This is a genomic window from Streptomyces sp. VTCC 41912 (assembly GCF_045799175.1).
GTDB classification, from domain to species: domain Bacteria; phylum Actinomycetota; class Actinomycetes; order Streptomycetales; family Streptomycetaceae; genus Streptomyces; species Streptomyces albulus_C.
The window spans coordinates 56,109-171,451 of record NZ_JBJMAB010000009.1; the positions used below are offsets into that span (position 1 = coordinate 56,109).

Here is a 115,343-nt window from a genome sequence, read left to right on the forward strand (position 1 = left end):
GGTGGCCGGGTCCACCGAGGAGCGGACGAGGTAGTCCTTGGCGATGGTCAGCGCGGAGACGATCTGGCCGTCGGAGAAGTGCGCACTGCGCTGGACGGCGGGCAGGTTGATGCCGGCCGCCCCGATCCGGTAGTCGGCCGCCGGGCTGTGCGCGAAGAGGTCGGCGGGGGCCGCGCCCGGTACGGCGGCGGGCGGCGCCAGCGGCACCACCGAGGACCGCAACGGCTCGGCCCGGACCGGCTCGGGGGCCTTGTACGGGTGGCGGACGCCCATGTAGACCGCGGTGCCGAAGGCCAGCACGATCAGCAGCACCAACAGGACCGCCTGCCGGGATCCGCCCAGCCGCAACCATGCGTGGCGGATCTTCACCGCCGGTGCGTGATGCTCCCCCAGCCGCTCGTCGGCGGAGAACTCCTGCAGTCGCGCGGCACGCACGAACCGCTCGTCGAAGACCACGGATCGGTACTCGTCGTCACCGCCTCCCGGGGCGCCGTCGGGCGTCCCTTCCGGAGGGTCACCAGGCCCGGTCATACAACAAGGGTAGGTCTGACGGGGCCGACGTAAACGCGGGAGCGCATCCCAACTTCGGTCAGTGCGGCCCGGGACCCGCGGAGAACGACGGGCGCAGCGGTTCCGCGGAGCCGGCCGTCGGCACGCCGGGACGCGGCGCCCGCAGGGCGTCCCGGCCGCCGTTGGGGGGCGCGCCGGAGGACGGGGCGTCGACGCCGGTGGTGCTGGCCGGCGGCGCGGGGCTCTGCCCGCGGCCGGCGGCGCCGCGGTAGACGGCGCTGAAGGCCAGCGCCACCAGTCCGACGCCCATCACGACGGCCAGTACCCAGGCGATGGGCCGGTGCCACCGGGCGGTGCCGCGGTAGGGGCGCAGGGACCCGCCATAGGGGCCGTAGGGGTCGTCCGGCGGGTAGGCCGCGCGGTCGCCGAGGCGCGCTCCGGCGTCCTCGTGGTCGTAGTCGTCGTCCGGTCCGAAACCGCCCCCCGGGCGGGCGGCCGCCTCGGCCTCCGCGCGCGCCTCGGCGGCGGCCAACATCCGCTCGACCGCCGAGGGCTCGTGGATCGTCGCGGACCGTACGAAGTCCTCGTCGAAGACCACGGAAGCGAACTCCTCGTCCGCTCGTCCGTGGCTCCCGTGGTGGTGCTCGTCGGGCTCTTCGCCGTCCGGGAACGGCTTGCCCCCCACGTCGTCCGGCACCCGTCCAGAGTAGCCCCGGCCGGACCTTTTGGGCAGGGAGGGAAGCGGTCGGATAGCAGCGGAACGGGGCCGTCCGCGGGGTGGGTCAGCGGGTGTGGCCGTCGCCCGTGACGATGTACTTCGTGGACGTCAGCTCGGGCAGGCCCATGGGGCCGCGGGCGTGCAGCTTCTGGGTGGAGATGCCGATCTCGGCGCCGAAGCCGAACTCGCCGCCGTCGGTGAAGCGGGTCGAGGCGTTGACCGCGACCGTCGTGGAATCCACCAACTGGGTGAAACGGCGGGCGGCCGCCTGCGAGCCGGTGACGATGGCCTCGGTGTGGCCGGAGGACCAGCGGCGGATGTGCGCCACGGCGGCGTCCAGGTCGGGCACCACGGCGGCCGCGATGTCGTAGGAGAGGTACTCGGTCGCCCAGTCCTCGTCGGTGACCGGGGCGACCAGGCCGGGGCCGACCTGCTGCCAGGCGGCGTCGCCGTGCACCACCACACCGGCCTGGGTCAGCGCCTCCAGGGCGCGCGGCAGGAACTTCTCGGCGATGCCGGCGTGCACCAGCACCGTCTCGGCGGCGTTGCAGACGCTGGGGCGCTGGGCCTTGGAGTTGACCAGGATGTCGATCGCCATGTCGAGGTCGGCGGCCTCGTCGACGTAGACGTGGCAGTTGCCGGTGCCGGTCTCGATGACGGGCACGGTGGACTCCTCCACGACCGTGCGGATCAGGGCGGCGCCGCCACGCGGGATCAGCACGTCGACCAGGCCGCGGGCGCGCATCAGCGCGCGCACCGAGTCCCGGCTCTCGCCGGGCACCAACTGGACGGCGTCGGCCGGCAGCCCGGCGCTCTCCACGGCGCCCCGGAGCACGTCCACCAGCGCGCTGTTGGAGGCGTAGGCGGAGGAGGAGCCGCGCAGCAGCACGGCGTTGCCGGACTTCAGGCAGAGGGCGGCGGCGTCCACCGTCACGTTGGGCCGGGCCTCGTAGATGATGCCGACCACGCCGAGCGGGACCCGGACCTGACGCAGGTCGAGGCCGTTGGGCAGGGTCGAGCCGCGCACCACTTCGCCGACCGGGTCGGGCAGCCCGACGACCTTGCGGACGTCGTCGGCGATAGCCGCGATCCGGTCGGGGGTGAGGGTGAGGCGGTCCACGATCGACGCGGAGGTGCCGGCGGCCCGGGCCTTCTCGACGTCCTGGGCGTTGGCCGCCACCAGGGCGTCGGTCTGCGCCACCAGGGCGTCGGCGATGGCGAGCAGCGCCCCGTCGCGGGCCGTGCGCGGCAGCGGGGCCAGGACGGCGGCCGCCTCCTTGGCACGGCGGGCGGTGTCGAGGACGGGTGAGGACTGGGATGCGCTGCTGGTCATGGCCGCAGCCTAACGCCGCGCCGGACGGCGGCCGCGCCGGATCCCACAGAGCGGGACGCCGGTCACACCGGCGGTGCGGCCGGTGGACCGTCGTGCGGGCCGGTGCGCTACGGCGCCGCGGGATCGCGTCCCCCACGGGCCGTCCGGCCGGTCCCGGTGGGACCGGGGCGCGGATCGGTCGGAGCGGTCCTGGTAGTCGGAGCGGTCCTCATGCGGAGCGGTCCTAATAGGGGTGCACGCCGACCGGTGAGGCCGGCGGCGGCCCGTAGCCCTCGGCGACGCGCTGGTGGTACGTCTCCCGGTCGATGACCTCCAGGCCGACGATCTCCCAGGGCGGCAGCTTGGCCGTCGAGCGGTGTTCGCCCCACAGGCGGAGGGCGACGGCCGCCGCGTCGTGCAGGTCCCGGGCCTCCTCCCAGTACCGGATCTCGGCGTGGTCGTTGGCGTAGCGGCTGGTCAGCAGGAACGGGTGGTCGTGGGCGAGCTGTTCGAGCGCCCGCCGGACCTCCTTCAAGGGGGCTTCGGCGCCCGAGACGCTGAGGGTGACGTGCCACAGCCGGGACGTCTCCCGGCGCTCGCCCTCCCGCGCCCGCGGCGCCGCCCGGTCCCGCTCCGCACGCCGGCCGGGTTCCTCCGGCAGGGCGGCGGTCCGTCCGGTCCCGACGCTGGTCAGTGTGCGCTCCGCCGTCCCTCGGGCCGGAGCCCCTGGGCGCCCTCGTGTCACCGGCGGCCTCCTGTGATGCGAATCGCTCCGCCCCTTCACGGTGCGGAGCCGACTGGTGCGGTCGTCCTTCGACGTCTGCGCTCGCGCGCTGGGGGCGCTCCGCTGCGGCGCCCCCGCAACAAAGTTGACCAGCCCGCGGCCGCTCGCGGGGCCGTTTTGCCGAAGGTCCCCGGTGAAAGGCTGATGGAGCCCGGCGCCGCGCGGGCCGCGCCGGGGACCCGTCAGCGGCGGTTCAGTGCTGGAGCAGCACCAGGTCGTCGCGGTGCACGACCTCGCGCTCATACGCCGGTCCGAGCTCGCGAGCCAGATCCCGGGTCGAACGACCAATCAATCGGGGGATTTCCCGGGCGTCGAAGTTGACCACCCCACGGGCGACCGCGCGGCCGCCCGCGTCCCGCAGCTCGACCGGGTCCCCGGCGGAGAAGTCGCCCTCGACGGCGGAGATGCCGGCGGGCAGCAGCGAGGAGTTCCGTTCGACGACGGCCCGCACCGCGCCGTCGTCCAGCACCAGGGCGCCCTGCGGCGCGGAGGCGTGGGCCAGCCACAGCAGCCGGTCGGCGGAGCGGCGGCCGGTGCGCAGGAAGTGGGTGCCGGTGGTGGCGCCGGCCAGCGCGTCCGCGGCGTGCACGGCGGAGGTGAGCACGACCGGGATGCCGGCGGCGGCCGCGATCCGGGCCGCCTCGACCTTGGTGACCATGCCGCCGGTCCCGACGCCGGACCTGCCGGCGCTCCCGATGGAGATGCCCTCCAGGTCCTTGGGGCCGCTGACCTGGTCTATCCGGGACGTACCGGGCAGCGACGGGTCGCCGTCGTAGAGGCCGTCCACGTCGGAGAGGAGGATCAGCAGGTCGGCGCGGACGAGGTGGGCGACGAGGGCGGCCAGCCGGTCGTTGTCGCCGAAGCGGATCTCGTCGGTGGCGACGGTGTCGTTCTCGTTGACGATCGGCACCGCACCCATGGCCAGCAGCTGGTCGAGGGTGCGGCAGGCGTTGCGGTAGTGGGCCCGGCGGCTGGTGTCGTCGGCGGTGAGCAGCACCTGGCCGACCCGGCGGCCGTAACGGGCGAAGGACGCGGTGTAGCGGGCGACCAGCAGGCCCTGTCCGACGCTCGCGGCGGCCTGCTGCCGGGCGAGGTCGCGGGGGCGGCGGTCGAGTCCCAGGGGGGCCAGGCCGGCGGCGATGGCTCCCGAGGAGACCAGCACGACCTCCTTGTCCTGGTACTTGGCGATGACGTCCACCAGGGCGTCGACCCGGTCGGCGTCCAGTCCTCCCGTGGCCGTGGTCAGCGAGGACGAGCCGACCTTCACCACGATGCGGCGGGCGTCCGCCACGCCCTCCCGCCCCTGTCCGCCGGCGGACGGCGCCCCCGACCCGTCACCGCCCTCGGTCATGGCCTTCCTGGCCGCTCCTTCGCCTCGCGTTGCCGCAGCCACCTGCATACCCCTGTGCTCGCCGATCCCTGTGCCGTACGGAACCCGTACAGCCGCAAATCTACGGCAGCGGCCTCGGCGGGCGCCTCGCCATATCGCCTGGCGGACGTCCCGGCGGACAGCGTGGCCGGGCGACCGGGCGGGGCGGACTCGAAGTCGGGCCGAAAAGAACTAAGACGGAGAATGACACTCGAAGGTTGCGTTCGATTGGTCCGTTTCGCGGCGAAGAGGGCCACAGCAGATTGTCACCAAGGCCAACGAGGTCATACGGTCGGGTGTCCATCGGTCCCGTTTCGCCGCTCCGGCGGCGTCGCAGCGCGGGACCCGGCCGCCGTCCCCGGCCTCCCCCCTCCATGACCTTTCTGCTGCCAGGAGCCCTCCCCCGTGCCTTCCGCCGGAATCGCCCCCAGACGAGCCGTCCAGCTCGCGGCGCTCTTCGCGATGATGGTCGCGTTCACCGCCCAGCTGATCGGCGCGCTGCTGCCCGTCATTCCGCTGTTCATCGCAGCGTCCGTGGTCAACCTGGTTCTTGACCTGGTCCTCCAGCACCAGCAGCCCGGACTGCTGGCCCTCCTCGGCCGGATCCGCTTCGACGTGACGGTGCGTCAGCTACTGCGGGACATGCTGATGCTGGTCGGCCTCCTGCACATCGACGGCATCAACCCCCTGGAGGAGCAGGCCCCCCTCACCATCACCCTGCTCGCCTTCTACGGCACCCACTTCGTGTGCCAGGCGGTCGCGGTGCTGGTCCGCCGCTCCCGGAGCCTGCCGATCGTCACCCGCAACGTCGACGCGAGCGCACTGGGTCTGACCGACGCCCCGCCGCGGCTCCTCTACCGCCAGACCGGCCGCCGACTGCTGCGCTTCTCCGTGCCCACCACGGCCGGGATAATGGTCACCGCGATCACCGGCAACGCCTTCTGGGGCGGCATCGGCATCGGCGTCGCCCTACTGCTCTCCGCCGGCGGCACCCTGTACCTGAGCACCTGGCTGCTGCCCGGCAAACAGGTCGTCACCGAACAGCGCGCCCTGGAATGGCTGGACGACTGGCTGGCCGCCTACCGCCCCACGGTCGGCATGTACTTCTCCGGCGGCGCCTCCTCCGCCTACCAGGCCAACATGTGGCTCGGCACCCTGGCCGGGCTGGAGGGCCGGCCGATCATCGTGCTCCGCGAGCGGTTCATGGTGCAGAAGATCGAGGCCACCGACGTCCCGATCGTCTGCATCCCGAAGGTCGCCCACCTGATGCGGCTGGAGCACTCCACCCTCAAGGTGCTGCTGCACCCCGCGAACTCCGGCAAGACCTCGCAGATCCTGCGGATCCCCTCCATCAAGCACGCCTTCATCAACCACGGCGAGAGCGACAAGCTCTCCTCCTGCAACCCGTACGCCAAGGCGTACGACGAGGTGTGGGTGGCCGGCCCGGCGGCCCGGGACCGCTACCAGCTCGCCGACATCGGCATCGAGGACAAGGACGTCGTCGAGGTCGGCCGCCCCCAACTGGCGCCGATCCGCCCCTACGAGGGCGCCCCGCTCGGCCGCTACACCACCGTGCTCTACGCCCCCACCTGGGAGGGCTGGGACGGCAACCCGGGCAACACCTCGGTGATCCTGGCCGGCGAGAACATCGTCCGCGCCCTGCTCGCCGACCCCACCGTGCGACTGCTGTACAAGCCGCACCCGATGACCGGATCGGTGGACCCGCGGGCCGGCGCCGCCAACGCCCGCATCCAGGCGATGATCGCGGAGGCCAACACCGGGCGCGGCGGCGCACTGCCGGGCCCGGAGGCGACCGCCGAACTGGCCCGCCGCACCGCCGAACTGGACCGGCTGACCACCGCCGACTTCCGCAAGAGCGCCGACGAACTGGAGCGGATGCGGCTCCAGAGCACGCCCGAAGAGGGCCGCGCGGCGGCCGTCGAGGCCGCGGTCGTCGCCTGGGAGGAGGCGTACTGGAACTCCTTCCCGGAGTGGGAGCACCGCGTCATCACCACCGTGCGCCCCGGCATCTTCACCTGCTTCAACCAGGCGGACCTGCTGATCAGCGACGTCTCCAGCGTGGTCTCCGACTACCTGACCAGCGAGAAGCCGTACGCGGTCGCCAACACCTCCGGGATGACCGAGGACGACTTCCGCGCGAACTTCCCGACGGTGCGGGCGGCCCGCGTCCTCGCCCCCGACGCGTCCGGTGTTCCCGCGCTCCTGGAAGCCGTCCGCGACCCGGGGCGGGACGAGATGGCCGCGGACCGCGCCGAGCTCAAGGAGCACCTGCTCGGCCCGTCCGACCCGCCCTCGGCGGTCCGCTTCAACCAGGCCGCCCTGGACCTGCTCTTCCAGGCCGACGAGCGGCAGCGCCGGATGGAGAGCCGGCTGTCCGGGATCCCCGTGCAGCGCTCGCAGCAGGGCGTGACCGGCGCCGAGACGGCCCGGCACGGCTCCGGCGGCGCCCCGGACGCCACCGCCGCCGTCTGACCCGCAGGGGCCCGCGCACGGCCCCGCAAACGCCCGCAGGCCCCGGGAGGAGCGTTCCTCCCGGGGCCTGCGTGTGCGTACCCGCCCGGTCCGGCCGGGCGGGTACGGCTCAGAACGGCGAGAAGCCGTCGTACTCGCCCTGCGCCTCGTCGCGCTCCGCATCGCGGTCGCGGCGCCGCTGGGCCGCAGGACGCGGGGCCTCGAAGCGGTGGTCCTCACCGCGGCGGCCGAGCATCTCCGCGCCGGCCGACATCGACGGCTCCCAGTCGAAGACCACGGCGTCCTCGTCGGAACCGATCGCCACGCCGTCCATGGCGCGGGCGCCGGCCTTGAGGAGCGCGTCCTCCACGCCCAGGCGGTTGAGCCGGTCGGCCAGGTAGCCGACGGCCTCGTCGTTGCTGAAGTCGGTCTGGCGGACCCAGCGCTCGGGCTTCTCGCCCCGGACGCGGAAGAGGCCGTCGGCCTCCTTGGTGACCGTGAAGCCCGCGTCGTCCACCGCCTTGGGGCGGATCACGATGCGGGTGGCCTCCTGGGCCGGCTTGGCGGCCCGCGCCGTGGCGACGATGTCCGCCAGGGCGTACGACAGCTCCTTGAGGCCCTGGCGGGCGACCGCGGAGACCTCGAAGACGCGGTAGCCGCGCTCCTCCAGGTCCGGGCGGATCATGTCGGCGAGGTCCTTGCCGTCCGGGATGTCGACCTTGTTGAGCACGACCACCCGCGGCCGGTCGTCGAGGCCGCCGTACTGGGCCAGCTCCTCCTCGATGATGTCGAGGTCGGAGACCGGGTCGCGGTCCGACTCCAGGGTGGCGGTGTCCAGGACGTGCACCAGCACCTCGCAGCGCTCGACGTGCCGCAGGAACTCCAGGCCCAGCCCCCTGCCCTGGCTGGCGCCCGGGATCAGGCCGGGGACGTCGGCGATGGTGTAGACCGTCGAGCCGGCGGTCACCACGCCGAGGTTGGGCACCAGCGTCGTGAACGGGTAGTCGGCGATCTTCGGCTTGGCGGCCGACAGCACCGAGATCAGCGAGGACTTGCCGGCGCTCGGGTAGCCGACCAGCGCGACGTCCGCGACGGTCTTCAGCTCCAGCACGATGTCGCGGCCCTCGCCGGGCTCGCCGAGCAGCGCGAAGCCGGGCGCCTTGCGGCGGGCCGAGGCCAGCGCGGCGTTGCCCAGGCCCCCGCGACCGCCCTGGCCGGCGACGAACTGCGTGCCCTGGCCCACCAGGTCGGCCAGCACCTCGCCGTTCTTGTCGAGCACCACGGTGCCGTCGGGCACCGGCAGGACCAGGTCCTTGCCGTTCTTGCCCTCGCGGTTGTCGCCCGCGCCCGGCTGGCCGTTGGTGGCCTTGCGGTGCGGGTGGTGGTGGTAGTCGAGGAGCGTGGTGACGTCCTGGTCGACGACCAGGATCACGTCACCGCCGCGACCGCCGTTGCCGCCGTCGGGGCCGCCGAGCGGCTTGAACTTCTCCCGATGGACGGAGGCGCAGCCGTGGCCTCCGTTACCCGCGGCGACCTGCAGCTCGACGCGGTCCACGAAGGTGGTCATGGTGGGGATGCCTCCAGATCAGCGGGGTTGTCGTGCGTTCTGAGCGGAATATCCGCCTACGCCCGGCAATACCGCGCGTACAGCGGGAATGTCTTGTTCATAACGCGCCAAGGGCGGACCGTTCTTCCCGCTTGGCGCGAGAAGAGGCGGTCCGCCCCTGACGTGCTGTCGACGTGTGTCGTCCGGGCCGAAATTACTCGGCGACCGGGACGATGTTCACGACCTTGCGGCCGCGGAAGGTGCCGAACTGCACCGCGCCGGGCTGCAGGGCGAACAGGGTGTCGTCGCCACCGCGACCGACGCCCGTGCCCGGGTGGAAGTGGGTGCCACGCTGGCGAACCAGGATCTCACCGGCGAGGACGGCCTGACCGCCGAAGCGCTTCACGCCGAGCCGCTGAGCATTGGAATCGCGACCGTTCCGAGTGGACGATGCGCCCTTCTTATGTGCCATGTCTCCTCAGTCCCTTACTTCGCCGGAGCGTCGATGCCGGTGATCTTCAGCGCCGTGTGGAGCTGGCGGTGGCCGATCCGCTTCTTGTAACCGGTCTTGTTCTTGTACTTCTGGATCCGGATCTTGTCGCCCTTGTGGTGGTCGACGACCTCGGCCTGGACCTTCACGCCGGCCAGGACCCACGGGTCGCTGGTGACCGCGTCACCATCGACGACCAGCAGCGTGGAGAGCTCGACGGTCTCGCCGACCTCGCTGGTGGAAATGCGGTCAACCTCGATGACGTCGCCAACAGCAACCTTCTGCTGGCGTCCGCCGGTGCGCACGATCGCGTACACGCGGAACTCTCTCTCCTTAGAAACGGATCCTCTGATGCCAGCCGCTCTCACGGGCTCAGGGACGTCCCGTGGAATCCGACCCGTGGACCACGAGCGGGACGAGCGGCCTCCCTCGGCGAGGCCGAGAGGTGTGTGCTCAGAAGGGGTGGTGTCACACAGACACCGACGGTCAAGGTTACGGGGCCTCGACCAGGGGGTCAAACCGGCCCCGGACCGCCTCGCGACGGTCCGGGGCCGGGCACTGCTCAGTCCTCCGCGGAGGCCGGCGCCGAAGCGGCCGCGGTCTTCTTCGCCGCGGTCTTCTTCGTCGTCGTCTTCTTCGCGGTGGTCTTCTTGACCGCGGCCTTCTTGGCGGTGGTCTTCTTCGCCGCCGTCTTCTTGGCCGTGGTCTTCTTCGCGGCCGCCTTCTTGGCGGTCGTCTTCTTCGCCGCCGCCTTCTTCACGGTCTTCTTGGCCGCGGGTGCCGGCTCGACGGCCTCCGCGCCCTCCACGACCTCGGCGGGCTGCTCGGGAGCCTCGGCGACCGGCTCCGCGGCCGGCTCGGTCACCGGCGCGCTGATGACGATCGTCCCGGCGTCCTCGGCGACCTCCGGCGCGCCCGCCGGAGCGGACACCCGACGGGTGGCGCGGCGACGCGGACGGGCCGGTGCGGGCTCGGCGACCGGAGCGGCCTCGACCGCCTCGGCGACGGGCTCCACGGCGGGCTCCGGCTCCGCGACCGGGGCGGTCGGCTCGGCGGCCGGCAGCACGATCGAGGCGGCCTCCGCGGCGGCCTTGGGCGCGCCGGCCGGCGCCGACACCTTCCGGCTCACCCGACGGCGGCCCCGGGCACGCCCGGTCGCGGCGGCCTCGGCCTCCGCGGGGCTGCTGTACCACTCGTCGGCACCGTCCACCGACGGCTGCAACTGGGCCTCGGTCACCGCGACCGGCTCCAGCTCCGGCGCCTCCTCCTCGGCCACCGGCGCGGCCACCGGCTCCGCGGTGCCCTCTGTGGTGGCCTCGGCCGGCTGCTCCGGCTGGGCACCGTTCGCCCCGGCCTTGCCCTTCTTCTTGCGCTTGCCGCCACCGGCCGACGGCTGGTCCATGTGGACGAGCACGCCGCGGCCGTTGCAGTGCACGCACTGCTCGGAGAACGACTCCAGCAGGCCCTGGCCGACCCGCTTGCGGGTCATCTGGACCAGGCCGAGCGAGGTGACCTCGGCCACCTGGTGCTTGGTGCGGTCCCGGCCCAGGCACTCCAGCAGACGCCGCAGCACCAGGTCCCGGTTGGACTCCAGGACCATGTCGATGAAGTCGATGACGACGATGCCGCCCAGGTCGCGCAGCCGCAGCTGGCGCACGATCTCCTCGGCCGCCTCCAGGTTGTTCCGGGTGACGGTCTCCTCGAGGTTGCCGCCCTGCCCGGTGAACTTCCCGGTGTTGACGTCGATCACGACCATGGCCTCGGTCTTGTCGATCACCAGCGACCCGCCGCTGGGCAGCCAGACCTTGCGGTCCAGCGCCTTCATCAGCTGCTCGTCGATCCGGTACGTCGCGAAGACGTCGACCTCGGAGGTCCACTTCTGCAGCCGGTCCACGAGGTCCGGCGCGACGTGCGAGACGTAGCCCTGGATGGTCTGCCAGGCGTCGTCACCACTGACGATGACCTTGGAGAAGTCCTCGTTGAAGATGTCCCGGACGACCCGGACGGTCATGTCCGGCTCGCCGTACAGCAGGCTCGGCGAGCTGGTGGAGGCCGCCTTCGCCTTCTTCTGGATCTCTTCCCACTGGGCCTGCAACCGCTCGACGTCGCGGCGCAGTTCGTCCTCGCTCGCGCCCTCGGCGGCGGTGCGCACGATGACGCCCGCGTCCTCGGGGACGATCTTCTTGAGGATCTGCTTCAGCCGGGCCCGCTCGGTGTCCGGGAGCTTGCGGCTGATGCCGGTCATCGAGCCCTCGGGCACGTAGACCAGGTAGCGGCCGGGGAGGGAGACCTGGCTGGTGAGCCGGGCGCCCTTGTGGCCGATCGGGTCCTTGGTGACCTGGACCAGGACGGACTGGCCGGACTTCAGCGCGGTCTCGATGCGGCGCGGCCCGTTGGCCATGCCCAGCGCCTCGAAGTTGACCTCGCCCGCGTACAGCACGGCGTTGCGGCCCTTGCCGATGTCGACGAAGGCGGCCTCCATCGACGGCAGGACGTTCTGCACCTTGCCGAGGTAGACGTTGCCGACGTACGAGGTGGCCTGCTCCTTGTTGACGAAGTGCTCGACGAGCACGTTGTCCTCAAGGACGCCGATCTGGGTGCGCTCGCCGCTCTGGCGGACCACCATCACCCGCTCGACGGCCTCCCGGCGCGCCAGGAACTCCGCCTCGGTGATGATCGGGACCCGGCGGCGGCCCTGCTCGCGCCCCTCGCGGCGGCGCTGCTTCTTGGCCTCCAGGCGCGTCGAGCCCTTGATGGACTGGACCTCGTCGGCGCCGGTGCCCTCGTCCTTCTTGCGGGGCTCGCGGACCTTGACGACCGTGCGCTCCGGGTCGTCGGTGTGCGAGCCGTCGCCCTCCGCGCCCTCCCCGCTGCGCCGGCGACGGCGACGGCGGCGACGGCTGCTGGAGCTGCCCCCGGCCTCCGGGTGGTCCTCGGTGCCTTCCTCAGCCTCGGCGGCCTCCGGCTCCTCCTCGTCCTCGGCCGCGCCGCTCTCCGCGAACGCCTCCTCGGCACCGTCGGCGGCCTCACCGCGGCGACGGCGACGACCGCCCCGACGGCGCCGGCGCGAGGGACGCTCGCCCTCGTCGCCGGTCCCGGCCTCGACGTGCTCCTCGTCGGCTTCCTCGGCCTCCTCGGCCTCGACGGCGGCGGGCGCGGGCTCGGCGGGCGCGGCGGCGGGCTCCTCGACCGGTGCCGGCGTCACGGCCTCGACCTCGGCCGGCTCACCACGACGACGGCGACGGCGACGCGACGGCGCGGGCGCCTCCTCCGGCGTCTCCACGACCGTCTCGGTCTCCTCCTGGCGCGCAGCGGCGTGCGCGGCGGCGGCGCTCTCGGGGGTCTGGAACATCGGCTCGGCGAAGACCGGTGCCTGGAAGACGGCCGTCGGCGGGCGCTGCGCCCGGCGGCGACCGCGCGCCGGTGCCTCGGTCGCCGGCTCCTCCGCGGCACGGGCCGCGGGCGCCTCGGCGACCGGCGCCGCGGCGGAGCGCTCGGTACGGCGGCGCGACCGGCGCCGCGGCGCCTCGGCCTCGGCGGTCTCCTCGGCGGCCGGCGCCGGCTCGGCGACGGGGGCCGCCTCCTCGGCGCTCACCTGCGGCGCACCAGCCGGGGCGGTCGCCTTGCGGGTCGCCCGACGACGGCTACGGGCCGGACGCGCCTCCTCCTCCGCGACGGCGGCGGCCGGGGCCTCGACGGCCTCCGCGACGGCTTCCTCTTCTTCTTCCGCCTCCTCGGCGGCGGGCTCCTCGACGACCGGCGCCGCGGCGACCGGGGCGGTCGCCTTGCGGGTCGCGCGGCGACGGGTACGGGCCGGACGGGCCTCGTCCTCCGCGGCGGCGGCCGGGGCCTCCGCAGCGGCGGCGGCCGGCGCCGGCTCCGCGACGGGGGCCGCTTCCTCGGCGGTCACCTGCGGCGCACCGGCCGGAGCAGTCGCCTTGCGGGTCGCCCGACGACGGCTACGGGCCGGACGGGCCTCCTCCTCCGCGACGGCGGCCGGGGCCTCGGCGGGCTCGGGCACGACGGCGGTCTCGGCGGGGGCCGGGGAGCCGGCCGCGGCGGTGACCTTGCGGGTCGCACGGCGGCGCGGGCGGGCCGGCCGCTCTTCGTCGGCGGCGGGCTGCGACGCGGCAGCGGGCGCGGTGTCCTCGGCGGGGGTGGTGCCGGTGGCCGGCGGGTCGTTGCTCACCACGGCGGTACGGGCGCCCGTGCCGGCGGGGGGGCCGGCCGGGCGGGACGCCACCCGGCGCCGGCGGCGCGGCGGCAGCGTGTCGCTGGGCGAGTTGTCGGTGTCAACCTCGTGGTCCGCGGACCGCGTGGATTCGGTGGGCTCAATAGATTCGAGCATGCGGGCGGTTCTCCCGTCACGCTCCCGGGCGCCGCGCCTGATTCCGGCCGCGGTCCGCGCGCTGGGCGCGGTTCCGCAGTCCGGGGCGCGGGCGCCGCACGGGAGCTGTCGTCTCGCTCGCCGGGCCCGTGGACCGGACCGGCGAAAGTCTCCTGGTCAGTGCGTCCGCCGGACCGGGGTGGCACCCTGGTGGATCGGCGACGCGACGACGCGTCCTACGCAGTGCCGTCCCCGGAAGTGGCCGGGGAGGCCCCGCCCTGCACCGTCGCGGTACTCAGCCCATCGGCCGTGGATGGTGCGGCCGTGGCAGCGTCGCGGTCGGGCGCCAGCGGGTCGGTCACCGTGCCGGTCTCCTCATCGAGCAGCCCCTGCGCCAGCCTGGTCACCGCTGCGGGGACCGGCGGCGCCAGGTCGGCCGTAACCCGGAGGCCGGACAGGACGTCGTCGGGTCGTACGGCAGGTGTCAGATGCCGAACAACCAGCCGCAGTATCGCACAGGCATTGCCGTCGGGCCTATCGCTGTGGATCGAGGTGGCCTCCAGCTGTGCCACCGCGCCCCGGGCGTCGAAGCTCCGCATGCCGTTCTTGGTGCGGCGCTCGACCAGCACCTCCTCGGCGGCGAGGAACGCCTCGACGGCGCGCCCGGCCTCCTCGGGGGCGACCCCGTCGAGCCGGATCTCCCACACCGAAGCCTGGAGCCGGTCGGCGAGGCCGCTGGTGCGCGCCTCCACGGCGTCGGTCACGTCGAGGCCGTCCGGCAGCGACGCGTCGAGCAGGGTGCGCAGCGTCTCCGGGTCGCGGTGCGCGGCGAGTTGGATCTCCAGGTACTCGGCCTCGCTGCCGGTGCCGGTCGGCGCCGCGTTGGCGTACGACACCTTGGGGTGCGGGGTGAAGCCCGCCGAATAGGCCATGGGGACCTCGGCGCGGCGCAGCGCCCGCTCGAAAGCGCGCTGGAAGTCGCGGTGGCTGGTGAACCGGAGGCGGCCGCGCTTGGTGTAGCGCAGTCGGATGCGCTGCACCGCCGGTGCGGGCGGCGGGCCTTCGGGCTGTCGCTTGCCCAGTGTCACTTCTCCTTGGTTTCAGGGCGCGGCGGGTGCCGCCCCGTCCGGCCCGTCCCCGCGTGGGCGGGGACACATCGTGCCCGGACGTCTTTACCTAGAGTACGTGCCGCGCCCGTCGGCGGTTCCCGCCGGGGCGTCCCGGTCCCGTCCCGCGGGCCCGCGCGTCCGGCGAAGTGCATTCGGACGAGTGGGCCGCCGACCGCCCGGGCACCGCGCTCAGGCGGAGATCCAGTACCGAAGCTTCTCCGCCCGGCGGTCCTCGAAAACCCCGCCGCACGCCTCGATCACCCGGCGCGAGCCGGTGTTGGTGTCGTCGCAGGTCACCAGCACCGGGTCGATGCCCAGCCGGTGGGCGCGGGGCAGCACGGCGCGCAGCATCGCGGTGGCGTGCCCCTGGCGGCGTGCGGTGGGGCGCACCGCGTAGCCGATGTGGCCGCCGTAGGCGTGCAGGGACGGGGTGAGTCGGTGCCGGACGGTGATCCGGCCCAGGTAGGCGGCGCCGTCCACCCACCAGAACGTGGACGTCGGGACCGGGCCGTCGACCCGCTCGTCCGCGACGACCCCCGCCACCTGTCGGACGTAGGTCGCGAAACCCTCCGCGGTCGACCAGCGGGGATGCCAGGTCCGCAGCTCGCGGCCGAGGCCGGAGTGCGGGGAGCGGTGCACGCCCTCCGCGCGGAATTCCTCCATGGCGGCGAGGAAGGAGGCGTGGACGCGGACGGTCGGGGCGCTCAACTCTGGGGACACGACCGTCATTCTGCGCGGGCGCACCGCCCGTGGGTACGCCGCCGGCCCGGCCCCGCGACGGAAGCGGGGGCCGGGCCGGCGGATTGCGCGGAGCCCGAAGCGACGGCCGCGGCCGTCGCCGGATCACTTGACGACGGTCAGCGGCAGCAGCTTCTTGCCGGTGGGGCCGATCTGGATCTCGGTGCCCATCTGCGGGCACACGCCGCAGTCGAAGCACGGGGTCCAGCGGCAGTCCTCGACCTCGGTCTCGTCGAGGGCGTCCTGCCAGTCCTCCCAGAGCCAGTCCTTGTCGAGGCCGGAGTCGAGGTGGTCCCAGGGCAGGACCTCCTCGTAGCCGCGCTCGCGGGTGGTGTACCAGGCGACGTCCACGCCGAAGTCGGGCAGCGTCTTCTCGGCGCACGCCATCCAGCGGTCGTAGGAGAAGTGCTCGCGCCAGCCGTCGAAGCGGCCGCCGTCCTCGTAGACCGCGCGGATGACCGCGCCGATGCGGCGGTCACCGCGGGAGAGCAGGCCCTCGACGATGCCCGGCTTGCCGTCGTGGTAGCGGAAGCCGATGGAGCGGCCGTACTTCTTGTCGCCGCGGATCTTGTCGCGGAGCTTGGCGAGCCGGGCGTCGGTCTCCTCGGCGGAGAGCTGCGGGGCCCACTGGAAGGGCGTGTGCGGCTTGGGGACGAAACCGCCGATGGAGACCGTGCAGCGGATGTCGTTGGACTTGGCGACCTCGCGGCCCTTGGCGATGACGTTGATCGCCATGTCGGCGATCTGCAGCACGTCGTCGTCGGTCTCGGTCGGCAGACCGCACATGAAGTAGAGCTTCACCTGGCGCCAGCCGTTGCCGTAGGCGGTGGCGACGGTGCGGATCAGGTCCTCTTCGGAGACCATCTTGTTGATGACCTTGCGGATCCGCTCGCTGCCGCCCTCGGGGGCGAAGGTCAGTCCGGAGCGGCGGCCGTTGCGGGTCAGCTCGTTGGCAAGATCGATGTTGAAGGCGTCGACGCGGGTCGACGGGAGCGACAGCCCGATCTTGTCTTCCTCGTACCGGTCGGCGAGGCCCTTGGCGACTTCGCCGATCTCGGTGTGGTCCGCGGAGGACAGCGACAGCAGGCCGACCTCCTCGAATCCCGTGGCCTTCAGGCCCTTCTCCACCATCTCGCCGATGCCGGTGATGCTTCGCTCCCGCACGGGACGCGTGATCATGCCGGCCTGGCAGAAACGGCAGCCGCGGGTACAGCCACGGAAGATCTCGACCGACATCCGCTCGTGGACGGTCTCGGCCAGGGGGACGAGCGGCTGCTTGGGGTAGGGCCACTCGTCGAGGTCCATGACGGTGTGCTTGGAGACCCGCCACGGGACGCCGGAGCGGTTGGGCACGACGCGCGCGATGCGGCCGTCGGCGAGGTACTCGACGTCGTAGAACCTGGGGACGTAGACGTTGCCGGTCCGGGACAGCCGGAAGAGGACTTCCTCCCGGCCGCCGGGGCGGCCCTCGGCCTTCCACTCGCGGACGATGCGGGTGATGTCCAGGACGGCCTGCTCGCCGTCGCCGATGACCGCGCAGTCGAGGAAGTCGGCGATCGGCTCGGGGTTGAAGGCGGCGTGCCCGCCGGCCAGGACCAGCGGGTGGTCCTCGGTGCGGTCCTTCGCCTCCAGCGGGATGCCGGCCAGGTCCAGGGCGGTGAGCATGTTGGTGTAGCCGAGCTCGGTGGAGAAGCTCAGGCCGAAGACGTCGAAGTCGCCGACGGGCCGGTGGCTGTCCACGGTGAACTGCGGCACCTCGTGCTCGCGCATCAGCGCTTCGAGGTCCGGCCAGACGCTGTAGGTGCGCTCGGCGAGGACGCCCTCCTGCTCGTTGAGCACCTCGTAGAGGATCATGACGCCCTGGTTGGGCAGCCCGACCTCGTAGGCATCGGGGTACATGAGCGCCCAGCGGACGTCACATGCCTCCCACGGCTTGACCGTGGAGTTCAGCTCGCCGCCGACGTACTGGATCGGCTTCTGCACGTGGGGGAGCAGAGCTTCGAGCTGCGGGAAAACCGACTCGGACATCTCGAACCTTCGTGGGCTGACAGGGGGCGACTCACAAGCGTAACCCGGTTGGCGCCCCCCGCCGGACGGATGCGGGTGCGCGGCCGGCGGTCAGACCCGCAGCGCGGCACGGTGTTTGCGCCGGGAGACCTCGGCCCACAGGGCCGGCAGCTCCCGTTCGTCACGGGCCGCCCGGGCCTCCTCGCGGCCGTAGAGCAGGCCGAAGGTGAATCCGCTCTCACCGGCCTGGCAGGCCTGGGTGGCCAGTTCCCGCAGGGCGGCGCGGGCGACCACGCTGTCCTGGTGGTCGCCGAGCAGTTGCTGGACCTCCTTGGTGCGCCGGGTGAACTTCCGGGCGGGGCGACCGAGCGCCGGGCCGGCCGCCTCCGCCGCGTACCGGGTGCGCTTGGCGGCCTTGCGGGCGCGGTGCAGCGCCTCGTCGCGGGCCGGACCGGCGGGGGCGTCGAGGGCGGCCTCGACGCGGCGGGCCAGCCGCCGGTAGTCCTTGAGGATGGCGCCGGCGACGACCCGGGGGGCAGGGCGGGCGGCGGGGCCGCGCAGCGGCGGGGCGCCGAGCAGGGCGTGCAGCTCGTCCAGGAGGGCGAGGTAGCGGGGGCCGTCGAGGGCGGCGAGCAGGCGGTCCCGGGCCCCGGCGCGGTGCCGGACCGACCAGGTGCGCAGCCGGGCGGACACCGGTCCCAGCCGTAGCTCTCGGGGCACCTCCGCCAGTGCGGCGGTGAGTCGCTCGGCGAGCACTTCCTGATCCCGCCCGAGCCCCAACTCCGCTGCCAGCCACTTGAGTTCGACGCCGAGCGGGTCGGTCGCGACCCGGTCCAGGACCGCGCCGTAGGAGCGGAAGGCACTGCGCAGGCGGCGGGTGGCGACGCGCATCTGGTGCACCGCGTCGGGCAGGTCGCGGCGGGCGGCCGGGTCCAGTTCGACGATGGCCCGCACCTGGGCGCGGACGTAGCGCAGCACGACGTCGCCGGCGGTGCGACCGCGGTGCCCGTCGGCGCGGTCGGCGCCCGCGGGGGCGGGCCGGGCGGCGGCGTCCCCGGCCGGGCGGTGCGGGGCGGTCTCGGCCAGGGCGCGGGCCAGTTTGGACGGTGCCGCGGCGGGCCGCGCCCCGGCCCCGGTCAGCACCTCCTCGACCGCGTCCAGCAGTTCCTGGCCGGCGCCGACGCCGGGCGCCAGCTCGACCTCGATCTCCCGCCAGCGGGCCGGCCCCGGCGCGCCGTCGGGGTGCAGCCGCCATGCCTCGACGTCGTCCACCGCGACCTCGGCCAGCAGCGCACCGGCGGCGTCGTGGAGCTCGTGGACCGTGCGGCGGGTCCGCAGGCGCACGAGGGGGACCAGCGGGGCGTCGCGGGTGCGGGAGCGGACCAGCGCGGTCAGTTCGGGCGGCGGGGCGTCGGCGAGCGGGGCGCGGATCTCGTCGCGGACCGAGCCGGTGACGCCGGGGAGCGTGGCCGGGAGCTTGAGGTGCCAGCCCGCATCGGGGCCGCCGGTGCGCCGTCGCAGGGTGAGGCGGTCGGCGGCCAGGCGTTGGTCGGCGGTGTCGTAGTAGCGGGCGTCCAGGGTTTCGGGGGCGCGTTCCACCACGGCCGCGACGCGGTCGGCGCGAGTCAGGTCGGGCAGGCGGCCCGGGGCGGCGCCGAGGGCGGATCCCCGACCGTCCGCCTCGTATTTCCGCTCGATCTCCCGCACGGTGTCCGCCATGCATCGAATCTAGTCAGCCGCAACGAGACCGACCAGCCCACCGGCGCCGGTCCGCGCCCGGAACGGGTGGCACCGCCGACTCGCGGTGCCTTACCGTGTGTGACAGTCCGCGCACGCAGCGCGACGTTGCGTGTGCGGCGTCGCGCCCAGCGCTCGATCGACACCGGGAGAAACCGTGCACCCCGATACCGCAGCCCTCGCCCGGAGCCCGCTCCGCGTCGCGGCGGGCGCCCGCCCGTACGTGCTCACGGCGCCGAGCCGCCCCACCGCCCCGAAGACCGCGCGGGACTTCGTGCGGGCGGTGCTGCGGCGCGGCCCGCTCGCCGCCCTGCGCGACACCGCCGTGCTGCTGACCTCGGAGGCGGTCACCCGGGCCCATCTGCGCACGCCGGGCTCGGCGGACATCCTGCTGCGGGTGGTGACCGCGGCGCACGGGCTGCGGATCAGCGTGCACGACGAGGGCGCCCAGTTCGTCCCCGGCCCGGCCCGGGGGCCCGGCGACCGGGACCCGGCGCACGGACTGCTGCTGATCAGTCGGCTCGCCGACGACTGGGGGACGACCCCGTTCGAGGGGCCGCCGCACACCACGTCCCTGTGGTTCGAGTTGCACACCGGGCGCTGACCCCGCACGGGTGCGGGGTCAGCGGGAGGCGGAGACCGGGCGCTGGACGCGGATCGACTGGAGCAGTCCGATGGCGATCCACACCGCGAACATCGAGGTGCCGCCGTACGAGACGAACGGCAGCGGCAGACCGGTGACGGGCATGATGCCCAGGGTCATCCCGATGTTCTCGAACGCCTGGAAGGCGAACCACGCGATGATGCCGGCGGCCACGATCGTGCCGTAGAGCTCACCGGTCTCGCGGGCGATCCGGCAGGCCCGCCACAGCACCACGCCGAGCAGGAAGATGATCAGGCCCGCGCCCAGGAAGCCCAGTTCCTCGCCGGCGACCGTGAAGATGAAGTCGGTCTGCTGCTCGGGGACGAACTGGCCGGTGGTCTGGCTGCCGTGGAAGAGGCCGGAGCCGGTCAGTCCGCCGCCGCCGATGGCGATCCGGGCCTGGTTGGTGTTGTAGCCGACACCGGCCGGGTCCAGGCTCGGGTTGGCGAACGCGGCGAACCGGGCGATCTGGTAGGCGTCCAGCAGCCCCAGCTGCCAGATGGCGAGGCAGCCGACGACACCGGTGCCCAGCAGGCCCAGGATCCAGCGGTTGGAACAGCCGCTGGACAGCAGCACGCCCAGGATGATGGCGCCGAGCACCATCACCGAGCCGAGGTCGGGCATCAGCAGGATCACGGCGACCGGCACCGCGGCCAGCCCCAGGGCCTGGAAGACCGTGCGGTGGTCGGGGTGCGGGCGGTCACCGGCGTCGACCCGGGCCGCCAGGATCATCGCCATCCCCAGCGTGATGGTGATCTTGGTGAATTCGGCGGGCTGGAGGGAGAATCCGCCGGGGATCGCCAGCCAGGAGCGCGAACCGTTGATCGTGGCGCCCAGCGGCGTCAGCACCAGCACCGCCAGCACCACCGAGATGCCGAACAGGATCGGCACGGCGCCGCGCAGGGTGCGGTGGCCGAGCCAGATGGTGCCGGCCGCCAGGGCCACGCCGATGGCGGTGTTGAGCAGGTGGTGGACGAAGAAGAAGTACTCGTCGTTCTTGTTGAGTTCGGTGCGGTTGCGGGTGGCGGAGAAGACCAGCACCGACCCCATCAGGGAGAGCACCAGGCAGGACAGCAGCAGTATCCAGTCCAGCTTGCGCACCACGGAGTCGCGGGCCGTCAACCGGCCCCAGATACCGAGGTCGGGGCCGTAGCGGCGGACGGAGAAGGTCCGGGAGAAGGGCGGTGTGGTCACTGCTGGGGGCTCCCCGAGGGGGACGGCGACGGGTCGGCCGGCGGCTTGATGGGCGGGGCGATGATGGTGCCGTCACTCTGGATCCTGGGCAGTTTCGCCTCGGGCTTCGGCAGCAGCGCGGCCTTCTCGTCGATCTCGCCCTTGTCGTTGACGCCGTAGAGCGCGTTGTAGATGTTGCGGACGGCCGGGCCGGAGGCACCGGAGCCGGTACCACCCTGGGAGATCGTCATCACGATCGCGTAGTCCTTGGTGTACGTCGCGAACCACGAGGTGGTCTGCTTGCCGTAGACCTCGGCGGTACCGGTCTTGGCGTGCATCGGGATCTTGTCCTGCGGCCAGCCCTGGAAGCGCCAGGCGGCGGTGCCCCGCTCGGTGACGCCCTGGAGGGCCGCGTCGATCTGCTGGATCGTCTGCGGGGTGTCCGGCAGGTGCCCGTGCGACTTGGGCGCGATCATCTGCACCTTGTCGCCGTTGGGGCTGACGACGGCCTTGCCGACGCTGGGGTTGTAGAGGGTGCCGCCGTTGGAGAGCGCCGCGTAGATCGTCGCCATCTGGATCGGGGTGACGAGGGTGTCGCCCTGGCCGATCGCGTAGTTGATGGAGTCGTAGGCGTGCAGCTTCATGCCTTCGAGGCAGTTCTCCCGCGCGAGCTTGGAGACGTAGTCGTTGGCGTCCTTGGGGTGGGCGCACCAACTGTCCTTGTTCGCCTTCCAGAAGGCGTTCTTCCACTGGCGGTCGGGGACCCGGCCGGTGACCTCGTTCGGCAGGTCGATGCCGGTCTCCTTGCCGAGGCCGAACTGGTGGGCGGTCTTGTAGAACCAGTCCTTGGGGCTCTGGACCGGCTTGTCGCCGCCGTCCTTCTTCCACTCGTCGTGCCCGAGCCGGTAGAAGACGGTGTCGCAGGAGACCTCCAGCGCCCGGCCGAGGCTGATGTCGCCCTGCGATTCGCCCTCGAAGTTCCTAAAGACCTGACCGCCGATGCTGTACGAGCTGGTGCAGGGGTAGTGGCCGTCGAAGGGGTAACCGGCGTTGACGGCGGCCGAGGTCGAGATGACCTTGAAGATCGAGCCGGGCGCGGCCTGCCCCTGGATGGCGCGGTTGAGCAGCGGGTAGTTGGAGTCCTTGCCGGTGAGCTTGGCGTAGTCCTTGCCGGAGATCCCGCCGACCCAGGCGTTGGGGTCGTAGGTGGGGTTGGAGGCCATCGCCACCACCCGGCCGGTCTTCGCCTCCATGACGACGACGGCACCCGAGTCGGCCTTGTAGTTGGTGCCGGTGTTCCGGTCCATCTGGGTGCGGGCGTCCTTCATGGCCTGGTCGAGCTGCTTTTCCGCTATGGCCTGGACGCGGGCGTCGATGCTGGTGACCAGGGTCGAACCGGCCTGTCCCTTGTCGCTCTTGGCCTGGCCGATGACCCGACCGAGGTTGTCGACCTCGTAGCGGGTGACGGCGGCCTTGCCGCGCAGGAAGTCGTCGTACTGCCGCTCCAGCCCCGAGCGGCCGATCTGGTCGGAGCGCAGCAGCGGCGACGGGCCGTCCTTGGCCTTCTTGATCTCCTCGTCGGTGACCGGCGAGAGGTAGCCGAGGACCTGGGCGGTGTTGGCCTTGCCGAGGGCGGGGTAGCGGCGGACGGCGGTGGGCTGGGCGCTGATGCCGGGGAAGTCCTCGGAGCGCTCGCGGATCTGCAGGGCCTGCTGGGTGGTGGCCTTGTCGGTGATCGGGATCGGCTGGTAGGGCGAACCGTTCCAGCAGGGCTGCGGGGTCTTGGCGTCGCAGAGCCGGACCTTGTTGCGGATCTCCTGGGCCGGCATGCCGAGCACCTTGGCGAGCCGGGCGAGCACCGCCTTGCCGTCGTCCTTCATCTTCAGCAGGTCGGTGCGGCTGGCGGAGACCACCAGCCGGGTCTGGTTGTCGGCCAGCGGCACCCCGCGCGCGTCGAGGATCGAGCCGCGGGTGGCGGGGTCGATGACCTGCTGGACGTGGTTGGACCGGGCCTTGGCGGCGTACTCCTGGCCGTTGCGGATCTGGAGGTACCAGAGCCGACCGCCGAGCGTCGCCAGCAGGGAGAAGACCAGGATCTGAATCGCGATCAGCCGGATGGTGACCCGGGAAGTCTTCCCCGTCTCGGGAATGTTGCTCACAGGCGCTTGACCCCCTTGATGCCCTTGACCCCCTTGGCGCGTCCGCCCCGGGCCGGTTTGGGCACCCGGCCGGTACGGATCGCCTTCATCGCGTTGCGGCTGGCCTTGAGGCCGGTGCCGGTGGCCAGCCAGCCGTACGCCGGCTGGCGGCCGGCCATCCCGCCGCCACCGGCGGCGTCGGTGGCCAGCGGATCGTGTTCGGTTCTCCGCGCCAGCGCCATCACCAGCGGCACGGCGAACGGGGCCAGCAGCAGGTCGTAGAGGGTGGCGCTGAGCAGCAGCCCCACCAGGCCGACGTGCCGGGCCGCGGTGTCACCGACCAACGAGCCGACCCCCGCGTACATCAGGGTCGAGCCGATGGCGGCGCCGATGACGACCACCAGCGGCAGGGTCGCCGAGCGGTGCTGGCCGTTGTCCGGCTTGGTCAGGCCCGCGACGTAGCCGATGACGCACAGCACCAGGGCGTAGCGGCCGATGGCGTGGTCGGCGGGCGGGGCGAGGTCGGCGAGCAGCCCGGCGCAGAAGCCGATGAGCGAGCCGCCGACGTGGCCGTAGACCAGGGCCAGGCCCACCACGACCAGCATCAGCAGGTCCGGTACGGCGCCCGGGAGTTGGAGTCTGGCGAGGATGCTGACCTGGATGATCAGGGCGACCACCACCAGCGGGGTGGCGAGCAGGATCCGGTTGATGCGCATCGGTCAGCTCCTGGGTGAAGCGCTCGCGGAGGGGGTGGCCGTCACGGTGACCGTCGGCGTCGGCCGGGGCTTGACCGGGGGCGGCAGCACGGTGTCCCGCGGGTCCTTGCGGGGCGGCTGGACGACGATGCCGACGACGTCGAGCGACGAGAAGGAAACGAACGGCCGGACCTGGAGGGAACGGGTCAGGTCGCCGTTGAGCGGCTCGACCTTGACCACCGTGCCGACCGGGACGCCCGGCACGAACGGCTTGTCCTTGCTGGAGCCGAAGGTGACGAGCCGGTCGCCCTTCTTGACGTCGGCGCGGCCGTTGAGCAGTTGGACGCGGAGCGAGCGGACGCCCTGGCCGTTGGCGAAGCCGATCTCGTTGGTCTTCTCCATCCGGGTGCCGACCGTGAACTCCGGGTCGGCGGCGAGCAGCACGGTGGAGGTGTGCGGGGTGACGGTGGTGATCCGGCCGACCAGCCCGTCGCCGTTGAGGACGGTCATGTCGCGGGCGATGCCGTCGCGGCTGCCGGCGTCGACGGTGACGGTCCAGGAGAAGCCCTGTGCGGACCCGATCGCGATGACCTCGGCGCCCTTGATCGCGTACTGGCCGGTGGCCGCGGTCTTGAGGATCTTGTCGAGCTCGGCGGCGCGGTTGCGGGTGCGGTCGGGGGTGCCGAGCTTGAGCTTCAGGGCGGCGTTCTCGTGCTCCAACTGGCGGATGCGGCTGTGGCGCTGATCGGAGTCCCGGACGGCGCTGACGGCGTTGCCGACCGGGTTGACGACGCGGGCCACGCCGCGCTCCACCGGGCCGAAGGCGGAGGCGGCGGCTTGCCGGGCACCGTCGAGCGGGGACTGTTCACCGCCGCGGATATCGACCGTGATCAACGCGAACGCGATCGCGATCAGCAGCACCAGCAACAGCCGGCTCTCTCGTGTGTCCCTCACGTGCGGCGGCCGTGTCCTTCCTCGTAGGACCGGCCGGCTGCGGGCCCCGCCGGTCTCGTTCGGGGGTTGAGCGTTGTGCCTTGCTGTGACGGCGCGGTGGTGGAACGTCAATGCACCGTGTCTGTGGGAACGTTGCGGTATGGGTCAGCGATCCGGCGGACGGACCGGCTGCTTGTCCAGGGTGCCCGACCCGCGCGAACGCCGTGTGACGCCCGCGCGACGGGTCGGGACCCGAAGGTCAGCGGCGCGGCTGGGAGTCCAGGACCTGCTGGAGCGCCTCGAACTCCTCGACGCACTTGCCGGAACCGAGCGCGACGGAGTCGAGCGGGTCCTCGGCGATGTGGATGGGCATGCCGGTCTCGCGGCGCAACCGCTCGTCGAGGCCGCGCAGCAGGGCGCCGCCACCGGTGAGAACGATGCCGCGGTCCATCACGTCACCGGACAACTCCGGCGGGCACTTGTCGAGGGTCGTCTTGACCGCGTCGACGATGGAGTTGACCGGCTCCTCGATGGCCTTGCGGACCTCGGCGGCCGAGATGACGACGGTCTTGGGCAGGCCGGAGACCAGGTCGCGACCGCGGATCTCGGTGTGCTCGTCCTGTTCGAGGTCGTACGCCGAACCGATGGTGATCTTGATGGACTCGGCGGTGCGCTCGCCCAGCAGAAGGCTGTACTCCTTCTTGATGTGCTGGATGATCGCGTTGTCCAACTCGTCGCCGGCGACCCGGATGGACTGGGCGGTGACGATCCCGCCGAGCGAGATGACCGCGACCTCGGTGGTGCCGCCGCCGATGTCCACCACCATGTTGCCGGTGGCCTCGTGGACCGGCAGGCCCGAACCGATGGCGGCGGCCATCGGCTCCTCGATGATGTGCACCTGGCGGGCGCCGGCCTGGGTGGACGCCTCGATGACCGCGCGGCGCTCAACTCCCGTGATGCCGGAGGGAACGCAGACCACGACCCGCGGGCGGGCCAGGTAGCGCCGCTTGTGGATCTTGAGGATGAAGTAGCGGAGCATCCGCTCGGTGATCTCGAAGTCGGCGATCACGCCGTCCTTCAGGGGCCGCACCGCGACGATGTTGCCGGGGGTCCGGCCGATCATCTTCTTCGCCTCGGCGCCGACGGCCAGGATGCCGCCGGTGTTGGTGTTGATGGCCACGACCGACGGTTCGTTGAGGACGATGCCGCGGCCCCTGACGTACACCAGCGTGTTGGCGGTCCCGAGGTCGACAGCCATGTCACGGCCGATGAACGACATGTTGTTCCCCATGAGGATACGTCTGGCCTTCCCAACTGGAGCGAATGCTTACTTTGAGGTCGGCAGGAGGTGATGCGCTGTGAGGCGCGGAAGCCTCCATCGTAGTTCGTTGTGTTCCCACACGAACACGGCGGGAGGCCGTTCCGCCATTGTCAGCCGTACACGCACCCGCCCCCCTTAATGGTGACGTCGTGTCGCGGGAACGCGTTCCCCCGCTCGCGGCGAATACACCGAGGGGCGACCGATGATTTCATCGGTCGCCCCTGGTCACAAGGGGGTTGGCAGCTAACTTCGGATCAGGAAATGCCCGGGAAGAAAATCTTGATCTCGCGCTCGGCGGACTCTTCGGAATCCGAGGCGTGGATGAGATTTTCTCGGGTGATCGTTCCGAAGTCCCCACGAATGGACCCACTCGGTGCGGCAATCGGGTCAGTCGGACCGGCCAGCGCGCGGACGCCCTCGATGACCCGCTCGCCCTCGACGACCAGCGAGACGACCGGTCCGGAGGACATGAACTCCACCAGCGGCTCGTAGAACGGCTTGCCGACGTGCTCGGCGTAGTGCTGCTCCAGCACCTCGCGGTCCAGGGTGCGCAGTTCCAGCGCGGTGATCGTCCAGTTGGCCTTGCGCTCGATGCGGCGGATGATCTCGCCGATCAGACCGCGCTTGACGGCATCGGGCTTGAGGAGGACGAGGGTGCGCTGGCTCACGAAGGGACTCCCTGGTATCTGAACGACGGGTCAGCGGTGCCTTGAGGCTACCGGCACCGCGCCCCCGCCTTTCACCCGCCCACCCGCGATCCCGCGCCGGGACCGCCGGCGGCGGGGGGCTCAGCCGGCCGCGGCCGGCTCCGCCTCCGCCGCGAAGCGGGCCTTCGCCTCGTCGACCTTGCGCCCGAAGTGGACCGAGGCCCACCACAGGGCACCGAAGACCGCGCCGAGGAAGTACATCGTCGGAACGACCAGGCCGCTGGCGATCAGCGCGATCTGCAGCGCCCAGCCCAACTGGACCCCGCCGGGGCGGGAGAGCATCCCGCACAGCAGCAGGCTCAGCAGCATCGCGATACCGCTGACGATCCAGATGGTGGCCCGCGAGAGGTCGGTGACCTGCATCGCGACCAGACCGGCGAAGCCGATCACGAAGAACTCGCCTATCAGGGTGCTGGCACACAGCGTGCGCATGGTCAGTTCCTTCCCAGGAGCAGCCGGGCCTCGCCGACCGTGATCACCGAGCCGGTCACCAGGACCCCGGCTCCGGAGAACTCGCCCTCTTCCTCGGCGAGGGTGATCGCCGCCTCCAGCGCGTCGTCCAGCCGCGGCTCGACCTGGACCCGCTCGGCCCCGAAGACCTCCACGGCGATCGCGGCCAGCTCGTCCGGATCCATCGCGCGCTGGCTGGAATTACGCGTCACCACGACCTCGGCGAAGATCGGCTCGAACGCCTCCAGGAAGCCCCGGACGTCCTTGTCGGCGCTGGCGCCGACGACCCCGATCAGCCGGCTGAAACCGAACGCCTCGGTGACCGTCTCGGCCGCGGCATGCGCGCCGCCCGGATTGTGCGCGGCGTCCAGCACCACCGTGGGGCTGCGCCGGACCACCTCCATCCGGCCGGGCGAGCTGACCGCGGCGAACGCGGAGCGGATGGTGTCGATGTCGAGGGTGCGGGCGTGGCCCGCGCCGACGCCGAAGAACGCCTCGACGGCGGCGAGCGCGACCGCGGCGTTGTGCGCCTGGTGGGCGCCATGCAGCGGGAGGAAGATCTCCGGGTACTCGCCGCCCAGGCCCCGCAGGGTCACCATCTGGCCGCCGACCGCCACCTCACGGGTGAGCACCCCGAACTCCATGCCCTCGCGGGCGACCGTGGCGTCCACCTCGACGGCGCGCTTGAGCATCACCGAGGCGGCGTCCACCGGCTGCTGGGCGAGGACGACGGTGGCGTCCTTCTTGATGACCCCGGACTTCTCCCCGGCGATCTGCTCCGGCGTCTCGCCGAGGCGGTCGGTGTGGTCCAGCGAGATCGGGGTGATCACGGCGACGTCGCCGTCGATGACGTTGGTCGCGTCCCAGGTGCCGCCCATGCCGACCTCGACGACCGCGACGTCCACCGGGGCGTCGGCGAACGCGGCGTACGCCATCGCGGTGAGCACCTCGAAGAACGACAGGCGGTGCTCCTGCTGTGCGTCGACCATCTCGACGTACGGCGCGATGTCGCGGTAGGTCTCGATGAAGCGCTCGGCGGAGATGGGGCTGCCGTCGAGGCTGATCCGCTCGGTGACGGACTGGACGTGGGGGCTGGTGTAGCGGCCGGTGCGCAGCTCGAAGGCGCCGAGCAGCGCCTCGATCATGCGGGCCGTGCTGGTCTTGCCGTTCGTGCCGGTGATGTGGATGGACGGGTAGGCGCGCTGCGGCGAGCCCAGGACGTCCATCAGCGCGGCGATGCGGTCGATCGACGGGTCGAGCTTGGTCTCGCCCCAGCGGCCGCCCAGCTCCTCCTCGACGGCCCGCAGCGCGCGGTCGACCTCGGGGTCGGCGGGGCGGGCGGGGACCTGGTCCCCCTGCGGCGGTCCGGCCTGCGCGCGCAGGGTCCGGCTACCGGCTTCGATCACCGCGAGATCGGGGTCGCGTTGCGTCTCGGCGTCGACCATCTCGTCGAAGGCGTCGGCCGGGTCGGGAGTCGGGTCGGGATCGTCGTTCTGGGGGCGCTCGCTCACGACGACAAGTCTACGAGGCGCCACCGACAACGGGCCGGCACCGCCCCCCGTGCCACCGCTCCCCCGGCCCGGTCCCGGTCCGCCCCGCCCCGGTCAGGACAGCGCCGCCTGCATCATCGCCTTGGCGATCGGGGCGGCGAGGCCGTTGCCGGAGACCTCGTTGCGGGCCGCGTGCCCGTCCTCGACCATCACGGCCACCGCGACCTGGTGCCCCTTGCCGTCGTCCCCGTACGAGACGAACCAGGCGTACGGGGTGCCGCTGTTGTCGACGCCGTGCTGGGCGGTGCCGGTCTTGCCACCGACGGTCACTCCGCCGATCTTCGCGTTGGAACCGGTGCCCTTGTCCACGACCGTCTGCATCGCCGAACGCAGCTGCGCGGCGGTCCGGCTCGACATCGCCTTGTGGTAGGTCTTCGGGTCGTTCTGCTGGACGGTGTTGCCGCCGCCGTCGGTGAGCTTGTCGACCAGCTGCGGGGTCTTCAGGTCGCCGCCGTTGGCGATCGCCGAGGCGACCATCGCCATCTGGAGCGGGGTGGCCTGGTCGTCGAACTGGCCGATGCCGGAGAGCGCGGTCTGCGCCTGGTCCATGTCGGAGGGGTAGACGCTCTTGGTGGCGCGCACCGGGACGTCCATCTTGGCGTCGTTGAAGCCGAACTTCTCGGCCTGCGCCCGCACCTTGTCCTTGCCCAGGTCGACCGCCATCTTCGCGAAGACGGTGTTGCAGGAGTACTGGAGCGCGGTGCGGATGGTGGCGTTCTCGCAGGGCGCCGAGGCGCTCTCGTTGGTCAGCTGGGTGCGGGTGTTGGGCAGGGTGTACGGGTTGGGGCTGGTGGTGGGCTGGTCGACCGAGGAGTACAGGCCGTTCTCCAGTGCGGCGGCGGCGACCACCAGCTTGAAGGTGGAGCCGGGCGGCAGCGGCTGGCGCAGCGCGCGGTTGAGGTTCGGCTGGGCGGAGTCGTTCGCCAGGGCCTGCCACCCCTTCTGGTCGGCGGTGCCGGAGCCGGCGAACTTCCCCGGGTCGTACGACGGGGTGCTGACCATGCCCAGGATCCGGCCGGTCGCCGGGTCCAGGGCGATGGCCGCGCCGGTCTTGTCGCCGAGCGCGTCGTAGCCGGCCTTCTGCACCTTGGGGTCGATGGTGGTGGCCACGTCGCCGCCCTTGGGGCGCTCGTGCAGCAGGGTGTCGGCGGGGTTCTGGAGCCGGCTGTCGCTGCCGCCGAGCAGGTCGCCGTAGAGGCTCTCCAGCTGGGTGCTGCCGAAGATCTGCGAGGAGAAGCCGGTGACCGGGGCGTAGAGCGGGCCGTCCTTGTAGGTCCGCTTGTACTTCAGCGAGGAGGAGGTGGCGGCGGAGCCGGTGACCGGCTGGCCGTCGACGAGGATGTTGCCCAGCGGCGCCGAGTACTTGGCGATGTTCACCCGCGGGTTGTGCGGGTCCTCCCGGTAGTCGCTGGCCTTCGCGCCCTGGATCCACGTGGCCCAGCCCATCAGCGCCAGGACCAGGGCGAGGCAGAAGACCGAGATCCGTCGCAGGGGTCTGTTCATGTGGCGCGGCTCCTGGGTGCTGGGCGGGACCGGACGTGCGTTTCCGCCGGAACTCCGGCATTCCGCTCCACGGTGCCTCGCCTTCATGAGAGCGTCATGAGAACCGCCTACCACCTGGATGTGAGCGATCGGACCGTCGGACGGGACAACCTTTCCGCCGCGCGGGGCCCTCTTTCACGGCGGGGTCTGGAAAACCCTCCGGACCGCGCGCACCGCGGTCGTCGCACATCGGGAAAGCAGGAGCTGAAGAGGCGTGCCGGCAATCAGTCAGCGGATGCATTTGGTGCTGCTCACCGCATGGACCGTGCTGTGGTTCATGATCGTCGAACCGCACGGCGGCTTCTCCTGGCACTACCTGCGCACCGGCGGCGAGCTGATCTACCAGGGCAGCTCCGGCGACGGCACCGGCGGCCTCAACCTCTACGCGCACCACCCCGAGCTCCAGATGGGGCCGATCAGCTTCCTGACGGCCGGGCTGTTCAACCCGTTCCCGGAGGCCACCGGCCAGTTCCTCGCCGCGGCCCTGATGTCCGCGCTGGGCCTGGTCATCCTGGTGCTGGCCGGCCGCAGCGCCGCCCACCACTTCCTGGGCACCGGCACCAACCACCAGCGGCTGCGGCAGCGGGTGCTGATCGCCGGGCTGGCGTTCATCCCCATGTGGATCGAGGTGTCGGTCCGCTTCGGGCACCTCGACGACGTCCTGGCACTGTTCTTCACCGCCCTCGCGGTGCGCGCCCTCACCAGCGGCAACGCCGTCCTGACCGGGGCCTTCCTGGCGCTGGCGATGGACTCCAAGCCGACCGCGCTGGCCTTCGTCCCGCTGCTGCTGGCGCTCCCCCGGGACAGGTGGCTCAAGGCCGCCCTGTGGTGCGCCGGGCTGGTCGCCGTCGCCTGGCTGCCGTTCTTCCTCGGCGACGCCCAGTCCTTCGCCGCCGCCAAGTTCGCCATCCCGAACCAGCCGGCGTCCGCGCTGCGCTGGCTGGGCGCCGACGACCCCGAGACCCCCGGCTGGGTCCGCCCCGCGCAGTTCGCCCTCGGGCTGGTGCTGGGCGGCCTCGCGGTCTGGCGGGGCCGCTGGGCGGCGGTGGTGCTGCTCGGCGCCAACGCCCGGATCGTGCTGGACCCCAGCGTCTACACCTACTACACCGCGTCGGTACTGCTCGGCACGCTGCTGTGGGACGTCATCGGGCAGCGCCGGCTGGTGCCCTGGTGGAGCTGGCTGGCGCTGCTCGTCCTCTACGGCAGTGTCTTCGCCGTCCCGGACGACTCCGCGCGGGGCCTGATCCGGTTGGCGTTCGTCGCGGTCTCCACCGCGTACGTCCTGCTCTGGCCGGTCCGCGAGCGCGGCGACCGCGGTGGACGGCGGGGACGGCGCAGGCCCCCCGCCCGGATGGACGAGGGGCCTGCGGAAGGGACTGCGGGGGCCGGCGGTTGGCCGGCGCCGCCGGCTACGCCGTGGGCAGGGCCGCCACCTGCGCGGTGATCCGCTCGATGTCGGCCTCGGCGGCCGCCTTGCGGGTGCGGATCTTCTCCTTGACCTGCTCGGGGGCCTTGGCGAGGAACGCCTCGTTGCCGAGCTTGGCGGTGGTCTGGGCCAGTTCCTTCTCGGCCGCCGCCAGGTCCTTCGTCAGCCGCTTGCGCTCCGCCTCGACGTCGATCGCGCCGGACAGGTCCAGGGCGACGGTGGCGCCGGCGACCGGCAGGGACGCGGTGGCGGTGAAGTCCTCGCCGGTGGGCGTCAGGCGCAGCAGCGAGCGCATGGCGGCCTCGTGCGGCGCCAGCGCCGTACCGGTCAGGTCCAGTCGCGCGGGGACCTTCTGGCCCGGCTGCAGGCCCTGGTCGGAGCGGAACCGGCGGACCTCGGTGACGACCTGCTGGACCGTCTCGATCTCCCGCTCGGCCGCCGCGTCCCGGAAGCCGCCCAGGGCGTCAGCCCCGGGAACGACCACGGCCGTCGGCCACTCGGCGATGACCACCGACTCGCCGCCGGTCAGGGTCGTCCACAGCGTCTCGGTGACGAACGGCACGACCGGGTGCAGCAGCCGCAGGGTGACGTCCAGGACCTCGCCGAGCACGCGGCGGGAGGCGTCGGCGGCCGGGCCGCCCGCCATGAACGTCGTCTTGGACAGCTCCACGTACCAGTCGAAGACCTCGTCCCACGCGAAGTGGAAGAGGGTGTCCGACAGCTTGGCGAACTGGTAGTCGTCGTAGTACGCGTCGACCTCGGCGACGACCGAGTTGAGCCGGGAGAGGATCCACCGGTCGGTCGCCGACAGCGCGTCCGCGGGCGGCAGTTCGCCCTCCACCGTCGCGCCGTTCATCAGCGCGAAGCGGGTGGCGTTCCAGATCTTGTTGGCGAAGTTGCGGGAGCCCTGGACCCAGTCCTCGCCGATCGGCACGTCGACGCCCGGGTTGGCGCCGCGGGCCAGGGTGAAGCGGACCGCGTCCGAGCCGTAGGCGTCCATCCAGTCCAGCGGGTTGACCGCGTTGCCGAAGGACTTGGACATCTTCTTGCCGAACTGGTCGCGGACCATGCCGTGCAGCGCGATGGTGTGGAACGGCGGGGTGCCGTCCATCGCGTACAGCCCGAACATCATCATCCGGGCGACCCAGAAGAAGAGGATGTCGTAGCCGGTGACCAGGACGGAGTTCGGGTAGAACTTCTCGACGCTCGGGGTCTGCTCCGGCCAGCCCAGCGTGGAGAACGGCCACAGCCCGGACGAGAACCAGGTGTCGAGGACGTCGGTGTCCTGGTGCCAGCCCTCGCCGGTGGGCGCCTCGTCGTCGGGGCCGACGCAGACGACCTCGCCGTTCGGCCCGTACCAGACCGGGATGCGGTGGCCCCACCACAGCTGCCGCGAGATGCACCAGTCGTGGAGGTTGTCGACCCAGCCGAAGTACCGGGACTCCATCTCCTTCGGGTGGATCGCGACCTTGCCGTCGCGGACCGCGTCACCGGCGGCCTTCGCCAGCGGGCCGACCTTGACCCACCACTGCATCGACAGCCGCGGCTCGATGGTGGTCTTGCAGCGCGAGCAGTGCCCGACGGAGTGGGTGTACGGGCGCTTCTCGGCGACGATCCGGCCCTCGGCGCGCAGCGCGCCGACGATCGCCGACCGGGCCTCGAAGCGGTCCAGCCCCTGGAACGGGCCGTGCGCGGTGATCACGCCGCGCTCGTCGAGGACGGCCAGGTTCGCCAGGCCGTGGCGGCGGCCGATCTCGAAGTCGTTCGGGTCGTGCGCCGGGGTCACCTTGACCGCGCCGGTGCCGAACTCCGGGTCGACGTGCTCGTCGGCGACGACCGGGATGCTGCGGCCGGTCAGCGGCAGCTCGATCTCGGTGCCGACGAGGTGCGCGTACCGCTCGTCGTCGGGGTGGACGGCGACGGCGGTGTCACCCAGCATCGTCTCGGCGCGGGTGGTGGCGACGACGATCGAGGCGTCCCCCTCGCCGTAGCGGATCGAGACCAGCTCGCCGTCGTCGTCCTGGTACTCCACCTCGATGTCGGAGATGGCGGTCAGGCAGCGCGGGCACCAGTTGATGATGCGCTCGGCGCGGTAGATCAGCTCGTCGTCGTAGAGCCGCTTGAAGATGGTCTGGACGGCCTTGGAGAGGCCCTCGTCCATGGTGAACCGCTCGCGCGACCACGCGACGCCGTCACCGAGCCGGCGCATCTGGCCCGAGATCTGGCCGCCCGACTCGTCCTTCCACTGCCAGACGCGCTCGACGAACGCCTCGCGCCCCAGGTCGTGGCGCGAGGCGCCCTCCTTGGCGAGTTCGCGCTCGACCACGTTCTGGGTGGCGATGCCGGCGTGGTCCATGCCCGGCTGCCAGAGCGTCTCGTACCCCTGCATCCGCTTGCGGCGGGTGAGGGCGTCGATCAGCGTGTGCTCGAAGGCGTGGCCCAGGTGGAGCGAGCCGGTGACGTTGGGCGGGGGGATGACGACGGTGTACGGCGGCTTCTCGCTCTTCTCGTCCGCCTCGAAGTAGCCCCGCTCTACCCAGCGCTCGTACAGCGGCCCCTCTACATCGGCCGGCGTGTACTGAGTCGGCAGTTCGGGGACGCTGTGCTTGGGCTGCTGAGTGTTCTCGGTCACGACCGACAGTGTACGGGCGCGGATGTAGCGGCTTCGAATCGGTTTCGCCCCCGAGGCACCGGCTGTCAGCAGCGTCATACAGGATGGCCGCAGCGCATCACCACACACCCGGATGTCACCTGCGGCATCCCGGCGTCACCAGCAGTCACGAGGGGAACCGCTCCATGAGCTACAACCAGCCGCCGCCGGGTCCGTACGGGCAGCAGCCCCCGCAGCCGGGCCCCTACGGCCAGCCGCAGCCGCCGGCCCCGCAGCCCGGCTACGGCTACCCCCAGCAGGGCGGCCCGGTGCCTCCCCAGCAGGGCTACGGCTACCCCCAGCAGGCCCCGCCACAGCAGTTCCCGCAGCAGCCGCAGTTCCCGCAGCAGGCCCAGCAGCCGCCCTACGGCCAGCCCCAACAGCCCCCCTACGGCCAGCAGTCGCCCTACGGCCAGCCCCAGCAGACGCCGTACGGGGCGATCCCCCAGGAGCCGGAGTCCGGCGGCAACGGCAAGAAGATCGCCCTGATCACCGGCGGGGTCGCGGTGGTCGCGGCGATCGCCGTCGGCGCCTACTTCGCCTTCGGCTCGGGCGGCAAGGTGAAGCCGTACACGATCGCCCTGCCGGACAAGCTGCTCAGCGGGCAGTTCAGCAAGGACACCACGGGCGGTGCCGTGGGCAGCCCCACCGACTTCTCGAACGACAAGGAGATGAAGAAGTTCGGCATCTCCAACGGCAAGGGCGTCGGCGGCAAGTACAAGGACGTGGCCGGACTCGGCATGTCGGTGAGCGGCATGTACGGCGACGTGGCCGATCCGCAGGGCGCCGTGACGCAGGCGTTCGCCCAGTTCAACACCAACCTCGCGAAGGGCGGCGGCACCCCCAGCAGCCCGAAGGTCGAGGACGTCACGCCGCTCACCGAGTACTCGCCCGGCGACTTCGACGGCTCCGTCATGAAGTGCGAGACGAAGAAGCTGACCTACTCGGCGAGCGGGATGTCCGTGCCCGTCACCGCCTCCGTCTGCATGTGGGGCGACAACAGCGCCCTCGGCGTCGTCACCATGATGGCCGCGCCGAACCCCAACGGCGGTGGCTCCGCCACCACCCCCAGCGCCGAGCAGCTCGCGGAGAAGACCGCCAAGATCCGCAACGAGGTCCGCAAGGAGAAGTAGCGGCGGCCCGGCCCCACCCCCGCATGCCGTGCCACCACCACGGTCCCGTCCCCCCCACACCGCAGAACCGCCCGACAGCAACGCGGCTGTCGGGCGGTCCTGTTGGGAGGCGGGCGAGGGGAGGGCGGCTACGCGCTCTTCTCCTGGGGCTCGCCGGAGTCGCCGCGGGTGCGCGGGACCAGGGTCGGGTTGACGTTGGAGTGCACCACGTCCGCGGTGATGACGACACGGGCGACGTCCTTGCGGGACGGGATCTCGTACATCACCGCCTGGAGGACCTCCTCCATGATGGCGCGCAGGCCGCGGGCGCCGGTGCCGCGGAGGATCGCCTGGTCGGCGATGGCCTCCAGGGCCGGGCGGTCGAAGTCCAGCTCCACGCCGTCGAGTTCGAAGAGCCGCTGGTACTGCTTGACCAGGGCGTTGCGCGGCTCGACGAGGATCTGCAGGAGCGCCTCGCGGTCGAGGTTGTGGACCGAGGTGAGGACGGGGAGGCGGCCGATGAACTCCGGGATCATCCCGAACTTCACCAGGTCCTCCGGCATCACGTCCTGGAGCTGGTCCTTGGATTCGATCTCGCGCTTGGAGCGGATGGTGGCGCCGAAGCCGATGCCCTTGGCGCCGGACCGGGCCTCGATGATCTTCTCCAGCCCCGCGAAGGCACCGCCGACGATGAACAGCACGTTGGTGGTGTCGATCTGGATGAATTCCTGGTGCGGGTGCTTGCGGCCGCCCTGCGGCGGGACCGAGGCGGTGGTGCCCTCCAGGATCTTCAGCAGCGCCTGCTGCACGCCCTCGCCGGAGACGTCCCGGGTGATCGACGGGTTTTCGCTCTTCCGGGCGACCTTGTCGATCTCGTCGATGTAGATGATGCCGGTCTCGGCCTTCTTGATGTCGAAGTCCGCGGCCTGGATCAGCTTGAGGAGGATGTTCTCGACGTCCTCGCCGACGTAGCCCGCCTCGGTCAGTGCCGTCGCATCGGCAAAGGCGAAGGGGACGTTGAGCATCCGGGCGAGGGTCTGCGCGAGCAGGGTCTTGCCGGAGCCGGTGGGGCCGAGCAGCAGGATGTTGGACTTCGCCAACTCGATGCCCTCGTCGCCGCGGCCGGGGCCGTTCTCGCCCGCCTGGACGCGCTTGTAGTGGTTGTACACGGCCACGGAGAGCGCCTTCTTGGCGGGCTCCTGGCCGACGACGTAGCCGTTGAGGAACTCGTAGATCTCGCGCGGCTTGGGGAGTTCCTCCCAGCGCACTTCGGAGGTCTCGGCGAGCTCTTCCTCAATGATCTCGTTGCAGAGATCGATGCACTCGTCGCAGATGTACACACCAGGTCCCGCGATGAGCTTCTTCACCTGCTTCTGGCTCTTTCCGCAGAACGAGCACTTGAGCAGGTCGCCGCCGTCACCGATGCGTGCCACGAGGTGAATCCCCTTCGCCTGGGATCCGCATTGCTCCGCGGACCCGGGTGCTTGCCTATCGACGGTACCTTGCCGGGCCCCCCGTACGGGCCCCCCTTGGACCGACTCGGTTCACTCGGTCCAAGGGGGCAACGCTCCGGCGCAATTCGCGAAGATCGCGATCAGACCGAGACCGAGCTCTTCCGCGTCGAGACGATCTGGTCGACCAGACCGTACGCCAGGGACTCCTCGGCGGTCAGGATCTTGTCACGCTCGATGTCCTCGCGGATCTTCTCGATCGGCGTGGACGAGTGCTTGGCCAGCATCTCCTCCAGCTGCGTGCGCATCCGCTGGATCTCGCGGGCGGCGATCTCCAGGTCGGAGACCTGACCGCGGCCGGTCTCGCTGAACGGCTGGTGGATCAGGACCCGGGCGTTGGGCAGCGCCATGCGCTTGCCCGGGGTGCCGGCGGCCAGCAGCACGGCCGCGGCGGAGGCCGCCTGACCCATGCAGACGGTCTGGATGTCGGGCTTGACGAACTGCATCGTGTCGTAGATCGCCGTCAGCGCCGTGAAGGAGCCACCGGGGCTGTTGATGTAGACCGAGATGTCACGGTCCGGGTCCATCGACTCCAGGCACAGCAGCTGCGCCATGACGTCGTTGGCGGAGGCGTCGTCGATCTGTACCCCGAGGAAGATCACCCGCTCCTCGAAGAGCTTCGCGTACGGGTCGTACTCGCGCACGCCCTGCGAGGTGCGCTCGACGAAGCGCGGAACGATGTAGCGGGACTCCGCGGGCATGCCGGAGAACTCGGCCTTCGCGCTCTCGTAGAGACCGCTTCCGGGGAAGTTGTTCATCTGGAGGTTCACCGTCCTGGTGGCGAAATGGGGCTGGGGGTCGACTGCGGAGCGTGGGCCGGGGCTCAGGCCCCGGTGCCGCCCCCGCCCGGAACGCCGGTGGCGGAGGGCATGACGTCGTCGATGAGGCCGTACGCCTTGGCCTCCTCGGCGGAGAACCAGCGGTCGCGGTCGGCGTCCCTGGTCCACTGCTCCAGCGTCTGGCCGGTGTGCAGCGCGGAGAGCTCGCCCAGGCGCTTCTTGGTGCGCAGCAACTGCTCGGCGTGGATCTTGATGTCCGAGGCCGAGCCGGCCAGGCCCGCGGACGGCTGGTGGATCAGGATCTCCGCGTTCGGCAGTGCGAAGCGCTTGCCCGGGGTGCCGGCGCTCAGCAGGAACTGCCCCATCGAGGCGGCGAGGCCCATGGCGATGGTGACCACGTCGTTCTTGATGTACTGCATGGTGTCGTAGATCGCCATGCCCGCCGTGACCGAGCCGCCCGGAGAGTTGATGTAGAGGTAGATGTCCTTGTCCGGATCAGCGGCGAGGAGAAGCAGCTGCGCCGTGATCTTGTTGGCGATGTCGTCGTCGACCGGCTGGCCGAGGAAGATGATCCGCTCGCCGAGCAGCCGGTTGTAGACCTGGTCGCCGAGGCCACCGAAGGTCGGCTCAGCGGCGGCGGAAGGCATCGGGATCGTCACGTGTCCACCTGCTCGTTGTCGGACGGCTCGGGGCCGTCTCAGCGTCGTCTTCAGGGGCCGGGGACCGCGCCGCGTGGTGCGTCCGGCGCGCTTTCAGCAAGTCCCCTGCCCTCGTATCTACGGACCCTAACGCGCAGGTCGGACAACGCCATCCCAGACCGATAACTGTTCGCTGTGAGCGCAGGCTCACAGACCGGGACGACACACGGGCCCGAACACGCGGACGTGCGCGTTCGGGCCCGTGATCAGTCGGTCAGCGGTACGGCCGAGGCTCAGGCCTCGGACTTCTCCGCCTTCTCGTCGGTGCCCTCGGCCTCGGCGACGACGGCCTCGGCGGCCTCCGTCTCCTCCTCGTCCTCCAGGTCGACGACCTCGCCGTTGGTGTCCTTGACCGCGGCCGCCTCGACGACCACCGCGAGGGCCTTGCCGCGGGCGACCTCGCCCACCAGCATCGGCACCTGGCCACCCTCGACGACCGCCTGGGCGAACTGGTCGGGGCTCATGCCGGAGGACTGCGCACGCCGCATGAGGTGCTCGGTGAGCTCCTCCTGGCTGACGTTGAGCTTCTCCTTGTTGACCAGCTCGTCCAGGACGAACTGGGTCTTGATGCCCTTCTCCGCCTGCTCCTTGGTCTCGGCGTCGAACTCTTCCTCGGTCTTGCCCTGGATCTCCAGGTACTTCGCGAGGTCGAGGCCCATCTGGCCGAGCTGGTGGTGCTCCAGGTTGTGCTTGCGGGTGCGGATCTCGTCCTCGAGCAGCTTCTCGGGGATCGGGACCTCGATCAGCCCGAGCAGCGCCTCCAGGACCTTCTCCTGGGCCTGGGTCGCCTGGTCGAACTTCTTCATCCGCTCCAGGCGCTTGCGGCTGTCCGCCTTGAGCTCGTCGAGGGTGTCGAACTCGCTCGCCATCTGGGCGAACTCGTCGTCCAGCTCGGGGAGTTCGCGGGCCTTGACCTCGGTGACGTCCACCTTGACCTCGGCCTCCTTGCCCTGGGCGGAGCCGCCCTTGAGCTCGGAGGTGAAGGTGGCGCTGCCGCCGGCCTCCAGGCCCGTGACGGCCTCGTCGATACCGTCGAGGAGCTCACCGGAGCCGATGGTGTAGCTGACGCCGTTGGCGATGCCGTCGGCCAGCACCTCGCCGTCGACCTTGGCCTCCAGGTCCACGGTCACCACGTCGCCGTCGGCGGCGGCGCGCTCGACCACGGCCGTGGTGGCGAAGCGCTCGCGGAGCTGCTCGACGGACTTCTCGACGTCCTCGTCCGACACCTCGACGGCGTCGACCTCGACCTCGATGCCGGAGTAGTCCGGGATCTCCAGGGCCGGGCGGATGTCGACCTCGGCGGTGAAGGCCAGCAGCTCGTTGTCCTTGAGCTCGGTGATGTCGACCTCGGGCTGGCCGAGGACGTTGAGCTCGGCCTCGTTGACCGCGCTGGTGTAGAACTTCGGGAGCGCGTCGTTGACGGCCTCTTCCAGCACGGCGCCGCGACCGAACCGCTGGTCGATGACGCGGGCCGGGATCTTGCCGCGACGGAAGCCCTTCACCGTGACCTGCTGGTTGATCTTCTTGTACGCCGCGTCGAGGCTGTCCTTGAGCTCCTCGAAGGGCACCTCGACAGTGAGCCGAACCCGGGTCGGGTTCAGGGTCTCCACGGCGCTCTTCACGGTTCGGTCTCCTTGGGCTGACTTCGGGGGTTTTGCCTGAGATCCGCCGGCGTCCGGTCATTTCCCGGCCCGGCCGATCGCGCCCGGTACAGAGACATACGGGCACGCAGCTTGCATAGTAACCGCAAGGAGGAGGGCACCCACAACGCGATCTTGAACGGTCGCTTATGCCCGCTTTCCATCGCGCGGGCCGCATACCTACTGGTCGGGGTGGCCGGATTCGAACCGACGACCTTCCGCTCCCAAAGCGGACGCGCTACCAAGCTGCGCCACACCCCGTCGGTGCGACACGTAGGGTACATGGCCGCGGACGGTGTGGCTGCCCGTTGTTGAGGAGCGCGATGCGGTGTGCACTCGACCGCCTCCACCCGCTACGATGCTCTGCGTGCCGGGGTCCCACCGACTCGTTGGCGCTCGCGGGCGTAGCTCAATGGTAGAGCCCCAGTCTTCCAAACTGGCTACGCGGGTTCGATTCCCGTCGCCCGCTCACGAGAGAGACCCCCGGGCCGTCCGCCCGGGGGTCTTCGCGTTCCCGTCGGCGCGGCCCGCGGCGGGACCGCTGCGCGCCACCACTTCTCTCCCGCAACGGACTTCCCTAGGGTGGCCCGCATGGAGATCTGGCTCAACCCCGCGTGCTCCAAGTGCCGTGCCGCGGTGGAGATTCTGGACGCCGAGGGCGCCCACTACACCGTGCGGAAGTATCTGGAGGAGCCGCCGGGCGCCGACGAGTTGCGCGCCGTACTGGAACGACTGGGCCTGGAGCCCTGGGACATCACCCGGACCCAGGAGGCCGAGGCGAAGGAACTGGGCGTCGGGGCGTGGGGGCGCGCCGAAGCCGACCGGGAGCGGTGGATCGAGGCGCTGGCGACGCACCCGCGGTTGATCCAGCGGCCGATCATCACCGCCGACGACGGATCGGCGCTGGTGGGGCGCAGCGAGGATGCCGTACGCGACGCACTGACGCGGACCGGGGGCGGACGGACCCCCTGACGTCCGGTCTGTGGACCATGAGCGTTCCGGGCGCAGCCCTAGAACGTGATGTGGTTGATGGTCTGCGCGATGGAATTCAAGAATCTGTTGATCGACGGCGCCATGCCCGTGGAGGCAAGGAAGAAGCCGAAGAGTATGGCGACGAATGCCGGTCCGGCCTTGATCGCCTTCTGTCTGATCAGTACGACCAAGATGATGCCCAACATCAGGACAACTGATAGCGACAGAGCCACAACTGATCACACCCTCGGTCGGAACGCCTCACCGGCCCTGGGGCATGCCGCGCACACCCCCGGCACCCATCGTGCCACCAACTCCCTGCCCATCGCAGGCGGGTGACGAATCATCGGCCAACGCTTTGCTCGTTCCCGATCGTTCATTCCGAGCGGCTTCCGGTCGGCCCGAGGGGCCCCCACACCCGCTCGGACCGGCCCTCAAACACCCTCGCACCGCCGCACAACGGTCACTGGTTAATGGTTTGGTAACCTAAGTATTGACCAGTTCTTGACGCCGTCTTGACCTTTTGAACGACCGGGACGTGCCCGGAGTCACACTGACGGCGCGCTGACGACCAGGAGGAACGGGCCCATCGGACACGCAGACACCCTGATCGCCATGGGCGGTGCCTTTCTCGCCGCCGCCGTCCTCGCCCGCCTGGGCGGGCGCATCGGACTCCCCACCATCCCCCTGTTCATCCTGGCCGGAATCCTGCTCGGCCCGAACACCCCCGGCATCGTGCTCGTCGCCGACCCGCACGACCTGGAGATGCTCTCCCTCCTCGGCCTGGTGCTGCTGCTCTTCTACCTGGGCCTGGAGTTCCACGTCGACGACCTCAAGACGGGCGGGCGCCGGATGGCGTTGGCCGGCGGGGCGTACCTGACGCTGAACGTCGGCGCCGGGCTCGGCTTCGGCTTCGCGCTCGGCTGGGGCACGTCCGAGGCGCTGGTGCTCGCCGGGGTGCTCGGCATCTCGTCGTCCGCGATCGTCACCAAGGTGCTGGTCGACACCGGCCGGCTGGGCAATCCCGAGACCAAGCCGATCCTCGGCATCATCGTCGTCGAGGACATCTTCCTCGCCCTCTACCTGGCCGCGCTGCAACCGGTGCTCTCCGGGGCCGACTCGCTCGCCTCGGCGGCGCCGGCCGCCGGGAAGGCGTTCGGCTTCCTGCTGCTGCTCGCCGCGGCGGCCCGTTGGGGCACCCGGGTCGTGGGCCGGCTGATCGCCACCAAGGACAACGAACTGCTGGTGATCTCCTTCCTCGGTGCCGCCGTCCTGGTCGCCGGGGTCTCGGAGTGGTTCGGCGTCGCGGACGCCATCGGGGCGTTCATGGTGGGGCTGATGCTCGGCGGGACGAGTTCCGGGCCGCGGATCCGGAAGCTGGTGCACCCGCTGCGGGACGCGTTCGGGGCGATCTTCTTCTTCGCGTTCGGGCTCTCCATCGACCCCGGGGACCTGCCGAGCGTGGTGTGGCCGGTGCTGATCGCGGTGGCGCTGACCCTGCTGATGAACGTCCTCGCGGGGCTGGTCGCGGCCCGAATCTACGGTTTCGGGCCCGGGCCGGCCGCGAACATCGCCACCGCGCTGCTGGCCCGCGGCGAGTTCGCGCTGATCCTGGCCACGATGGCGGCGGCGGCCGGACTCGACGAGCGGCTGGCCCCGTTCATCGCCGGCTACGTGCTGGTCCTGGCCGTCCTCGGCCCGCTGGCGGCCGGCCGCTCCGGCGTGCTGGCCCGGGTGCTGCCGGGCGGCGGCGCGGCGCGGGCGGCGGCACCGGAGGCCCCAGGGGCGGCGGACCCAGCCGATGCGGCGGCGGTCAGCCGTCCCGACAGATCAGCAGCAGCGCCCGGTCGTCGTTGACGTCCTTGGCGACGGCCTCGATCAGGTGCCAGGCGGCGCCGGCGAAGCCGCCGTGCACGTAGCGCTCGGCCTCGCCGGTCAGCCGGTCGATGCCCTCGGCGATGTCGCGGTCGGCGGCCTCCACCAGGCCGTCGGTGAACAGCATCAGGACGTCGCCGGGGCGCAGCGTGCCCTTGACCGGGTCGAACTGGGCGCCGTCGTAGACGCCGAGCAGCGGCCCCTCCCCCGCCTTCTCCTCCCAGCGGCCGGTCCCGGCGCTGAGTTGGAGGCCGGGGAGGTGGCCCGCGGAGAACAGCTCGTAGTCGCCGGACTCCAGGTCGAGGACGAGGTGGACGGAGGTGGCGAAGCCCTCGTCCCAGTCCTGGCGCAGCAGGTAGCCGTTGGCGGCCGGCAGGAAGCCGTGCGGCGGGAGCGAGCCGAGCAGGCCGCCGAAGGCGCCGGAGAGCAGCAGCGACCGGGACGCCGCGTCCATGCCCTTGCCGGAGACGTCGGTGAGCACGACCTCCAGGACGTTGCCGTCCTGGGTGCGGGAGGCGACCACGAAGTCGCCGGAGAAGGACTGGCCGCCGGCCGGGCGGAGCGCCATCTCGTGGTGCCAACCGTCCGGGAGCTTGGGCAGTTTGCTCTGCACGCGGATGCGTTCGCGCAGGTCGAAGAGCATGGTGCCGCCGCGTCGCCAGGGCACACCGACCCGGCTGCGGAACTGCGCGACCAGGAGCCCGGAGAGGCCGACCGCGGCGACCACCAGGACCGTGCCGGGAGTGATCCGGTCCCGCCCCTCGTCGTACGGGCCGAACAGCGCCGCCTCGACGATCAGGGCGGCGGCGGAGGTCGCGTACAGGGCGAGGAGGTTGGCCGGCCGCAGCAGCAGTCCGCCGGCGACGATCGGGAGGACCAGTGCGGTCGGCGCGATCCACTCCGGGTGCCAGAGGGTGCCGAGGGCGATGGCGGGGACGGCGGCGAGCAGGGCGGCCAGGGCGACCCAGTCGGAGCCGTCGCCGCGGAAGTAGTCGACCCCGGCCTTGCGCATGCCGATCCGGGCCCGGTGCAGCCGTTTGCGCATCCGGGCCCTCAGGCTTTCCGCTCCCGCGCCGCGTGTCATTGTCCTGGGACCTTATCCACCCGTTCGGCGGCGCGTCGATTCGTTGCACGTCACCCCGGGGAATTGCAGGGAATTCACGTTCGAAATGCGGTCGCGCGGCCGGAGGGGCGGCTGCTAGGGATGGCTCATGACAACAGAGTTGCGGCAGTTGCGGGACGCCGAGTGGGATGCCTGGTACGACAAGCTGGACGTGGCGTTCGGCGGGGTTCCCGACGGACCGGAGCGACGCGCGTGGTGGCGGTCGATCACCGAGGTCGAGCGGGCGTTCGCGGTCCGGGACGGCGCGGAGATCGTCGGCACCGGCGGATCGTTCTCGTTCGGACTAACGGTGCCGGGCGGCGCGGAACTGGCCGTGGCGGGGGTCACCCTGATCAGCGTCCAGCCGACCCACCGGCGGCGCGGCGTGCTGCGCTCGATGATGCGGCACCAGCTGGCGGACGTGCACGAGCGCGGGGAGGCGCTGGCGGTGCTGACCGCCACCGAGCCGGCGATCTACGGGCGGTTCGGGTACGGCCCGGCCACCCAGGACCTGCGGATGACCGTCGACACCGTGCGGTTGGCCGCACCGGAGCTGCCCGGCACGGACGGCGTCCGGCTGCGGCTGGTGGACCCGGTGGCGGCGCTCGCCGCGTGCGAGGAGGTCTACGGGCGGCTGGTGCCGACCCGGCCCGGGATGCTGGCGCGCCGCCCGCACTGGGAGCGGTCGGGGGTGCTCGACCCGGCGGACGAGCGGCAGGGGGCCGGTCAGTTGCAGTGCGTGCTGGCCGAGGTCGACGGCGAGGTGCGGGGCTACGCCCGGTACGCCGTCAAGCCCGACTGGGACCACGCCGGGCCGTGCGGCACGGTGCTGCTGCGCCAGGTCGACGCGCTGGATCCGGTGGCGTACGCGGCGCTGTGGCGCTATCTGTTCGGGATCGACCTGACGTCGTCGGTGCAGGTGCGCGGTCGGCCGGTGGACGACCCGCTGCTGCACATGGTGGCCGACCAACGGCGGTGCGAGCTCGGGGTGCGGGAGGCGCTGTTCGTCCGGCCGGTGGACGTCGGGGCGGCGCTGGCGGCGCGGACGTACCAGGCGCCGGTGGACGTGGTGCTGGAGGTGGCCGACGACGTCTGTCCGTGGAACGCGGGGCGCTGGCGGCTGTCCGGGGACGCGAAGGGCGCGAGCTGCGAGCGGACCACCGATCCGGCGGAACTCGCGCTGTCCGTGCGGGAGTTGGGTTCGGCCTACCTGGGCGGGTTCGCGCTGTCGGCGCTGGCCGCGGCCGGGCGGGTGCGGGAGGTGCGGCCCGGGGCGCTGGCGGCGGCGTCGGTGGCGTTCGGGTCGGACGTGGCGCCGTGGTTGCCGCACGGCTTCTGACGGTTGCCGGCGCCGCCCGCGGGGTCGGTCAGGGGCGGGCTGCGGCGGGCTGGCAGCCGGGGCACCAGAAGAGGTTCCGGGCGGCGAGGTCGGCGGTGCGGATCTCGCCGCCGCAGAGGTGGCAGGCGGCGCCGGTGCGGCGGTAGACGTAGACCTCGCCGCCGTGGTCGTCGACCCGGGGCGGGCGGCCCATGGCCTCCGGGGTGTGCTCGGGGCGGACGGTGTCGATCCGGTTGTTCTTCACGCCCTCCTGCATCAGGGCGACCAGGTCGTCCCAGAGGGCGTCCCACTGGTCCCGGCGCAGGGCGCGGCCGGGGAGGTAGGGGTCGATGCCGTGCCGGAAGAGGACCTCGGCGCGGTAGACGTTGCCGACGCCGGCGATGACCTTCTGGTCGAGCAGCAGCGCCGCGACGGTGGTGCGGCTGCGGGCGATCCGCTGCCAGGCACGGTCGCCGTCGTCGTCCGGTCGCAGCGGGTCGGGGCCCAGCCGCTCGTGTATCGCCTGCTTCTCGGCGCCGGTGATCAGTGCGCAGGCCGTGGGGCCGCGCAGGTCGGCGTGGTGGCCGCCGCCGACCAGCCGGAGCCGGACGGTGTCGGTGGGCGGCGGGGCCGGGGTGGTGCCGAAGCCGAGCTTGCCGAAGAGGCCGAGGTGGACGTGGATCCAGCGATCCGGGCCGAAGCCGAGGAAGAGGTGCTTGCCGTGGGCCTCGGCCGTCTCCATGACCTGGCCGTCGACGAGCGCCGCGCCCTCGGCGAACTTGCCCTGCGGGCTGCTCGCGCGGACTGTCCGTCCCTGGAACCGCTCGCGGTGGTCCGCGGCCAGGCGGTGGATCGTGTGCCCCTCGGGCATGGGGTGGTGTCCTCCGGACGGACGGCGGTTTCGGGTGCGGCCCGGCGACCGGCGTGCCCACCCGTTCCGCCGCGCGGTACGGGTGGGCACGGGCCGGCCGGTGCCGGGGTCAGTCCTGCTGCGGGTGGTGGGCCGGGATCGGGGGGAGCTCACCGGTGGTCTCGTAGCGGGAGAGCATCTCGATGCGGCGGGTGTGCCGCTCCTCGCCGGAGTACGGGGTGGCCAGGAAGACCTCGACGAAGCGGGTGGCCTCCTCGACGGTGTGCATCCGGCCGCCGACCGAGACGACGTTGGCGTTGTTGTGCTCGCGGCCGAGCTTGGCGGTCTCCTCGCTCCACGCCAGCGCGGCACGGACGCCCTTGACCTTGTTGGCGGCGATCTGCTCGCCGTTGCCGGAACCGCCGATCACGATGCCGAGGCCCTCCGGGTCGGCGGCGGTCTGCTCCGCGGCGCGCAGGCAGAACGGGGGGTAGTCGTCCTGGGCGTCGTAGATGTGGGGACCGCAGTCGACGGGCTCGTGGCCGTGGGCCTTGAGCCAGTCGACGAGGTGGTTCTTGAGGTCGAAGCCGGCATGGTCGGAACCGATGTACACGCGCATGGCATGAGTGTGGCATGTCGTTCGCGGGGTAGACGCCATCGGGGCGGCGGCCCGTCCCCCACTCCGCGGCCTGCATCTTCAGGCAACTCCCCAGTAACGACAACGATCGGGATTCAGCCTCTTCCAAACGATCGTTAACAACGTTCTAATGCCTGGGTTCGACACCGAGAACCATCGAAGGACGGTGCACATGGGCGCGCACCCGCCTACCTCCCACGCGGTTCCTGCCGCCGGTGAACCCGGCAACGGCTCCGCGAACCGGTCGCCCGAAGGGCTCCAGGCCGGCCTCAAGAACCGCCATCTGTCCATGATCGCCATTGGCGGAGTCATCGGCGCCGGCCTGTTCGTCGGATCCGGGGCCGGCATCAAAGCCGCCGGCCCGGGGATCCTCCTCTCGTACGCGCTGACCGGTCTGCTGGTCGTGCTGGTGATGCGGATGCTGGGCGAGATGGCCGCGGCCTCCCCCACCTCCGGCTCGTTCTCCGCGTACGCGGACCGGGCGCTGGGCCGTTGGGCCGGCTTCACCATCGGCTGGCTGTACTGGTTCTTCTGGTCGGTGGTGCTGGCGGTCGAGGCGACCGCGGCGGCATCGATCCTGACCGGCTGGATACCGGCGGTGCCGCAGTGGGCCTGGGCGCTGCTGGTGATGATCGTGCTGACCGGCACCAACCTGGTGTCGGTCGGATCGTTCGGCGAGTTCGAGTTCTGGTTCGCCGGCATCAAGGTCGTGGCGATCGTGATCTTCATCGTGGTCGGCGCGCTGGCGATCTTCGGACTGCCGCCGGGGCAGCACGCGGTGGGCACCGCGAACCTCCTGGGACACGGCGGGTTCCTGCCGAAGGGGCCGGGGGCGATCCTCTCCGGAATGCTGCTGGTGGTCTTCTCCTTCATGGGCAGCGAGATCGTGACGCTGGCGGCGAGCGAGTCGCCGAACCCGGTGGCGGCCGTCCGCAAGGCCGTGAACAGCGTGATCTGGCGGATCGCGCTCTTCTACATCGGGTCGATCGCGGTGATCGTGACGCTGCTGCCGTGGGACGACCCGGAGGTGACGAAGAGCCCGTACGTGGCGGTGCTGAAGTCGCTGCACATCCCGGGCGTGGACGTGGTGATGGACGTCGTGGTGCTGACCGCGGTGCTGTCCTGCCTGAACTCCGGGCTCTACACGGCGTCCCGGATGGCGTTCTCGCTCGGTGAGCGCGGCGACGCGCCGAAGGCGTTCGCGACCGTCAACAAGGGCGGCGTGCCGGCGGTGGCGATCTGGGCGTCGGTGGCCTTCGGGTTCATCGCGACGATCTTCAGCTACACCTCGAAGGACACCATCTTCCAGTTCCTGCTGAACTCCTCGGGCGCGGTGGCGCTCTTCGTCTGGCTGGTCATCTGCTTCTCGCAGCTGCGGATGCGCCGGACCATCGAGCGGGAGATGCCGGAGCGGCTGACGGTGCGGATGTGGCTGTACCCGTGGCTGACGTACGCCACCATCGCGCTGATCGTCTTCGTCGTGGGCTACATGTTCTACGACAAGGACGGCCGGGAGCAGATGGTGCTGTCGGTGGTGGCGGCCGCGGTGGTGCTGGTGGCCGGGCTGGTGCTCCAGAAGCGGCGCCCGCGCGCGGCGGAACCGGCCGCGGCGGCCGAGGCGCCCGAGCAGGTGTGACGACGCGGACAGCCGGCGGGGCCCGCACCCAGGGTGGGTGCGGGCCCCGCCGGCGTCGGTGCGGGCGGTCAGCCGCGGCGGCCGGCCAGCTTCCAGGCGGTGGGCAGCGCGCCCATCGCCAGGGCGATCTTGACGGCGTCGCCGATCAGGAACGGCACCATGCCGACGGCGACGGCCTGGCCGAAGGACATGCCGGTGCTCAACGCGAGGTAGGGGACGCCGATCGCGTAGATCACGGCGTTGCCGGCGACCATCGTGGCGGCGGTGCGGAGCACCCCGCGGTCGCCGCCGCGGCGGGCCAGTGCGCCCACGGCGGTGGCGGCGAGCAGCATGCCGAGGACGTAGCCGAAGGTGGCCCCGCCGGCGCCCGAGGCGCCGCCCGCGAACCACGGCACGCCGGCCATGCCGAGCAGGGCGTAGAGCGCCAGCGACAGCAGCCCGCGGCGGGCGCCGAGCGAGGTGCCCACCAGCAGGGCGGCGAAGGTCTGGGCGGTGACCGGGACCGGGGAGCCGGGGACCGGGACCGCGATCTGGGCCGCGATGCCGGTGATCACGGCGCCGCCGGCGACCAGCGCGGCGTCGCGGACGCGGGCGCGGGTGGCGGTGGCGGCCGGCAGCAGGTCGGCGAGGACCGCTCCGGGCAGGAGGGTGGGGGCGGCTGTGCTCATCAGGGGACTCCGCGGGTGTGAGGGGACCGTCCGGGTGGAGCGGTCCGGCGGGACGTGATGACGTTAGTTCAGGGGGGCGGCGGCGATCATCGTGTAGCGGTGACAAAGCCGTACCGGCCCGCTTGGGGAGTTCCGGACAACCGCCAGAATGCCCGAGCCCTTCGGCGCGCGATACGTCTTCGCAGGTCACGTGATGCTCGTCACGGGCCGGGCGGTGGTGCGTGGCCGGTTTTGTGCTAGCCGGCCGGGGGCGGGGACACTGGGACGGCTCCGCGGTCACCTGTGGAGTTCCCCCAAACCGGGCGGCGATCCCGCCCCTTGCGAGAGTTACGAGCCGATGCACGACGCACCGCCCCTGGTCGAGAAAGAGCCGCTGTCCGCGGGGCTCAAGCAGCGCCACCTGACGATGCTGGGCCTGGGCGGGGTGATCGGGGCGGGGCTGTTCGTGGGCTCCGGCGCGGGCATCGCGGTGGCCGGACCGGGGATCGTGCTGTCGTATCTGATCGCCGGGGCGCTGGCGATGCTGATCATGCGGATGCTCGGGGAGATGTCCGCGGCGATGCCGGCCTCCGGGGCGTTCTCGGTGCACGCGGAGCGGGCGCTCGGGCGGTGGGCCGGTTTCAGCGTGGGCTGGTTGTACTGGTTCCTGCTGGTGGTGGTGCTGGCCGTGGAGGCCACCGGCGCGGCGCAGATCGCGCACGGTTGGCTGCCGGCGGTGCCGCAGTGGGGGTGGGTGCTGCTCTTCATGGTGGTGTTCACCGTCGCCAACCTGGCCGCGGTGAAGAACTTCGGCGAGTTCGAGTTCTGGTTCGCGACGTTGAAGGTCACCGCGATCGTGCTGTTCCTGGCCCTGAGCCTGCTGGCGGTCTTCGGGGTGCTGCCGGACACCGAGCCGGTGGGGCTGACCAACCTGACCGGGCACGGCGGGTTGTTGCCGCACGGCTGGTCCGGGGTGGTCTCCGGCGTGCTGGCGGTGGTGTTCGCCTTCGGCGGCCTGGAGGTCGTCACCATCGCGGCGGCCGAGTCGGACGATCCGGCGCGGGCGGTGGGCCGGGCGGTGCGCAGCGCGGTGTGGCGGATCCTCTTCTTCTACGTGGGCTCGATGCTGGTCATCGTCACCGTGCTGCCCTGGTCGTCGATGGAGCCGGGCAAGAGCCCGTACGTGATGGTGCTGGACCGCGTCGGGGTGCCGGGTGCCGGGCAGATCATGAACGTCGTGGTGTTCGTGGCGCTGCTGTCGGCGCTGAACGCCAACCTCTACGGCTCGTCGCGGATGGTGTTCTCGCTGGCCGAGCGCGGCGAGGCGCCGCGCGGGCTGTTGAAGGTGTCCGGCGGCGGGGTGCCGCGGCGGGCGGTGCTGGCGTCGGTGGCGTTCGGCTTCGTCTCGGTGCTGCTCAACCTGGAGTGGCCGGATTCGGTGTTCCTGTACTTGCTCAACGCGGTCGGCGCGGTGCTGCTGTTCGTCTGGGGACTGATCGCGGTCTCCCAGTTGCGGCTGCGGCCGCGGATCGAACGGGAGGCGCCGGAGCGGCTGGTGCTGCGGATGTGGGCGTTCCCCTATTTGACGTGGGTGGCGCTGGCGGCGATGGGCGCGGTGATCGTGCTGATGCTGACCGATGACACCGCCCGGCCGCAGTTGCTGTGGTCGGCCGGCGCGACCGCCGCGGTGCTGGTGGTGGCGGGGTTGCGGGAGTTGAGGGCCCGTCGGGTGCGGGGCTGAGGGCCGGACGCCGGGCGACGGGCCGCCGCGGGGCGCGCCGGCCCGTTGGGGCGGTTCCGCGCGGGTAGGTCGCCTTTGAGATGTACCTCACATCTCGCCACATTCGACGATGTATCAGACACTCTCGGTCACGATCGCGTCTGAATACCGAACAATCGCTGCACGACTGTTGCCCTGAGCGGACAGGGACACTCAGACTGAGCCAGCTTTGCCGAGGACCCCGGAGTGAGCCGTCCGCGGCCCCGGGAGAACGCAGTATCGCCCCGCCCGCATCTCACCTACTGGGACAGGTACGACATGAATCGGACACCCTCGTCCGCCGCGTCCGCCGGTGCGCGGAACGCCGCGGCCCCGGGCACCGGCCAGGACGGCGGCGCGCTGTCGCACGGCCTCAAACAGCGCCACCTCTCGATGATCGCCCTCGGCGGGGTGATCGGGGCGGGCCTGTTCGTCGGCTCCCGCGAGGGCATCGCGGCGGCCGGCCCGTCGATCGTGCTGGCGTACGCCGTCTCGGGCGCACTGGTCATGTTGGTCATGCGGATGCTCGGCGAGATGTCCGCGGCGCAGCCGTCCTCCGGTTCCTTCTCGGTGCACGCGGAGCGCTCCATAGGCTCCTGGGCGGGCTTCACCGTGGGGTGGATGTTCACCGCGCTGCTGTGCGTGGCGGTGGCGGCCGAGGCGCTGGGCGCCGCGGACGTGCTGCACCAGTGGTTCCCGTCCACCGAGCCGTGGATGTGGGTCCTGCTGATCATGGTGGTGTTCACCGCGACCAACCTGACCGCGGTCGGCAACTTCGGCGAGTTCGAGTTCTGGTTCGCCGCCCTGAAGGTCGCGGCGATCGCCCTCTTCCTGATCCTGGGCGTGCTGGCCATCCTCGGCCTGCTGCCCGGCACCTCGGCCCCCGGCACCAGCCACCTCACCGGTGACGGCGGCTTCCTGCCCAAGGGCGTCGACGGACTGATGGTGGGTCTGCTGGCGTCGGTGTTCGCCTACGGCGGCCTGGAGACGGTGACCATCGCGGCCGCCGAGTCCAAGGACCCGGCCCGCGGTGTGGCCCGCGCGGTGCGCACCGCGATGTGGCGGATCGCCCTGTTCTACGTCGGCTCGATGGCGGTCATCGTCACCGTCATCCCGTGGAGCGCGCCGTCGATCGCCAAGAGCGGCCCGTACGTGGCGGTGCTCGACTACCTCAAGATCCCGGCGGCCGGCCAGATCATGAACGTGGTCATCCTGATCGCGCTGCTCTCCGCGGTGAACGCCAACATCTACGGCTCGTCGCGGATGGCGTACTCGCTGATCGCCCGCGGCCAGGGCCCGGCCTTCCTCGGCAAGGTGAGCGGCGGGGTGCCGCGCCGGACGGTGCTGCTGTGCGCCATGTTCGGGTTCTTCGCGGTGCTGCTCAGCTTCTGGTGGCCGACCACCGTCTTCCAGTGGCTGCTGAACATGGTCGGCGCCGCGGTCCTGGTGGTCTGGGGCTTCATCGCCGTCGCCCAGCTGCGCACCCGACGGCGGCTGGAGCGCGAGGCGCCCGAGAAGCTCATCGTGAAGATGTGGGCCTTCCCGTATCTGACGTGGGTGGCGCTGGCCGGCGTCGCGGTGGTCCTGGTGCTGATGCTGCGCGACGAGAACCAGCGGCTCCAGCTGCTGTTCACCGGTGGCTTCGGCCTGGTGTTGACGGTGATCGGCGTGGTCCGGCAGCGGGCGCTGAGCCGGCGCTGACACCGTGACCGGGCCCGTCGGCCCACCTGTTCCCGAGGCGGGGCGGGACCTCCTTCCGAGGTCCCGCCCCGCCTCCGTCTTTGGAACCAGGACGCCCGACACGCCGGGCCCGTGATCACTCCTGCTGGTAGCGTGCTCTTGCACATTGATTGCAACTACGGCGTTTACGCAGCTTGGAGGCGGGGTCGGCATGGCGACCTACACACTTCCGGAACTCCCCTACGACTACTCGGCGCTGGCCCCGGTCATCAGCCCGGAGATCATCGAGCTGCACCACGACAAGCACCACGCGGCGTACGTGAAGGGCGCCAACGACACCCTTGAGCAGCTCGCCGAGGCGCGCGACAAGGACCAGTGGGGCACCATCAACGGCCTGGAGAAGAACCTCGCGTTCCACCTCTCCGGCCACATCCTGCACAGCATCTACTGGCACAACATGACCGGTGACGGCGGCGGCGAGCCGCTGGACAAGGACGGCGTGGGCGAGCTGGCCGACGCCATCGCCGAGAGCTTCGGCTCGTTCGCCAAGTTCAAGGCGCAGCTGTCCAAGGCGTCGGCGACCACCCAGGGCTCCGGCTGGGGCGTGCTGGCCTACGAGCCGGTGACCGGCCGTCTCATCGTCGAGCAGATCTACGACCACCAGGGCAACGTCGGCCAGGGCTCGGTGCCGATCCTGGTCTTCGACGCCTGGGAGCACGCCTTCTACCTCCAGTACAAGAACCAGAAGGTGGACTTCATCGAGGCCATGTGGAACGTCGTGAACTGGCAGGACGTGGCCAAGCGCTACACGGCCGCCAAGGAGCGCGCGAACAACCTGCTGCTGGCGCCGTGACCCGGTAGCCGGCCGAGACGTCCTGCCTCGTGATCGTCTTCTCACCTTTCACCCGGCGGACGGAACAGAGCGAAGCCCCGCGAGGACGTGACTCGCGGGGCTTCGTGCGTGCGGGACGGGACGGCGGCGGCCCGACGCTCAGTCGAAGGACGGCGCCTCGGTGCGGGTCCGCTTGATCTCGAAGAAGCCGGGGGTGGACGCCACCAGCAGCGTGCCGTCCCAGAGCCTGGCCGCCTGCTCGCCCTTGGGCGCGGGCGTGACGACCGGGCCGAAGAAGGCGATCTGCCCACCCGTCGCCCGACCTCCGCCCCCGGAAGAGCTCGCTTCGCTCGCGCTGTCGTCATCCGGCCCGGGCACCGCGATCACCGGAGTGCCGACCTCCTGGCCGACCAGGTCGATGCCCTCCTTGTGGGAGGCGCGCAGCTCGGCGTCGTAGACGTCCTTGTCGGCGTAGTCGATCAGGTCGGCGGGCAGGCCGGCGTCGGCGATGCCGGCCGCGAGGGACTCGCGCGTGACGCCCTCGCCGGCGGTGTGGAAACGGTTGCCGAGTGCGGTGTAGAGGCGGCCGACGACCTCGTCGCCGTAGAGCTGCTGCGCGGCGATCACCACGCGGACCGGGCCCCACGCCTTGCCGCCCGGGCGCATGTTCTCCGCGTACTGGGCGGGGAGTTCGTCGAGTTTGTTCTCGTTGAGCACGGCCAGGCTCATCACGTGCCAGCGCACCTGGACCGGGCGGAGCTGCTCGACCTCCAGCATCCAACGGGAGGTCAGCCACGCCCAGGGGCAGAGCGGGTCGAACCAGAAGTCTGCCGGGGTCTTCGCGGTCTCGGACACGGGGTCTCCTCTTGAGAGCGTCAACGACGTTGTTCCGTGGACGCTTCAACCGACGGCGCGCGTGCCATGATTCCCGGTGTTCGATATCCGAGACGAGGGTGAGGGAGGCGCGCGGTGCCAGGTGAGAATCTGTCCCGGGAAGAGGCACGTGAGCGGGGCCGGCTGCTGACGGTCGAGGGGTACGACGTGGCGCTGGACGTCCGCTCAGCGGTCGCCCGAGGCGCGGACGCGGCCACGTACCGCTCCCGCACGACGATCCGCTTCCGCTGCGCCGAGCCCGGCGCCACGAGCTTCGCGGACCTCCTGGCGCCCTCGGTCAGCTCGGTCACCCTCAACGGCCGGAAGCTGGACCCGTCCGCGGTCTTCGACGGCACCCGGATCGCGCTGGCCGACCTGGCCGCCGAGAACACCCTGGTCGTCGACGCGCAGTGCGCCTACAGCCGGACCGGCGAGGGGCTGCACCGCTTCGTCGACCCCGAGGACGGCGAGGTCTACCTCTACACCCAGTACGAGCCCGCCGACGCGCGCCGGGTCTTCGCCACCTTCGAACAGCCCGACCTGAAGGCCCCGTTCACCTTCGAGGTGACCGCGCCCGAGGGGTGGCTGGTGCTCAGCAACGGCGCCCAGGAGGGCCCCGCCGAGGCGGGCCGGCACCGCTTCGCGACGACCAAGCCGATCTCGACGTACATCACCGCCGTGGTCGCCGGTCCGTACCACTACGTCACCGACACCTACCGCCGCACCTTCGAGGACGGCACCGAGCTGACCGTCCCGCTGGGCGCGCTGTGCCGCAAGGGGCTGGCCCGGCACTTCGACGCGGACGACGTCTTCGCCGTCACCAAGCAGGGACTGGACTTCTTCCACGACCACTTCGACTTCCCGTACCCGTTCGGGAAGTACGACCAGGCGTTCGTGCCGGAGTACAACCTCGGCGCGATGGAGAACCCCGGCTGCGTCACCTTCCGCGAGGAGTTCATCTTCCGCGGCAAGGTCACCGAGGCGTCCTACGAGCGGCGCGCCAACGTCCTCCTGCACGAGATGGCGCACATGTGGTTCGGCGACCTGGTCACCATGGACTGGTGGGACGACCTGTGGCTGAAGGAGTCCTTCGCGGACTTCATGGGCAGCTTCGCGCAGGTCGGCGCGACCCGCTTCACCGACGGCTGGATCACCTTCGCCAACCGCCGCAAGTCCTGGGCGTACCGGGCCGACCAGCTCCCCTCCACCCACCCGATCACCGCCGACATCCGGGACCTGGAGGACGCCAAGCTCAACTTCGACGGCATCACCTACGCCAAGGGCGCCAGCGTCCTCAAGCAGCTGGTGGCGTACGTCGGCCAGGACGCGTTCCTGGAGGGCGCCCGGCGCTACTTCAAGCGGCACGCCTACGGCAACACCCGCCTCGCGGACCTGCTGGCGGTGCTGGAGGAGACCTCCGGACGGGACCTGGCGGCCTGGTCGCGCGCCTGGCTCCAGACGGCCGGCGTCAACTCCCTCACCCCGCAGATCACCTACGACGCGCAGGACCGGATCACCGAGCTGAGCATCCTCCAGGAGGCGTCGGAGAGCCACCCGGAGCTGCGGCCGCACCGGGTCGCGGTGGGCCTGTACCGCCGCCTCGACGCGGACTCGGCGCTGGTGCGCTACGCCCGCGCCGAGGTGGACGTGGCCGGGCCGCGGACCGCGGTGCCGGAGCTGGCCGGGATCGAGCGGCCGGAGCTGGTCCTGGTCAACGACGAGGACCTGACGTACTGCAAGACGCGCTTCGACGAGGGGTCGCTGGCCACCCTGCGGGCCCGGCTCGGCGACCTGACGGACCCGTTGGCGCGGGCGCTGTGCTGGGCCGCGGTGTGGGGACTGACCCGGGACGGGCTGATGCCGGCCCGCGACTTCCTGGACCTGGTGCGGCGGTTCGCCGGGGCGGAGCCCGTCATCGGGGTGCTCCAGTCGGTGCTCGGCCAGGCGGAGGCGGCACTGGAGCACTACGTCGCGCCCGAGTACCGCGAGCGGGCCACCCGCGAGCTGGCCGAGAACGCGCTGCGCGAACTGCGGCTGGCCGAACCGGGCAGCGGCCACCAGCTGAGCTGGGCCCGGCACTTCGCCGCGGTGGCCACCACCGCGGCCGACCTCCAGCTGCTCCAGGGGCTGCTGGACGGCACCGCGAAGATCGACGGGCTGGCGGTCGACCAGGAACTGCGCTGGGCGTTCCTGCTGCCGCTGGCCGCGCACGGGGTCGCCGACGCCGCGGCGATCGACGCCGAACTGGCCCGCGACGACACCGCGTCCGGCAAGCGGCACCAGGTGCGCTGCCTGGCCGCCCGCCCCTCGGCCGAGGTCAAGGCGGCGGCCTGGGCGGACGTGATCGACTCCGACGCGCTCTCCAACGCCCTGGTCGAGGCGACCATCAGCGGCTTCGCGCAGCCGTCGCAGCGGGAGCTGCTGGTGCCGTACGCGCCGCACTACTTCGCGGCGATCGAGCGGATCTGGCGGGAGCGGTCCATCGAGATCGGGATGTCGGTGGTGCGCGGGCTGTTCCCGTCCTGGCAGGTGGACCGGGCCGCGCTGGACGCCGCGGACGCCTGGCTGGCCGAGCACGCCGAGGCCGCGCCGGCGCTGCGCCGACTGGTGCGCGAGGAGCAGGACGACCTGGCGCGGGCGCTGCGTGCACAGGCTTGTGACGAGGCGGCCGGGCCCAGGCCGTAACCCGGCGCCGGACCAGCCCCAATCGGCCGTCGAACGCCCGTACTTGAGGGCGGGATTGTCCCGCTTGTGCCACAGGCGGGTAACAGCGGTTAGGGGGTGGAGCGGGACCGGGAATCTGCCGGGCATGAACCACGACGCCCCGCTCTCCCCGCTCCCCCTCCACCACCTCGCGGACGGCCACTGCCCGGTGCTGACCACCCATCAGCTCCGGGCGCACGGCGTGCCGCCGGCCGAGATCGCCGAGCGCTGCCGGCCGGGCGGGCCCTGGCAGCAACTGCTGCCCGGCGTGCACCTGCTGCACCAGGGCCCGCCCACCAGTGAGGAGCGGCTGCACGCCGCGCTGCTCTACGCCCGCCACCGCGGCCCGTCCGTGCCGAGCCAGCCGCGGAGCGCCGAGGCCGCCCGGGATCCGATGATCACCGGACTGGCGGCGCTCGCCCTGCACGGCTTCGCCGCCGCCCCTCCGCTGCTGTCCCTGGACCGCATCGAGGTGCTGGTGGCGCGCACCCGGCGGCTGCGCTCGGCGGGCTTCGCCGACATCCTCCGGGGCGCGGACCTGCCGGACCCGCAGGACGTCACCGGGGTGCCCACCGCCCCGGTCCCGCGGGCGCTGGCGGACGCGGTGGCCGGCCTCACCGACGGGACCCTGGTGCGCCGGCTGCTGACCGAGGCGGTGCGCGGCGGGCACTGCGAGGCCGCCTCGGTGGTGCGGGAGCTGAGCCGGGCCCGGCTGCTGACCCGGCCGCACGTGGTGGACGCGGTCGACGCCCTGATGGCCGAGGGGCGGGCCCTGGCCGAGCAGCGGCTCTACGGCCTGGTGCACGCCTACGGACTGCCCGACCCGCTGTGGAACGTCGACCTGCGGCTGCCGGGCGGCCCGTTCCTGGGTGGGGTGGACGCGTACTGGCCGGAGTACGGGGTGGCCGTGGAGATCGACGCCCGCACCCCGCGCCCGTCCGACCACGGCCCCGCCGACGCCGAGCGGGACGAGCACCGCGAGCACCTGGAGCGGCTGGGCATCACCCTCGTCCGCTGCCGGCCGCGGACCCTGCGGGAGGCCCCGGAGCAGCAGGCCACGGTGGTGCGCACGGCACTGATGGCGGCAGCCGACCGGGAGCCGCCGCGGTACGTGGTGGTCCTCCCGCGCTGACCACGCCCTCACGGAGGGTGACGTTCCGCAATCGTCGGGCACGCTCCGTGCGCAACCGTGCGGTCCGCTTCTCCATCTATTGGAATGGATTGGACAAGGCGACGGGTCTCACACACATGATGGGAGCGCCACTGAGCAGGTGTTCCAGCAGACACCCGGAGCCAGGCCAGCGGGCCAGGTCAGAAAGAAGGAGTCCCATGAGGATCGGAATCGTCGGAGCGACCGGACAGGTCGGCGGCGTGATGCGGCGCATTCTCGCCGAGCGCAACTTCCCTGTCGAGCAGCTGCGGCTGTTCGCTTCGGCCCGGTCCGCCGGACGGACGCTGCCCTGGCAGGACACCGAGATCACGGTCGAGGACGCGGCCACCGCGGACTACTCCGGTCTGGACATCGTCCTCTTCTCGGCCGGTGGCACCACGTCCAAGGCGCTGGCGGAGAAGGTCGCCGCGGCCGGCCCGGTCGTGATCGACAACTCCTCGGCCTGGCGCCGCGACCCGCAGGTGCCGCTGGTGGTCTCCGAGGTCAACCCGCAGGCCATCACCGACCGGCCCAAGGGCATCATCGCCAACCCGAACTGCACGACCATGGCCGCCATGCCGGTGCTGCGTCCGCTGCACGAGGAGGCCGGACTGGTCTCCCTGGTCGTCGCCACCTACCAGGCGGTCTCCGGCAGCGGCCTGGCCGGCGTCGCCGAGCTGGACGGGCAGACCCGCAAGGTCGTCGAGCAGGACGCCACCAAGCTGACGCACGACGGTGCCGCGGTGGAGTTCCCGAACCCGGAGACCTACGTCCGCCCGATCGCCTTCAACGTCCTGCCGATGGCCGGCTCGATCGTCGACGACGGGCTGAACGAGACCGACGAGGAGCAGAAGCTCCGCAACGAGAGCCGCAAGATCCTGGACATCCCGGAGCTGAAGGTGTCCGGCACCTGCGTCCGCGTCCCCGTCTTCAGCGGCCACTCCCTCCAGGTCAACGCCCGCTTCGCGCGCCCGATCTCCCCCGAGCGCGCCCAGGAGCTGCTGGCCGGCGCCCCCGGCGTCGCGCTCTCCGACGTCCCCACCCCGCTCCAGGCCGCCGGCCAGGACGCCTCCTTCGTGGGCCGGATCCGCCGGGACGAGACCGTCGACAACGGCCTCGCGCTGTTCGTCACCAACGACAACCTCCGCAAGGGCGCGGCGCTGAACGCCGTCCAGATCGCCGAGCTGGTCGCCGCCGAGCTGCGCGGCTGACCCGCCCGCCCACGGCACGCACCGCGGCCGTTGCGGCGCCCCGCCGGGTCAGGGGCGGCGCACCTCGTACAGGAAGCAGCCGTACTCCAGCGCCCGGACGTGGACGGCCGCCACCTCGGGGTCGGCGAACGCCTCGTCGAAGGCCGCCTCGAAGCCGGCTCCGGCGTCCTCGGGGATCTCGAAGTACCGCCCGCCGGCGATCCGGCCCTGCCGGTCGTAGCGCCGCAGGGTCCGCAGGGCCCCGGCGCGGGCGTGCGGGTAGGGGTCGGCGGCCGGGTCCGGCCCGGGGCACGGTTGGGCGTGGATGAAGACCGGTCCCTGCTCGTCGTAGGCCCCCGGGGCGGCGCCGGTCTCCGCGGCCCAGCGGCGCAGCGGCGCGTAGGAGACCAGGGCGACCCGCTCGCCCTCCTCTATGGCCCGCAGGCAGCAGCGCAGCGGGCTGCCCACGCAGTCCACCGGCGCCCCGTCCGCGCGGGCGGTGTAGGGCTCCATGGGGCGGCCGGCGTCGTCGGTGCCGCGCAGCTCGGTGAGGGTGGCGGCCGGGATCGGAAGCGGTGCGTACGTCGTCATGCAGACAGGTTCGGCGCTCCGCGGCCGGGCCGCTGGCGGGATCCGGACGTCGTCCTGGCCGCGGCGGCGCCGTGGAAGGATGGCCGGACGCTGCGATATGACCGATCGTGAAGGAGAGGGACGGGTGCCTGGTACGAATCTGACCCGGGAAGAGGCCCAGGAGCGCGCGCGCCTGCTGACCGTGGACGCGTACGCGATCGAGCTGGACCTGAGCGGGGCACAGGAGGGGAGCGGCACGTTCCGGTCGGTGACGACGGTGCGGTTCGACGTCGCCGGCGAGGACGGCGCGGCGTCGTTCATCGACCTGGTCGCGCCGACCGTGCACGAGGTGGTGCTGAACGGCACGGCGCTCGACGCGGCGACGGTGTTCGAGGACTCGCGGATCGCGCTGTCCGGGCTGCGGCAGGGCCGCAACGAGCTGACGGTGGTCGCCGACTGCGCGTACACCAACAGCGGTGAGGGGCTGCACCGGTTCGTCGACCCGGTGGACCAGCAGACCTACCTCTACACGCAGTTCGAGGTGCCGGACGCCCGCCGGGTGTTCGCCAGTTTCGAGCAGCCGGACCTGAAGGCCACCTTCCAGTTCACCGTGACGGCGCCGCAGGGCTGGACGGTGGTCTCGAACTCGCCGACGCCGGAGCCGGTCGGCGCGGACGGCACGGTCTGGCGGTTCGCGCCCACGCCGCGGATCTCCACCTACATCACGGCCCTGATCGTCGGGCCGTACCACAGCGTGCACAGCACCTGGGAGGGCGCCGACGGCCGGTCGGTGCCGCTGGGGATCTACTGCCGGCCGTCGCTGGCCGAGCACCTGGACGCGGAGGAGATCTTCGCGGTCACCCGGCAGGGCTTCGACTGGTTCCAGGAGAAGTTCGCCTACGACTACCCGTTCGCCAAGTACGACCAGCTCTTCGTGCCGGAGTTCAACGCCGGGGCGATGGAGAACGCCGGTGCGGTCACCATCCGCGACCAGTACATCTTCCGCTCGAAGGTGACGGACGCGGCCTACGAGGTGCGTGCCGAGACGATCCTGCACGAGCTGGCGCACATGTGGTTCGGCGACCTGGTCACCATGGAGTGGTGGAACGACCTGTGGCTGAACGAGTCGTTCGCCACCTACACCTCGATCGCCTGCCAGGCGTACGCGCCGGGCAGCAAGTGGCCGCACTCCTGGACCACGTTCGCCAACTCCATGAAGACCTGGGCGTACCGGCAGGACCAACTGCCGTCCACCCACCCGATCATGGCGGAGATCCACGACCTGGACGACGTCCTGGTCAACTTCGACGGCATCACCTACGCCAAGGGCGCCAGCGTCCTCAAGCAGCTGGTGGCCTACGTCGGCATGGACGAGTTCTTCAAGGGCGTGCAGGCGTACTTCAAGGCGCACGCCTACGGCAACACCCGGCTGAGCGACCTGCTGGGCGCGCTGGAGAAGACCAGCGGCCGGGACCTCGCCACCTGGTCGAAGAAGTGGCTGGAGACGGCCGGCATCAACGTGCTGCGGCCCGAGATCGAGGTGGCCGAGGACGGTACCGTCACCGCCTTCGCGGTGCGCCAGGAGGCGCCGGCGCTGCCGGCCGGGGCGACCGGCGAGCCGGTGCTGCGGCCGCACCGGATCGGGATCGGCTACTACGACCTGACGGACGGCAAGCTGGTCCGCACCGGCGGCGTCGAGCTGGACGTGGACGGCGAGCGGACCGAGGTGCCGTTCCCGGCGGGCTTCCGCCGGCCGGACGTGATCCTGCTCAACGACGGCGACCTGTCCTACGCCAAGGTGCGGATGGACGAGCAGTCGCTGAAGGTCGTCACCGCGCACCTCGGGGACTTCACCGAGTCGCTGCCGCGGGCGCTGTCGTGGGCCTCGGCCTGGGACATGACCCGGGACGGCGAACTGCCGGCCCGGGACTACCTGGCGCTGGTGCTCTCCGGCATCGGCAAGGAGACCGACATCGGCGTGGTCCAGTCGCTGCACCGCCAGGTGAAGCTGGCGCTGGACCTGTACGCGGCGCCGGAGTGGCGCGAGAGCGGCCTGGCGACCTGGACCGAGGCGGCGCTGACGCACCTGCGGGCCGCCGAGGCCGGCAGCGACCACCAGTTGGCGTGGGCCCGGGCGTTCGCCGCGGCGGCCCGCACCGACGCGCAGCTGGACCTCCTTCAGGGCCTGCTGGACGGCACCCAGGAGCTGCCCGGGCTCGCCGTGGACACCGAGCTGCGCTGGGCGCTGCTGGAGCGGCTGGCGGCCACCGGCCGGGCCGACGAGGCGGAGATCGCGGCCGAGCTGGCGCGGGACGCGACGTCGGCGGGCGAGCGGCACGCGGCGACGGCGCGCGCCGCCCGGCCGACCGCGGAGGCGAAGGCCGCGGCCTGGGCCTCGGTGGTGGAGTCCGACGCGCTCCCCAACGCCGTGCAGGAGGCCGTCATCGCCGGCTTCGTCCAGCCCGACCAGCGGGAGCTGCTGGCGCCGTACACCGCGCAGTACTTCGCGGCGGTCAAGGGCGTGTGGGACAGCCGCAGCCACGAGATGGCGCAGCAGATCGTGGTGGGCCACTACCCGGCCCTCCAGGTCTCCCAGGAGACCCTGGACGCCACCGACGCCTGGCTGGCGCAGGTCGACCCGAGCCCCGCGCTGCGCCGCCTGGTGACCGAGTCGCGGGCCGGCGTCGAGCGGGCGCTGAAGGCCCGGGCGGCGGACGCGGCCGCCGGGGCCTGACCGGCGCGGTACGAGAAGCGGTACGAGAAGGGGCGTGCCCCCGGAACCGGTGCGGTTCCGGGGGCACGCCCTTGCTGCGGGCCCGGGCCCGCGAGGTGGAATCGCCCGGCGGACGGGCGTCAGGAGCGTGACCGTCCGCCGGGCGGGTCGAGTGGCCCCGCCGCGCGGCGCGCGCGGGGCGGACCGCCGGGCCCCGTCCCCCTCCTACGGGGCCCGGCGGGACGGGCGGATCAGCCGCTCAGCTCGTCGAAGCGGCGGACCAGTTCGGCCCGGCCGGCCTCGGTGAGGTCGCCGTGCACCCGCATCCGGGCCAGGCCGCCGTCGGGGTAGACGTCCAGGCGGACGTGGGTGGCGGTGACCCGGCGGGGCAGCACGAAGCGGTGCGGGGTGTCGGGCTGGAGCTTGGTCTTGGGCAGCACCTCGAACCACGAGGAGGCGTCGTCCGGGTTGCCGTCGCAGGCGGAGAGCCGGGCCCAGCCGGCCGAGTTGCCCTTGAGGTAGGCGGTGTCGATCTCGACGGCGCGGACCTCGCCCTGCGCGGCGAGCTTGAAGAGCACCCAGTCGTTGGTGCCGCGGACCCGGCGGCGGCGGTTCTCCCAGCCGTCGTCCATCTTGCGCGACAGGTCGGGCTGGATGATCTGGGTGGGCGAGGAGTAGAAGCGGTCCGACGCGTCCTCGACGGTGCCGCCGTGCATCACCGAGGCCAGGTCCAGGGTGCCCAGGACGTCCAGCCACTCCGGGTCCGGGACGACCTCGCCGTAGACCCGCAGGCGGGCTATGCCGCCGTCGGGGTGCTGCTTGAGGCGGAGGTGGGTGAAGCGGCGCTCGGCGGTGACCTCGAAGCCGTTGGCCGCGTGGCCGCGCACGGGGGTGCGGGGTACGAGCTCCTCCCACTTCACGCCGTCGGCGAGCAGGTCCTCGGGGCTGGGGCTGCCGGGCAGCGCGGTGGCCTCGACGGTGACCTGCTGCGGGTAGTTGCCGCGGAAGTGGGCGGTGTCGACGATGATGCCGCGGATCACGCCGGGGGCGGCGAGGCGGATCAGCGCCCAGTCGTGCTCGTCCTCGGTGGGGAAGGGGTGGTCGCCGTCGGCGCCCCGGCGGCGCCGGGTCTCCCAGCCGTCCATGATCTTGCCCTTGTGACCGAAGTGCTCGGGGTCGAAGACCGCCGGGTTCGACTTCAGCAGGTTCTCCCGCTCGGCGAAGAACTCGTCGTTGGCGGCGATCACACCGGCGCCGAAGCGGCGGTCGGCCAGGTCGACGAGCGACGTGAAGGAGAAGTCACCGCCGCGGTAGTCGGCGTACGGGTCGCCGCCGGAGTACGGCTGGGCGTCGTTGGCGTGCGGATCGGTGGAATCGGCGGCCGGGGTGGCGGACATGCGTTTCCCTTCTGCTCCTGCGTGCGGTGCTGGGGACCGGTCCACCGTCGCAGCAGAACACCCGACAGGTCCATCGAAAGTTCGTGAGGAATATCTTCAGCGGGACTGAAAGGTCGCGGTTGAGCGGACGCTTTCGGTCCGCTCGGGCCGGCGGCCGGCCCACGGCGTCGGGGTCACTCGCCGCCGGTGCGGCCCACGGCCGCCTGGGCGGCGGCCGCCTGCCGCAGCGCGGCCAGCACCCGGGCGAGCCCGGGCGCCCCTTCGGAGCCGCGCCGGGCGGCGGCGACCACGTGGCGGCGCGGCTGGTCGGCGTGGAGCACCCGCAGCGCGACCCCGCTGCCGCGCCCGGGGGCCCGCAGGCCGCCGGCCATCGCCATCCGGGGCACCAGGGCCACGCCCATCCCGGCGGCGACCATCGCCCAGATCGCGCTCCAGTCGGCGGCGGAGTGCGCCTGTTCCGGGACGAACCCGGCGTTCTCGCAGGCGGCGGTGGTGATCTGGGACCACGGGCCGCTGCTGCCGAAGATCCACGGTTCGCCGGCCAGGTCGGCCAGCCGCAGCCCCGGCTCGGCGGCCAACGGGTGGCCGGCCGGCAGCGCCACGTCCAACGGGTCGGCGAGCAGGGAGACCCGGCTGAACTTCGGGTCGCGCGGGGTGGGCGCGTGCGCGGCCAGCGACAGCGCCAGGTCGACGCTGCCCTCGGCCAGCAGCTCGTACGCGGCCTCCGCCTCCGCCTCCCGCACGGTCACGGCCAGGCCCGGGTGGGTGCGGCGCAGCTCCTGGACGGCCGGCACCACCAGGGCCGGGATGGCAGTGGAGAACGCCCCGACCCGCACCGTGCCGGCCTCGCCCTGGAGGTAGCCGAGCAGGTCCGCGTCGGCCCGTTCCAGCTGCGCGAAGACCGCCTCGGCGTGCCGCAGCACCAGTTGGGCGGCGCCGGTGAGCCGGACCCGCCGGCCGTGCGCCTCCAGGAGCGTCACCCCGAGGGACTTGGCGAGCCCGGTCAGCTGCTGCGAAACCGCCGAGGGCGTCATGTGCAGCGCCTCGGCGGTCGCGGTGACCGTGCCCAATTCCTCCAGGGTGCGCAGGATGCGCAGCTTCTTGATGTCCCAGTCGGCCATGCGGGCAGCGTACGCACCCGGCGCGGCCGGTCCGGTCACCGTCTGCCGCCCGCCGCCCCCAGGGCCACCCCGGCGACGATCAGCGCCATGCAGAGCACCTGCACCGCGGTGATGCCCTCTCCCAGGACGGCCAGCGAGAGCAGCGCCACGCAGACCGGCTGGAGGTAGTAGACGACCCCGGCGCGGGCGGCGCCGACCAGGGCGATCGCCTTGTTCCAGGTGAAGTAGGCGACGGCGGAGGAGCACACGCCGATGTAGAGCAGCGGTCCGGCCGTGCCGGCGGTGAGCGGGAAGCCGCCCTCGACACCGAGGGAGACGGCGTAGGCGGGCAGCAGCATCGCGGCGCCCAGTGCGAACGTCGCGAACAGGAACGAGAGCCCGCCGATCCCCTCGGGGCGGCGGCGCAGCAGTGCGCTGTAGCCGGCGAAGGTGGCGGTGGCGGCGAGCATCCACAGGTCGCCGCCGGCGAAGTCCAGGTGCAGCACCGCGGCGGGCGAGCCCTTGCCGACCAGGGTGACCACGCCCAGCAGGGCGAGCACCATGCCCGCGGCGCGGCGGGCGCCCAGCGGTTCGCGACCGCCGCGCCGGCCGCCGATCAGGTCGAAGAGGGCGATCATCATCGGCGAAGCCGCCGCGATCATCGCCATGTTGGTGGCGGAGGTGCTCTTCCCGGCCGTGTAGATGAGGGTGTTGAAGAGCGTGACGCCCAACAGGGCGGCCAGGGACAGGAATCCGAGATGCCGACGGATCACCGGCCACTCCCGGCGGACCTGCCCCAGGGCGAATGGGGCGACCGCCAGCAAGGCGATGATCCAGCGCCAGAACGCGGTCTGGACGGGCGGCACGGTGTCGTGCAGGGCCCGGGCGATGACGAAGTTGCCGGACCAGACGACGGTCGCCGTCAGGGCCAGGGTCAGCCCCACGGCCTGCGTGGACGGTGTGCGGTGTGCGCGGGCCCGCTCCAGGACTGCCACGGTTTCCTCTCCCTCGATGGTGGATACGGATCCACCGTGGCAGTCAGCCAACCATCAGGTCCATCGAATAATTCAGACCATTCCTTTCAGGGAAACTGAAAGGAATGGTCGAAGCGGCACTCAGCCGCGGGCCGCCCGGCGGGCCAGGATCGCGGCCTGCCGCTCGTCGAAGCGGCGCGCCTGCCCGTCCAGGCCCTCCAGGAACGCCCCGAGCTCCTCCTGGGCGGCGAGCCCCTCCGGGCCCAGCCCGCCGCGCTCCAGGACCCTCAGGTGGCGCAGCACCGGCTGGAGCACGTCGTCGTGGTGGATCCGCAGGTTGTAGATCCCGCCGAGGGCCATCTGCACGGCGGCCCGCTCGAAGCCGGGCATGCCGTGGCCGGGCATCCGGAAGCCGGTGACCACGTCCCGCACGGCGCACATCGTCCGGTCGGGGGCCAGCTCGAAGGCCGCACCGAGGAGGTTGCGGTAGAAGACCATGTGGAGGTTCTCGTCGTTGGCGATCCGGGCCAGCATCTGGTCGCACACCGGGTCGCCGGAGTGCCGGCCGGTGTTGCGGTGCGAGATCCGGGTGGCCAGCTCCTGGAAGGCGACGTAGGCCACCGAGTGCAGCATGCTGTGCGCGTTGTCGGACTCGAACCCGGCGGACATGTGGGCCATCCGGAACCGCTCCAGCTCGACCGGGTCGACGGCACGGCTGGTGAGCAGGTAGTCGCGCATCACGATGCCGTGCCGACCCTCCTCCGCCGTCCAGCGGTGGACCCAGGTGCCCCACGCCCCGTCCCGCCCGAAGAGGGTGGCGATCTCGTGGTGGTAGCTGGGGAGGTTGTCCTCGGTGAGGAGGTTGACCACCAGCGCGGTGCGGCCGATCGAGGTCACCTTGGACTGGTCGGGGGCCCACGCCTCGCCGTCCAGCACCCCGTCGAAGTTCCGCCCGTCGCTCCACGGCACGTACTCGTGCGGCATCCATTCCTTGGCGACCTTCAGGTGCCGGTTCAGCTCCTTCTCGACGACCTCTTCGAGGGCGTACAGCAGCCGGGCGTCGGTCCAGGCGGCCTGGCCGCGCGCTCCGTCGAGGCGGTCGGGGGCGATGGTCACGAGGGAACTCCAGGGGACGACGGACCTACGGCTCCGTAGGTTTGGACTTACGGCCCCGTAGGTTACGCCATCGTAGGTACGGCCCGGTTAAACACTTCCCCAAGGGGTGAATCACCCGGAACATCCGCAACTGACGCTCCATGTCCGGTTTTTCGTGACCTTTGCCGGGCAACGCAAAGGGGCGCCCACCGGTCCGGGAAGAACCGGTGGGCGCCCCTTGTGAAGGCGTCGCGGATGCGGGCGCGCGGCCCGCGCGAGACTGTCGTCAGCCCTTGGACTTGGCCTGCTTGCGGGACTTGTCGGTCATCACGACGAGCCCGGCGATGACGAGGAAGAGCACGATGGGCGTCACGACGTAGAGGCCGAGCGTCTGGATCACGTTCAGGCCCGGACCCGGGTCGTCACCGTCGTCGCGGGTGAGCGCAAACGCGGGGGACGACATCAGCAGCATCAGCGCGGTGCCGGCGGTGATGGTTCCGGCGCGCAGGGCGGTGTTCTTGACCTTGTTGCTCACCCGTTCAACGTAGCGGACGGCACTCGGCCGCGCGCGTCCGGGGTGGGGCTAGCGACGTCCCGGCAGGCCGGACCGGCGCCGCGGGCCGTGCCGGCTCAGGGCGCGGCGGTGGCCAGCTCCCGCATCAGCGCGTGCAGGCGGGGCGAGGCGGCCAGTTCTTCGAGGGTGTGCGGGCGGCCGTCGGGGCCGGCGATGGGCAGGCGCCAGTTGGGGTACTCGTCCCAGGTCCCGGGGAGGTTCTGCGGGCGGCGGTCGCCCACCGCGTCCGGGAGCCAGATGCCGACCATCCGGGCCGGGGTGCGCAGCAGGAAGCGGTGGACGGCCCGGACCACCGCCTCCTCGTCGCGGACGCCCTTGGGCAGCAGCCCGTGGCGGGTGAGCGCGCCGAGCCATTCGCGCAGTTCGTGGGCGGCCCGGGAGCGCTCGCGCTCGGGCGGGCCGGCGAGCAGGCCGAGGCGGGCGCGCAGCGCGACGTCGTCGCCGGCGAGCCGGGCGGCGGTGGGCGGCAGGTCGTGGGTGGTGACGGTGGCCAGGCAGCCGGCCCGCCATTCGCCGGGGGCCAGGATCCGGGCCGGGGCCACGGTCCCTTCCGACGCCGGCGCCGGATCCCCGGCACCGCCGGCCGCGGCGCCGTCCGTCGCGGCACCGTCCGTCGCGGCGTCGCCGTTGCCGTAGGCACGCTCGAACCACAGGACCGAGGTGCCCAGGACGCCCCGTTCCGCGAGCGCCTCGCGGACGCCCGGCTCGACGGTGCCCAGGTCCTCGCCGATCACCGCCGCGCCGGCCCGGTGCGCCTCCAGGGCCAGTGCGGAGAGCATCGCCTCGCCGTCGTAGCGGACGTAGGCGCCCTCGGTGGGCGGCCGGCCCTCGGGGACCCACCACAACCGGAACAGGCCCATCACGTGGTCAATGCGGAGCGCGCCGGCGTGCCGGAGCAGACCGCGCAGCAGGGCGCGGTAGGGCGCGTAGCCGGACCCGGCCAGGGCGTTCGGGCGCCAGGGCGGCAGACCCCAGTCCTGGCCCCGGGAGTTGAAGGCGTCCGGGGGCGCCCCGATGGACATGCCGGCGGCGAAGGCGTCCTGTTGGGCCCAGGTGTCCGCGCCGGAGGGGTGGACGCCGACGGCGAGGTCGTGGACGAGCCCGATGGCCATGCCGGCCTCCCGGGCGTCCCGTTGGGCGGCGGCCAACTGCTGGTCGGTGAACCAGGCGAGCCGGCAGTGGAAGTCGATCCGGTCCAGCAGGTCGTGGCGGATCCGGCCGGTCTGCGGGGAGCGGGGGTCGCGCAGTCCGGTCGGCCAGCCGCGCCAGTCGGAGCCGTGCCGCTCGGCGAGCGCGCACCAGGTGGCGTGGTCGTCCAGGTCCCGGCCCTGTTCGGCGAGGAACGCGCAGTAGGCGGCGCGCCGGCCGGGACTGAGCGGGACGGCGGCGAGGAGTTCCAGGGCCTCCCGCTTGAGGGCCCAGACGGCGTCCCGGTCGATCAGTCCGCCGCGGTCGAGGACGTCCTCGCGCAACGTGCGGGCCCGGGCGGCCAGTTCGTCGGCCCGCACGCGGGCGTCGCCGGTCAGCAGGGCGTACTCGGGGACCTGCTCGATGCGCAGGTGGACGGGGTCGGGGAAGCGCCGGGAGGAGGGACGGTAGGGGGACGGGTCGGTGGGCGCCCCGGGGACCGCCGCGTGCAGCGGGTTGAGCTGGACGAAGCCGGTACCCAGGGCGCGTCCGGACCAGGCGGCGAGGTCGGCGAGGTCGCCGAGGTCCCCCATGCCCCAGGAGTGCCGGGAGAGCAGGGAGTAGAGCTGGACCAGGAAGCCGTGGCTGCGGCCGGGCGGGGCGGGCACCGCGTCGGGGGCGACGATCAGGTGGGCGCGGGCGCTGCGACCGTCGGGGGCGTCGGCGCGGAGGTCGTGGACGCCGAGCGGGAGGCGGGCCAGCGCGGTCGGGTCCTCGGTGCCGCCGTGCGGGGTGCCGTCGCGCACCTCCGCGCCGAGGACGGTGCCGTCCTCGGTGCCGACGCGCAGGACGGTGCCGTCGGGGAGGTCGGGCAGGCGTGGGGCGCGGCCGCTGCGGGCGGTGACGGTGGGGGGCAGCAGGGCCCGGCCGGCGGTCCGCTCGTGGGCGGCGAGGGCGGTGCGGACGGCCTGGGGGGTGGAGGCGTCGACGCCGAGTGCGGCGAGCACCGCGACGACGGTGTCGTCGGAGACGTGGACGGTGCGGCCCGGCGCGGGCTCGTAGGAGGTGGCGATGCCGTGGAGCCGGGCGAGCCGGGCGCGGCCCATGGCGCTCAGACCTCCATCGACTCCGTGCCCAGTCCGGTGGCCGTCGGCTCGCTGGTCAGCGGGAGTTCGGCGGAGATGGGGACCTCGCTGGTGAGCGGGGCGCTGTCGGCGAGCGGGGGCTCGCTGGTGAGCGGCGGCTCGGCGAAGCTGAACGAGCCGGAGCCCTCCAGGCCGGAGTCGGGGCCGGACACCCCGTCGAAGAGCCCGGGCTCGCCGCAGGGTTTCGCGGCGAGCGCGTCGAGGAGGAGTTGAGCGGATGCGGCCACGAGGGGCCTCCCGTTCATCGGTAGTGGGACACGTCTGCCCTACCCAGTCGACACGAGAGCAGACGTCTCTACCCAGTAAACGTGACTCACGTCACAGTAGGGCCCGTGCCGGCGATTTCGCGGCGGGGAGCGCCGTGTGGCGCACAGAACGCCGGACGACGCCGCCTCGGGGCGCAATTCCTGCGGTGGGGACATGTCATGTCCGGGTCATAAAGACGGGTCGTGGAGGGGCCGCCCCGACGGATGTCCAGGAGCGCGGGACGGGCCCGGTTGACACCCTCTCCGGCACAATGGTGGGCTCACGGCCGAAGGTCTGTCCGAACGGGCACTGAGGGTGACGGAACCCGCGGTGCCGCCCCACCCGCACCACGACCACCCACCCGCACCGCGGCCCCCGTCGACCGGGCGGGCCCGGGCGCGCGGTGGCGACGCGGCGGCCGGGCGGCGGGCCACAGGGGGAACCGGCGGGAGCCGGTGAGCGCGAGAGACGGGGACGAGGAGCGACCGTGCGAGTCCGGGGCGTGTGGGGCGGTAGGGCCGGTACGGGCAGGGGTGGCAGCCGGGCGCGGCTGGCCGGGACCACCGCACTGGCCGCGGCCGTCATAGGAGGGCTGCTCGGCGGCGCACCGGCCGCCCACGCGACCCCGACCGGCCCCGCGGCGGGCACCCCCGACCGGCCCGACCGCCCCGCCGACGCCGGTGCGCCGCCCGCGGTCTGGCCGCGCCCGCAGTCGATGCGGCGGCTCGGCGCGGCCGTCCCGCTCGGCCCGACGGCGGTGCTGGTGGCCGCGCCGGACACCGACCCGTACGCCCTCGACGTGCTGCGCGGACTGCTGCGGGACGCCGGAGTGCGCACCGTCCGGCAGATCGCGCCCGGTGAGCGGCCACCCGCGGGCGGGCCGGTGCTGCTGGTCGGCGGGGCGCCCGCCGACGACGCCCTACGGGCGCTGCGGGTGCCGCCCCGCGGCGACCTGCCGTCCGGCGGCTACCGCCTGGCCGTGGGCCAGGTCGCCGACCGGGACACCGTCGCACTGGACGGCGTCGGCCCGGACGGCCTCTTCCACGCCGCCCAGACCCTGCGCCAGCTCGTCACCGACGCCCCCGCCGGCGAGGCCGGTGCGCGGCAGCTGGCCTCGGTGACCGTCCGGGACTGGCCGGCCACCGGCGTCCGCGGCACCACCGAGGGCTTCTACGGACAGCCGTGGAGCCGGCCGCAGCGCCTGGCCCAGCTGGACTTCATGGGCCGCACCAAGCAGAACCAGTACCTCTACGCGCCCGGGGACGACCCCTACCGGCAGGCGCGGTGGCGCGACCCCTACCCGGCCGCGCAGCGCGCCGACTTCCGGGCGCTGGCCGAGCGGGCCCGCGCCAACCACGTCACGCTCGGCTGGGCGGTGGCGCCCGGCCAGGCGATGTGCCTGTCCTCGGCGGACGACCTGCGGGCGCTGCGCCGCAAGGTGGACGCGATGTGGGCGCTGGGCGTGCGGTCCTTCCAGCTCCAGTTCCAGGACGTCAGCTACAGCGAATGGCACTGCGCCGCCGACGCGGAGACCTTCGGGACCGGGCCGCAGGCCGCCGCCAAGGCCCAGGCGGGCGTCGCCAACGCACTGGCCCGGCACCTCGCCGAGCGGCACCCCGGCGCCGCCCCGCTGTCCCTGATGCCGACCGAGTTCTACCAGGACGGCGCGACCGCCTACCGCAGTGCGCTGGCGGCGGCGCTCAACGACCGGGTGGAGGTGGCCTGGACGGGCGTCGGGGTGGTTCCGCGGACCATCACCGGCGGCGAACTGTCCGCCGCCCGCGAGGCGTTCGGCCACCCGCTGGTCACCATGGACAACTACCCGGTCAACGACTACGCACAGGACCGGATCTTCCTCGGCCCCTACACGGGCCGCGAACCGGCCGTCGCCACCGGCTCGGCGGCGCTGCTCGCCAACGCCATGGAGCAGCCGCTGGCGTCCCGGATCCCGCTGTTCACCGCCGCCGACTACGCCTGGAACCCGCGCGACTACCGGCCCGCGCAGTCCTGGGAGGCGGCCATCGACGACCTCGCCGGCGGCGATCCCACGGCGCGCGCGGCGCTGCGCACGCTGGCCGGCAACGCCGCGTCCTCGCTGCTCAACCGCGAGGAGTCGGGCTACCTCACGCCGCTGATCGACCGCGTCTGGCAGACCCGCGCGGCCGCCCTCAACCACGGCCGGCCCGGCACCGACGAGGACTACGCCAAGGCCGCGCGGGCACTGCGGGCCGCGTTCGGCGCCATGAGCAGCGCGCCCAAGGGCCTCACCTCCGACCTGCGGGCCGAAGTCGGCCCGTGGGCCGAGCAGTTGGCCCGCTTCGGCACCGCCGGGGCGCAGGCCGTGGACACCCTGCTGGCGCAGGCCCGGGACGACGGCGACGCGGCCTGGGCGGCGCAGCGCACCGTGCGGCGGCTGCGCACGCAGCTCGACGGGAGCCCGGTGACGGTCGGCAAGGGCGTCCTGGGGCCGTTCCTGGACCGGGCGATGACCGAGGCGGACGCCTGGACCGGGGCGCACGGCGGCGCCCCGACCCCGGACCGCGACGACGGCCGGACGTCACTGACCGTGCCCTTCCCCCGGGTCCGGCCACTGACCGCGGTCACCGCGCTCACCGCACCGGGCCCGGCGTCCGGCGCGGCCTCCCTCGAAGCCCACGTGCCGGGGGCCGGCTGGCAGCGGCTCGGCCCGCTGTCCGCGACCGGCTGGACGGAGACCCGCACCGACGGGCTGCGCGCCGACGCGATCCGCCTGACCTGGGGCGACGACGCCCCGAAGCCGTCCGTGCAGGCCCTCACCCCGTGGTACGACGACGGCCCGCGGGCCGGCCTGGAGCTCTCCCGCACCCAGACCGAAGCGCAGACCGGCGGCCGCACCACGGTGCAGGCCCTGCTCTCCTCCCGCCGCCCCGGCGCGGTGCACGGCCCCCTGAAGGTCATCGCGCCCAAGGGCTTCGCCGTCCACGCGCCCCCGGAGGTGACCGCCCCGCGCGGCGGCACCGCGCTCGTCCCGCTGGACGTGGACGTCCCCGAGGACACCCCGTCCGGGACATACCGGGTCACGGTCGGCTTCGCCGGGCAGGAGCGGCAGCTGACCCTCCGGGTGTTCCCGCCCACCGGCGGCCCCGACCTGGCGCGCGGCGCGGCGGCCACGTCCTCCGGCGACGAGACGGACGACTTCCCGGCCTCGGCGGCCACCGACGGCGACCCGAAGACCCGCTGGTCCTCCCCCGCCGAGGACGCCGCCTGGTTGCAGTTCGCGCTGCCCGCGCCGACCCGGCTGGGCCTGGTCGTCCTGCACTGGCAGGCCGCCCACGCGTCCGCGTACCGCGTCCAGGTCTCGGCGGACGGCCGCACCTGGCGCACCGCCGCCACGGTCCGCCACGGCAAGGGCGGCCGGGAGGCGATCCGGATGGACGCCGCGGACGCCCGCTACGTCCGCATCCAGGGCGACGAGCGGGCGACGCGGTTCGGCTACTCGCTGTGGGGCGTCGAGGCGTACGCGGTGCGCGGCCGGTGACGCGCCGTGGCGGGGGCTCCGAGGAACCCCCGCCACACCGAAACCGCCGCCTCAACAGACGCAGAAGCCCGGATCTACGCCGATACGGCATCGATCCGGGCCAGGGCGTCATCCGCGCCGTACGGCTGCAAGTAGGGCAGCCAGCGCGGGTCCCTATGCCCCGTCCCGATGATCCGCCAGGCGAGGCCGGACGGCGGGGCGGGCTGATGGCGCAACCGCCAACCGATCTCGGCGACGTGCCGGTCGGCCTTGACGTGGTTGCAGCGACGGCAGGCGGCGACGACGTTCTCCCAGGTGTGCTGGCCGCCGCGGCTGCGCGGGATGACGTGGTCGACGCTGGTTGCGACGCCACCGCAGTACATGCAACGCCCGCCGTCCCGGGCGAACAGCGCCCGGCGGGTCAAGGGGACGGGCCCCCGAAAGGGGACCCTCACGAAACGCTTCAAGCGGACCACGCTCGGAGCGGGTATGACATGGGTCGCGCTGTGCATCAGGGCGCCGGATTCCTCAAGGCTGACGGCCTTCTCATTGAGGACGAGGACGAGCGCGCGGCGGAGCGGTACGACGCCGAGCGGCTCGTACGACGCATTGAGGACCAGGACGTGCGGCACGGGTGCCTCCTTGTACGCCGGCGGCGCGTGGCTCGCGCCGGGACGATCTCCCCACAGTGTCCCCCGGTGCCTGGTCGGAGCGCCACCATGACCAGGTAACGGGCCGGAGGTGTTTTCCACCACAGCGCCGCAGATCCCTCCAGATCCTGCTCATTCCGGCCGTCCCGGGCGCCGTTCGATCGAACACAGGCGCGGTCCGCCCGCGTTGCCCCGTTAGTGTGGTAGATCTGCCCGGCTTCCTCGGGTCCCTGAGCGGGCCGGGCCTGCTGTCCCTCACGGAAGGTTCCGCTGTGTACTGGTCCGCCCTGACGGCCGCCGCCGCGCCACCGCGCACCGCCGCGTCCGGCTCCTCCGGTCCGACCTCCCTCGACGAGGCCACCCAGAAGGCGACGAACGCCGCCGACTGGATTCAGGCGAACTGGGGGACGTGGCTGACGTCCGCGCTCCAGATCATCTTGATCATCGTGATCGCGGTGGTCCTGCGGCACGTGATACGCCGCACCATCACCAAGCTCATCGAGCGGATGAACCGCACCGCGTCCGCGGCGCAGCACACCCCACTGGGCGGGCTGCTGGTCAACGCCGAGCGGCGGCGGCAGCGCTCGGAGGCGATCGGCTCGGTGCTGCGCAGCGTCGCCTCCTTCCTGATCATGGGGACCGCCGCGATGACGGTGCTCTCGGTCCTCCAGATCAACCTGGCGCCGCTGCTGGCCAGTGCGGGCGTGGCCGGCGTCGCGATCGGCTTCGGCGCCCGCAACCTCGTGACCGACTTCCTCTCCGGCGTCTTCATGATCCTGGAGGACCAGTACGGCGTCGGCGACGAGATCGACGCGGGCGTGGCCACCGGCACGGTCATCGAGGTCGGCCTGCGGGTCACCAAGTTGCGCGGCGCCAACGGCGCGATCTGGTACATCCGCAACGGCGAGGTCAAGCGGATCGGCAACCTCAGCCAGGGCTGGTCCACCGCCTCCGTCGACGTGCTGATCGCCGCGGACCAGGACCTGGAGCGGGCCCGCGAGGTGATCACCGACGCCGGTGAGGCGATGTCCAAGTCCGAGCCGTGGAACGAACTGCTGTGGGAGCCGGTGGAGGTGCTGGGCCTGAGCGAGGTGTCGCTGGACACCGTCACGGTCGGCGTCTCGGCCAAGACCATGCCGGGCAAGGCGGGCGGTGTGGAGCGGGAGTTGCGCTGGCGCATCAAGCACGCGCTGGACGCGGCCGGCATCCACCTCGCGGCGCGCCCGGCGGCCGAGGAGGAAGAGGACGCGCCGGTCGATCCGTCGGCCGCCGTCGCCGCCCCGTCGGCGCTCAACAACCCGTCGTCGCCGCAGTCCCTGGCGACGTCACCGATCCCGCCGCAGCTGAGCAAGGAGCCCCCGTCGGGGCGGTGAGCGCCGGCCGGGGGCGACCCCGCAGCCCACGTATGACAGAGGGGCATGTGACTCAGATCACATGCCCCTCTGTCATACGTACCGCGGCCCCGCTTCGTGTCCGGGATGTCGGCACCAACGACACCAACGACGGAGAAGGAGACTTCACCATGAAGATCCGCAATCGCGTGGCCACGGGGGCCGTCGCTTCGGTCCTGATGCTCGGCAGCGCGGCGGCCCTGACCGCCGCCGCCCCCGCCTCCGCCGCGGCCCGGCCGCAGATCAAGAACGACCTCACCTGCACCACCAACAGCGACGGCCGCCGCGGCACCGCGGACTGCACCAACAACACCAACCGCACCATCGCCTTCCGGGTGACCGTGGTCTGCGGCTGGTGGCCCGACCAGACCGGCCCCTGGCGGACCCTCAACCCGGGCGCCCGCGACCACTCCGAGGCCACCTGCGACGGCGGCACCGGCGTCGGCAGCGTCGGCTGGCAGGAAGGCTGAGCCGACCCGGGGCCCCACCGCCCCCCTGACGAGCAGGGGCACGGGCACCACGAGAACGCCGGGGGACACAGGGAACACGGGGAACACGGGGGAACACCGAGGGGCGCACCGGCCGATCGCCGGGCGCCCCTCTTCCCGTCCTTGCCCCTCTTCCCGTCCTTGCCCCTTTTCCCGCCCTTGCCGTGCGCACCGCGTCCGGCCCCGTACGGCACCGAACCCCGTCCAGACCATTGACGCGCACCTGACCGGCGGCCTACCTTCCTTCCCAGTAATTGGAAGGTTTCCTAACAGACACCTTCCGGTCAGCTTCCGCACGGAACACGGGGTGGGCAACAGCCATGGCCGCAGCAGGACAGGGAACGCCGGGCACGCCGAGGGTGCTACGGGCGATGAACGACCGGGCCGCACTGGACCTGCTGGTCTCCCAAGGCCCCCTGACCCGCACCCAGATCGGCGAACTGACCGGCCTGTCGAAGCCGACCGCCTCCCAACTCCTGGCGCGGCTGACCGCGGCAGGACTGGTCCGCACCACCGGCAACGTCACCGGCCGGCCCGGCCCCAGCGCCCAGCTCTACGAGGTCGATCCGGCCGCCGCCCACGTCGCCGCGCTGGCCGTGGACCAACTCGGCATCACCGCCGCCGTCGCCGACATCACCGGACACGTCCTCGGCGAGCAGCGCGTCGACACCACGACGGTCCCCGACGACGCCCCCGACCTGACCGCCCGCCTCGTCGCGCGGGCCGTGGACGGCGCACTGGCCGCGGCCGGCGTGGAGCGCGGGCAACTGCACCGCGCGGTGATCGGCACCCCCGGCGCGCTCGACCCGCAGACCGGCCTGCTGCGGTACGCGCCCCACCTGCCCGGCTGGCAGTCGCGGGCACTGCGGGAGGAACTGGCCGAGGTCCTCGGCATCCCGCTGGTCATCGAGAACGACGTGAACCTCGCCGCCGTCGCCGAACAACACGACGGCGCCGCACAGGACTTCGACGACTTCGTCCTGGTCTGGGTCGACGAGGGCGTGGGCGCCGCGATCGTGCTGGACGGACGGCTGCTGCGCGGGGCCACCGGCGGCGCCGGCGAGATCGGCTACATGCCGCTGCCCGGCGCACCGCTCGCCCGGGACGGCGACCGCAGCGCCGCCCGGCCGGACGCCGGCGGCGGGTTCCAGCGCCTGGTCGGCACCCCGAGCGTCCTCGCCCTCGCCCACGAGTACGGCGCCCCGGAAGTCCGCACCGTCGCCGAGGCCCTGGCCCGGGACGACGTCCGCGCCGAAGTGGCCCGCCGACTCGCGACCGGCCTCGCCGCCGTCGTCGCCGTCGTCGACCCCAGCCTGGTGGTGCTCTCCGGCGAGGTGCCGCAGGCCGGCGGGGAGGCCCTGCGGACCCTGGTCCAGGACGAGTTCACCGGGCTCGCGCTGCCCCGCCCCGAGATCCGGATCAGCGACATCGCCGGGAACCCCATCCTCACCGGCGCCCTGCGCACGGCGCTCGCCGAGGCGCGCGACGCCGTCTTCGACACCGCGTGACCCCCTCGCCGCGCCGGCCGAGGAGCCCCGCCAGGCCCCCAAGGAACCCCTGACGTAAGGAAGTCCGCATGCCGCTCTCGCGCCCGGGTGTCCGCACGCGTCCACGCCTCGGCCCACGCCGCCGCCCACGGATCCGGGCAGGCACCGGCCTGACCGTCGCCCTGGCCACCGCCGGACTGCTCGCCGCGGGCTGCGCCAACCCCAGCGTCGGCAGCGACCGCGACGACCCCACCCGGCCGGTCACCCTCACGTTCTGGCACGGCTGGTCCGACGCCAGCGAGGTCAAGGCGATCGACGACAGCATCGCGCGCTTCGAGAAGCTGCACCCCAACATCACGGTGAAGGCCGTCGGCAACGTCTCCGACGACACCATGAACCAGGCACTGCGCGCCGGCGGCAGCGACGCCCCCGACGTGGTGTCGTCGTTCACCACCAACAACGTCGGGCAGTACTGCTCGTCCGGGATGTGGGCGGACCTCGACCCCTTCCTGAAGAAGACCGGCGTGGACAAGGCGAAGGTCTTCCCGAAGACCCTGCTCGACTACACCCAGTACCGCGGCCGGCAGTGCGCACTGCCCCTGCTCGCCGACGCCTACGGGCTGTACTACAACAAGGACGCGTTCGAGGAGGCCGGCATCACCCGGCCGCCGCGCACCATGTCGGAACTGAAGCGGGACGCCGTGAAACTGACCCGGCGCACCCAGGACGGCGGCTACCACCGCCTCGGATTCATGCCGAACTTCCGGCTCTACCAGAACAGCCCGGACCGGCTCTTCGCCCAGTGGGGCCCCCGCTACTTCGACCGCAACGGCAAGGCGCGGCTCGCCGAGGACCCCGCGACCCGCGACTTCCTCACCACCCAACGCGGCCTCATCGACGCCCAGGGCGGATACCGCGCGACGGAGAAGTTCCGCACCACCTTCGGCGACGAGATGTCCTCGCAGAACGCCTTCCTGCGGCAGAAGGTGGCCATGCACATGGACGGCGAATGGCGCGGCCTGATGCTCAAGGAGGCGAAGGCGCCGTTCCGGTGGGGCGTCGCGCCGATGCCGGTGCCCGACGACCAGGCCGACGCCTACGGCCGGGGCTACCTCACCGGCACCATCGCGGGCATCGCGCACAGCAGCCGGCACCAGAACGCCGCCTGGGAACTGGTGAGGTTCCTGACCGTCGACACCGACCAGGTCGTCGCCTTCGCCAACGCCATCCACAACATCCCGTCCACGAAGGCCGCGCTCGCCTCACCCCGCCTCGACGCCGACCCGGACTTCCGCACCTTCCTGCGCATCGCCACGAACCCCCGCAGCACCGCCCTGCCGCCCTCCAACAACGGCGACATGTACGTGACCTCCCTCCAGGACTTCTCCTACGCGGCGGAAGCCGGAAGGGTCCCCGACCTCGACGCGGGACTGCGCGGACTCGACGCGCGGATCGACGCCGACAACCTCCAGTCCGAGAACTGACGGAGCGCCCCGCATGGCAGCCACCGCCTCCCCCGCCCCGGAACTCCGCCGCAAACAGCTCCGCGAACGCCTCCGCATCCTGGGGTTCCTCTCCCCCTGGCTCGTCGGCTTCTCGGTCTTCTTCGGCTACCCGCTGATCGCCACCGGCTACTTCTCGTTCATGCACTACAACCAGATCGAGCAACCCACCTTCGTGGGCCTGCGGAACTGGACCTACGTACTGACCCAAATGCCGCTGTTCGGGCCCGCGTTGTGGAACACGCTCTGGCTGGTCGTGGTGATGGTGGCGCTCCGGGTGATCTTCGGCCTGGGCATCGGCCTGCTCATCACCAAGGTCAAATCGGGTGCCGGGTTCTTCCGCACCGCCTTCTACCTGCCGTACCTGGCCCCGCCGGTCGCCGCCACCGTCGCGTTCGTCTTCCTGCTCAACCCCTCGACCGGCCCGGTCAACGAGATCCTGGGCGCGCTCGGCATCCCCGCCCCGGAGTGGTTCAACGACCCGACCTGGGCCAAGCCCTCCCTGGTCCTGCTGTCCCTGTGGGGCATCGGCGACCTGATGGTGATCTTCATGGCGGCACTGCTGGACGTCCCCAAGGAGCAGTACGAGGCCGCCGAACTGGACGGCGCCGGCGCCTGGTCGAAGTTCCGCTACGTGACCTGGCCGGCGATCACCCCGATCGTGCTGTTCGCCGTGGTCACCGGCGTCGTGCAGACCATGCAGTACTACACCCAGGCACTGGTCGCCGGGAAACTCGCCTCCGGCGTCTCCATCGGCCCCGGCAGCGTCATCCAACCCGGCTACCCGGACCACTCCACCCTGACCGTGCCACAGCTCGTCTACTCACTGGGCTTCCAGAACTTCAACACCGGGGCGGCCTGCGCCCTGTCCCTGGTGCTGTTCGTCATCGCGATGGCCGTGACCACCCTGCTGATGCGCAAGCGCGCCGGCCTGCTCCCGGCGGACGACTGAACCGACACGACCGAGGACTGATCCGACGTGACCACCACGACGCTCACCCGCCGTCCCGCCCGGGCCCGCACGCCCGGCACCACCGGCACCCCGGCCGCCCGGGCCCGCCGCAAACGGCTGCTGCACTGGATCGCCGTACACGCCATCGCCATCGCCGCCGCCCTGTTCTTCCTGCTGCCGTTCGTCTTCGTCTTCCTGACCTCCGTCATGAGCGACGACCAGGCGATGAGCGGCGAACTGTGGCCGCACCAGTGGCACTGGTCCAACTACGCCGCGGTCTTCACCACCCCCGGCTTCCTCGACTGGTGGAAGAACTCGCTGCTCTACGCGGGCCTGGGCACCCTCTTCACGGTCTGCTCGGCGATCCCCGTCGCCTACGCGCTGGCCCGCTTCCGCTTCCGCGGCCGCCGCACCGCGATGGTCCTCGTCATCTCCACGATGATGCTGCCGCCCCAGGTCGTGGTCATCCCGATGTACCTGGTGTGGGCCCAACAACTCCACCTGACCGGGTCGATCTGGCCGCTGGTCGTCCCGATGGCGTTCGGCGACGCCTACTCGATCTTCCTGCTGCGCCAGTTCCTGCTGACGATCCCCCAGGAGTACGTGGAGTCCGCGAAGGTCGACGGCTGCGGCGAGCTGAGAACCCTGCTGCGGATCATCGTCCCGATGGCCCGTCCGGGCATCGCCGCCATCGCGCTGTTCCAGTTCTTCTACTGCTGGAACGACTACTTCGGCCCGCAGATCTACACCGCGCAGAACCCGGCCGCCTGGACGCTGTCCTACGGCCTGGAGTCGTTCAAGACCGCGCACAGCGTCAACTGGAACCTCACCATGGCCGCAACGGTGCTGGTCATGGCCCCCGTCATCGTCGTTTTCTTCTTCGCACAGAAAGCCTTCGTCGAAGGCGTCACACTCACCGGAGTGAAGGGCTGAAACGGATATGAAGCTGGCAGTGGTCGGCGGCGGCTCGACCTACACCCCCGAACTCATCGACGGTTTCGCGCGGTTGCGCGACGTCCTGCCGGTCACCGAACTCGCCCTGATCGACCCGGCGGCCGACCGGCTGGAGCTGATCGGCGCGCTGGCCCGGCGGATCTTCGCCCGGCAGGACCACCCGGGCCGGATCACCTGGACCGACGACCTCGACGCCGGCCTCGACGGCGCCGACGCCGTCCTCCTCCAACTGCGGGTCGGCGGCCAGGCCGCCCGCAACCAGGACGAGACCTGGCCGCTGGAGTGCGGCTGCGTCGGGCAGGAGACCACCGGCGCCGGCGGTCTCGCCAAGGCACTGCGCACCGTCCCGGTCGTCCTGGACATCGCCGAACGGGTCCGCCGGCGCTGCCCGGACGCCTGGATCGTGGACTTCACCAATCCGGTGGGCATCGTCACCCGGGCCCTGCTCAGCCACGGCCACAAGGCCGTCGGCCTGTGCAACGTGGCCATCGGCTTCCAACGGAAGTTCGCCTCACTGCTCGGGGTGGCTCCGGAGCGCGTCGAGTTGGAGCACGTCGGCCTCAACCACCTCACCTGGGAACGGGCCGTCCGGGTCGACGGGACGGACGTCCTGCCCCAGCTCCTCGCCGCGCACGGCGACGCGGTCGCCGCGGACATCCGCATGCCCCGCCCGCTCCTGGACCAGCTGGGCGTCGTCCCCTCGTACTACCTGCGCTACTTCTACCAACACGACGCGGTGGTCGAGGAACTGCGCACCAAGCCGTCCCGCGCCGCCGAGGTCACCGCCATCGAACGGCAGCTGCTGGACCTGTACGCCGACCCCACGCTCGACGAGAAGCCCGAACTCCTCGGCCGGCGCGGCGGCGCCTTCTACTCCGAGGCCGCGGTGGCCCTGACCTCCTCGCTGCTGGGCGGCGGGAACCTCAACGGCACGACCGGGGGCGCCGGGGACACCACGGGCCGGGGGGACGCGACGGACGGGCCCAACAGCGTCAGCCGGTCGGGGCGTTCGGACGGCGAGGATCCGCGCGGCGAGGAACTGCCGGCCCGGGCGGCCGGGGGCGGGCAGTCGGCCCAGGTGGCCGGTAGCGGTCAGACGACCCGGGCGGCCGGCGACGTCCAGATCGTCAACACCCTCAACAACGGGACGTTGCCGTTCCTGCCGGACGATGCGGTGATCGAGGTGCCGGCGGCGGTGTCGGCCCGGGGGGCCTCCCCCCTCCCCCTCCGCCCCCTCGCCCCCCTCTTCGCCGGACTGGTCGCCAACGTCACGGCCTACGAGCACCTGGCCCTGGACGCGGCCCTCAAGGGCGGCCGCGACCGGGTGTTCTCCGCGCTCCTCGCACATCCCCTCATCGGCCAGATCGACTACGCGAACCGGCTCACCGACCAGCTGATCGCACACAACCGGGAGCACCTCACGTGGGCCTGACCGGCACCGCCCTCGCCATCGACGCGGGCAACAGCAAGACCGACGTGGCCGTCCTGGCCACGGACGGCAGGATCCTCGGCCGGTCCCGCGGCGGAGGCTTCCAACCGCCCGTGGTGGGCACCGCCCGGGCCGTGGACACTCTGGCCCCGCTGATCGCCGCGGCCCGCGCCCAGGCCGGCCTGGCCGACCACACCCCCGTCGACCACCTGTCCGCCTTCCTCGCCAACGCCGACCTGCCGGTCGAAGTGACCCGACTGACCGCCGAGATCGCCGCCCGGGGCTGGGCGGACACCGTCACCGTCCGCAACGACACCTTCGCCCTGCTCCGCGCCGGACTGCCCGACGGCGGCGAACCGTTGGGCGTCGCCGTGGTCTGCGGCGCCGGCATCAACTGCGTCGGCCTCGGCCACGGCGGCGCCACCGCCCGCTTCCCGTCGATCGGCCGACTCTCCGGCGACTGGGGCGGCGGTTCCTTCCTCGCCGACGAAGCCCTGTGGCGCGCGGCCCGGGCCGAGGACGGCCGCGGCGCCCCCAGCGCGCTCGCCCGCGCCCTACCGGCCCACTTCGGACTGGCCACCATGCTGGAGCTGATCGAAGCACTGCACCTGCACCGCATCCCCGAAACCCGCCGGCACGAACTCACCCCCCTGCTCTTCGCCGTCGCCGCGGACGGCGACCCCGTCGCCCGCGCCGTCGTGGACCGCCAGGCGGAGGAGATCGCCGTGCTGGCCACCGTCGCCCTCCAACGCCTGGACCTGCTCGCCGAACCGACCCCGGTCATCCTCGGCGGTGGCGTCCTCGCCGCCCGGCACCCGCAGCTCCACGACCGCCTCACCCACCTGCTGGCCGAACGGGCCCCGAAGGCGGTGCCGCACGTCATCACCGCGCCCCCGGTCCTCGGCGCCGCCCTGGACGCCTTGGACCGGACGACCCCGGCACCGCCCCCGCCGGCTTACGCGCGCCTGCGGTCGGAGTGGGCGTAGGGCCGCGGCCGCGCCGTGCCCGCCCCTGCGCGCCGCCCGCCCTCAGCCCACCTGGACGCAGTCGCCCCTGCGGGTCTCGGTGCGTTCGCCCGGAGCCAGGATCAGGTCGGCCACGGACGGGGATCTCTCACCCTCCGTGAGGATGGTGAGGGGGTGGTCGGTGTCGTTGATGACGCGGGTGGGGGTGCCGTCGGCGGCGTGGAAGAGGGGGTAGGTGCCGGCCGGGTTGATGTAGGTCGTGCTGCCGATGGTCAGGAAACCGCTGGCCGGGGCCGGGAGTTCGGGGATGGGTGAGGTCCGGGTGGCGGTTCGGGTGGCGGCCTTGGTCAGCGGCGTCAGGAGCTGGTTGATACGGCGCATGGCGTCCCTCCGGTGCTGCGCGGGGTGGTGGGGTCGGCGGGCTCGCCGACCCTTCGTCACTCAGCGTAGCCGGAGGGGGTGGGTTCGTCAGCGGCGCGCGGGGGTGAAGGCGGGGGCGTGCGGGGCGCGATGCGCGCCGTTCCTGTCGGCGCCCGGCCCGTACGAAGCCCGACCCGTACGAAGGCCCGCGCCCCGTCACGGCCGGCCGGCCGCAAGCCGGCGGGAGGCCGGGGCACGCCGCCCGCGGCCGGTCGCTCGCGCGGGCGGTCGTCGGGCCCGCGGTCAGTCGTCGAGTGGCAGTGCCAGGTCGCGCACGTGGCCGGCGAGGAGGAGGACGGCGGCGTCGACGGCGGCCTGGGCGTCCTGGGCGCGGATGGCGTCGGTCAGGCGGGAGTGCGGGTCGGTGGGGTCGGCGTCGGCGGTGTCCAGGCAGGCGGCGCGGCGGAGTTCCTCGCGCAGGGCGGCGCTGAGGGAGCGGTAGATGTCGGCGAGGACGGGATTGGCGCTGGCCTCGGCGACCAGGACGTGGAACTCGGCGTCGGCGGCGGTGAACGCCTCGCTGTCGTGCTGCGCGAGGGCGGCCTTGCGGCGGTCCAGGGCGGCCTCGATGCCGGTGAGCTGTTCGTCGGTGCGGTGCTTGGCGGCCTGCCGTGCGGCGACCACGTCGAGTCCCTGGCGGACCTGGGTGACGTGGCTGAGTTCGGCGCGCTCCAGGCGGCGGCGGAGGGCGACCGCGCTGTCGTCGTCGGAGATCACGAAGGTGCCGTCGCCCTGCCGGGGTGCGAGCAGGCCGGAGTGGACGAGGGAGCGGACCGCCTCGCGGACCGAGGCGCGGCTGACGCCGAGGGCTTCGGAGAGGGCGCTCTCGGGCGGGATGCGGCTGCCCACGGGCCAGGCGCCGTTGACGATCTGGCCGCGGATCTCGTCGGTTGCGGACTCCACGAGCGACACCCGACCCTTGCGGACGGTCTGCACTCGATCACTCCCCTTTTCTCGGCGGGTCGGACGTTCGTCGGGCGGGACGGACGGCTCCGGGCGGCGCGGGAGGCGGACGGGTCCGGTGCGGGCGGGCGGCGCGGGTCCCGTGGTGCGGGACTCCGGACGCGCGTCATCCGGGGTGGTGGCCGGCGGCGGAGCGTCCGTTCCCGGTCGCCTGATGTCCGGCGACTCCTCGTAAGGGTAATGCGGGGCGGCGGCGGTCCGCCCCGGTGCGGTGGGGAACCGCGGCGGTGCGGGTCTGCGTGAGGGGAACAGAGAGGAGAGGAGAGGAGCGGGGCGGGGCGGTGCAGCGCGGTGAGGGCGCCGTGGGGGTGCCGGGGTGTTTGGCGTTCCGAACAAGATCGGGTCAAGTCCGGTGTGCTGGTGGGGCGGCCCGGACATACTGACGGCCGTGCGCCCGTGCCCGTGGGCGCCTGGCGCGGGGCCGGCCCGCAGCGAGCGAGCAGGGGGTGGTGCGTCGGTGTCTCCGGTTCCTTCGGTGTCGACGGAGGCGTCGGTGCCTTCGCAGTCGTCGGGGTCCTCGGGGGCCCCGGGGTCCCCGGGGTCCCCGGGATCCCCGGGATCGTCCGCGGCGGCGGGTCCTGCGGCGTCGTCCGCGGTGCCGGCGCGCCGGCGTACCGCGTGGGCCGAGGGGCTCGACCACCTGCGGGGCGCCGCCACGACCGAGCCGGGGCGGTTGCGTGCGCTCGGTGCGGTGCTGGCGCTGCTGGTCGTGGTGTTCGGTGCGGCGACCGCCTGGCAGGTGACGGACCGGTCCGCGGCCGCCGACGACGTCGTGCTGCGCAGTCAGCCGTTGACCGTGGACGCGGCGAGCATCTTCCGGTCGTTGGCGGACGCCGACACCACGGCCGCCGGTGGGTTCCTGGCGGGCGGCACGGAGTCCGCGGCGACCCGGCAGCGGTACGAGGCGGACGTCGCGACGGCGTCGCAGCTGCTGGTCAGGGCGGCGGCGAACGCGCGGGTGCCGGGTGCGGAGGACGGCGCGGCGGACCGGACCGGGGAGCAGGTCGCCCGGCTGAACGCGTTGCTGCCGCGGTACACGGGGTTGATCGAGACGGCCCGGACCAACAACCGGCAGGGGTTGCCGCTGGGCGGCGCCTACCTGCGGTACGCGAACGGGCTGATGCGGACGGAACTCCTGCCGGCGGCGCAGGCGTTGTACGAGGCGGAGACGCAGCGGCTGGCCGTCGACCAGGCGCGGGCCACGGCGTGGCCGGGGTTCGCGCTGGTGGCGGGGGTGATCGCCCTGGGGGCGCTGGGCTGGGCGCAGCGCCGGCACTACCGGCGGACCAACCGGGTGTTCAACCGCGGTCTGCTGGTGGCGACGGTGGCGTCGGTCGCGGTGCTGTTGTGGTTGGCGGTGGGGCATGCGGTGGCGCGGGCCGGGCTGGTCGACGCGTACGAGCATGGGACCCGGTCGTTGCAGGCGCTGAACACCGCGCGGATCGACGCGCTGCGGGCGCGGGCGGACGAGAACCTGACGCTGGTGGCGCGCGGTGCGGTGCTCACGGCCGATCAGAAGGACTTCTACGAGGTCGACTTCCAGTCGAAGATGGGGCATCTGGCGGGCCCGGGCGGTCCGGGTCCGGTGGTCGCCGCCGGTGAGTTGGGGAAGGCGCTGGCTCTGGTGGACGACGAGGCGGGGCGGCGGCCGGTGCTCGACGCGGTGGCGGCGGCCGGGCAGTGGCGCACGCGGCACGCGGCGGCGCGGGCGGCGGACGACCGGGGCGCCTATGACCGGGCGTTGGCTCAGGTCATCGGGGGCAGCGGTTCTACGGGGGCGTCGTTCGACCGGGTGGACACCGGGCTCGGGCGGGCGTTGGTGCACGAGCAGGCGCGGTTCCGCGCGACGGCGGACGGCGGGCGGGCGGCGTTCCGGTTGCTGGCGGTGGGTGGCGCGGTGCTGGCGGTGCTGGCGGCGACGGCCGCGGTGTGGGGCGTCGGGCGCCGGTTGTCGGAGTACCGGTGAGGGGGCCCGGGATGCGTCAGACGCGCGGGCGGGGGCTGCGGGACCTGCGGGCCGTGTTGGGGCCGGTCGCGGCGGGGATGGCCGTGATGGCGGCGACCGCGACGGTGCTGGTGCCGGCGCTGGGGCGCGGGGCGGGGTGGTCGGAGGGGTCCGGGCCGGTGGCGGAGCACCGGGCGTACGGGCCGGGGACGGCGACCGCGACGCCGGCGGGGGCGCGGTGCACGCCGGGGACGGCGGCCCAGAGCCTGCGTCCGTCGCCGGCCGACGGCCCGGCGGTGGAACGGATCAAGAAGAAGGGGCAGTTGGTCGTCGGGGTGGACCAGAACACCTACCGGTGGGGGTACCGGGACCGGGACACGAACCAGTTGGAGGGGTTCGACATCGATCTGGCGCGGGCGATCGCCAAGGACATCCTCGGGCCGGACGCCAAGGTGGTGTTCCAGGCGGTGCCGACCAACCAGCGGATCCCCGCGGTGCAGCAGCGCACGGTGGACCTGGTGGTGCGGACGATGACGATCAATTGCGCGCGCAAGGAGCAGGTGGCGTTCTCGACGGCGTACTTCCAGGCGGGGCAGCAGGTGCTGGCGCCGAAGGCGTCGTCGATCACGGCGTTCGACGATTCGCTGCGGGGTCAGCGGGTGTGCACGGCGGACGGTTCGACGGGGGAGGCGGAGTTGCGTCAGCACCCGCACGGTGCGCGGGTGCTGACGGCGCCGAACCAGTTGGACTGCCTGGTGCGGTTGCAGTTGGGCGAGGCGGACGCGGTGGTCACCGACAGTGCGTTGGCTGCGGCGCAGGCGGCGCAGGACCCGACGGTGGAGCTGAAGGGCAAGCCGTTCACGGACGAGTCGTACGGCGTGGCGATGAACAAGGACGATCCGGATCTGGTGCGGCGGGTCAACAAGGTCCTGGACGACTACCGCAGCGGGGGCGACGACAGTCCGTGGATGCGGGCGTACCGCAAGTGGCTGCAGGCCGATCTGCCGGGCATATCGGGGCCGCCGGCGCCGGAGTACGGCGACTGAGCGTGACCCGGCCGTGGTCGGGGGCCCCACGGAGCGTCCGATGGGGTCACTATGGAGGGACGGGAGCGGGGGGAAGGGGAGCGAAGGGCCGGCGAGCGAGCCGGGCGCACCAACCGCCGTGCACGGTACGCGTATTGGAGAGGTGATCGATGGGGGTCCCTGGACCCTTCCCCGGTTCGGCGGGGCGGCCCGACGCCCCGGCGCTGGACCGGGAGGAGGCGGACCGTGCGCTGGCGCGGCTCGGCGCCGAGTACGAGGCGATCGAGACCTCGCTTTCGGCGTTGCAGGACCACGCCGGCCGTCGGCTCCTGGAGGGCGCCGACCTGTCGGGCGTCACCAAGGAGCGGTGGGCGCAGACGGAGCGGTCCCTGGCGGCGCTGTGGTCGCTGTTCGACGCGTACACGGAGGTGTTGTCGGCCGCCCGGGAGGTGCGGGCGCGGCGGCGTTGGCCGTCCGCGGCGGATCTGGCGGAGCTGTCGGAGGTGCTGGGTCGCGGTGCGGCGCCGGTCGCGGTGGGGGACGGTGTCGGCGGGGCCGGGGCCGGGGCGCGGATCGGGTTGGCGGAGCTGGTGGACCGGTTGACCGGGCTGTACGCGCGGTCGTTGGACGTCATCGTGGCGGCGGACGCGGTGTGGTCGGCGTTGCCGGCGCGGATAGACCTGTTGGCCGAGGAGTTGCGGCGGACGCGGTCGTTGGCGCATTCGGTGGGGGTGCGGCCCGGGGAGCATCCGGCGGGCGACGACCTGGAGCGGATCACGCAGGAGCTGGCGCGGTTGCGGTCCCAGGTGATCGCGGATCCGTTGGCGTTCTGGGTGTCGTCGGGGGCGGGGAGCGCTGCGCCGGGCGGTGGTCGGCCGGACACGGTGCGGTACGACCGGGCGGCGCGGGCGTTGGAGGACATCCGGCGTGAGGTGGCGGCGGTGCTGGACGTGCGGCAGGACGCGGAGCGGCGGTTGATGCTGCTGCGTGACGTGCTGTCGCGGGCGGACCGGACGTTGACCGAGGCGCGGCAGGCGCGCGGTGAGGTGCTGGCGAAGATCGCCGCGTCGGAGGTGCCGGCGGTGAGTGGTCCGTCGACGGTGCTGCACGAGCAGTTGGCGGCGGCCGCGGAGTACCGGCGCCGGTCGCAGTGGCATCGGTTGTCGCCGCTGTTGGACAGTTTGGAGGAGCGGGCCGAGGAGGAACTCCAGCGGGCTCGGGCGTCGTTGACGGCGGTGACGGCGCCGTTGGCGGTGCGGGCCGAGTTGCGGGGCCGGCTCGACGCGTATCGGGCGCGGGTGGTGCGGCACGGGATGGCGGCGGATCCGTTGCTGGTGGAGCGGTACGACCTGGCGCGCCGGATGTTGTGGAGTGCGCCGTGCGATCTGCGGGCGGCGGAGCAGGCGGTGTGGCGTTATCAGGAGGCCGCGGCGGAAGCGATGGTTCCGCAGGCCGGCGACGGCAGGGGGGAGCCGTGACGGAACGGGACGGGGGGCGGTGCCAGCGCCGGGAGTGCGCGGGGCACTACGAGGACGTCGGCGGCGGGGAACTGTACTGCGAGGTGTGCGGGCTGGCGCCGGTGGTGTCCCCCGAGGGGCTGCTGTCGGCGACCGCGACGGTGCTGACGGAGCGGATGGACCTCGGGGGCGCGACGGTCGCCGGGCCGGCGCCGTCCGGGGGCGGTCGGGGACGCCGGCCGGACGGGGCGCACGCGCCGGGGCGGGCTTCGGGGGTCGGCAGCGGGTCGGGCGGGCGGACGTCGCCGGTGGTGCACGGTTCCGGCAGCGGCCGGCCGGGCTCGGGGTCGGGGTCGGGGGGCGGTTCCGGGGCGTCGCGCGGTCGGTTGGGGGCCGGGCTGGTGTCGGTGCCGCAGGTGCCGCGGCGCGATCCGCTGGCGGCGGTGCTGACCGATCCGGAGGTGCCGGAGCGGAAGCGGTTCTGCAGCCGCGGGGAGTGCGGGGCGCCGGTGGGCCGGGGCCGGGACGGGCGTCCGGGCACGGCGGAGGGCTTCTGCACCCGGTGCGGCCATCCGTACAGCTTCGTGCCGAAGTTGCGGGCCGGGGAGTTGGTGCACGACCAGTACGAGGTCGCGGGGTGCCTGGCGCACGGCGGGCTGGGCTGGATCTACCTCGCGCGGGACCGGGCGGTCGACGACCGGTGGGTGGTGCTCAAGGGGCTGCTGGACACCGGTGACGAGGAGGCGCTGGCGGCGGCGGTGTCCGAGCGGCGGTACCTGGCGGCGATCGAGCACCCCAACATCGTGCGGATCTACAACTTCGTGGAGCACCTGGACCGTTCGACGGGCAGCCGGGACGGCTACATCGTCATGGAGTACGTCGGCGGCACGTCGTTGAAGGACCTCGCCAACGAGCGGCGCACCGCCCACGGGCGGCGCGATCCAATGCCGGTGGAGCAGGCGTGCGCGTACGGCATCGAGGCGCTGGAGGCGCTCGGCCACCTGCACGGCCGGCAGTTGCTGTACTGCGACTTCAAGGTCGACAACGCCATCCAGCAGCACGACCGGCTGAAGCTGATCGACCTGGGTGCGGTGCGGCGGGCGGACGACCACGAGAGCCCGCTGTTCGGGACGATCGGCTACCAGGCGCCGGAGGTCGGCGAGGTGGGGCCGTCGATCGCCTCCGACCTGTACACCGTCGCGCGCACCCTCGCCGTCCTCACCTTCGACTTCCAGGGGTACACCAACGTCTTCGCGGACTCGCTGCCGGACCCGGACCACATCGAGGTGTTCCGCTCCTACGAGTCGTTCTACCGGCTGCTGGTGCGGGCCACCGACCCGGATCCGGGGCGGCGGTTCGGGTCCGCGGAGGAGATGGCCGAGCAGTTGACGGGCGTGCTGCGGGAGGTGGTGGCGCTGCGGACGGGCGAGCCGCGGCCGGCACCGTCGACGCTGTTCGGGCCCGAGCTGCGGGTGGTGGGCACCGAGCCGATGCCGCCGCCGGCCGGGGACGCCTCGCTGCTGGGCGGCCGCCGGACCGGCCGGGGACGCGGGCGGCGGCCGGCCGGGGCGGATCCGGTGCGGCCGGCCGGCGGGCCGCAGCCGCGCCCCCTCGACGCGGCGGGGGCGGCGCTGGCACTGCCGGTGCCGCGGGTCGATCCGGACGACCCCCAGGCCGGGTTCCTGGCCTCCCTGCACGCCGCGACCCCGGCGGAGCTGCTGGCCGCGCTGCGGGCGGCGCCGGCCGACTCGCCGGAGGTCCGGCTGCGGGCCCTGCGCGCCCAACTGGAGCTGGGGCGGGGCGCGGCGGACCCGCGTCCGGAGGCGCCGGACGCCGGGGAGCGGTGGGACGCCGGCGGGCCGCCGGACGGCGCCGGGGACTGGCGGACGGTGTGGCACCGCGGGCTGGTGGCGCTGGCCACCGGCGACCGGGAGGGCGCGGCGCTCGCCTTCGACGCGGTCTACGACGCCTTTCCGGGTGAACCGGCGCCGAAGCTGGCGCTGGGCATCAGTGCCGAACTGCTGGGGCAGTTGGACAACGCCGCGGAGTACTACCGCCTCGTGTGGGCGACCGACCGCGGGTACGTGAGTGCCGCGTTCGGGCTGGCCCGGGTGCGGCTGGCGGCCGGTGACCGGACGGGTGCGGTGGCGGCCCTGGAGTCCGTGCCGGAGGCGTCCATCCACTACACGGCGGCCCGGATCGCCGCGGTCCGGGCCCGGCTGCGGCAGCGCTCGCCCCGGGAACCGCTGCTGGCGGACCTGACGGCCGCCGCCCAACAGGTGCAGGCGCTCGCCGACTTCGGACTGGACGACCGGCGGCGGGAACTCCTCGCCACCGAAGTGCTGGGCAGTGCCCTGGACTGGGTACTCTCCGGAGGCCACGGCGACGGGCCACCGGCCGGCACCCCCGGTGACGGGGGGTCGGGCGGCACTGCCGGGCCGCCGACCGCGCACCAGCGGCCGGCGCTGCTCGGCAGCCCGTTGGACGAACGCGGGCTGCGGTTCGGGCTGGAGCGTTCGTACCGCCTGCTGGCGCGCCTCGCGCAGCGTGGCGAGGAAAGGATCGAGCTGGTGGAGCGGGCCAACCGCTTCCGCCCCAGGACATGGGTGTGACATGGGAGTGACTGGGCCGTCCCGGTGCCGGAGCTGCGGCGAGCCGCTCGACGCGGGGGACAACTACTGCGGGCGGTGCGGAGCCGATCCCCTGGCGTCGGGCGGGTACGGAGTGCCCGCGGGATACGGGACACCGCCGGCGGCGGCGTACCCGGCGGGGGCGGTGATGCGGGTGGGACCGCCGCCGCCGGACCCCACGACCCGCCTCCCGCACGCGGAGTACGGCGATCCGGTGGCGGCGCAGGCCGCTGCCGGCGACCGTCCGGCCGACCCCCGGGTGGTCGGCTACGAAGCGGTCGCCGACGCGGCCGCCGGCACCGGGGCGCGGGCCGAAGCGGACGCAGGGGCGGCGGGCCCGGACGCGTCCGGTGCCGAAGCGGAAGCGGAGCGCACGACGGACCTCGGCACGACCGGTGCGCCGGCGCCGGAAGCGGCGGGCGGGGCATCAAGCGGAGCCGCCACCGGACCGGTTGCGGGGGCCGGCCCCGATCCCGCGACGGCGGGAAGCGGAACCGCACCGAAGGCTCCGGCGGGGCCGCCGCCCCGCGACCATCTGGAGCGGGAGGCGGCCGGCGGCGCGGCGGTCAGCGACCGCGGCCACCGGCACCACCGCAACGAGGACTTCTTCGCGCTCGCCGACACCGCGCTGCCGGACGGCTCGCCCGCGGTGATCGCGGTGGTCTGCGACGGGGTGTCCTCGGCGACCCGCCCGGACGAGGCGTCCGAGGTCGCCGCCGAGCGGGCCGCCGGCGCGCTGCGGATGTCCCTGCCGCGCGGTGAGCACCCGCAGCAGGCCATGCGCGACGCGGTGCTGGCGGCCTCGGCGGCGGTCGACGCGCTGGCCGCCGACCCGTCGATAGCGCACGACGAGTACCGCCAACAGAACGCCCCGGCCTGCACCTTCGTCGGCGCCGTGGTCGGCGCCGACCTGCTGACCATCGGCTGGGTCGGCGACAGCCGGGCGTACTGGATCCCCGACGACCGCACCGCACCGCCGGTCCGGCTGACCGAGGACGACTCCTGGGCCGCCCAGATGGTCGCGAACAACCTGATGACGGCGGCCGAGGCCAACGCCGACGAGCGGGCGCACGCCATCACCGGCTGGCTGGGCGCCGACGCGTACGAGGTCGAACCGCACGTCGCGGCGTTCCGGCCGGACGGACCGGGGACGGTGGTGGTGTGCACGGACGGGCTGTGGAACTACGCCGAGGAGGCCGGGGCGCTGGCCGCGGTGCTGCCCCTGGACGCGCCGGCCCGGCCGTTGCAGGCCGCGCGGGTGCTGGTCGAACACGCCCTGGACGGCGGCGGGCACGACAACGTAACGGTCGCGGTGGTGCCGTTCCCGGCGCCTTCGCCAGGGGCAGGATCGGCCTGAGCACCTCGCAACCGCACGCGCCGGACCCGGCCACCACCCAACGGGCCGGCCGCCCGCCGGTGGACCGGCCGGTCGGCGGCGGCCGCAAGGAGCGGACGTCATCCATGGCCAACTTCGCCAAGTCGCGGGTGCCGCGGTTCACCGTCGAGGTGCACCACAACCCGCATCTGCCCGAGGGCGGGCGGACGCTGCACGCGGTGGTCACCGTCACCTCGACCGGGGGCGGTTCGACCGGCGGCCGGCCGGTGCCCGGGCCGCGTTCGCACGCCTCGGTGGCGGTGGCCGGTGCCGAGCCCGGGACCGGCCCGGCCCTCGGCCGGGACGCGGGGGTCGTGCTGCGGGTGCGGACGCCGCTGGGCGCCGAGGTCACGTCGCTGCGGCAAGTGGCGCCCACCGCCGAGGACCTGACCGCCCGGCGGAGCGCGTCGGGGCCGCGCTCGGGCGACTACCCCACCGGCCCCTGGGGCGACGAGTCCCGCGACTACCACCTCGTGCTGCGGGTCCCCGATCCCGGGCTCGGCCGGGAGATGCTCGCCGCCCGGATCTCGGTGCTGCTGCCGGCACCGGGCGGCACCGCCCCCCGCGTCGTGGCACAGGGCCTGGTCCGGGCCGCGTGGACGGACGATCCGGTCGCCGCGGTACGCATCGACCCACACGTCGCGCACCACACGGAACGGTCCGAACTGGCGCAAGTCATCCAGCGGGGACTGGATGCGGCCAAGTGGGGAGATGCCGGCCGCGCCGTGGCGGAACTGCGTCGCGCGGCGTCGCTCGCCGGCGGCCCGGGGAACGGTGACACTGCGAAACTCCTTGCGAAGGTGGTGGGCGACGTCGATCCCGCGACCGGTACTGTGCGACAGGCGGCGCAGGCGGCCGAGGCCGAACGGGAGGACTCCCGAACGACCCCCGACCCCCCTGCCTCGCCCGGAGAAACAGCAATGAACGAGCACGATCAGCTCTGATCGGTACCACCCGGAAGAAACGGTACGGAGGGGGAAGAACCGACATGCCGACCTGCCCGAGCGGCCACCAGTCGGTGGCCGAAGACTGGTGCGAGGTGTGCGGCCAGCGCATGGCGGGCGCAGTTCCCCCGCCACCCTCCCTGCCCGCGGGATTCCTGAACTCGCCACCGCCCGCCGACCCGACGGGCCCCGCGGGCCCGCCGCCCGGCCAGCCCGCACCGCCGCCGCCCGGAATGCCCGGTCCCCCGCCGACGGGTCAGCCTGGCCCGCCGCCGGGAATGCCCGGCCCCGGCCCGGTCGGCCAGCCCGCCCCGCCGCCGCCGGCCCCGTTCGAGCAGCAGCAGCCGGGCCCGCCGCCCGGGATGCCCGGCCCCGGCGGCCAACCGCCGCAAGGCGGCTACGGCTTCCCGCCCCCGGCACCCTTCGAGCAGCAGCAGCCCGGTCCGCCGCCCGGCATGCCCGGCCCCGGCGGCCAACCGCCGCAAGGCGGCTACGGCTTCCCGCCCCCGGCACCCGGCCCCGGCATGCCCGGCCCCGGCCCGACGGGCCAGCCCGGTCCCCCGCCGCACGCCGCACCGCCCCCCGCGCCCGGCCCCGAGCAGTCCGCCGAGTTCTGCCCGCAGTGCCGCACCCCGCGGGAGGGCATGACGCCGTTCTGCTCCGAGTGCCAGTACAACTTCCTCACCAACTCGCCGGCGTCGTTCGCCCCGCCGCCCGGCGCCCCGATGCCCGGCGGCCAGCCGCAGGGCGGCTACGGGTTCCCCCCGCCGGCGCCCGGCCCCGGCATGCAGGGCGGTCAGGGCGGCTACGGCTTCCCGCCGCCGGCACCGTTCGAGCAGCAGCAGCCGGGCCCGCCGCCCGGAATGCCCGGCCCCGGCGGCCAACCGCCGCAAGGCGGCTACGGCTTCCCGCCCCCGGCACCCGGCCCCGGCATGCCCGGCCCCGGCCCGACGGGCCAGCCCGGTCCCCCGCCGCAACAGGGCGGTGACGACTGGACGCTGACCCCGCCGAACCAGCAGGCCGCCGCACCGATGGCCCCGCCGCAGCCCGGACCCGGCCCGCAGGCCCCGTTCGAGCAGCAGCCACCGCCCCCGTTCCCTCAGCAGCCGCAGCAGCCGCAGCAGCCGCCTCAGGGCTTCGAGCAGCAGGGTTTCGAGCCGCCGCAGCAGCAGGGACCCGACGGGCAGTGGCCCGGCGGCCCCGGCCAGGCTCCGGCGGCCCCGCCGCAGGGTCCGCCGCCGGTGGTCGGCGACGGCTGGGTGGTGGCCATCGCGCCGGACCGCGAGTACTTCATGGCGATGATGGGCCGCAGCGGCCCGGAGGCGGCCGGCCTCAACCTGCCCTCGTACTCGCCCGAGCAGGTGCTGCCGCTCGCCAACGGTCAGATCTCCGTCGGCCGGCGCCGCAACAGCACCGGCGAGTCCCCGGACGTCGACCTGGGCCGGACCCCGGAGGACCCGGGCGTCTCGCACCAGCACGCACTGCTCGTCCAGCAGCAGGACGGCAGCTGGGCGGTGGTGGACCAGAACTCCACCAACGGCACCACGGTCAACCTCGCCGAGGAGCCGATCCAGCCGTACGTCCCGGTGCCGCTGCACGACGGCGACCGGGTGCACGTCGGCGCCTGGACGACGCTGACCGTGCGCCGCGGCTGACCGCACGCACCACCGCACCACCCCAACTCCGGGGCGTGATCGACCGATCGCGCCCCGGAGTCGCACCCGCCGCCGGTCGTCCTAAGTCCCGAGTCCTCGGCCGGGGCGTCTGCCACCATGGACCGGTGAACAACATTCCGCACGGCGCGCTTCAGGAGCAGACCTTCTACGAGCAGGTCGGTGGCGAGGACACCTTCCGCCGTCTGGTGCGGCGCTTCTACGAGGGGGTCGCCGAGGACCCGCTGCTGCGGCCGATGTACCCGGAAGAGGACCTGGGGCCGGCCGAGGAGCGCCTCGCCCTCTTCCTCATGCAGTACTGGGGCGGCCCCCGCACCTACAGCGACAACCGCGGCCACCCCCGGCTGCGGATGCGGCACGCCCCGTTCACCGTCGACCGGGCCGCGCACGACGCCTGGCTGCGGCACATGCGGGACGCGGTGGACTCCCTCGAACTCACCGAGGAACACCGCGCGCAGTTGTGGGACTACCTCACGTACGCGGCCGCCTCCATGGTCAACACCGCGGGGTGAGAGAACGGTCACACCGACCGGAACCCACGCGTCCCCGTCACGATCCGGTCAAGACCACCCGCGAACCCCCCGCCCGGCGCACCGCCCTCTGAAAGCATCCACGGCGTCCGATCGCATTGTCGGATGCCTCGCGTCTGCGGGTGCCGAGAGCCGCCGGCGCCCCCGGACCGGAGGCCCGAGCCGCTCCGGGGGGATCCGTGCCCGGCTTCGTCGTGCTGCGGGTGCGCGCGCACCGCGTCCTGCTGGGCGCCGCCCTGCTCACGGTGGTGCTGACCACCACCGTCCTGGCCACCCTCGCCGCCTTCTCCGACGCCGTCGGCGACGCCGGACTGCGGCAAGCCCTGGGGGGCCACCCCGAGGGCCGCGGTTCCTCCCGCGCTGCCGCCCCTCCAGGTCAAGGCCCAACTCCCCTCCTCCGGACGGCAGTCGGCCGACCGGGCGGTGGCGCGTGGCGCCGCCTACGCCCGGCTCGCCCGCGCCACCGGCCTGGGCCCCTTCGACCCCGCCGACCTGGCCGACCCGGGCGGCGACCGGCCGCTGCCCGCCCTCGTCTCCACCGGCGTCCGCACCCGCTTCGGCACCGCCCCGATGGTGCTGCAACCGGAGTTCGGCCAGCTCGTCGTGGAACCGGCCGTGGTCCGCCGGGACACCCCCGCCCAGCCCGGCGGCGACTTCGTCGTGGTCGACGCCCGCGGGGTGCAGCGGCGCCACCCGGACACCTACGCCGACCCCGCCACCGGCCCCTCCGTCGCCCCGCTCGCCGGCCGCTCCCTCGATCCCGGCGCCCTGCGCACCGCCCTGCGGAACAACTCCCCCACCGCCCTCACCACCGGCCTCACCCTGCGCTCCGCCGTCCGCGCGCAGTTCGCCGACTCCCCCCTGCACCAGGGCGCGGAACGCCTCTACGCCGCAGCCGTCGCCGCCGGCACCGGCTTCGCGCTGCTCGCCCTGTCCCTCGCCCTGCTGCAGACCGCTCCGGAACGCACCGGGCTGCTGACCGGCCTCCGTGCCCTCGGCCTGCCCCCGGCCCAGGGCCGTCGCCTGCTCGTCCTCGAAGCGCTGCCCCAGGCCGTGCTCGCCGCCGCCCCCGTGCCCACCGCACCCGTCCGCCTCGACGCCGACCCCGCCTCCCTCGTCCTGCCCTCCCTCGCCGACCTGGAACACCGCGCCACCGCCCACCGCGGCCGCCCCTCCTACGGGCACGACGCGCTGATCGCCTGCGACCGGCTGGTCCGGGTCTTCACCACGGACGGAGTGGAGGTCCAGGCGCTCCAGGGTCTCGATCTCCTGGTCGCCGAGGGCGAGTTGCTGGCGCTCGTGGGCGCGTCCGGAAGCGGCAAGTCCACGTTGATGAACATCCTGGCCGGACTCGACGTCCCGACCGCCGGCGCGGCCCGGGTGGCCGGCCGCGACCTCCTCACGATGGACGCGCGGACCCGCCTCGACTACCGCCGCAACGTCGTCGGCTTCGTCTGGCAGCAGACCAGCCGCAACCTGCTCCCGTACCTCACCGCGCTGCAGAACGTCACCCTGCCGATGCACCTGCGCGGCGGCCGCCGCCGCGCCGCACGCACCGAGGCGGCCGAGGAGTTGCTGTCCCTGCTCTCCCTCACCCACTGCCGCGACCGGCGCCCGCACCAGCTCTCCGGCGGCGAGGCCCAACGCACCACCATCGCCGTCGCGTTGGCCAACTCCCCGGCCGTGCTGCTCGCCGACGAACCGACCGGCGAGTTGGACTCGCACACCGCCGAGCAGGTCTTCGCGGCCTTCCGCACCGCCAACGAGGAACTGGGCACCACGATCGTCATCGTCACCCACGACCAGAAGGTGGCCGCCGAGGTCCCGCACCGTCGCCATCCGCGACGGACGCACCGCGTCGGAGGTCCTGCGCCGCACCGGGATCGACGCCGCGACCGGTCAGGAGTCCGTCGTGGCCCGGGAGTACGCCACCCTCGACCGGGCCGGCCGGCTCCAACTCCCCACCGACTACACCGCGCCCCTGGGCATGCGGGACCGCGTCCTGCTGCAACGGGAGGCCGACCACATCGGCGTCCGGCCCGACGCCCCGGCGACGGCCGCCGACGACGACGCGCCGCGCCCGTCAGGACCGGATGCGCGACAGGCGCCGGCGGGCGGGCGGGCGGCCCGCCACCGCGCCTCACCCCGACGCACCGTCAAACGGGCGTGACCGTCAGGCCCGACAGCCCGGCCGACCCCGTCGACCCACCGGCCCGCACCGCGACCGAACCGTACGGCGTGCTCAGCCGCAGCCATCCCCCGGCCGCCAACAGCGCCGGCGCCGGCGCCTGGGCACCCACCGGCCCGGCCGCACCGGACCCCGCACCGCCCGCGACGGCCGCCCGCGGGGTCGCGCCCGCGCTCCCGGAGGCCGCCAGCGCGCCGGCCCGCGCCCCGCGCAGGAAGCCGAGCGCCTGTGCGGCGTGCACCGCGCGCAGCGGCAGCTCCGTGTCGCCCAGCGTCCGCGACCAGATCTCCCGACCGATGCGGTCCCGCTCGTTGCGGGTGCGCCGCTGCGGCGGCAGCGCCTCGTCCCGGGCGCGGAACTCGGCGACGGCGGCGGACACCGCGCGCACCAGCGCCTCCGGCGTCGGCAGTCCGGGCACCCGCGCCCAGCCGCCCCGCGGCGGCAGCACCCCGGCCCACGGCGGGCCGGTGACGGCGGCGGGCACGGTGACGCCGCCCGTCGTCTCCGCCACGCCTTCGAGGAGTTCCCCGGCGGACACGGTCACGTCCAGGTCGAGGCCGCCGCCGGGCCCCCGACCGGTCCGGGCGTCAGCCGCAACGGGGCCGCCGCCGGCGTCGACCACGCCGTCGTCGGCCAGCCGGGCCGTCCGGATCGCCAGCACCTCGAAGGACGGCGGGCGCCCGAAGACGGCCAGCACGCCGCCCCCGACCTGGAGCCGCACCGCCGCACCGCGGTCGTAGTGGATCAGCCGGGCGAGGAAGGCGGCGAGGTCCGCCGCCTCCCCGGCGTCGGCCAACCGCAACACCGTCATGCGCCGACGGCCCCTTCCTGATGTGCGGCGTCGTCCAGGTACTCCTTGAGGATCGCCTTCTCCTCCGCCGTGAGGCGGCGCGGCCGCCCCGCGGCGAAGTCGAAGGGCACGACCACGGTCGAGGCCCGCAGGTAGACCGTGTCCTCGTCCTTGACCTCGTACCCCACCGTCATCGACGCGGCACTGATCTTCTGCACCCACAGCTCGACGGTCACCGGCTCGGGCCGGTGCACCAGCTGCCGCAGGTAGTCGATCTCGTGCCGGGCGACGACCGAGCCGCCCGTGAACGACGGACTGCCGTCCCCCGGCGCCAGCCGACTCATGAAGTCGATCCGCGCCTCTTCGAGGTAGCGGACGAACACCGCGTTGTTGACGTGGCCGAACGCGTCCATGTCCGACCAGCGCAGGGGGCAGGAGTAGAGGTGTCGCACGGCGGTCAGCCCCGGGTCAGCTTCTTGTACGTCGCACGGTGCGGGCGAGCCGCGTCGGCGCCGAGCCGCTCGATCTTGTTCTTCTCGTACGACTCGTAGTTGCCCTCGAACCAGAACCACTTGGAGTTGCCCTCGTACGCCAGGATGTGCGTGGCGACGCGGTCCAGGAACCAGCGGTCGTGGGAGACGACCACGGCGCAGCCGGGGAACTCCAGCAGCGCGTTCTCCAGGGAGGACAGCGTCTCGACGTCGAGGTCGTTGGTCGGCTCGTCGAGGAGCAGCAGGTTGCCGCCCTGCTTGAGGGTGAGCGCCAGGTTGAGGCGGTTGCGCTCACCACCGGAGAGCACCCCGGCCGGCTTCTGCTGGTCCGGGCCCTTGAAGCCGAAGGCGGAGACGTAGGCCCGCGAGGGCATCTCGACGTGGCCGACGTTGATGTAGTCGAGCTCGTCGGAGACCACGGCCCACAGGGTCTTCTTGGGGTCGATGTTCTCGCGGCTCTGGTCGACGTAGGAGATCTTGACGGTCTCGCCGACCTTGATGTCGCCGGTGTCCGGCGTCTCCAGGCCCTGGATCATCTTGAACAGCGTGGTCTTGCCGGCGCCGTTCGGGCCGATGATGCCGACGATGCCGTTGCGCGGCAGGGTGAAGCTGAGGTCGTCGATGAGGACCTTCTCGCCGAACGCCTTGTTGAGGCTGTCGACCTCGACGACGACGTTGCCCAGCCGCGGGCCCGGCGGGATCTGGATCTCCTCGAAGTCCAGCTTCCGCATCCGGTCGGCCTCGGCGGCCATCTCCTCGTAACGCGCCAGACGGGCCTTGGACTTGGCCTGCCGCCCCTTGGCGTTGGAGCGGACCCACTCCAGCTCTTCCTTCAGGCGCTTGGCACGCTTGGCGTCCTTCTGGCCCTCGACCTTCAGACGGGCCTGCTTGGTCTCCAGGTACTTGGAGTAGTTGCCCTCGTAGCCGTGGAGCCGACCGCGGTCCACCTCGCAGATCCAGCCGGCGACGTTGTCGAGGAAGTACCGGTCGTGGGTGACGGCGACGACGGTGCCGGGGTACTTCGCCAGGTGCTGCTCCAGCCACTGCACCGACTCGGCGTCGAGGTGGTTGGTGGGCTCGTCGAGGAGCAGCAGGTCGGGGGCCTCCAGCAGCAGCTTGCACAGCGCGACGCGGCGGCGCTCACCACCGGAGAGGTTGGTGACCGGCCAGTCGCCGGGCGGGCAGCCCAGGGCGTCCATGGCCTGCTCCAGCTGGGTGTCCAGGTCCCAGGCGTTCGCGTGGTCCAGGTCCTCCTGGAGCTTGCCCATCTCCTCCATCAGCGCGTCGGAGTAGTCGGTCGCCATCAGCTCGGCGACCTCGTTGAAGCGCTTGAGCTTGTCCATGGTCTCGCGGGCGCCGTCCTGGACGTTCTCCAGGACCGTCTTGGACTCGTCCAGCGGCGGCTCCTGGAGGAGCATGCCGACCGTGTAGCCCGGCGAGAGGAAGGCGTCACCGTTCGACGGCTGCTCAAGACCGGCCATGATCTTCAGCACCGTGGACTTGCCGGCGCCGTTGGGACCCACGACGCCGATCTTCGCGCCCGGCAGGAAGGACAGCGTCACGTCATCGAGGATGACCTTGTCGCCGTGCGCCTTGCGCGCCTTGCGCATCGTGTAGATGTACTCAGCCAAGAGAAACCGTCCGGCAGTTTGGATCTATCAGGTGGTCTGGGTGGCTCCGCCGCGTGGGCCGTGGTGCGGCGTGGCCGCGCGAGGGCAGATACACCCCATCTTGCCGTACGTCCATCCCCGGATGGAAACGGGTGTCGAGGGGCGGACGGCAAAGGCCCCGGAGCGGACACTGCGCTCCGGGGCCTTTGTGCTGGTCGTCCGGTGGTCACCGGTTCACGGTGCGCCGACGGCCCGGTCACCGGTTCTCACGGGGACGGCGGCGTCGAGGCGGTCGACCGCCTCGCTCAGGCGGACTGTCCGGTCTTCTTCTTACGCAGGAAGAACACCGCTCCGCCACCGATCACCACGAGGGCGACCGCGACGCCCGCGATCACCGGGGTGGCGTTGCTGGAACCGGTCTCGGCGAGGTCGGTGCCGTGACCGCCGGTGCTACCGCCGGAGGTGCCGCCGGCCGTGGCCGGGCTGGGGTGCGGGGAGGGCTGGCCGCCGGTGCCCGCGGTCTTGCAGTCCAGGACGCCGGAGAAGGTCTTCTTGAAGCCGCCCGCGCCGGTGATCGTGATCTGGTACGGCTGGTCCTCGCCGACCGGAACGGTCACGGTCTTGGCCGCGCCGGGCGCGACCTCGTAGTCCTTGCCGGACAGCTGGAAGCGGAACGCCTCATCGCCCTTGTTGGTCGCGGTGACGTCCACGCCGCCCTTGGAGCAGTTCTTCTCCGCGGTGATGGCCGGGATCGCGCCCTGCTTCTTCCAGGAGACCGTGGCGGCCGCGGAGACCGTGGACTCGCTGGAGCCGGCGAGGATCTGGGTCTGGCTCTTGGCGTGCTCGCCGATGCCGGTGAAGGCGCGGCCGACCGGGACCTTGGTCGCGGCCTGCGCGGTGAGCGAGGTGTTGCCGTCGGCGGTGCCCTGGGGGACGTCGAAGAACAGCTGGGTGCCGTCGGCGGCGCTGGTGACCGGCTTGCCGTCCTTGCCGACGATCTTCACGCCGGCCGGCGCGCCCGCCGCCGGGGAGATGGTGACGCTGTCGGCGTTGGTGTGCACGGTGACCGGGCCGATCTTGCTGCCGGACTTCCCGGAGACCGCCGGCGGGTCCAGCGTCAGCGACGCCTTCGGCTCGGCGACGCTCTGCGCGCTCTTCTCCAGGTAGTCGGCGAGCTTCTCGGCGGCCGGGTCGACCGCGTCCACCTTGACGTGGTCGGAGAAGCGCCAGATGGCGACCTGGGTGCCGGCCGCGGCGGTCTTCTCGGACAGCTGCCCGGCACCGGCCTTGGTGGAGAGCGCCGCCAGGTCGTTCACCTGCGGGTAGGAGTTCTGCAGGATCCAACGGATCTTGCCGGCGTCCGCGTTGTTGTGCAGCGACGAGGCGCTCCAGGGCACTTCCTGGTAGCGGGCCTGCTGCTGCGTCGGGTTGTGGATGTCGATGCAGTACGTCTGCAGCGTGCCGCCGTTGTCGACCGACATCTCGAAGAGGCCGGCGCCGATGCGCTGGTCCCCTCCGTTTCCGTGCACCACGGCCTGATCGAAGGTCTTCAGGCCGCCGAGCGTCGCGGTGGCGCCCCCGTGCGACGCGGCCGGGTCGTCCGCCGCGGCGGTCCCCGCGGTGGCTATCGTGCCCGCCGCGATGAGGCCCGAGGCCACGACCGCGGCGGCAAGGCGGGCTGCGCCCCGCCCCTTCATCGAAAGCATGATTTCCCCTCTGGGCAAGGCGGTCGGCTGGAGAGGTCGCCTCACCGGAAAGATCCCAAGAACTCAACGGCCGAACTGGTCAGCCTGGTCAGCCCCCGTGAGTACTCGTCGGATCCTATGGAGCGGGCGCAGCAGGGTCCCCAGTAATAGCGTCCTATAAGCGATCCGCATCGCAATCGTTACCGAATACACGCATCGCGCGCCGGCATTATCGACAAATCGCCGTACGTTTTCAGGGCACAGATGCCTTGTTGGGTGAATTGCCTGACGGCTTCGTGCGTTTCGCCGGAACGACCTCCGGCGTCTTCACCGGTGCTGCCATTACCACAGTCGTAACCGATTCAACTTCCTTCTCCAACGGCATCGTGTCCAGGGCTCGTTGCGTTCCCTCCGTGGCTTTTGACGTCTTCAGTACCCGACGGAATGCGGACGTTCCGCGCGCGAGGTCGTGTCCGATCGCCAGGGCGTCGACCTCCGCCGCGAACCAGCGCTGGCCGCCCTTCTCCGGTGGCCGTTCCCCCTCCCGGAGCCGTAACCGCCCCTGCACGACCACGGGTTCGCCGACCGCGACCGATGCGGCGACATTGTCCGCGAGTGCGCGCCAGGACCGAACGGTATAGAAACTCGTCTCCCCGTCGGTCCAACATTCCCGGGCCTTGTCCCAGCGCCGCGAGGACGCCGCCATCCGGAACCGCGCCACGGACACCCCCGCCGCGGTCTCCCGGTGCTCCACCGCCGTGGCCACGTTCCCCACCAGCGTCACCATCGTGTCGTTCACGAAAGACTCCCCCGTCCCCTTCTTCTATGACGCCACGTCGCTGCGTGACGTCGGTACGTCGCCTCAACGTCCGGCGTATTGCCCCGCGTTGCGCCGCGTGGCCCGCGGCGTCGTCGCATTGCGCCGGTGCTGCCCGGCATTGCCGTGGGCGTACGGCGCCTTGCGTCGCATTGCGGCGGAGCCGTTCCGCGTCCACCGCGCCGCGTTGTCTCCATGCTGCACGGATTCGACGCGGGCCACGGCGGCCTGTGGACGAAGCACGCCCTGTGGACAACTCCGCCCCCCGAAAGGGCGACGGCACCCCGGCCGCCGCCCCTGCCCCGCTTCCGGCTCAGACGCCCGACGCCACCGCGTACCGCTCCCGCACCTCGCGGTACCGCAGGAGTTCGGCGGCCACCGGCTCCAGCACCCGCGCCCGGCCGCAGCCGGCCGCCGCGCCCCGCAGCCGTCGCTCGGCCTCCTGCCCGTACCGGCGGGCCGGGCCGCGGGCCACCACCCCGCACAGCCAGGTCAGCACCGGCCCGCCCACCGTCCCCACGACCGCGGGCAGCACCCCGGACAGCCACTCCGCCGGGTCGACCACCCCCGTCACGGCGCTCACCATCCAGAGCACACCCACCACTTGCAGCACGAAGAGCAACCCCTGCACCGAGGCCGCCACCGTCCACCACCGCGGTTTCCCGTCCGGTCCGTGGCGCAACCCCTCCTCGGCCTCGGCGGCCACCGCGTCCAGCGCCTCCGGCAGCCCTTCGGCCCCGCGCACCGCCGCCTCGCGCACCGCCTGCGCCCAGGGCAGCGGGAGCCCGTGCGCGGCCTCGCCCGCCACGGTCCGGACCGCCTGCTCCACCACGGGCCGGGCCGTCGCCCGCCCGTCCTCGCCCGGCCCACGCACACCGGCACGGCCGCCAAGAACGCCCCGCCCGGCCCCTGTGCCGCCGCCCCCTGCTTCGGCGCCTCCCGCTCCGGTGCGCGGCGCGCCGATCCGGACCGCGCCCGTGCCGGCGGCGCCCCGGGGCGCCGCCGCGCCCCGCCGGCGTGCCCTGCGGTCCTTGCGCCGGGCCCGCAACCGCGACCACGGCGATCCGCACGCCCGTTCCGCGTGCCGCAGCCAGTCCCGTTCCGCGGCCCGTCCCGTGGCCACCGCCCCGACCGCCTCGGCGAGCCGGTCGTCGAACTCCTCCCGCGCGGCTTCGGTCAGGCCCACCCGGCCGTCCGCGGCGTACGCGGTCCGCAGCCGTGCCGCCGCGGTGTCCACGTCCGCCGTCAGCCGGCGGTCCGCCGCGCCCCGCTCCGCGACGAACTGGCCGAGCGCCTCGCGGAGTTCCGCGACGCCCTCGCCGGTCGCCGCGGACAGGGCCAGGACCGCCGCGCCCGGCTCCCCGTGTTCGCCGAGCGCCAGCCCGTCCTCGTCCAACAGTCGGCGCAGATCGTCCACCACCTGGTCGGCGGCGTCGCCGGGCAGCCGGTCCACCTGGTTGAGGACCACGAACGTGACCTCGGCGTAGCCCGCCAACGGCCGTAGGTACCGCTCGTGGAGGACCCCGTCGGCGTACTTCTCCGGGTCCACCACCCAGACCACCGCGTCCACCAACTCCAGCATCCGGTCGACCTGCTCGCGGTTGGCGGTGGCCGAGGAGTCGTGGTCGGGCAGGTCGAGCAGGACCAGCCCGGCCAGTTCGGGACTGCCCTGCGCGGGGGTGTGCCGGCGGTGCACGGGCACCCCGAGCCGGCGCAGCAGGCCCTCCGCGCCCGGCCGGCCGCCCGACCAGACGCAGGCCACCGGCTCGGCGGTGGTCGGCCGGCGCGCCGCGACCTCCGAACGCGGCGCCCCCGCCAACGCGTTGAACAGCGACGACTTCCCGCTGCCGGTCGCCCCCGCGAGGGCGACGACGGTGTGCTCACCGGACAGCCGGTAGCGCTCGTCGGCCGCTTCGAGGACCCGGCCGGCCCCGTCCAGCACCGCCCCGTCCAGCCGGCTCCGGGACAGCGCGATCAGTTCCCGCAGCGCCTCCAGGCGGGGCCGCAGCCCCTCCCCCGCGGCCCGTCGGGCCCCACCGGGCACCCACTTGTACCCCGGCCCGCACTCCCCGAGCCCGTCCGCACCGGCGTCGCCCCGGACGGCGTTCCTCCGCCCACTGCCGAGCCCGTCCCCGGCGGCCTCCCGCGCCCCCTCCGCCCCTCTCCCCCCACGCCGGCGCCGTCCACGCGACGCCTCGTCCTCCTCCGCCGCGCCGTCGACGCCACCAGCGGTTCCCGCCGGCTGGTCCGCCCCGGCGGCCCGCGCCCCGTGCCTCGGCTCCCCGCCCCGCACCCGTCGCGCGATCACCCCGTCGTCCCAGGAGCCGCCGTCGTCCCACGCCCCACCGTCACCACGCGTCCCACCGTCGCCCGTCGCGTCATCCCATGCCGTCGCCCCGCCGGCCCCGCCGGCCTCGCCGGCCCCGAGTTCCGCCCGACGCTCCCCGGAGTCCGTCACCGCGTCACCGTCTCTCTTCCGTACCGGTCCGCCGCCGGGCGTCCGTGCTCGCGCTCCGCCTCCCGCCCCTCCACCGGCAGCGACCGGTGGTGTGCGCGCCGCAGCTGTTCGCGTTGCACCACGGACACCGCGGCGATCAGTTCGGCCTGCTGGTCGGGCGGCACCGTCAAGCGGTCCAAGGGGGCCAACCGGCGCTCCCGTTCACCGTCGAGGGCGTGCGCCAGGTACCGGGTCAGCAGCCGGGCGCCCTGGTCGCGCAGGCGGACCGCGCTCTGCGCCCCCAACAGATCGGCGAGGTTCTCGCCCGCCGTACGGGCACGGCGCCCACCCAGCAGCGCGGTGGCCAACAGGGCCGCCGGCTCCTCGGCGTCGACCGGATCGGTCCGTTCACCGGACTGCCCGCCGCGGGCCTCCCTGGCCTCCTCATCGGCCAGTTCCTCCAGGCAGCGCCGCCAGCGCCGGACGATCACGCCGATCCGCCCGGCGGCCCCCGCTGCCCCGTCCATGGCGGTCAGCACGCCGGCCGCCGCGGGGTCCCGCCGCCAGGCGCCGGCCGCCCGCTCGTCGGCCTCCTCGACGGCGCAGACCAGCAACGCGGTCAGCCCGTGGGCCAGGGCGTCCAGCAGTTCGTCGGCGCGGCCGCCCAGCCCGTGCGCGTGCCAGTGGGCGCGGGCGTCGCCGGCCAGCACTTCACCGGCCGCGACCTCGCGCCGCACCCGCGCCGCGGCCTGTTCGTACGCCTCCTCGACGCGGCCGGCCAACCGGAGCGCCGCGGCGTGCTGCGCGGCGGCGGCCCCGGCCAGTGCCGGCAGCCGGCTGCGCAGTGAGGCGATCACCCCGGAGGCGGTCCGGTCCGCGGCGGCACTACGGGCGACGGGGTCCTGGGCGTGCCGTTCCAGCCACTCCCGCAGTCCGGCGACCGCCGTCGCGGGCAGCAGTCCGCGGCCCCCGCCCGCGGACTCGGGCAGCTCGGGGATGGTGAAGCGGGGGACGTTGCCGAGCCCGGCGCGGAGCAGGAGTTCGGCGTAGCGCGCGGAGATCTCGCCGGCGATCTGGTGCGGCACCCGGTCCAACACGGTGACCAGCGTGACGTCGTACTCCTTGGCGGTGCGCAGCAGGTGCCAGGGCACCGCGTCGGCGTACCGGGCCGCCGTGGTGACCAGCACCCAGACGTCGGCCGCGCAGATCAACTCGGCCGCCAACTCGCGGTTTCCGGCCACCAGCGAATCGATGTCCGGGGCGTCCAGCAGCGCCAGGCCGCTGGGCAGCGCGGCGTCCGTCTCGATCCGCACCGTCGGCGCCCCCGGCGTCCCGCCCGCCCGCCCGCGCCCCCCGCCGAGACCCTTCTCCTCTCCTTCGCCGCGCTCGTTGCCCTCGCCGCCGCCGTCCTGCTCCGGCACCCACACCCGGGTGAGCCCCGGCAGCACCCGCTGCCCGGCGAACCAGCGGTGGTCGTCGGGATGGCAGACCAGGACCGGCGTACGCGTCGTGGGCCGCAGCACCCCCGCCTCCGACACCCGCCGCCCCACGAGCGAATTGACCAGGGTCGACTTGCCCGCTCCGGTGGATCCCCCGATGACTGCGAGAAGGGGGGCCTTAGGGGCGCGCAGGCGGGGCATCACATAGTCGTCCAGCTGGGAGAGCAGCTCCGCCCGGTTCCGCCGGGCGCGGGCGGCGCCCCCGAGCGGCAAGGGAAAACGTGCGGCGTCGACACGGTCACGCAGAACGGACAGTGCGTCGATCAGCCGGGGTCCTACGTCCAAGGTGGCCACATGTGAAGAATGCCCAATTTCGTTAGGTTTTTGAAGCGTATAGCCCCTTGCGTGCGCCGTAAGAATCTCCACGGGACGCGATAGGCGAGATATGGGATTTTCGTAACATTTCAGACGCAGGCATAACGAGTGCACAACACCCGCAGCGCGAGGCGCCAAAAGCGGTGCAGGATTCGTACCTGCCTGCGATTATCGGGATCGCTTCACCGAACCTCCACAACGTGCCACGGAGGTGAAGCAACCGGGACGAGCCACCCGGACCTCTATCCTGGTCCGCGGTTCGTGATCCACGCCCACCACCCGGCCCCCGTAGCTCAGTGGATAGAGCAGGTGCCTTCTAAGCACTTGGCCGCAGGTTCGAGTCCTGCCGGGGGCGCCAGCGCAGGCCCTCCCCTGGGGAGGGCCTTTTTGCTGGTCAGGGGCGGTTCATAGCGAGCGATGCCGGGCCGGAAGCGCCCCCTGAGGCAGGCGGGGCGCGTCCGGCGGTGTCCGACTGAAGCCGAGTTTCTGCGGGTGGCTGCGGAGAATAGGCGGTGAAATTTTTCAGGCGCCCGGCGCGGCGGATCCGGCAACTCGCCGGCCTGCTCGATCCGGCGCTTCAGGTCATCGAGTTGCCCCTCGATGCAGGCATGCGTGCTGGGTTACAGCCCGCAGGAGCCGCGGTCGAGGTGGAAGTACCGGGCGTTGGCCCAGCGGCACAACCGGATACCGACGATGACGCCGACGATGGTGATCAGGGCAGGCAGGTATCCGCTGGCGACCTGGATGACCGGGATTGCAGGGCACCCACCTGAGATCGCCCAGCCCGTACCGAACAACACCGCGCCGGGGATCACGCCGGCGTGGATGCGCCCTGGGGTGCGGCGGACCCGCAGCAGGGCGAACGCGCACACGAGGATCACCACAGCACCCGCGAAGGAGAGGAACATGCGCAGGTCCTGGAAGGTGAACATGCGGTTCAGCTCGGCGTAGTCGCCGAAACCGATGTTGGTGACGGTATAACCGAGGGCCAGTCCGGTGATGATGTTGGCCAGCAGAATCGCGCCCCGGGTGCGCATCAGATCACCTTCCACAGGAGGAACGACACCGCGACGGCGGTGCCGAAGAACACGGCGGTCGCGACGATGCTGACCGGCCGCAGCCGGCCGCAGCCGCTGAGTCCGTGGCCGGAGCTGCACCCACCGGCCAGCCGAGTGCCGAAGCCGACCAGCACACCTCCCACGAACAGCATGGCGATCATGGTGGTCGGATCGGCGGTGACCAGGTCCCGAAAACCCGGGCCCATGTCGTAGCGGAGGTGGAACCGCCCGGAGGCGGCCGCGGCGATGAACCCACCGAGGAAGATCGACACCAGCAGGGCAGCCTGAGTGACCAGCGGGGCCGGGCGCAGGCTCGTGGCTGCCGGGCGCTCACTCGCCGCCGGTTCGGCGTTGGCTTCGAGCGGCTGCGACCCCTCGTAGGGTTCCTGCGGCACGGTGGACGCGCCGGTGCCGGTGCCGGTGCCGAAATGCTCCGCTGTGGCTGCGGCAAGCGCCTCAGCCAGAGCTTGGTCGTCGGCGAACTCCTCGTCCATCCGCTCAAGTTGGCGTTCGCGACGCCAGTGCAGCACGCGATCCCACGCGGCCGACACTCCGAGAGACCGGTCGGTGATGAGAGTGTGGTTGATGGTGATCAGAGCGAGCCCGATAGCGCCCGCCCACCAAGGCCAGTAGGCACTCATGCGGGTCCTCTCATCCAATCGGCAAATCGAGCCCACCAGCCGCGCTTTGAGCCGGGCGCAGCAGGCGTAGCGGGTGCAGCAGGTGCAGCGGGTGCAGCAGGTGCAGCGGGTGCAGCGAGGCGGTCCGAAGGTCGGGCAACCTGTGGTGACGGTTGGTGATGCCGGACACCTGCTCGCGTAGGTGTTGCCCCGAACTGGGCCATGGCCTCCGGTGTCGCGGTTCCGGGTCCTGACTGCTCATGCGGCCGGGGCGCCCGGGTGGCACTGGATCGGTCCGCCTTGGCCGGGGCTTCGAGGTGCCGCGCCTGGGCTCCGTTGGGCAGCAGGCTGATCGGCACGCGCTCGCCGGTGAGCGACATCTGGTAGCGCGCACAGCCGAGCCATCGATCCGCGCTGTCGCAGTAGTACTCGCGCCAACCTTGCAAGCTCGCCCTAAGTAGGGGGAAAAGGGGGCATCCTGCGGCGTGTGAGCAACCCACGTTGCTCCCTCCTGACTGGCGTACCACCCGTTGGGGGAGAGCGGTTGCTGTTCTCGATTCCTGCCCCCGCCGGCCCGGTCGACGGCCTGAAAAGCAATGCGGTGGCGGGCAGTGGCAGAAGGCGCTGTGCCTCAATTCCTCGACCGGGCGCGATGCAATCATTGTTTCGGCGTGCCGAGCAACTCGGGGAATTTTTCCAAACAGGCCACTTGGCACTACTTGGTGAGAAATTCTCCGCGACGGATTTGCGGCGTCTGTCTCTCGTGTCCGGATATTTGCGACCGCCGGCGAGGCCGCTTGGGCTGTGATTCGACTTCGCGATCGCGGCCCGCGCTGGCGCAAGTCAGCCGTTTATGGAAAGGATGTAAATTCTGGAGTTCCTTGCGGCGATGGCGTAAATGTCGCATATGTCAAACGAAGGGCCAAGGGAGAGTAATCATGTGTCAACGTGCTGTCTGTCGGTCGTGCCGGAAGTTGACCCATGAGGGCTGCGGAAGGCATGTGGACCAAGTTCTCATGGGTGTGCCAACGGCTCAGCGGTGCACGTGCGAGCCCGCGGAGCGCAAGCGTGAACGCACAGTCGAGGCGACGACTCGATCGGAATCCGTGCCGGCCCGACAGAGCGGGGCGTCGCGACGCGCACACGCTCCTGGGTACCCAGGGAGTCGCCCGGACCGATCGAGGGGCGGCTACTGGGCTCGGCTCGTCGATTGGGTGAAAAGACCGGCATGAGACAGTGATCCGAGTGCGCTCGCTTTGGGTCCCCTGAGTGCAGGGTGTTGGTTATCGGGCCATGAGAACACGGATTTCAGAACTCCGGAGTGCCAGCGCTCGGCATGACAGCATCCGCTTCTTCTGACGTCCTCATCCACTTTCTGCGAACCCGCTGCACCAAAGAATGCCTTGGCGCGAAGATCCTCCGGATGCAGAACTGACAGTCGCTCGTCGCCAACGTGAATGCCGGGCAAGCCGTCCACTGATGACGGCAGCCCGCGGGGCATTGCCACGTGGGACGCCCGGGCTGCCGTATGCGCGCGGGAGCGGGCCGGCACGGGGGGAACCAGCCCGCTCCTGCGGTCGGCGCCCGCGGACCTCCGCAGGAGAGCGAGCGCCTCGACCCTCATCATCGGGTCACTCCTTCCAGCGCCCTGTGCCCCTGGAATGTCACTGATGGCGAGAGACGGTCACCAACCCACCTTGTCCTCCGGCGGGACTGCTCTGTAGCCGCCGGGCTCTGCGCCGCCCGGAAGGACAGGGTTGCCGGGCCGGTACGCTGAGGCCGCTGCGGCACCCCGCACCTTGATCCGCACCCCACGGTTGGTCATGGCTTACGGCGATCAAGACGTCTTTGGGCATGAGGATGAAGAACACGTGCTGATAGCGGGCCGATACCGGCTGCGAGACACCATCGGGCGGGGCGCGATGGGGGAGGTCTGGCGAGCCTTCGACGAGACGCTCGGCAGACCGGTTGCCGTGAAACTCCTGCTCCCCCACGACTCCGACCCCACCGCGCCCTCCCGCTTCCGGCTGGAGGCGCGGACCGCCGGACGCCTCAGCCACCCGCATGCGGTCGCCGTTCTCGACTTCGGCGAGCACGAAGACCGTCTGTTCCTGGTGATGGAGCTCGTCGATGGAGGCAGCCTCGCCGACCGGCTTACCGCCTCCGGACCGCTGCCCGCCGAGCACGTGGCCCAGATCGCCGCACAGGCCGCCCTTGGGCTGGCCGCCGCGCACCAGCAAGGCATCGTGCACCGGGACATCAAGCCGGCCAACCTCCTGCTGGGCGCCGACGGCACCCTGAAGATCGGCGACTTCGGCATCGCCCGCTTCCTCGACGACCCCGGTGCCGCGCTCACCGCCACCGGTCAGATCGTCGGCACCAGCCTTTACCTCGCGCCCGAGCGGGCCCTGGGCCGCACCGCCGGCCCGGCATCCGACGTGTACTCCCTGGGCTGCCTGCTCTACCAACTCCTCACCGGCCGACCGCCGTTCCAGGCGGACAGTGCGCTCGCGGTGCTTCATCAGCACCTCGATGCCGCCCCCGTCCCGCCCCGGCGACTCGGCGCCGATCTACCGCCCGCCTTCGAAAGCTATCTGCTCGGTCTGCTGGCCAAGGAGCCCGAGAGCCGACCCACGGCTGAGGAGGTGGCGGACTGGTTCGGGCGCGGAGCCTGGCGCGGCGTGCCGGAGCCGCTGCCGCTGCCGCTGCCGCGCGAACACCAGCAGCACGGCCGCCAGGACCGGCCGCACGTCACCGGTTCGAGGGCCGCCGCCCCTGCAAGCTCCCGCTCCGCTCCCACCGCCCACTCCGACGGCGCCTTCGCCCCGGTGGCGGACTCCGAGTGGCGAACGAGCGTGCACCGGGCCGCGTCCCGCCGCTCGCACCTGCCGCTCCCCCGCCGTTTGAGGCTGGTGGCCGTGCTGGGCGGCGCCGGCGCCTTCACCCTGGCGTTGGTGGCGGGCCTGGTGTGGTTCTCGCCCGGCACAGGCTCGGCGCAGGCGCCGCAGACCAACCCGTCCACGAGCACGAGCCCCGCCACGCCGCCTCCCTCGACGTCATACGAGACCGCTTCCTCACCTCCGGCACAGCCTGCCAAGCAGAAGCCGGAGGGGGCGCCCGACGTCAAACCAGGGCCCAAGAAGGCCGACAAGCCCGGCAAGCGCAGGCACTGACAGAGGCGCGGAGCCCGGATCCTCACACGGTCTACATCGCCTGGCCTTGACCGCCGGTCCCGGGCTCGCTGAGCACGACAGCCCCGGTGACGCCACCCTGCTCGTGCTGCGCGGACACGTGCGGCGCGTCGAGGGCGAAGCCTCCTGGGAGGGCCGGGCCGGTGAGCCGCTCGTCATTCCCCCGGCTCGTCACGGCCTTGACGCCATCGAAGACTCGGCAGTGCTCCTCACCGTCGCCAAGACCGGCTGACCAGCACACCCGGCAGGCACCGGCACCAGCTGGCACGCGGCAGGACGACTCCACTGTGCGCTGCGTGCCCGCTGGCGCTCCGGCCGGGCGCCGCAGCCGAACGGCAAGGGCAGTTGGACAGTTGGGCGGTGCGGCTGCCGCCCTCGTCACGCCGATGCGGTGACTGCGGACAGGTGGCCTTCGCACTCCGTGGGGATGCCGGCGAGCAGTGCGGCCTGCGCGTGCGCCTTCCACAGCCGGTGCGCCTCGACGCCCTGCCCGTCGTAGCACGTGCCGTTGCCGCAGCGCCCTCCCGCGGGCTCGTAGGGGAGATCAGGGCCGCGCCATCCGCACGTACAGCCAGGGACGAGGGCTAGCGGCGGCCCTGTCGGGACGTCAGGGCCGGGGCCGGTCCACGTGCCGCCGTATGTGGTGGAGTCGTCGGCGAACCGACGCTCGTACTGCACGTGGCCAGAGACGAAGGCCGGGACGGTGCCGTCGGCAAGCCGGCCGAGGACGAACCCGCCGTGCTGGGCGCCCTCGTCGTTGCCGAGGAGCCACGTCACCGTGTCAGCCGTCCGTCCTGTGGTGCGGCTTTCCGACGGGGGGTCGGCGGGCGGGGCCGTCACGCCGATGACGGCCAGGGCTTCGGCCAAGGCGTCGTGGGCGGTGTCTGCGTCGAGTCGGGTGCCGGAGCGGCGGACCACGGCGGTGAGGCGGTCGTAAGCCTGCTCATACTCGCCGGGAGTGAGGGTCCGGGCCCCTTTTGCCAAGCCTTGACTCGCTGTCGTGACGTCAACCTTGCAACATTCCTCGCCGAACGCAAAGCGGTCGGCGACGGGGCCACCTCTCCGGTTGCTTCGGAGAAACTCCGGCTGCTCGCCGTCCCCACCGCATCCGCGGGACCGGCCCCGCCCCCCGGCCGGCGGTCGGGAGGGGCGGGGGCGCGGGAGCCGTCGCGCTACAGGCCGAGGCGGACCGCCTTGCGGGGTTCGTCCTTTGCGCCGGTGAGGAGGCCGTGGAGGGAGGCGAACTCGTCGACGCACTTGGCAGTGCCGTTGACGACGCAGTCCAGGGGGGCGTCGGCGACCACGACGGGGACGCCCATCTCCTGGCGGAGGCGGCGGTCCAGGCCGCGGAGCAGGGCGCCGCCGCCGGTGAGGGCGATGCCGCGTTCGATGATGTCGCCCGAGAGCTCCGGGGGGCACTCGTCGAGGGTGCGGTGGACGGCGCGGACGATGGCCTCGACGGGTTCGGCGAGGGCGGTGCGGATCTCCTCGGCGGTGATCTCCTGGAGGCGGGGGAGGCCGCTGAGGTGGTCCCGGCCGCGGACGGTGAACGAGTGCGGTGCGGGGGCGGGGGCGTCTTCGGCGTCGGGGTCCGCGGCGGGGACGGCGGGCGCGGCGGGGAGGTCCTCTTCGGGGGTCCAGGCGGCCGAGCCGATGGCTATCTTGATCTCCTCGGCGGTGCGCTCGCCGATGGCCAGGCCGTGCTCCTTCTTGATGTACGTGGAGATGGCGGCGTCCATCGCGTCTCCGGCGACCCGTACGGACTGGGCGGTGACCAGGCCACCCATGGAGACCACGGCGACCTCGGTGGTGCCGCCGCCGATGTCGACGACCATGCAGCCGACCGGTTCGGCCACCGGGAGGCCCGCGCCGATCGCGGCGGCCATCGGCTCTTCGATGAGGTGGACCTCGCGGGCGCCGGCGCCGCGGGCGGAGTCGATGACGGCGCGGCGTTCGACGCCGGTGATGCCGGAGGGGACGCAGATGACGACCCGGGGGCGGGCGAAGCGGCGGCTGGGCAGGGCCTTCTTCATCAGGGCGCGCAGCATCTGTTCGGCGGCTTCGAAGTCGGCGATGACGCCCTCCCGCAGGGGGCGCATCGCGGTGATCCCGG

At 72.6% G+C, this 115,343-nt stretch carries 88 protein-coding genes, 3 tRNA genes and 3 pseudogenes (2 of these 94 cut by a window edge); 38 read left to right on the forward strand and 56 right to left on the reverse strand.

Going from position 1 to position 115,343, the window contains the following annotated elements; all coding sequences use genetic code 11:
• The 5 genes from ACJ6WD_RS15840 to proB form a co-directional block, all read right to left on the reverse strand.
• Positions 1-531: the 5' portion of a hypothetical protein gene (locus ACJ6WD_RS15840; RefSeq protein ID WP_037635114.1), read on the reverse strand. 594 nt of this gene lie to the left of the window's left edge; 531 of the gene's 1,125 nt are visible here — the first part of the coding sequence; it begins with the start codon at positions 529-531; its stop codon lies beyond the left edge, outside the window.
• A 58-nt stretch (positions 532-589) separates the two neighbouring features.
• On the reverse strand, positions 590-1,207 hold the full coding sequence (locus tag ACJ6WD_RS15845) for a hypothetical protein (RefSeq protein WP_233657733.1): 618 nt from the start codon (positions 1,205-1,207) through the stop codon (positions 590-592).
• A gap of 85 nt (positions 1,208-1,292) precedes the next feature.
• Entirely contained in the window at positions 1,293-2,561 is a 1,269-nt protein-coding gene (locus tag ACJ6WD_RS15850; RefSeq protein ID WP_233657732.1) for a glutamate-5-semialdehyde dehydrogenase, read from the reverse strand.
• A gap of 223 nt (positions 2,562-2,784) precedes the next feature.
• Positions 2,785-3,285: a hypothetical protein gene (locus ACJ6WD_RS15855; RefSeq protein ID WP_016570265.1), complete on the reverse strand. Its 501-nt coding sequence runs from the start codon at positions 3,283-3,285 to the stop codon at positions 2,785-2,787.
• Positions 3,286-3,517: 232 nt separating this feature from the next.
• The gene (proB, locus tag ACJ6WD_RS15860) at positions 3,518-4,675 is read right to left on the reverse strand and encodes a glutamate 5-kinase (protein WP_407616000.1); all 1,158 of its coding nucleotides are present in this window, start codon (positions 4,673-4,675) and stop codon (positions 3,518-3,520) included.
• A gap of 423 nt (positions 4,676-5,098) precedes the next feature.
• On the opposite strand from proB, the gene ACJ6WD_RS15865 reads away from it, so the two are divergent.
• Positions 5,099-7,186, forward strand: a complete 2,088-nt coding sequence (locus ACJ6WD_RS15865) for a hypothetical protein (protein ID WP_233657730.1) — start codon at positions 5,099-5,101, stop codon at positions 7,184-7,186.
• Positions 7,187-7,295: 109 nt separating this feature from the next.
• On the opposite strand, the gene obgE is transcribed toward ACJ6WD_RS15865, so the two are convergent.
• The 8 genes from obgE to ACJ6WD_RS15905 form a co-directional block, all read right to left on the reverse strand.
• Complete coding sequence (gene obgE / locus ACJ6WD_RS15870) at positions 7,296-8,732, reverse strand: GTPase ObgE (protein WP_407616001.1); 1,437 nt, start codon at positions 8,730-8,732, stop codon at positions 7,296-7,298.
• Between the two features lie 193 nt (positions 8,733-8,925).
• Positions 8,926-9,183, reverse strand: a complete 258-nt coding sequence (gene rpmA, locus ACJ6WD_RS15875; protein WP_016574171.1) for a 50S ribosomal protein L27 — start codon at positions 9,181-9,183, stop codon at positions 8,926-8,928.
• Positions 9,184-9,197: 14 nt separating this feature from the next.
• Positions 9,198-9,518 (reverse strand): 50S ribosomal protein L21, encoded by a 321-nt coding sequence (gene rplU, locus ACJ6WD_RS15880; RefSeq protein WP_016574172.1) that lies wholly within the window; start codon positions 9,516-9,518, stop codon positions 9,198-9,200.
• A 245-nt stretch (positions 9,519-9,763) separates the two neighbouring features.
• On the reverse strand, positions 9,764-13,549 hold the full coding sequence (locus tag ACJ6WD_RS15885) for a ribonuclease E/G (RefSeq protein WP_407616002.1): 3,786 nt from the start codon (positions 13,547-13,549) through the stop codon (positions 9,764-9,766).
• 215 nt (positions 13,550-13,764) lie between these two features.
• Positions 13,765-14,568: a TIGR03936 family radical SAM-associated protein gene (locus ACJ6WD_RS15890; RefSeq protein WP_037635118.1), complete on the reverse strand. Its 804-nt coding sequence runs from the start codon at positions 14,566-14,568 to the stop codon at positions 13,765-13,767.
• Positions 14,569-14,826: 258 nt separating this feature from the next.
• Positions 14,827-15,366, reverse strand: coding sequence for a GNAT family N-acetyltransferase (locus tag ACJ6WD_RS15895; RefSeq protein WP_233657764.1), 540 nt, complete (start codon positions 15,364-15,366; stop codon positions 14,827-14,829).
• A gap of 114 nt (positions 15,367-15,480) precedes the next feature.
• Complete coding sequence (locus ACJ6WD_RS15900) at positions 15,481-17,403, reverse strand: TIGR03960 family B12-binding radical SAM protein (protein ID WP_233657727.1); 1,923 nt, start codon at positions 17,401-17,403, stop codon at positions 15,481-15,483.
• Between the two features lie 90 nt (positions 17,404-17,493).
• A complete protein-coding gene (locus tag ACJ6WD_RS15905) occupies positions 17,494-19,101 on the reverse strand; it encodes a CHAD domain-containing protein (RefSeq protein WP_407616003.1) in 1,608 nt (535 codons plus the stop codon).
• A 175-nt stretch (positions 19,102-19,276) separates the two neighbouring features.
• On the opposite strand from ACJ6WD_RS15905, the gene ACJ6WD_RS15910 reads away from it, so the two are divergent.
• Positions 19,277-19,723, forward strand: coding sequence for an ATP-binding protein (locus tag ACJ6WD_RS15910; protein WP_020930466.1), 447 nt, complete (start codon positions 19,277-19,279; stop codon positions 19,721-19,723).
• An 18-nt stretch (positions 19,724-19,741) separates the two neighbouring features.
• On the opposite strand, the gene ACJ6WD_RS15915 is transcribed toward ACJ6WD_RS15910, so the two are convergent.
• The 9 genes from ACJ6WD_RS15915 to ACJ6WD_RS15955 all read right to left on the reverse strand — a co-directional run bounded on the left by ACJ6WD_RS15915 (position 19,742) and on the right by ACJ6WD_RS15955 (position 30,232).
• The gene (locus ACJ6WD_RS15915; RefSeq protein ID WP_233657725.1) at positions 19,742-20,956 is read right to left on the reverse strand and encodes an FtsW/RodA/SpoVE family cell cycle protein; all 1,215 of its coding nucleotides are present in this window, start codon (positions 20,954-20,956) and stop codon (positions 19,742-19,744) included.
• Positions 20,953-23,094 (reverse strand): penicillin-binding protein 2, encoded by a 2,142-nt coding sequence (gene mrdA / locus ACJ6WD_RS15920; protein WP_376445217.1) that lies wholly within the window; start codon positions 23,092-23,094, stop codon positions 20,953-20,955. The genes ACJ6WD_RS15915 and mrdA overlap by 4 nt, the downstream gene beginning before the upstream one ends.
• Positions 23,091-23,789, reverse strand: a complete 699-nt coding sequence (gene mreD, locus ACJ6WD_RS15925) for a rod shape-determining protein MreD (protein WP_233657723.1) — start codon at positions 23,787-23,789, stop codon at positions 23,091-23,093. Before mreD ends, mrdA begins: the two co-directional genes overlap by 4 nt.
• A 3-nt stretch (positions 23,790-23,792) precedes the next feature.
• Positions 23,793-24,722, reverse strand: a complete 930-nt coding sequence (mreC, locus tag ACJ6WD_RS15930) for a rod shape-determining protein MreC (RefSeq protein WP_037635112.1) — start codon at positions 24,720-24,722, stop codon at positions 23,793-23,795.
• A gap of 238 nt (positions 24,723-24,960) precedes the next feature.
• Complete coding sequence (locus tag ACJ6WD_RS15935) at positions 24,961-25,980, reverse strand: rod shape-determining protein (RefSeq protein WP_003985182.1); 1,020 nt, start codon at positions 25,978-25,980, stop codon at positions 24,961-24,963.
• A gap of 296 nt (positions 25,981-26,276) precedes the next feature.
• The gene (gene ndk, locus ACJ6WD_RS15940) at positions 26,277-26,690 is read right to left on the reverse strand and encodes a nucleoside-diphosphate kinase (protein WP_038519470.1); all 414 of its coding nucleotides are present in this window, start codon (positions 26,688-26,690) and stop codon (positions 26,277-26,279) included.
• A gap of 120 nt (positions 26,691-26,810) precedes the next feature.
• Entirely contained in the window at positions 26,811-27,161 is a 351-nt protein-coding gene (locus ACJ6WD_RS15945) for a DUF4233 domain-containing protein (protein ID WP_016574393.1), read from the reverse strand.
• A 2-nt stretch (positions 27,162-27,163) separates the two neighbouring features.
• On the reverse strand, positions 27,164-28,690 hold the full coding sequence (folC, locus tag ACJ6WD_RS15950; RefSeq protein WP_233657722.1) for a bifunctional tetrahydrofolate synthase/dihydrofolate synthase: 1,527 nt from the start codon (positions 28,688-28,690) through the stop codon (positions 27,164-27,166).
• 93 nt (positions 28,691-28,783) lie between these two features.
• Positions 28,784-30,232 (reverse strand): penicillin-binding transpeptidase domain-containing protein, encoded by a 1,449-nt coding sequence (locus tag ACJ6WD_RS15955; protein WP_233657721.1) that lies wholly within the window; start codon positions 30,230-30,232, stop codon positions 28,784-28,786.
• A 274-nt stretch (positions 30,233-30,506) separates the two neighbouring features.
• On the opposite strand from ACJ6WD_RS15955, the gene ACJ6WD_RS15960 reads away from it, so the two are divergent.
• Positions 30,507-31,715 carry a hypothetical protein gene (locus tag ACJ6WD_RS15960; protein WP_233657763.1) on the forward strand — a complete coding sequence of 403 codons (1,209 nt, stop codon included), beginning with the start codon at positions 30,507-30,509 and terminating at the stop codon, positions 31,713-31,715.
• Here the strand turns inward: ACJ6WD_RS15960 and ACJ6WD_RS15965 are convergent.
• On the reverse strand, positions 31,681-34,329 hold the full coding sequence (locus ACJ6WD_RS15965; protein WP_407616004.1) for a valine--tRNA ligase: 2,649 nt from the start codon (positions 34,327-34,329) through the stop codon (positions 31,681-31,683). The genes ACJ6WD_RS15960 and ACJ6WD_RS15965 overlap by 35 nt on opposite strands.
• Positions 34,330-34,493: 164 nt before the next feature.
• On the opposite strand from ACJ6WD_RS15965, the gene ACJ6WD_RS15970 reads away from it, so the two are divergent.
• Positions 34,494-35,480: a hypothetical protein gene (locus ACJ6WD_RS15970; protein WP_233657719.1), complete on the forward strand. Its 987-nt coding sequence runs from the start codon at positions 34,494-34,496 to the stop codon at positions 35,478-35,480.
• Positions 35,481-35,608: 128 nt separating this feature from the next.
• On the opposite strand, the gene clpX is transcribed toward ACJ6WD_RS15970, so the two are convergent.
• The 5 genes from clpX to ACJ6WD_RS15995 all read right to left on the reverse strand — a co-directional run bounded on the left by clpX (position 35,609) and on the right by ACJ6WD_RS15995 (position 40,348).
• Entirely contained in the window at positions 35,609-36,892 is a 1,284-nt protein-coding gene (gene clpX / locus ACJ6WD_RS15975) for an ATP-dependent Clp protease ATP-binding subunit ClpX (RefSeq protein ID WP_016574019.1), read from the reverse strand.
• 161 nt (positions 36,893-37,053) lie between these two features.
• Positions 37,054-37,728: an ATP-dependent Clp protease proteolytic subunit gene (locus ACJ6WD_RS15980; protein WP_020963683.1), complete on the reverse strand. Its 675-nt coding sequence runs from the start codon at positions 37,726-37,728 to the stop codon at positions 37,054-37,056.
• A 65-nt stretch (positions 37,729-37,793) separates the two neighbouring features.
• Positions 37,794-38,396 carry an ATP-dependent Clp protease proteolytic subunit gene (locus ACJ6WD_RS15985; RefSeq protein WP_233657762.1) on the reverse strand — a complete coding sequence of 201 codons (603 nt, stop codon included), beginning with the start codon at positions 38,394-38,396 and terminating at the stop codon, positions 37,794-37,796.
• Between the two features lie 284 nt (positions 38,397-38,680).
• Complete coding sequence (tig, locus tag ACJ6WD_RS15990; protein WP_407616005.1) at positions 38,681-40,069, reverse strand: trigger factor; 1,389 nt, start codon at positions 40,067-40,069, stop codon at positions 38,681-38,683.
• Positions 40,070-40,271: 202 nt separating this feature from the next.
• A tRNA-Pro gene (locus ACJ6WD_RS15995) sits at positions 40,272-40,348 on the reverse strand.
• Positions 40,349-40,485: 137 nt separating this feature from the next.
• Between ACJ6WD_RS15995 and ACJ6WD_RS16000 the strand changes: the two genes are divergently transcribed.
• Both ACJ6WD_RS16000 and ACJ6WD_RS16005 read left to right on the forward strand, forming a co-directional pair.
• Positions 40,486-40,556: transfer RNA gene (locus ACJ6WD_RS16000), tRNA-Gly, on the forward strand.
• Positions 40,557-40,678: 122 nt separating this feature from the next.
• Entirely contained in the window at positions 40,679-41,059 is a 381-nt protein-coding gene (locus tag ACJ6WD_RS16005; protein WP_376558084.1) for an arsenate reductase family protein, read from the forward strand.
• Positions 41,060-41,097: 38 nt separating this feature from the next.
• Here ACJ6WD_RS16005 and ACJ6WD_RS16010 read toward each other — a convergent pair whose 3' ends face one another.
• Positions 41,098-41,292 (reverse strand): hypothetical protein, encoded by a 195-nt coding sequence (locus ACJ6WD_RS16010; RefSeq protein WP_037635111.1) that lies wholly within the window; start codon positions 41,290-41,292, stop codon positions 41,098-41,100.
• 382 nt (positions 41,293-41,674) lie between these two features.
• On the opposite strand from ACJ6WD_RS16010, the gene ACJ6WD_RS16015 reads away from it, so the two are divergent.
• Positions 41,675-42,916 (forward strand): cation:proton antiporter, encoded by a 1,242-nt coding sequence (locus tag ACJ6WD_RS16015; RefSeq protein WP_233657717.1) that lies wholly within the window; start codon positions 41,675-41,677, stop codon positions 42,914-42,916.
• Here the strand turns inward: ACJ6WD_RS16015 and ACJ6WD_RS16020 are convergent.
• Positions 42,873-43,979 (reverse strand): PP2C family protein-serine/threonine phosphatase, encoded by a 1,107-nt coding sequence (locus ACJ6WD_RS16020; protein ID WP_016574026.1) that lies wholly within the window; start codon positions 43,977-43,979, stop codon positions 42,873-42,875. The two genes, ACJ6WD_RS16015 and ACJ6WD_RS16020, sit on opposite strands and share 44 nt — an antisense overlap.
• Positions 43,980-44,145: 166 nt before the next feature.
• Between ACJ6WD_RS16020 and ACJ6WD_RS16025 the strand changes: the two genes are divergently transcribed.
• A complete protein-coding gene (locus ACJ6WD_RS16025; RefSeq protein WP_407616006.1) occupies positions 44,146-45,375 on the forward strand; it encodes a GNAT family N-acetyltransferase in 1,230 nt (409 codons plus the stop codon).
• Positions 45,376-45,403: 28 nt separating this feature from the next.
• On the opposite strand, the gene ACJ6WD_RS16030 is transcribed toward ACJ6WD_RS16025, so the two are convergent.
• Together ACJ6WD_RS16030 and ACJ6WD_RS16035 are read right to left on the reverse strand one after the other, a co-directional pair.
• Positions 45,404-46,225, reverse strand: coding sequence for an Fpg/Nei family DNA glycosylase (locus tag ACJ6WD_RS16030; RefSeq protein WP_038519490.1), 822 nt, complete (start codon positions 46,223-46,225; stop codon positions 45,404-45,406).
• Positions 46,226-46,334: 109 nt separating this feature from the next.
• On the reverse strand, positions 46,335-46,823 hold the full coding sequence (locus ACJ6WD_RS16035; protein ID WP_233657714.1) for a ribose-5-phosphate isomerase: 489 nt from the start codon (positions 46,821-46,823) through the stop codon (positions 46,335-46,337).
• A gap of 190 nt (positions 46,824-47,013) precedes the next feature.
• On the opposite strand from ACJ6WD_RS16035, the gene ACJ6WD_RS16040 reads away from it, so the two are divergent.
• On the forward strand, positions 47,014-48,477 hold the full coding sequence (locus ACJ6WD_RS16040) for an amino acid permease (protein ID WP_016574030.1): 1,464 nt from the start codon (positions 47,014-47,016) through the stop codon (positions 48,475-48,477).
• Between the two features lie 68 nt (positions 48,478-48,545).
• Here the strand turns inward: ACJ6WD_RS16040 and ACJ6WD_RS16045 are convergent, their stop codons facing one another.
• On the reverse strand, positions 48,546-49,145 hold the full coding sequence (locus tag ACJ6WD_RS16045) for a biotin transporter BioY (protein WP_233657713.1): 600 nt from the start codon (positions 49,143-49,145) through the stop codon (positions 48,546-48,548).
• 337 nt (positions 49,146-49,482) lie between these two features.
• Here ACJ6WD_RS16045 and ACJ6WD_RS16050 point away from each other — a divergent pair, with 337 nt between their 5' ends.
• From ACJ6WD_RS16050 to ACJ6WD_RS16060, 3 genes are all read left to right on the forward strand, one after another.
• Positions 49,483-50,865, forward strand: coding sequence for an amino acid permease (locus tag ACJ6WD_RS16050; RefSeq protein ID WP_016575083.1), 1,383 nt, complete (start codon positions 49,483-49,485; stop codon positions 50,863-50,865).
• A gap of 297 nt (positions 50,866-51,162) precedes the next feature.
• A complete protein-coding gene (locus tag ACJ6WD_RS16055; protein WP_233657711.1) occupies positions 51,163-52,584 on the forward strand; it encodes an amino acid permease in 1,422 nt (473 codons plus the stop codon).
• A gap of 190 nt (positions 52,585-52,774) precedes the next feature.
• The gene (locus ACJ6WD_RS16060; protein ID WP_331248309.1) at positions 52,775-53,416 is read left to right on the forward strand and encodes a superoxide dismutase; all 642 of its coding nucleotides are present in this window, start codon (positions 52,775-52,777) and stop codon (positions 53,414-53,416) included.
• A 138-nt stretch (positions 53,417-53,554) separates the two neighbouring features.
• On the opposite strand, the gene ACJ6WD_RS16065 is transcribed toward ACJ6WD_RS16060, so the two are convergent.
• Complete coding sequence (locus ACJ6WD_RS16065; protein WP_233657709.1) at positions 53,555-54,250, reverse strand: DsbA family protein; 696 nt, start codon at positions 54,248-54,250, stop codon at positions 53,555-53,557.
• Positions 54,251-54,364: 114 nt separating this feature from the next.
• Here ACJ6WD_RS16065 and pepN (ACJ6WD_RS16070) point away from each other — a divergent pair, with 114 nt between their 5' ends.
• The 3 genes from pepN (ACJ6WD_RS16070) to ACJ6WD_RS16080 all read left to right on the forward strand — a co-directional run bounded on the left by pepN (ACJ6WD_RS16070) (position 54,365) and on the right by ACJ6WD_RS16080 (position 59,332).
• Entirely contained in the window at positions 54,365-56,953 is a 2,589-nt protein-coding gene (gene pepN, locus ACJ6WD_RS16070; RefSeq protein ID WP_407616007.1) for an aminopeptidase N, read from the forward strand.
• Between the two features lie 124 nt (positions 56,954-57,077).
• Positions 57,078-58,103 carry an endonuclease domain-containing protein gene (locus tag ACJ6WD_RS16075; RefSeq protein ID WP_233657707.1) on the forward strand — a complete coding sequence of 342 codons (1,026 nt, stop codon included), beginning with the start codon at positions 57,078-57,080 and terminating at the stop codon, positions 58,101-58,103.
• A 197-nt stretch (positions 58,104-58,300) separates the two neighbouring features.
• Positions 58,301-59,332: an aspartate-semialdehyde dehydrogenase gene (locus ACJ6WD_RS16080; protein ID WP_016573753.1), complete on the forward strand. Its 1,032-nt coding sequence runs from the start codon at positions 58,301-58,303 to the stop codon at positions 59,330-59,332.
• Positions 59,333-59,380: 48 nt separating this feature from the next.
• On the opposite strand, the gene ACJ6WD_RS16085 is transcribed toward ACJ6WD_RS16080, so the two are convergent.
• Positions 59,381-59,902, reverse strand: a complete 522-nt coding sequence (locus ACJ6WD_RS16085; protein ID WP_233657706.1) for a DUF1203 domain-containing protein — start codon at positions 59,900-59,902, stop codon at positions 59,381-59,383.
• A gap of 124 nt (positions 59,903-60,026) precedes the next feature.
• Between ACJ6WD_RS16085 and pepN (ACJ6WD_RS16090) the strand changes: the two genes are divergently transcribed.
• The gene (gene pepN / locus ACJ6WD_RS16090) at positions 60,027-62,615 is read left to right on the forward strand and encodes an aminopeptidase N (RefSeq protein ID WP_233657705.1); all 2,589 of its coding nucleotides are present in this window, start codon (positions 60,027-60,029) and stop codon (positions 62,613-62,615) included.
• Between the two features lie 230 nt (positions 62,616-62,845).
• Here the strand turns inward: pepN (ACJ6WD_RS16090) and alc are convergent, their stop codons facing one another.
• The 7 genes from alc to ACJ6WD_RS16125 form a co-directional block, all read right to left on the reverse strand.
• On the reverse strand, positions 62,846-63,991 hold the full coding sequence (alc, locus tag ACJ6WD_RS16095) for an allantoicase (protein WP_407616008.1): 1,146 nt from the start codon (positions 63,989-63,991) through the stop codon (positions 62,846-62,848).
• 173 nt (positions 63,992-64,164) lie between these two features.
• Positions 64,165-65,112, reverse strand: a complete 948-nt coding sequence (locus ACJ6WD_RS16100; RefSeq protein WP_331248312.1) for a LysR family transcriptional regulator — start codon at positions 65,110-65,112, stop codon at positions 64,165-64,167.
• Positions 65,113-65,147: 35 nt separating this feature from the next.
• Positions 65,148-66,086 (reverse strand): DMT family transporter, encoded by a 939-nt coding sequence (locus tag ACJ6WD_RS16105; RefSeq protein WP_407616009.1) that lies wholly within the window; start codon positions 66,084-66,086, stop codon positions 65,148-65,150.
• Between the two features lie 120 nt (positions 66,087-66,206).
• On the reverse strand, positions 66,207-67,181 hold the full coding sequence (locus ACJ6WD_RS16110; RefSeq protein WP_233657702.1) for an acyl-ACP desaturase: 975 nt from the start codon (positions 67,179-67,181) through the stop codon (positions 66,207-66,209).
• Between the two features lie 265 nt (positions 67,182-67,446).
• Positions 67,447-67,695 carry a hypothetical protein gene (locus tag ACJ6WD_RS16115; RefSeq protein ID WP_016576198.1) on the reverse strand — a complete coding sequence of 83 codons (249 nt, stop codon included), beginning with the start codon at positions 67,693-67,695 and terminating at the stop codon, positions 67,447-67,449.
• A gap of 95 nt (positions 67,696-67,790) precedes the next feature.
• Positions 67,791-69,968 carry a 4-alpha-glucanotransferase gene (gene malQ, locus ACJ6WD_RS16120; RefSeq protein WP_407616010.1) on the reverse strand — a complete coding sequence of 726 codons (2,178 nt, stop codon included), beginning with the start codon at positions 69,966-69,968 and terminating at the stop codon, positions 67,791-67,793.
• Between the two features lie 5 nt (positions 69,969-69,973).
• Complete coding sequence (locus ACJ6WD_RS16125; protein WP_016576256.1) at positions 69,974-70,234, reverse strand: hypothetical protein; 261 nt, start codon at positions 70,232-70,234, stop codon at positions 69,974-69,976.
• 569 nt (positions 70,235-70,803) lie between these two features.
• On the opposite strand from ACJ6WD_RS16125, the gene ACJ6WD_RS16130 reads away from it, so the two are divergent.
• A complete protein-coding gene (locus ACJ6WD_RS16130; RefSeq protein ID WP_407616051.1) occupies positions 70,804-73,770 on the forward strand; it encodes a beta-N-acetylglucosaminidase domain-containing protein in 2,967 nt (988 codons plus the stop codon).
• Positions 73,771-73,844: 74 nt separating this feature from the next.
• Here ACJ6WD_RS16130 and ACJ6WD_RS16135 read toward each other — a convergent pair whose 3' ends face one another.
• Entirely contained in the window at positions 73,845-74,381 is a 537-nt protein-coding gene (locus ACJ6WD_RS16135) for an HNH endonuclease (protein ID WP_016575977.1), read from the reverse strand.
• Positions 74,382-74,671: 290 nt separating this feature from the next.
• Here ACJ6WD_RS16135 and ACJ6WD_RS16140 point away from each other — a divergent pair, with 290 nt between their 5' ends.
• The 9 genes and pseudogenes from ACJ6WD_RS16140 to ACJ6WD_RS16180 all read left to right on the forward strand — a co-directional run bounded on the left by ACJ6WD_RS16140 (position 74,672) and on the right by ACJ6WD_RS16180 (position 83,588).
• The gene (locus ACJ6WD_RS16140; RefSeq protein WP_233657700.1) at positions 74,672-75,772 is read left to right on the forward strand and encodes a mechanosensitive ion channel family protein; all 1,101 of its coding nucleotides are present in this window, start codon (positions 74,672-74,674) and stop codon (positions 75,770-75,772) included.
• Positions 75,773-75,921: 149 nt separating this feature from the next.
• Positions 75,922-76,260, forward strand: a complete 339-nt coding sequence (locus ACJ6WD_RS16145) for a hypothetical protein (protein ID WP_016575975.1) — start codon at positions 75,922-75,924, stop codon at positions 76,258-76,260.
• 389 nt (positions 76,261-76,649) lie between these two features.
• Positions 76,650-77,786, forward strand: coding sequence for an ROK family transcriptional regulator (locus tag ACJ6WD_RS16150; protein WP_331248316.1), 1,137 nt, complete (start codon positions 76,650-76,652; stop codon positions 77,784-77,786).
• A gap of 68 nt (positions 77,787-77,854) precedes the next feature.
• Positions 77,855-79,249, forward strand: a complete 1,395-nt coding sequence (locus ACJ6WD_RS16155) for an ABC transporter substrate-binding protein (RefSeq protein WP_331248317.1) — start codon at positions 77,855-77,857, stop codon at positions 79,247-79,249.
• A 13-nt stretch (positions 79,250-79,262) separates the two neighbouring features.
• Entirely contained in the window at positions 79,263-80,219 is a 957-nt protein-coding gene (locus ACJ6WD_RS16160; RefSeq protein WP_233657697.1) for a carbohydrate ABC transporter permease, read from the forward strand.
• 27 nt (positions 80,220-80,246) lie between these two features.
• Entirely contained in the window at positions 80,247-81,152 is a 906-nt protein-coding gene (locus ACJ6WD_RS16165; RefSeq protein WP_331248319.1) for a carbohydrate ABC transporter permease, read from the forward strand.
• Between the two features lie 7 nt (positions 81,153-81,159).
• Positions 81,160-82,092: pseudogene (locus ACJ6WD_RS16170) on the forward strand (6-phospho-beta-glucosidase); the annotation flags it as partial.
• 201 nt (positions 82,093-82,293) lie between these two features.
• A pseudogene (locus ACJ6WD_RS16175) lies at positions 82,294-82,605 on the forward strand (6-phospho-beta-glucosidase); the annotation flags it as partial.
• A complete protein-coding gene (locus ACJ6WD_RS16180; RefSeq protein WP_233657694.1) occupies positions 82,596-83,588 on the forward strand; it encodes an N-acetylglucosamine kinase in 993 nt (330 codons plus the stop codon). The pseudogene ACJ6WD_RS16175 and the gene ACJ6WD_RS16180, both read left to right, overlap by 10 nt.
• 42 nt (positions 83,589-83,630) lie before the next feature.
• Here the strand turns inward: ACJ6WD_RS16180 and ACJ6WD_RS16185 are convergent, their stop codons facing one another.
• Together ACJ6WD_RS16185 and ACJ6WD_RS16190 are read right to left on the reverse strand one after the other, a co-directional pair.
• A complete protein-coding gene (locus ACJ6WD_RS16185) occupies positions 83,631-83,948 on the reverse strand; it encodes a hypothetical protein (RefSeq protein ID WP_233657693.1) in 318 nt (105 codons plus the stop codon).
• 282 nt (positions 83,949-84,230) lie between these two features.
• Positions 84,231-84,890 carry a FadR/GntR family transcriptional regulator gene (locus ACJ6WD_RS16190; RefSeq protein WP_407616011.1) on the reverse strand — a complete coding sequence of 220 codons (660 nt, stop codon included), beginning with the start codon at positions 84,888-84,890 and terminating at the stop codon, positions 84,231-84,233.
• A 655-nt stretch (positions 84,891-85,545) separates the two neighbouring features.
• On the opposite strand from ACJ6WD_RS16190, the gene ACJ6WD_RS16195 reads away from it, so the two are divergent.
• The 9 genes and pseudogenes from ACJ6WD_RS16195 to ACJ6WD_RS16235 all read left to right on the forward strand — a co-directional run bounded on the left by ACJ6WD_RS16195 (position 85,546) and on the right by ACJ6WD_RS16235 (position 98,699).
• Positions 85,546-86,916: a hypothetical protein gene (locus tag ACJ6WD_RS16195; protein WP_233657691.1), complete on the forward strand. Its 1,371-nt coding sequence runs from the start codon at positions 85,546-85,548 to the stop codon at positions 86,914-86,916.
• Positions 86,917-86,927: 11 nt separating this feature from the next.
• Complete coding sequence (locus ACJ6WD_RS16200; protein WP_331247059.1) at positions 86,928-87,941, forward strand: glutamate ABC transporter substrate-binding protein; 1,014 nt, start codon at positions 86,928-86,930, stop codon at positions 87,939-87,941.
• Positions 87,942-88,090: 149 nt separating this feature from the next.
• Positions 88,091-89,398 carry a hypothetical protein gene (locus ACJ6WD_RS16205; protein ID WP_407616012.1) on the forward strand — a complete coding sequence of 436 codons (1,308 nt, stop codon included), beginning with the start codon at positions 88,091-88,093 and terminating at the stop codon, positions 89,396-89,398.
• Positions 89,395-91,989, forward strand: coding sequence for a tetratricopeptide repeat protein (locus tag ACJ6WD_RS16210; RefSeq protein WP_407616013.1), 2,595 nt, complete (start codon positions 89,395-89,397; stop codon positions 91,987-91,989). The genes ACJ6WD_RS16205 and ACJ6WD_RS16210 overlap by 4 nt, the downstream gene beginning before the upstream one ends.
• 1 nt (position 91,990) lies before the next feature.
• Positions 91,991-93,364 carry a PP2C family serine/threonine-protein phosphatase gene (locus ACJ6WD_RS16215; protein ID WP_331247062.1) on the forward strand — a complete coding sequence of 458 codons (1,374 nt, stop codon included), beginning with the start codon at positions 91,991-91,993 and terminating at the stop codon, positions 93,362-93,364.
• A gap of 104 nt (positions 93,365-93,468) precedes the next feature.
• Positions 93,469-94,326 (forward strand): hypothetical protein, encoded by an 858-nt coding sequence (locus tag ACJ6WD_RS16220; RefSeq protein ID WP_233657686.1) that lies wholly within the window; start codon positions 93,469-93,471, stop codon positions 94,324-94,326.
• 278 nt (positions 94,327-94,604) lie between these two features.
• The gene (locus ACJ6WD_RS16225) at positions 94,605-95,981 is read left to right on the forward strand and encodes an FHA domain-containing protein (RefSeq protein ID WP_407616014.1); all 1,377 of its coding nucleotides are present in this window, start codon (positions 94,605-94,607) and stop codon (positions 95,979-95,981) included.
• Between the two features lie 125 nt (positions 95,982-96,106).
• Complete coding sequence (locus tag ACJ6WD_RS16230; RefSeq protein ID WP_233657684.1) at positions 96,107-96,511, forward strand: globin; 405 nt, start codon at positions 96,107-96,109, stop codon at positions 96,509-96,511.
• Positions 96,512-97,648: 1,137 nt separating this feature from the next.
• Positions 97,649-98,699 (forward strand): annotated as a pseudogene (locus ACJ6WD_RS16235) (ABC transporter ATP-binding protein).
• On the opposite strand, the gene ACJ6WD_RS16240 reads toward ACJ6WD_RS16235, so the two are convergent.
• From ACJ6WD_RS16240 to ACJ6WD_RS16270, 7 genes are all read right to left on the reverse strand, one after another.
• The gene (locus ACJ6WD_RS16240; protein WP_331247116.1) at positions 98,686-99,528 is read right to left on the reverse strand and encodes a hypothetical protein; all 843 of its coding nucleotides are present in this window, start codon (positions 99,526-99,528) and stop codon (positions 98,686-98,688) included. The pseudogene ACJ6WD_RS16235 and the gene ACJ6WD_RS16240 sit on opposite strands and share 14 nt — an antisense overlap.
• Positions 99,525-99,959, reverse strand: coding sequence for a thioesterase family protein (locus ACJ6WD_RS16245; RefSeq protein ID WP_016575352.1), 435 nt, complete (start codon positions 99,957-99,959; stop codon positions 99,525-99,527). The genes ACJ6WD_RS16240 and ACJ6WD_RS16245 overlap by 4 nt, the downstream gene beginning before the upstream one ends.
• 5 nt (positions 99,960-99,964) lie before the next feature.
• Positions 99,965-101,629: an energy-dependent translational throttle protein EttA gene (gene ettA, locus ACJ6WD_RS16250; RefSeq protein ID WP_016575353.1), complete on the reverse strand. Its 1,665-nt coding sequence runs from the start codon at positions 101,627-101,629 to the stop codon at positions 99,965-99,967.
• Between the two features lie 284 nt (positions 101,630-101,913).
• A complete protein-coding gene (locus tag ACJ6WD_RS16255) occupies positions 101,914-103,314 on the reverse strand; it encodes an LAETG motif-containing sortase-dependent surface protein (protein WP_233657682.1) in 1,401 nt (466 codons plus the stop codon).
• A gap of 232 nt (positions 103,315-103,546) precedes the next feature.
• Complete coding sequence (locus tag ACJ6WD_RS16260; RefSeq protein WP_407616015.1) at positions 103,547-104,092, reverse strand: single-stranded DNA-binding protein; 546 nt, start codon at positions 104,090-104,092, stop codon at positions 103,547-103,549.
• 331 nt (positions 104,093-104,423) lie between these two features.
• The gene (locus tag ACJ6WD_RS16265; RefSeq protein ID WP_331247066.1) at positions 104,424-106,154 is read right to left on the reverse strand and encodes a YfjP family GTPase; all 1,731 of its coding nucleotides are present in this window, start codon (positions 106,152-106,154) and stop codon (positions 104,424-104,426) included.
• 410 nt (positions 106,155-106,564) lie between these two features.
• Positions 106,565-108,340 (reverse strand): dynamin family protein, encoded by a 1,776-nt coding sequence (locus tag ACJ6WD_RS16270; protein ID WP_407616016.1) that lies wholly within the window; start codon positions 108,338-108,340, stop codon positions 106,565-106,567.
• 303 nt (positions 108,341-108,643) lie between these two features.
• Between ACJ6WD_RS16270 and ACJ6WD_RS16275 the strand changes: the two genes are divergently transcribed.
• A tRNA-Arg gene (locus ACJ6WD_RS16275) sits at positions 108,644-108,719 on the forward strand.
• Positions 108,720-108,981: 262 nt separating this feature from the next.
• Here ACJ6WD_RS16275 and ACJ6WD_RS16280 read toward each other — a convergent pair.
• Entirely contained in the window at positions 108,982-109,398 is a 417-nt protein-coding gene (locus ACJ6WD_RS16280; protein ID WP_016570856.1) for a YeeE/YedE thiosulfate transporter family protein, read from the reverse strand.
• Positions 109,398-110,060, reverse strand: a complete 663-nt coding sequence (locus ACJ6WD_RS16285) for a YeeE/YedE family protein (RefSeq protein WP_407616017.1) — start codon at positions 110,058-110,060, stop codon at positions 109,398-109,400. Before ACJ6WD_RS16285 ends, ACJ6WD_RS16280 begins: the two co-directional genes overlap by 1 nt.
• Positions 110,061-111,910: 1,850 nt before the next feature.
• Here ACJ6WD_RS16285 and ACJ6WD_RS16290 point away from each other — a divergent pair.
• Both ACJ6WD_RS16290 and ACJ6WD_RS16295 read left to right on the forward strand, forming a co-directional pair.
• Positions 111,911-113,212 (forward strand): protein kinase domain-containing protein, encoded by a 1,302-nt coding sequence (locus tag ACJ6WD_RS16290; protein WP_407616018.1) that lies wholly within the window; start codon positions 111,911-111,913, stop codon positions 113,210-113,212.
• Positions 113,213-113,258: 46 nt separating this feature from the next.
• On the forward strand, positions 113,259-113,462 hold the full coding sequence (locus ACJ6WD_RS16295; RefSeq protein ID WP_376443185.1) for a hypothetical protein: 204 nt from the start codon (positions 113,259-113,261) through the stop codon (positions 113,460-113,462).
• Between the two features lie 146 nt (positions 113,463-113,608).
• On the opposite strand, the gene ACJ6WD_RS16300 is transcribed toward ACJ6WD_RS16295, so the two are convergent.
• Together ACJ6WD_RS16300 and ACJ6WD_RS16305 are read right to left on the reverse strand one after the other, a co-directional pair.
• Positions 113,609-114,214 carry a hypothetical protein gene (locus ACJ6WD_RS16300; protein WP_407616019.1) on the reverse strand — a complete coding sequence of 202 codons (606 nt, stop codon included), beginning with the start codon at positions 114,212-114,214 and terminating at the stop codon, positions 113,609-113,611.
• 188 nt (positions 114,215-114,402) lie between these two features.
• A protein-coding gene (locus ACJ6WD_RS16305; protein WP_233657674.1) for a rod shape-determining protein crosses the window boundary here: on the reverse strand, positions 114,403-115,343 show its 3' portion. The gene runs 184 nt beyond the window's last position; 941 of the gene's 1,125 nt are visible here — the last part of the coding sequence; its start codon lies off the right edge, out of view — the gene reads right to left on this strand; it ends in the stop codon at positions 114,403-114,405.

What these genes read in the sequence shown, in the direction of transcription:
- ACJ6WD_RS15850 (WP_233657732.1), bottom strand. Translation starts at nt 2,561, where the DNA reads ATGACCAGCAGCGCATCCCAGTCCTCACCCGTCCTCGACACCGCCCGC.
- proB (WP_407616000.1), bottom strand. Translation starts at nt 4,675, where the DNA reads ATGACCGAGGGCGGTGACGGGTCGGGGGCGCCGTCCGCCGGCGGACAG.
- obgE (WP_407616001.1), bottom strand. Translation starts at nt 8,732, where the DNA reads ATGACCACCTTCGTGGACCGCGTCGAGCTGCAGGTCGCCGCGGGTAAC.
- rpmA (WP_016574171.1), bottom strand. Translation starts at nt 9,183, where the DNA reads ATGGCACATAAGAAGGGCGCATCGTCCACTCGGAACGGTCGCGATTCC.
- ACJ6WD_RS15885 (WP_407616002.1), bottom strand. Translation starts at nt 13,549, where the DNA reads ATGCTCGAATCTATTGAGCCCACCGAATCCACGCGGTCCGCGGACCAC.
- ACJ6WD_RS15895 (WP_233657764.1), bottom strand. Translation starts at nt 15,366, where the DNA reads ATGACGGTCGTGTCCCCAGAGTTGAGCGCCCCGACCGTCCGCGTCCAC.
- ACJ6WD_RS15900 (WP_233657727.1), bottom strand. Translation starts at nt 17,403, where the DNA reads ATGTCCGAGTCGGTTTTCCCGCAGCTCGAAGCTCTGCTCCCCCACGTG.
- ACJ6WD_RS15905 (WP_407616003.1), bottom strand. Translation starts at nt 19,101, where the DNA reads ATGGCGGACACCGTGCGGGAGATCGAGCGGAAATACGAGGCGGACGGT.
- mreD (WP_233657723.1), bottom strand. Translation starts at nt 23,789, where the DNA reads ATGCGCATCAACCGGATCCTGCTCGCCACCCCGCTGGTGGTGGTCGCC.
- ACJ6WD_RS15935 (WP_003985182.1), bottom strand. Translation starts at nt 25,980, where the DNA reads ATGTCGTTCATCGGCCGTGACATGGCTGTCGACCTCGGGACCGCCAAC.
- ACJ6WD_RS15945 (WP_016574393.1), bottom strand. Translation starts at nt 27,161, where the DNA reads ATGCGCACGCTGTGTGCCAGCACCCTGATAGGCGAGTTCTTCGTGATC.
- ACJ6WD_RS15955 (WP_233657721.1), bottom strand. Translation starts at nt 30,232, where the DNA reads ATGAACAGACCCCTGCGACGGATCTCGGTCTTCTGCCTCGCCCTGGTC.
- ACJ6WD_RS15960 (WP_233657763.1), top strand. Translation starts at nt 30,507, where the DNA reads ATGCATTTGGTGCTGCTCACCGCATGGACCGTGCTGTGGTTCATGATC.
- ACJ6WD_RS15970 (WP_233657719.1), top strand. Translation starts at nt 34,494, where the DNA reads ATGAGCTACAACCAGCCGCCGCCGGGTCCGTACGGGCAGCAGCCCCCG.
- ACJ6WD_RS15980 (WP_020963683.1), bottom strand. Translation starts at nt 37,728, where the DNA reads ATGAACAACTTCCCCGGAAGCGGTCTCTACGAGAGCGCGAAGGCCGAG.
- ACJ6WD_RS15985 (WP_233657762.1), bottom strand. Translation starts at nt 38,396, where the DNA reads ATGCCTTCCGCCGCCGCTGAGCCGACCTTCGGTGGCCTCGGCGACCAG.
- ACJ6WD_RS16005 (WP_376558084.1), top strand. Translation starts at nt 40,679, where the DNA reads ATGGAGATCTGGCTCAACCCCGCGTGCTCCAAGTGCCGTGCCGCGGTG.
- ACJ6WD_RS16015 (WP_233657717.1), top strand. Translation starts at nt 41,675, where the DNA reads ATGGGCGGTGCCTTTCTCGCCGCCGCCGTCCTCGCCCGCCTGGGCGGG.
- ACJ6WD_RS16020 (WP_016574026.1), bottom strand. Translation starts at nt 43,979, where the DNA reads ATGCGCAAACGGCTGCACCGGGCCCGGATCGGCATGCGCAAGGCCGGG.
- ACJ6WD_RS16025 (WP_407616006.1), top strand. Translation starts at nt 44,146, where the DNA reads ATGACAACAGAGTTGCGGCAGTTGCGGGACGCCGAGTGGGATGCCTGG.
- ACJ6WD_RS16030 (WP_038519490.1), bottom strand. Translation starts at nt 46,225, where the DNA reads ATGCCCGAGGGGCACACGATCCACCGCCTGGCCGCGGACCACCGCGAG.
- ACJ6WD_RS16035 (WP_233657714.1), bottom strand. Translation starts at nt 46,823, where the DNA reads ATGCGCGTGTACATCGGTTCCGACCATGCCGGCTTCGACCTCAAGAAC.
- ACJ6WD_RS16040 (WP_016574030.1), top strand. Translation starts at nt 47,014, where the DNA reads ATGGGCGCGCACCCGCCTACCTCCCACGCGGTTCCTGCCGCCGGTGAA.
- ACJ6WD_RS16045 (WP_233657713.1), bottom strand. Translation starts at nt 49,145, where the DNA reads ATGAGCACAGCCGCCCCCACCCTCCTGCCCGGAGCGGTCCTCGCCGAC.
- ACJ6WD_RS16050 (WP_016575083.1), top strand. Translation starts at nt 49,483, where the DNA reads ATGCACGACGCACCGCCCCTGGTCGAGAAAGAGCCGCTGTCCGCGGGG.
- ACJ6WD_RS16055 (WP_233657711.1), top strand. Translation starts at nt 51,163, where the DNA reads ATGAATCGGACACCCTCGTCCGCCGCGTCCGCCGGTGCGCGGAACGCC.
- ACJ6WD_RS16060 (WP_331248309.1), top strand. Translation starts at nt 52,775, where the DNA reads ATGGCGACCTACACACTTCCGGAACTCCCCTACGACTACTCGGCGCTG.
- ACJ6WD_RS16075 (WP_233657707.1), top strand. Translation starts at nt 57,078, where the DNA reads ATGAACCACGACGCCCCGCTCTCCCCGCTCCCCCTCCACCACCTCGCG.
- ACJ6WD_RS16080 (WP_016573753.1), top strand. Translation starts at nt 58,301, where the DNA reads ATGAGGATCGGAATCGTCGGAGCGACCGGACAGGTCGGCGGCGTGATG.
- ACJ6WD_RS16085 (WP_233657706.1), bottom strand. Translation starts at nt 59,902, where the DNA reads ATGACGACGTACGCACCGCTTCCGATCCCGGCCGCCACCCTCACCGAG.
- alc (WP_407616008.1), bottom strand. Translation starts at nt 63,991, where the DNA reads ATGTCCGCCACCCCGGCCGCCGATTCCACCGATCCGCACGCCAACGAC.
- ACJ6WD_RS16100 (WP_331248312.1), bottom strand. Translation starts at nt 65,112, where the DNA reads ATGGCCGACTGGGACATCAAGAAGCTGCGCATCCTGCGCACCCTGGAG.
- malQ (WP_407616010.1), bottom strand. Translation starts at nt 69,968, where the DNA reads ATGGGCCGCGCCCGGCTCGCCCGGCTCCACGGCATCGCCACCTCCTAC.
- ACJ6WD_RS16145 (WP_016575975.1), top strand. Translation starts at nt 75,922, where the DNA reads ATGAAGATCCGCAATCGCGTGGCCACGGGGGCCGTCGCTTCGGTCCTG.
- ACJ6WD_RS16150 (WP_331248316.1), top strand. Translation starts at nt 76,650, where the DNA reads ATGAACGACCGGGCCGCACTGGACCTGCTGGTCTCCCAAGGCCCCCTG.
- ACJ6WD_RS16155 (WP_331248317.1), top strand. Translation starts at nt 77,855, where the DNA reads ATGCCGCTCTCGCGCCCGGGTGTCCGCACGCGTCCACGCCTCGGCCCA.
- ACJ6WD_RS16160 (WP_233657697.1), top strand. Translation starts at nt 79,263, where the DNA reads ATGGCAGCCACCGCCTCCCCCGCCCCGGAACTCCGCCGCAAACAGCTC.
- ACJ6WD_RS16185 (WP_233657693.1), bottom strand. Translation starts at nt 83,948, where the DNA reads ATGCGCCGTATCAACCAGCTCCTGACGCCGCTGACCAAGGCCGCCACC.
- ACJ6WD_RS16200 (WP_331247059.1), top strand. Translation starts at nt 86,928, where the DNA reads ATGCGTCAGACGCGCGGGCGGGGGCTGCGGGACCTGCGGGCCGTGTTG.
- ACJ6WD_RS16205 (WP_407616012.1), top strand. Translation starts at nt 88,091, where the DNA reads ATGGGGGTCCCTGGACCCTTCCCCGGTTCGGCGGGGCGGCCCGACGCC.
- ACJ6WD_RS16215 (WP_331247062.1), top strand. Translation starts at nt 91,991, where the DNA reads ATGGGAGTGACTGGGCCGTCCCGGTGCCGGAGCTGCGGCGAGCCGCTC.
- ACJ6WD_RS16220 (WP_233657686.1), top strand. Translation starts at nt 93,469, where the DNA reads ATGGCCAACTTCGCCAAGTCGCGGGTGCCGCGGTTCACCGTCGAGGTG.
- ACJ6WD_RS16225 (WP_407616014.1), top strand. Translation starts at nt 94,605, where the DNA reads ATGCCCGGCCCCGGCCCGGTCGGCCAGCCCGCCCCGCCGCCGCCGGCC.
- ACJ6WD_RS16240 (WP_331247116.1), bottom strand. Translation starts at nt 99,528, where the DNA reads ATGACGGTGTTGCGGTTGGCCGACGCCGGGGAGGCGGCGGACCTCGCC.
- ACJ6WD_RS16255 (WP_233657682.1), bottom strand. Translation starts at nt 103,314, where the DNA reads ATGCTTTCGATGAAGGGGCGGGGCGCAGCCCGCCTTGCCGCCGCGGTC.
- ACJ6WD_RS16280 (WP_016570856.1), bottom strand. Translation starts at nt 109,398, where the DNA reads ATGCGCACCCGGGGCGCGATTCTGCTGGCCAACATCATCACCGGACTG.
- ACJ6WD_RS16285 (WP_407616017.1), bottom strand. Translation starts at nt 110,060, where the DNA reads ATGAGTGCCTACTGGCCTTGGTGGGCGGGCGCTATCGGGCTCGCTCTG.